The 96,436-nt window shown below is 37.2% G+C and carries 90 protein-coding genes, 1 tRNA gene, 2 rRNA genes and 6 pseudogenes; 51 read left to right on the plus strand and 48 right to left on the minus strand.

What is annotated here, in order from left to right:
- Positions 1 to 387, minus strand: a pseudogene (locus ACIPUA_RS21700) (IS1 family transposase); the annotation flags it as partial.
- A gap of 62 nt (positions 388 to 449) precedes the next feature.
- Here ACIPUA_RS21700 and ACIPUA_RS21705 point away from each other — a divergent pair.
- The 10 genes and pseudogenes from ACIPUA_RS21705 to ACIPUA_RS21750 form a co-directional block, all read left to right on the plus strand.
- Positions 450 to 580: pseudogene (locus ACIPUA_RS21705) on the plus strand (DUF2810 domain-containing protein); the annotation flags it as partial.
- A 929-nt stretch (positions 581 to 1,509) separates the two neighbouring features.
- A complete protein-coding gene (locus tag ACIPUA_RS21710; RefSeq protein WP_042848568.1) occupies positions 1,510 to 1,761 on the plus strand; it encodes a helix-turn-helix domain-containing protein in 252 nt (83 codons plus the stop codon).
- Positions 1,762 to 1,964: 203 nt separating this feature from the next.
- Positions 1,965 to 2,507, plus strand: coding sequence for a fimbrial protein (locus tag ACIPUA_RS21715; RefSeq protein ID WP_042848569.1), 543 nt, complete (start codon positions 1,965 to 1,967; stop codon positions 2,505 to 2,507).
- Positions 2,508 to 2,567: 60 nt separating this feature from the next.
- Positions 2,568 to 3,110, plus strand: a complete 543-nt coding sequence (locus tag ACIPUA_RS21720) for a fimbrial protein (protein ID WP_048605548.1) — start codon at positions 2,568 to 2,570, stop codon at positions 3,108 to 3,110.
- A 17-nt stretch (positions 3,111 to 3,127) separates the two neighbouring features.
- A complete protein-coding gene (locus ACIPUA_RS21725) occupies positions 3,128 to 5,599 on the plus strand; it encodes a fimbria/pilus outer membrane usher protein (protein ID WP_042848571.1) in 2,472 nt (823 codons plus the stop codon).
- An 8-nt stretch (positions 5,600 to 5,607) separates the two neighbouring features.
- Positions 5,608 to 6,318 carry a fimbrial biogenesis chaperone gene (locus ACIPUA_RS21730; RefSeq protein WP_042848572.1) on the plus strand — a complete coding sequence of 237 codons (711 nt, stop codon included), beginning with the start codon at positions 5,608 to 5,610 and terminating at the stop codon, positions 6,316 to 6,318.
- Positions 6,319 to 6,340: 22 nt separating this feature from the next.
- Positions 6,341 to 6,751, plus strand: coding sequence for a hypothetical protein (locus ACIPUA_RS21735; protein WP_042848574.1), 411 nt, complete (start codon positions 6,341 to 6,343; stop codon positions 6,749 to 6,751).
- On the plus strand, positions 6,744 to 7,244 hold the full coding sequence (locus ACIPUA_RS21740) for a fimbrial protein (protein WP_048605549.1): 501 nt from the start codon (positions 6,744 to 6,746) through the stop codon (positions 7,242 to 7,244). The genes ACIPUA_RS21735 and ACIPUA_RS21740 overlap by 8 nt, the downstream gene beginning before the upstream one ends.
- A 17-nt stretch (positions 7,245 to 7,261) precedes the next feature.
- Positions 7,262 to 7,792: a fimbrial protein gene (locus ACIPUA_RS21745; protein WP_208292499.1), complete on the plus strand. Its 531-nt coding sequence runs from the start codon at positions 7,262 to 7,264 to the stop codon at positions 7,790 to 7,792.
- Between the two features lie 15 nt (positions 7,793 to 7,807).
- Positions 7,808 to 8,833 (plus strand): hypothetical protein, encoded by a 1,026-nt coding sequence (locus ACIPUA_RS21750; protein ID WP_048605551.1) that lies wholly within the window; start codon positions 7,808 to 7,810, stop codon positions 8,831 to 8,833.
- A 963-nt stretch (positions 8,834 to 9,796) separates the two neighbouring features.
- On the opposite strand, the gene ACIPUA_RS21755 is transcribed toward ACIPUA_RS21750, so the two are convergent.
- The 10 genes and pseudogenes from ACIPUA_RS21755 to ACIPUA_RS21800 form a co-directional block, all read right to left on the minus strand.
- Entirely contained in the window at positions 9,797 to 10,810 is a 1,014-nt protein-coding gene (locus tag ACIPUA_RS21755; protein ID WP_449060135.1) for a hypothetical protein, read from the minus strand.
- A gap of 18 nt (positions 10,811 to 10,828) precedes the next feature.
- Entirely contained in the window at positions 10,829 to 11,371 is a 543-nt protein-coding gene (locus tag ACIPUA_RS21760) for a fimbrial protein (RefSeq protein ID WP_042848581.1), read from the minus strand.
- Positions 11,371 to 11,904 (minus strand): fimbrial protein, encoded by a 534-nt coding sequence (locus ACIPUA_RS21765; protein ID WP_042848582.1) that lies wholly within the window; start codon positions 11,902 to 11,904, stop codon positions 11,371 to 11,373. Before ACIPUA_RS21765 ends, ACIPUA_RS21760 begins: the two co-directional genes overlap by 1 nt.
- Positions 11,897 to 12,298 carry a hypothetical protein gene (locus ACIPUA_RS21770; protein WP_048605554.1) on the minus strand — a complete coding sequence of 134 codons (402 nt, stop codon included), beginning with the start codon at positions 12,296 to 12,298 and terminating at the stop codon, positions 11,897 to 11,899. The genes ACIPUA_RS21765 and ACIPUA_RS21770 overlap by 8 nt, the downstream gene beginning before the upstream one ends.
- A 39-nt stretch (positions 12,299 to 12,337) precedes the next feature.
- Complete coding sequence (locus ACIPUA_RS21775; RefSeq protein WP_048605555.1) at positions 12,338 to 13,075, minus strand: fimbrial biogenesis chaperone; 738 nt, start codon at positions 13,073 to 13,075, stop codon at positions 12,338 to 12,340.
- Positions 13,076 to 13,141: 66 nt separating this feature from the next.
- The gene (locus ACIPUA_RS21780; RefSeq protein ID WP_048605557.1) at positions 13,142 to 15,649 is read right to left on the minus strand and encodes a fimbria/pilus outer membrane usher protein; all 2,508 of its coding nucleotides are present in this window, start codon (positions 15,647 to 15,649) and stop codon (positions 13,142 to 13,144) included.
- Positions 15,650 to 15,719: 70 nt separating this feature from the next.
- Positions 15,720 to 16,298 (minus strand): fimbrial protein, encoded by a 579-nt coding sequence (locus ACIPUA_RS21785; RefSeq protein WP_220129034.1) that lies wholly within the window; start codon positions 16,296 to 16,298, stop codon positions 15,720 to 15,722.
- A gap of 58 nt (positions 16,299 to 16,356) precedes the next feature.
- On the minus strand, positions 16,357 to 16,908 hold the full coding sequence (locus tag ACIPUA_RS21790) for a fimbrial protein (RefSeq protein ID WP_042848585.1): 552 nt from the start codon (positions 16,906 to 16,908) through the stop codon (positions 16,357 to 16,359).
- Positions 16,909 to 17,394: 486 nt separating this feature from the next.
- Positions 17,395 to 17,658 (minus strand): helix-turn-helix domain-containing protein, encoded by a 264-nt coding sequence (locus tag ACIPUA_RS21795; RefSeq protein WP_042848586.1) that lies wholly within the window; start codon positions 17,656 to 17,658, stop codon positions 17,395 to 17,397.
- Between the two features lie 387 nt (positions 17,659 to 18,045).
- Positions 18,046 to 18,384 (minus strand): annotated as a pseudogene (locus ACIPUA_RS21800) (IS1 family transposase); the annotation flags it as partial.
- An 836-nt stretch (positions 18,385 to 19,220) separates the two neighbouring features.
- On the opposite strand from ACIPUA_RS21800, the pseudogene ACIPUA_RS21805 reads away from it, so the two are divergent.
- A pseudogene (locus ACIPUA_RS21805) lies at positions 19,221 to 19,313 on the plus strand (transposase); the annotation flags it as partial.
- On the opposite strand, the pseudogene ACIPUA_RS21810 reads toward ACIPUA_RS21805, so the two are convergent.
- Together ACIPUA_RS21810 and ACIPUA_RS21815 are read right to left on the minus strand one after the other, a co-directional pair.
- Positions 19,304 to 19,972 (minus strand): annotated as a pseudogene (locus ACIPUA_RS21810) (tyrosine-type recombinase/integrase); the annotation flags it as partial. The pseudogenes ACIPUA_RS21805 and ACIPUA_RS21810 overlap by 10 nt on opposite strands.
- 322 nt (positions 19,973 to 20,294) lie before the next feature.
- Positions 20,295 to 20,389 (minus strand) — tRNA-Sec (locus ACIPUA_RS21815).
- 315 nt (positions 20,390 to 20,704) lie between these two features.
- Between ACIPUA_RS21815 and prlC the strand changes: the two genes are divergently transcribed.
- Both prlC and rsmJ read left to right on the plus strand, forming a co-directional pair.
- Complete coding sequence (gene prlC, locus ACIPUA_RS21820; RefSeq protein WP_042848587.1) at positions 20,705 to 22,747, plus strand: oligopeptidase A; 2,043 nt, start codon at positions 20,705 to 20,707, stop codon at positions 22,745 to 22,747.
- A complete protein-coding gene (gene rsmJ, locus ACIPUA_RS21825; RefSeq protein WP_449060136.1) occupies positions 22,740 to 23,510 on the plus strand; it encodes a 16S rRNA (guanine(1516)-N(2))-methyltransferase RsmJ in 771 nt (256 codons plus the stop codon). Before prlC ends, rsmJ begins: the two co-directional genes overlap by 8 nt.
- 84 nt (positions 23,511 to 23,594) lie before the next feature.
- On the opposite strand, the gene gdhA is transcribed toward rsmJ, so the two are convergent.
- On the minus strand, positions 23,595 to 24,929 hold the full coding sequence (gene gdhA / locus ACIPUA_RS21830) for an NADP-specific glutamate dehydrogenase (RefSeq protein WP_048605562.1): 1,335 nt from the start codon (positions 24,927 to 24,929) through the stop codon (positions 23,595 to 23,597).
- A gap of 266 nt (positions 24,930 to 25,195) precedes the next feature.
- Entirely contained in the window at positions 25,196 to 25,630 is a 435-nt protein-coding gene (gene uspA, locus ACIPUA_RS21835; protein WP_042848590.1) for a universal stress protein UspA, read from the minus strand.
- Positions 25,631 to 26,193: 563 nt separating this feature from the next.
- On the opposite strand from uspA, the gene uspB reads away from it, so the two are divergent.
- Positions 26,194 to 26,529, plus strand: a complete 336-nt coding sequence (gene uspB, locus ACIPUA_RS21840) for a universal stress protein UspB (RefSeq protein WP_042848591.1) — start codon at positions 26,194 to 26,196, stop codon at positions 26,527 to 26,529.
- 133 nt (positions 26,530 to 26,662) lie between these two features.
- Here the strand turns inward: uspB and pitA are convergent, their stop codons facing one another.
- Complete coding sequence (gene pitA / locus ACIPUA_RS21845; protein ID WP_449060149.1) at positions 26,663 to 28,153, minus strand: inorganic phosphate transporter PitA; 1,491 nt, start codon at positions 28,151 to 28,153, stop codon at positions 26,663 to 26,665.
- Between the two features lie 373 nt (positions 28,154 to 28,526).
- Between pitA and ACIPUA_RS21850 the strand changes: the two genes are divergently transcribed.
- Positions 28,527 to 29,714: an NAD(P)/FAD-dependent oxidoreductase gene (locus ACIPUA_RS21850; protein WP_449060137.1), complete on the plus strand. Its 1,188-nt coding sequence runs from the start codon at positions 28,527 to 28,529 to the stop codon at positions 29,712 to 29,714.
- A 760-nt stretch (positions 29,715 to 30,474) separates the two neighbouring features.
- Here ACIPUA_RS21850 and ACIPUA_RS21855 read toward each other — a convergent pair.
- Together ACIPUA_RS21855 and ACIPUA_RS21860 are read right to left on the minus strand one after the other, a co-directional pair.
- Positions 30,475 to 30,672 (minus strand): hypothetical protein, encoded by a 198-nt coding sequence (locus tag ACIPUA_RS21855; protein ID WP_042848593.1) that lies wholly within the window; start codon positions 30,670 to 30,672, stop codon positions 30,475 to 30,477.
- Between the two features lie 462 nt (positions 30,673 to 31,134).
- Complete coding sequence (locus tag ACIPUA_RS21860; RefSeq protein ID WP_449060138.1) at positions 31,135 to 33,522, minus strand: OspG family effector kinase; 2,388 nt, start codon at positions 33,520 to 33,522, stop codon at positions 31,135 to 31,137.
- Positions 33,523 to 34,038: 516 nt separating this feature from the next.
- Here ACIPUA_RS21860 and ACIPUA_RS21865 point away from each other — a divergent pair.
- The 4 genes from ACIPUA_RS21865 (at position 34,039) to ACIPUA_RS21880 (ending at position 37,775) form a co-directional block, all read left to right on the plus strand.
- Positions 34,039 to 34,410, plus strand: a complete 372-nt coding sequence (locus ACIPUA_RS21865; RefSeq protein ID WP_449060139.1) for a hypothetical protein — start codon at positions 34,039 to 34,041, stop codon at positions 34,408 to 34,410.
- Positions 34,411 to 34,420: 10 nt separating this feature from the next.
- A complete protein-coding gene (locus tag ACIPUA_RS21870) occupies positions 34,421 to 35,914 on the plus strand; it encodes an EscC/YscC/HrcC family type III secretion system outer membrane ring protein (RefSeq protein ID WP_449060140.1) in 1,494 nt (497 codons plus the stop codon).
- Positions 35,911 to 37,125: a type III secretion system inner membrane ring subunit SctD gene (gene sctD, locus ACIPUA_RS21875; protein ID WP_449060141.1), complete on the plus strand. Its 1,215-nt coding sequence runs from the start codon at positions 35,911 to 35,913 to the stop codon at positions 37,123 to 37,125. The genes ACIPUA_RS21870 and sctD overlap by 4 nt, the downstream gene beginning before the upstream one ends.
- A 239-nt stretch (positions 37,126 to 37,364) precedes the next feature.
- On the plus strand, positions 37,365 to 37,775 hold the full coding sequence (locus ACIPUA_RS21880; protein WP_048605565.1) for an InvB/SpaK family type III secretion system chaperone: 411 nt from the start codon (positions 37,365 to 37,367) through the stop codon (positions 37,773 to 37,775).
- Positions 37,776 to 37,925: 150 nt separating this feature from the next.
- Here the strand turns inward: ACIPUA_RS21880 and ACIPUA_RS21885 are convergent, their stop codons facing one another.
- The gene (locus tag ACIPUA_RS21885) at positions 37,926 to 39,497 is read right to left on the minus strand and encodes an ATP-binding protein (protein ID WP_449060142.1); all 1,572 of its coding nucleotides are present in this window, start codon (positions 39,495 to 39,497) and stop codon (positions 37,926 to 37,928) included.
- A 680-nt stretch (positions 39,498 to 40,177) separates the two neighbouring features.
- Here ACIPUA_RS21885 and sctR point away from each other — a divergent pair.
- The 5 genes from sctR to ACIPUA_RS21910 are packed head-to-tail and all read left to right on the plus strand — an operon-like array spanning position 40,178 to position 43,416.
- Positions 40,178 to 40,828 (plus strand): type III secretion system export apparatus subunit SctR, encoded by a 651-nt coding sequence (gene sctR / locus ACIPUA_RS21890; RefSeq protein ID WP_042848599.1) that lies wholly within the window; start codon positions 40,178 to 40,180, stop codon positions 40,826 to 40,828.
- A 17-nt stretch (positions 40,829 to 40,845) separates the two neighbouring features.
- Positions 40,846 to 41,115 (plus strand): type III secretion system export apparatus subunit SctS, encoded by a 270-nt coding sequence (sctS, locus tag ACIPUA_RS21895; RefSeq protein WP_042848600.1) that lies wholly within the window; start codon positions 40,846 to 40,848, stop codon positions 41,113 to 41,115.
- Between the two features lie 4 nt (positions 41,116 to 41,119).
- Positions 41,120 to 41,896: a type III secretion system export apparatus subunit SctT gene (gene sctT, locus ACIPUA_RS21900; RefSeq protein ID WP_042848601.1), complete on the plus strand. Its 777-nt coding sequence runs from the start codon at positions 41,120 to 41,122 to the stop codon at positions 41,894 to 41,896.
- Positions 41,889 to 42,953: an EscU/YscU/HrcU family type III secretion system export apparatus switch protein gene (locus tag ACIPUA_RS21905; protein ID WP_042848602.1), complete on the plus strand. Its 1,065-nt coding sequence runs from the start codon at positions 41,889 to 41,891 to the stop codon at positions 42,951 to 42,953. The genes sctT and ACIPUA_RS21905 overlap by 8 nt, the downstream gene beginning before the upstream one ends.
- A complete protein-coding gene (locus tag ACIPUA_RS21910) occupies positions 42,922 to 43,416 on the plus strand; it encodes a hypothetical protein (protein ID WP_272656545.1) in 495 nt (164 codons plus the stop codon). Before ACIPUA_RS21905 ends, ACIPUA_RS21910 begins: the two co-directional genes overlap by 32 nt.
- Before the next feature lie 68 nt (positions 43,417 to 43,484).
- Here the strand turns inward: ACIPUA_RS21910 and ACIPUA_RS21915 are convergent, their stop codons facing one another.
- The 14 genes from ACIPUA_RS21915 to ACIPUA_RS21980 all read right to left on the minus strand — a co-directional run bounded on the left by ACIPUA_RS21915 (position 43,485) and on the right by ACIPUA_RS21980 (position 53,777).
- Complete coding sequence (locus tag ACIPUA_RS21915) at positions 43,485 to 44,450, minus strand: FliM/FliN family flagellar motor switch protein (RefSeq protein WP_449060143.1); 966 nt, start codon at positions 44,448 to 44,450, stop codon at positions 43,485 to 43,487.
- Positions 44,437 to 44,898 carry a hypothetical protein gene (locus tag ACIPUA_RS21920; protein ID WP_042848605.1) on the minus strand — a complete coding sequence of 154 codons (462 nt, stop codon included), beginning with the start codon at positions 44,896 to 44,898 and terminating at the stop codon, positions 44,437 to 44,439. The genes ACIPUA_RS21915 and ACIPUA_RS21920 overlap by 14 nt, the downstream gene beginning before the upstream one ends.
- Positions 44,899 to 44,901: 3 nt before the next feature.
- Positions 44,902 to 45,282: a hypothetical protein gene (locus ACIPUA_RS21925; RefSeq protein WP_048605576.1), complete on the minus strand. Its 381-nt coding sequence runs from the start codon at positions 45,280 to 45,282 to the stop codon at positions 44,902 to 44,904.
- Positions 45,258 to 46,592, minus strand: a complete 1,335-nt coding sequence (gene sctN / locus ACIPUA_RS21930) for a type III secretion system ATPase SctN (RefSeq protein WP_042848607.1) — start codon at positions 46,590 to 46,592, stop codon at positions 45,258 to 45,260. Before sctN ends, ACIPUA_RS21925 begins: the two co-directional genes overlap by 25 nt.
- A complete protein-coding gene (locus ACIPUA_RS21935; RefSeq protein WP_449060144.1) occupies positions 46,592 to 48,634 on the minus strand; it encodes an EscV/YscV/HrcV family type III secretion system export apparatus protein in 2,043 nt (680 codons plus the stop codon). Before ACIPUA_RS21935 ends, sctN begins: the two co-directional genes overlap by 1 nt.
- Positions 48,634 to 48,999: a hypothetical protein gene (locus ACIPUA_RS21940; RefSeq protein ID WP_042848609.1), complete on the minus strand. Its 366-nt coding sequence runs from the start codon at positions 48,997 to 48,999 to the stop codon at positions 48,634 to 48,636. The genes ACIPUA_RS21935 and ACIPUA_RS21940 overlap by 1 nt, the downstream gene beginning before the upstream one ends.
- A gap of 115 nt (positions 49,000 to 49,114) precedes the next feature.
- Positions 49,115 to 50,233 carry a TyeA family type III secretion system gatekeeper subunit gene (locus ACIPUA_RS21945; RefSeq protein ID WP_071547571.1) on the minus strand — a complete coding sequence of 373 codons (1,119 nt, stop codon included), beginning with the start codon at positions 50,231 to 50,233 and terminating at the stop codon, positions 49,115 to 49,117.
- A complete protein-coding gene (locus ACIPUA_RS21950; RefSeq protein WP_449060145.1) occupies positions 50,223 to 50,888 on the minus strand; it encodes an HrpE/YscL family type III secretion apparatus protein in 666 nt (221 codons plus the stop codon). Before ACIPUA_RS21950 ends, ACIPUA_RS21945 begins: the two co-directional genes overlap by 11 nt.
- On the minus strand, positions 50,885 to 51,475 hold the full coding sequence (locus ACIPUA_RS21955; RefSeq protein WP_449060146.1) for a type III secretion system domain-containing protein: 591 nt from the start codon (positions 51,473 to 51,475) through the stop codon (positions 50,885 to 50,887). The genes ACIPUA_RS21950 and ACIPUA_RS21955 overlap by 4 nt, the downstream gene beginning before the upstream one ends.
- Positions 51,472 to 52,185, minus strand: a complete 714-nt coding sequence (gene sctJ, locus ACIPUA_RS21960) for a type III secretion system inner membrane ring lipoprotein SctJ (RefSeq protein ID WP_042848612.1) — start codon at positions 52,183 to 52,185, stop codon at positions 51,472 to 51,474. The genes ACIPUA_RS21955 and sctJ overlap by 4 nt, the downstream gene beginning before the upstream one ends.
- Positions 52,185 to 52,526, minus strand: coding sequence for a type III secretion system inner rod subunit SctI (sctI, locus tag ACIPUA_RS21965; RefSeq protein ID WP_197679466.1), 342 nt, complete (start codon positions 52,524 to 52,526; stop codon positions 52,185 to 52,187). Before sctI ends, sctJ begins: the two co-directional genes overlap by 1 nt.
- 38 nt (positions 52,527 to 52,564) lie before the next feature.
- Complete coding sequence (locus tag ACIPUA_RS21970; RefSeq protein WP_042848613.1) at positions 52,565 to 52,834, minus strand: EscG/YscG/SsaH family type III secretion system needle protein co-chaperone; 270 nt, start codon at positions 52,832 to 52,834, stop codon at positions 52,565 to 52,567.
- Positions 52,831 to 53,046 carry a type III secretion system needle filament subunit SctF gene (gene sctF / locus ACIPUA_RS21975; RefSeq protein WP_042848614.1) on the minus strand — a complete coding sequence of 72 codons (216 nt, stop codon included), beginning with the start codon at positions 53,044 to 53,046 and terminating at the stop codon, positions 52,831 to 52,833. The genes ACIPUA_RS21970 and sctF overlap by 4 nt, the downstream gene beginning before the upstream one ends.
- Before the next feature lie 2 nt (positions 53,047 to 53,048).
- On the minus strand, positions 53,049 to 53,777 hold the full coding sequence (locus tag ACIPUA_RS21980; RefSeq protein WP_042848615.1) for a helix-turn-helix domain-containing protein: 729 nt from the start codon (positions 53,775 to 53,777) through the stop codon (positions 53,049 to 53,051).
- A gap of 258 nt (positions 53,778 to 54,035) precedes the next feature.
- Here ACIPUA_RS21980 and sseB point away from each other — a divergent pair, with 258 nt between their 5' ends.
- The 9 genes from sseB (at position 54,036) to ACIPUA_RS22025 (ending at position 61,044) form a co-directional block, all read left to right on the plus strand.
- Entirely contained in the window at positions 54,036 to 54,680 is a 645-nt protein-coding gene (gene sseB / locus ACIPUA_RS21985) for a type III secretion system translocon protein SseB (RefSeq protein WP_080750936.1), read from the plus strand.
- A 55-nt stretch (positions 54,681 to 54,735) separates the two neighbouring features.
- Positions 54,736 to 55,092: a hypothetical protein gene (locus ACIPUA_RS21990; protein WP_048605587.1), complete on the plus strand. Its 357-nt coding sequence runs from the start codon at positions 54,736 to 54,738 to the stop codon at positions 55,090 to 55,092.
- 36 nt (positions 55,093 to 55,128) lie between these two features.
- Complete coding sequence (locus tag ACIPUA_RS21995) at positions 55,129 to 55,614, plus strand: SycD/LcrH family type III secretion system chaperone (RefSeq protein WP_042848616.1); 486 nt, start codon at positions 55,129 to 55,131, stop codon at positions 55,612 to 55,614.
- Positions 55,611 to 57,116 carry a type III secretion system translocon subunit SctE gene (gene sctE / locus ACIPUA_RS22000; protein WP_052219444.1) on the plus strand — a complete coding sequence of 502 codons (1,506 nt, stop codon included), beginning with the start codon at positions 55,611 to 55,613 and terminating at the stop codon, positions 57,114 to 57,116. The genes ACIPUA_RS21995 and sctE overlap by 4 nt, the downstream gene beginning before the upstream one ends.
- A gap of 4 nt (positions 57,117 to 57,120) precedes the next feature.
- Positions 57,121 to 58,017 (plus strand): hypothetical protein, encoded by an 897-nt coding sequence (locus ACIPUA_RS22005; RefSeq protein WP_042848617.1) that lies wholly within the window; start codon positions 57,121 to 57,123, stop codon positions 58,015 to 58,017.
- 26 nt (positions 58,018 to 58,043) lie between these two features.
- Positions 58,044 to 58,649, plus strand: coding sequence for a hypothetical protein (locus ACIPUA_RS22010; protein WP_042848618.1), 606 nt, complete (start codon positions 58,044 to 58,046; stop codon positions 58,647 to 58,649).
- 50 nt (positions 58,650 to 58,699) lie between these two features.
- Positions 58,700 to 59,110: a hypothetical protein gene (locus ACIPUA_RS22015; RefSeq protein WP_052219445.1), complete on the plus strand. Its 411-nt coding sequence runs from the start codon at positions 58,700 to 58,702 to the stop codon at positions 59,108 to 59,110.
- Positions 59,111 to 59,220: 110 nt separating this feature from the next.
- Positions 59,221 to 59,847: a two component system response regulator gene (locus ACIPUA_RS22020; RefSeq protein ID WP_042848619.1), complete on the plus strand. Its 627-nt coding sequence runs from the start codon at positions 59,221 to 59,223 to the stop codon at positions 59,845 to 59,847.
- 498 nt (positions 59,848 to 60,345) lie between these two features.
- Positions 60,346 to 61,044, plus strand: coding sequence for a pirin family protein (locus tag ACIPUA_RS22025; protein ID WP_048605591.1), 699 nt, complete (start codon positions 60,346 to 60,348; stop codon positions 61,042 to 61,044).
- Positions 61,045 to 61,110: 66 nt separating this feature from the next.
- Here ACIPUA_RS22025 and pckA read toward each other — a convergent pair whose 3' ends face one another.
- From pckA to ACIPUA_RS22045, 4 genes are all read right to left on the minus strand, one after another.
- Positions 61,111 to 62,730 carry a phosphoenolpyruvate carboxykinase (ATP) gene (gene pckA, locus ACIPUA_RS22030; protein ID WP_042848621.1) on the minus strand — a complete coding sequence of 540 codons (1,620 nt, stop codon included), beginning with the start codon at positions 62,728 to 62,730 and terminating at the stop codon, positions 61,111 to 61,113.
- Positions 62,731 to 62,933: 203 nt separating this feature from the next.
- Positions 62,934 to 63,806 carry an Hsp33 family molecular chaperone HslO gene (hslO, locus tag ACIPUA_RS22035; RefSeq protein ID WP_042848622.1) on the minus strand — a complete coding sequence of 291 codons (873 nt, stop codon included), beginning with the start codon at positions 63,804 to 63,806 and terminating at the stop codon, positions 62,934 to 62,936.
- A 27-nt stretch (positions 63,807 to 63,833) separates the two neighbouring features.
- The gene (hslR, locus tag ACIPUA_RS22040; protein ID WP_042848623.1) at positions 63,834 to 64,244 is read right to left on the minus strand and encodes a ribosome-associated heat shock protein Hsp15; all 411 of its coding nucleotides are present in this window, start codon (positions 64,242 to 64,244) and stop codon (positions 63,834 to 63,836) included.
- A gap of 64 nt (positions 64,245 to 64,308) precedes the next feature.
- On the minus strand, positions 64,309 to 66,402 hold the full coding sequence (locus tag ACIPUA_RS22045) for an IgaA/UmoB family intracellular growth attenuator (protein ID WP_042848624.1): 2,094 nt from the start codon (positions 66,400 to 66,402) through the stop codon (positions 64,309 to 64,311).
- A gap of 303 nt (positions 66,403 to 66,705) precedes the next feature.
- On the opposite strand from ACIPUA_RS22045, the gene nudE reads away from it, so the two are divergent.
- Positions 66,706 to 67,257, plus strand: a complete 552-nt coding sequence (gene nudE, locus ACIPUA_RS22050; RefSeq protein ID WP_071547565.1) for an ADP compounds hydrolase NudE — start codon at positions 66,706 to 66,708, stop codon at positions 67,255 to 67,257.
- Between the two features lie 105 nt (positions 67,258 to 67,362).
- Here the strand turns inward: nudE and mrcA are convergent, their stop codons facing one another.
- Positions 67,363 to 69,879 (minus strand): peptidoglycan glycosyltransferase/peptidoglycan DD-transpeptidase MrcA, encoded by a 2,517-nt coding sequence (mrcA, locus tag ACIPUA_RS22055; protein WP_071547564.1) that lies wholly within the window; start codon positions 69,877 to 69,879, stop codon positions 67,363 to 67,365.
- A 116-nt stretch (positions 69,880 to 69,995) separates the two neighbouring features.
- On the opposite strand from mrcA, the gene pilM reads away from it, so the two are divergent.
- The 12 genes from pilM to ACIPUA_RS22115 all read left to right on the plus strand — a co-directional run bounded on the left by pilM (position 69,996) and on the right by ACIPUA_RS22115 (position 80,665).
- The gene (gene pilM, locus ACIPUA_RS22060) at positions 69,996 to 70,841 is read left to right on the plus strand and encodes a pilus assembly protein PilM (protein WP_048605594.1); all 846 of its coding nucleotides are present in this window, start codon (positions 69,996 to 69,998) and stop codon (positions 70,839 to 70,841) included.
- A 3-nt stretch (positions 70,842 to 70,844) separates the two neighbouring features.
- Positions 70,845 to 71,396 (plus strand): PilN domain-containing protein, encoded by a 552-nt coding sequence (locus tag ACIPUA_RS22065; RefSeq protein WP_449060147.1) that lies wholly within the window; start codon positions 70,845 to 70,847, stop codon positions 71,394 to 71,396.
- Positions 71,389 to 71,937 carry a hypothetical protein gene (locus tag ACIPUA_RS22070; protein WP_042848630.1) on the plus strand — a complete coding sequence of 183 codons (549 nt, stop codon included), beginning with the start codon at positions 71,389 to 71,391 and terminating at the stop codon, positions 71,935 to 71,937. Before ACIPUA_RS22065 ends, ACIPUA_RS22070 begins: the two co-directional genes overlap by 8 nt.
- Positions 71,930 to 72,991, plus strand: coding sequence for a secretin N-terminal domain-containing protein (locus ACIPUA_RS22075; RefSeq protein ID WP_072065726.1), 1,062 nt, complete (start codon positions 71,930 to 71,932; stop codon positions 72,989 to 72,991). Before ACIPUA_RS22070 ends, ACIPUA_RS22075 begins: the two co-directional genes overlap by 8 nt.
- 507 nt (positions 72,992 to 73,498) lie before the next feature.
- Positions 73,499 to 74,020: a shikimate kinase AroK gene (gene aroK, locus ACIPUA_RS22080; RefSeq protein ID WP_004906592.1), complete on the plus strand. Its 522-nt coding sequence runs from the start codon at positions 73,499 to 73,501 to the stop codon at positions 74,018 to 74,020.
- A 49-nt stretch (positions 74,021 to 74,069) separates the two neighbouring features.
- Positions 74,070 to 75,158: a 3-dehydroquinate synthase gene (aroB, locus tag ACIPUA_RS22085; protein WP_042848631.1), complete on the plus strand. Its 1,089-nt coding sequence runs from the start codon at positions 74,070 to 74,072 to the stop codon at positions 75,156 to 75,158.
- A 291-nt stretch (positions 75,159 to 75,449) separates the two neighbouring features.
- Positions 75,450 to 76,337 carry an SPOR domain-containing protein gene (locus ACIPUA_RS22090; RefSeq protein ID WP_042848632.1) on the plus strand — a complete coding sequence of 296 codons (888 nt, stop codon included), beginning with the start codon at positions 75,450 to 75,452 and terminating at the stop codon, positions 76,335 to 76,337.
- 82 nt (positions 76,338 to 76,419) lie between these two features.
- Positions 76,420 to 77,319, plus strand: coding sequence for an adenine-specific DNA-methyltransferase (gene dam, locus ACIPUA_RS22095; RefSeq protein WP_042848633.1), 900 nt, complete (start codon positions 76,420 to 76,422; stop codon positions 77,317 to 77,319).
- Positions 77,320 to 77,334: 15 nt separating this feature from the next.
- Complete coding sequence (rpe, locus tag ACIPUA_RS22100; RefSeq protein WP_004263207.1) at positions 77,335 to 78,009, plus strand: ribulose-phosphate 3-epimerase; 675 nt, start codon at positions 77,335 to 77,337, stop codon at positions 78,007 to 78,009.
- Positions 78,006 to 78,698, plus strand: a complete 693-nt coding sequence (locus tag ACIPUA_RS22105; RefSeq protein WP_042848634.1) for a phosphoglycolate phosphatase — start codon at positions 78,006 to 78,008, stop codon at positions 78,696 to 78,698. Before rpe ends, ACIPUA_RS22105 begins: the two co-directional genes overlap by 4 nt.
- A 17-nt stretch (positions 78,699 to 78,715) precedes the next feature.
- Positions 78,716 to 79,753 (plus strand): tryptophan--tRNA ligase, encoded by a 1,038-nt coding sequence (gene trpS, locus ACIPUA_RS22110; RefSeq protein WP_042848635.1) that lies wholly within the window; start codon positions 78,716 to 78,718, stop codon positions 79,751 to 79,753.
- Between the two features lie 174 nt (positions 79,754 to 79,927).
- Positions 79,928 to 80,665 (plus strand): 3-oxoacyl-ACP reductase family protein, encoded by a 738-nt coding sequence (locus ACIPUA_RS22115; RefSeq protein ID WP_042848636.1) that lies wholly within the window; start codon positions 79,928 to 79,930, stop codon positions 80,663 to 80,665.
- Between the two features lie 73 nt (positions 80,666 to 80,738).
- Here the strand turns inward: ACIPUA_RS22115 and ACIPUA_RS22120 are convergent, their stop codons facing one another.
- The 3 genes from ACIPUA_RS22120 to ACIPUA_RS22130 form a co-directional block, all read right to left on the minus strand.
- Positions 80,739 to 81,947, minus strand: coding sequence for a lactate oxidase (locus tag ACIPUA_RS22120; RefSeq protein WP_042848637.1), 1,209 nt, complete (start codon positions 81,945 to 81,947; stop codon positions 80,739 to 80,741).
- A gap of 24 nt (positions 81,948 to 81,971) precedes the next feature.
- On the minus strand, positions 81,972 to 82,538 hold the full coding sequence (locus ACIPUA_RS22125; RefSeq protein WP_042848638.1) for a YceI family protein: 567 nt from the start codon (positions 82,536 to 82,538) through the stop codon (positions 81,972 to 81,974).
- Positions 82,539 to 82,634: 96 nt separating this feature from the next.
- Positions 82,635 to 83,312, minus strand: coding sequence for a hydrolase (locus ACIPUA_RS22130; protein ID WP_042848639.1), 678 nt, complete (start codon positions 83,310 to 83,312; stop codon positions 82,635 to 82,637).
- A gap of 264 nt (positions 83,313 to 83,576) precedes the next feature.
- Here ACIPUA_RS22130 and ACIPUA_RS22135 point away from each other — a divergent pair, with 264 nt between their 5' ends.
- The gene (locus ACIPUA_RS22135) at positions 83,577 to 84,452 is read left to right on the plus strand and encodes a pirin family protein (protein WP_042848640.1); all 876 of its coding nucleotides are present in this window, start codon (positions 83,577 to 83,579) and stop codon (positions 84,450 to 84,452) included.
- 40 nt (positions 84,453 to 84,492) lie between these two features.
- Here ACIPUA_RS22135 and ACIPUA_RS22140 read toward each other — a convergent pair whose 3' ends face one another.
- Positions 84,493 to 85,398 (minus strand): LysR substrate-binding domain-containing protein, encoded by a 906-nt coding sequence (locus tag ACIPUA_RS22140; RefSeq protein ID WP_042848667.1) that lies wholly within the window; start codon positions 85,396 to 85,398, stop codon positions 84,493 to 84,495.
- Positions 85,399 to 85,630: 232 nt separating this feature from the next.
- On the opposite strand from ACIPUA_RS22140, the gene ACIPUA_RS22145 reads away from it, so the two are divergent.
- Positions 85,631 to 86,467: a hypothetical protein gene (locus ACIPUA_RS22145; RefSeq protein WP_449060148.1), complete on the plus strand. Its 837-nt coding sequence runs from the start codon at positions 85,631 to 85,633 to the stop codon at positions 86,465 to 86,467.
- 80 nt (positions 86,468 to 86,547) lie between these two features.
- On the opposite strand, the gene yiiM is transcribed toward ACIPUA_RS22145, so the two are convergent.
- On the minus strand, positions 86,548 to 87,228 hold the full coding sequence (gene yiiM, locus ACIPUA_RS22150; RefSeq protein ID WP_042848643.1) for a 6-hydroxyaminopurine reductase: 681 nt from the start codon (positions 87,226 to 87,228) through the stop codon (positions 86,548 to 86,550).
- A gap of 139 nt (positions 87,229 to 87,367) precedes the next feature.
- Positions 87,368 to 87,994 carry a superoxide dismutase [Mn] gene (sodA, locus tag ACIPUA_RS22155; protein ID WP_048605623.1) on the minus strand — a complete coding sequence of 209 codons (627 nt, stop codon included), beginning with the start codon at positions 87,992 to 87,994 and terminating at the stop codon, positions 87,368 to 87,370.
- A gap of 418 nt (positions 87,995 to 88,412) precedes the next feature.
- Here sodA and acs point away from each other — a divergent pair, with 418 nt between their 5' ends.
- From acs to actP, 3 genes are all read left to right on the plus strand, one after another.
- Positions 88,413 to 90,368, plus strand: a complete 1,956-nt coding sequence (gene acs, locus ACIPUA_RS22160; protein WP_042848644.1) for an acetate--CoA ligase — start codon at positions 88,413 to 88,415, stop codon at positions 90,366 to 90,368.
- 196 nt (positions 90,369 to 90,564) lie between these two features.
- The gene (locus ACIPUA_RS22165) at positions 90,565 to 90,876 is read left to right on the plus strand and encodes a DUF485 domain-containing protein (RefSeq protein ID WP_004906633.1); all 312 of its coding nucleotides are present in this window, start codon (positions 90,565 to 90,567) and stop codon (positions 90,874 to 90,876) included.
- Positions 90,873 to 92,522: a cation/acetate symporter ActP gene (actP, locus tag ACIPUA_RS22170; protein ID WP_048605606.1), complete on the plus strand. Its 1,650-nt coding sequence runs from the start codon at positions 90,873 to 90,875 to the stop codon at positions 92,520 to 92,522. The genes ACIPUA_RS22165 and actP overlap by 4 nt, the downstream gene beginning before the upstream one ends.
- A gap of 169 nt (positions 92,523 to 92,691) precedes the next feature.
- Here actP and ACIPUA_RS22175 read toward each other — a convergent pair.
- The 4 genes and pseudogenes from ACIPUA_RS22175 to ACIPUA_RS22190 all read right to left on the minus strand — a co-directional run.
- A pseudogene (locus ACIPUA_RS22175) lies at positions 92,692 to 93,230 on the minus strand (IS4 family transposase); the annotation flags it as partial.
- 215 nt (positions 93,231 to 93,445) lie between these two features.
- Positions 93,446 to 93,874 carry a hypothetical protein gene (locus ACIPUA_RS22180; protein WP_042848646.1) on the minus strand — a complete coding sequence of 143 codons (429 nt, stop codon included), beginning with the start codon at positions 93,872 to 93,874 and terminating at the stop codon, positions 93,446 to 93,448.
- A gap of 2,157 nt (positions 93,875 to 96,031) precedes the next feature.
- Positions 96,032 to 96,147 (minus strand): 5S ribosomal RNA (gene rrf / locus ACIPUA_RS22185).
- 146 nt (positions 96,148 to 96,293) lie between these two features.
- Positions 96,294 to 96,436: ribosomal RNA gene (locus ACIPUA_RS22190) — 23S ribosomal RNA — on the minus strand; the annotation flags it as partial.

Here is a 96,436-nt window from a genome sequence, read left to right on the forward strand (position 1 = left end):
GTTCCCAGGCATACCAAAGCCAGCGTTGTTGTTTCTTATTAGCCACAAAAGACCACTGTTCATCGACTTCACAAAGGAGTTCAATGTGCAAATTATCAAGCGGTAAAGACGTTACCTGCTTCGGCGAGAGTTTTTTAAAGTACGAACAACCGCATTAATGCTGATATGAAGGGCCCTAGCAGTATCACGAATACCGGCATTATTCATCGTGAGGTCGATAATTTTATCTTTAGTTCCGGGTTGGCAAGCACGATATTTATAATCGAGTTGGAAGCTTCGGCAGCAATCTTGGCAACGATAACGTTGATGACCAGTGCTACCTAATCCATGTTTTTTCACTGGGAGCGTTTGTTGACAAAATGGGCACCTTACATCGACTTTAGCCATGAATATTCTCCGATAAATTACCCTATATTACAGGTTAATCACCGGATTGAATACATGACCCGAAGAAAGAACAAGCTGATCTTGGTAAGCTGAAAAAAACCGTGCGAGGGCTGGTCATTGTCCATCCCATGACGGCATAGGTCGTGAAATGGGGCTGGATGGTATGACTGGTTTTTCTAAGACTGACTTCTAGTGAGAGAAGCCCCTCTTTAACATACTTTGCCAATTTATGATTTACTGCCTAAGCGCTCTAACTCCGAACGTAATACAGCAGTAGATAAACTCCATTTTCATGCTAAAGATATCAATTGAAGTCAATGACTCAGTCGTTAAAATCACCCTAAATAAGCTTAAGTATTATCATTGGGCGAATATACATGTCATGTAACTTCATTGATAATCGAGTAAACAATGTAAACTCTAATAGTTAACCGCTATAGCAAAATTCATCATAGCTAGTAGTAACGGCAATTATCATACTCTACGAAAAATGAAAAGAAGAGGATTTAAATAGAGAAACTATTAAACCCGAATAAAACTCATATAAAATCTAAGCTTTATGTTATAGAGGACTACATTAATTCTAAAAACATCTATAACTCTTTCATTCTATTTAACACTCTAAAATGTAAAATGTATATACTATTATGTTAGTTAAAAAGACAAACGATACTAAGAATAATCTTATCCTAATATAAAATCAAAATAACCCTAACGTTATAGTTTTTACTGTAATTAATTTAAAATGTAACAATATTATTATGAAACAAAATATAATAAATACGTACTTATATGTAACAAAATGTTTTTTATTTAATACGTAAGTTGTAATGTAAATAAATAAATTATAGTCCTGCTCGAAATTAACAACATAATATCGAATCAAAAAAAAACCATAAAATCATATTGTTATGTTCTTTAAATAGTAGTTAAAGTCACATTTTGATCCGAATAACCGATCAATAACAGCATTTTGATAGGGTTAGCCTATCAAAGTTAACTAATCGATCGATATAAACATCTTTAAATAAATAAAAATAAAAGCTAGATTAAATGAAAATTAAATCAGTAAGAATTTATAACTTCACTAGTTTAATTAAATAAATTATTGAGGAATTTATTATGATTAGCACCCAAAAAAATTTCATTGTAAAAAATATAAACCTAGAAATTGGTGATTTTATAAGAAAAACCAGACTTAAAAATGGATTAACTGGTGCACAATTAGGTAAATTAGTAGGAGTAAGCCAACAGCAAATATCACGATATGAACGAGGTTCAAATGGCCTATCATTACCAGATTTGATATTTATTTTATCAATTATGAATGCATCATTTTCAGATTTTGTTTCATACTCATCCTATTTGAAATGAGAGAAATAAAATTTTAGTAATGAGTAAACACTACATTATCAAATAATAATACATTATTCATATTCCTGTATAATAAAGAAATTTATATAGCAAAAACTCTTTCTTATACAGATATACTTATCTGTGTTAGTCAATGAAATTAATATAATTCCATTCTCAAAAACATAAATATTAACATCTTAACAATGATATTAGGAAATAGTATGAAACATAACAAATATATGTCTGTATTAGTAGCAGCAATGTTAACAACGTCATTTGCTTCAATTGCAGATACTAATACTGGTACTGTTACTTTCAAAGGTGAAGTTCGCGATACGCCTTGTAACTTAGATGCAGGACAAGGTGGTACTGCTACAATTGTTGATTTTGGCCAACTATCATTAAGCCAATTAAATGATGGAGATTCAAAGTATAAAAACTTCGATTTAAATCTGAAAGGCTGTAAATTAACATCAATTGATAACAGCGATCCACAAAATCCAACTACAGTAACTAAAACAGCAACTATTACTTTTGATGGTGTAAGTAAAATTGCAGGTCAAAATCTTTTAGCAACTACAGGCAGTGCTGCAAACGTTGCTGTAGGTATTAAAGATATTACTTTTGGTACTCCTGCTAACTTAAATTTGCGCGATGGTGACAATACATTAACTTACTCTGCTTTTGTTAAAAAAGCAGGTGCTGCTGCTGTAACAGCGGGCGATTTCACAACTATTTCTACTTTCGAAATCGCATACCAGTAAGTTATATACACTCCTTCACTATTATGTGGAGGAGTATATTACCTGAAAAAGAATATTATTATGAAAAACTTGTTAATTATTGCCACTTTTTTTGCTCATTTTTTTAGCATTCCAGCATTTGCAGCAATGAATTGGGGACAAGCAACAGTTAAAGGTGAAATATTAGCCTCGGGTTGTTCAATGCAACTAACAAGTAAAGATCAAATTATTCAATTTGGTGATTACCCTTTAAGTAGAATTAAAGATAAAAAGATAATTAAACCATTTAAAATAATATTAAAAAACTGTCAGCTATCAAATTCTTATTTTGAGGATGAGAAATCACCTATAAGAATAAAATTTTCAGGTTCAGTAACAAGCAACTTTAATGGATTTAAATTTAATGATGCCGATGGTTTGGCTATTTATATATTAAACGGAAATAACATTGTCAAGCCTAATGAATATTATCCCATTTATGATTTAAAAAGAGTTGCAGGCAAAACGAAATCAGTCAATGAACAACAATTAAACTTTTTATCTGAAATTGTTGTTGATGATGGGCTTAGGCCACAAGTAGGAGAATTTTCAAGTATCATTACATTTGATATTGATTACTATTAATTTAATGAGTATTTACGATGTTATCAATAAAAGAAAAAATGACCATTTTAATGGTGTCGATGCTTTTTTTTAACAAAGTATCCTATTCTGTAGAGTTCAATACAGATATACTTGATAGCACAGATAAAGCGAATATTGACGTATCAAGGTTTCAAAATCCAAATTTTATTCTTCCTGGAACTTATTTTTTTAATATAATTATTAATAGTACTCAATTAACTCAATCGGCCTCTCCTATTAAAATTATAGCTAATGATAATGATGATTCTGTGAGTGATATATGTATTGATAAAGACTATATTAATAGTTTAGGCCTTAAAGAAAAATATGTGAAAGAACTGACCTATTGGAATAACGGGGAATGTATTAATTTCTTGGCTTTGAAGGGTGTTAGTGTTACTCCTAATTTACCTGAGGGAACGGTAATCATAAATATACCTCAATTATATTTAGAGTATATGGATGTAAACTGGTTACCCAAAACCCTTTGGGATGAAGGGATCAGCGGGTTATTATTAGATTACAATGCCAACTATCAATATAGCGATAATGACAGTTTAAAAAATCAAATTGCATCGATCAGTGGATATCTTGGTGCTAATATGGGTGCTTGGCGTTTACGAAGTGAATATTATGGTAATTATCAAAGACAAGAGTCAAATAGCCAAACATCAACAATTCGTAATTTTTTATTTAATGCAATTTATTTATATAGAAATATTAAAGCATTAGATGCTAAATTAGTCGTGGGTGAAAGTACAACACCATCACAGATACTAGAACCTTTTAGATTTACAGGATTATCTTTATTTACAAACGATTCAATGTTACCTCCTAGACTAAGAGGATATGCTCCTGAAATTACAGGAATAGCTAAAACTAATTCTCGCGTTGTTATTACTCAATTAGGAAGGGTAATATATGATGGCAATGTACCTGCTGGTCCATTTAAAATTCAATCATTGAATAGTGGTACTCGTGGTGAATTACACGTAAAAATTATTGAGCAAGATGGATCTGAACAACAGTTTATTGTTAATAGTTCCAATGTGCCTTATTTAACTCGTCCTGGAACTACTCGATATAATGTAACTGCAGGGCAACCAATTAAACGAGACCATTCAGTATATAGAGGCGTTTTTTTCTTCAGAGGAGAAGTCTCACATGGTTTAAATAATAATTGGTCATTAAATGCAGCCTCAGATATAAGCCAAGGTTATCAACAAGTTTCATTAGGCTTTGGCCGATTTATGAATCAGTTTGGTGCTTTATCTGTAAATATAGCTCGCTCTTTTTCGCAGTTAGATCATGATAGTCCATCAGGTAACTCATATAGTATTAATTACTCTAAAACTTTTGATGATTACGATATGGATCTAACTTTTGCGGGGTATCGTTTTACTGATAGAAAATTTTATACTATGTCTCAATATTTAGATTTAAGAAATAATAAATTTATTGATAATGAAAAAGAACGCTATCAAATAAGTCTTTCAAAGCGTCTAGGTGAATTTAATATAAATTTAAATTATCAATTACAACAGTATTGGGATCGAGGTCAAACTCATCAATACGGCCTAAATATAGGTAAAAGCGTTAATATTCCTTATTTAAACTTACAAGGAGGAAGTATAACGCTATCAGCAAATAGAAGTTATTACCAAAATAAATATGATGACCAAATTAGCTTGATGCTTTCAGTTCCATTTGGCAAGCAGTTCTACACTTTTGACACAATGAAATATAATGACACCTATAATTCGCGTGTTTCTGTATCTACCTTAACTGAGGATAATGATTACTATAACTTAAGCGCATCAACAAGTTATGGTAAGGATGCTAAAAAACAAAGTACGCTAGCTGGTATGTATGATTTATCAACTCGTTATGCGTCTTTAAATAGTAATATTTCAATCTCAGATAAAGGTGATTCTAGCTTAGGTATGGGGTTAAATGGTGGTGTAACATTAACACAGCATGGTATTGCTTTACATAGCTCATCATATTCATCTGCAGCTAGGTTAATGATAGATACAAATAATATCGCTGATGTTCCTTTAAATAATGGTTCAACAGTAACAAATGGAATAGGGATCGGAGTTATTCCGAATATGACCAGCTATTACAAAAATAGCTATAATGTTGATATGAGTAAATTACCAGATAATATTGAGTCATCAAATACGATATATGATATTGCATTAACAGAAGGTGCAATTGGATACAGAAAAATAAGTGCAGATAAGGGATTCAAGTTATTTGCAACTATTAAAATGGCAGATAATTCAGGTTCTCCTCCATTTGGTGCTCAAGTACTAAATGAAAAAGGTAGAGAAGTCGGGATAATTAGCGATAACGGATTAGTATGGTTAACAGCTGTTCAATCTGAAGAAAGGCTAAATATCAATTGGTCTAATAAAAATCAGTGTAATACAACATTACCCAATTTAGATAATGCAAACCAAATTATTTTAATTTGCAAAAAGTAGAGAATTTTATGAAAAATAAATTTTTATTACTTCCGCTATTATTGGTAGCACAAAATAGCATAGCGGCAGTATCTCTTGATAGAACCAGAGCAATAGTAGAAGGTGATTCTACCCCTGTAATTATTAATATCGAAAACCAGAGTGACACCTTGCCGTATTTAGCTCAAGCTTGGATTGACGATAAAGATGGAAATAAAATTACAACAGGACCATTAATTGCGACACCGTTAGTTCAGCGCTTAGAACCGAATATAAAAAGTATGATTAGAATTTCAACTACGGATGTATCTAAATTACCTAAAGATAGAGAGTCTATTTATTATTTTAATTTAAGAGAGATACCACCGAAAAGCGATAAGCCAAACGTAATGCAGGTTGCATTACAATCAAGAATTAAATTATTTTATCGCCCAGAGCCTATTTTAGATAAAGCAAAAACTGATTGGGCCTTAGATCTAGAGCTGAATACAGTAAATGATGGGTATATTATTAAAAATACCTCTCCATTTTATTTAACGGTCATTGGGTTAGCGGGTGACAAAAACAAATCTGAAAATGGCGCATTTGATTCATTTATGATTGACCCTTTTGGAAGTCATCAAGTTAAAAGTACACATTTCCAGAAACCGTACTTAACCTACATAAATGATTACGGTGGTAGACCAACTGTTTCCTTTAACTGCAAATCATCAGTATGCAAAGCTGATAGTCAACAATAGCCAGTTATAAAATGAGGGTACAATGAAATATTTTTCTGTAGTATTTTTCTCACTTTTTATTTCATTAAGCAGTGTAGCTAGTCAATATGATGAAAATCGTTCTTTTCCATCACATGATGTAACATCGGCTATTAAAATGGATAGTTTAAGTGGAAAACTGCATTTTAAAGTAGGATTAATGTACTCTCCGTGCGTTATTTTGGATGATGAATATAATAACGATATTTTTTTTATTGAACTAGAACAATGTTTAGTAAATAATCAAAATATTAAAATACCTTTACAAGCCAAGGCTAAATTGATCGAAAAAAACAACATAACAACTACAGTATATGATATTTATCATCCACTTTATTCTGGTAAAAACATACTTTATATACAAAATAAAAATACTAAAGGCAGCTCAGCTATCATGGAGTTAAATTATGATTAAATTCATATTTTCCATATTAATTATTACTATGACTCCAATTGCTTTTTCGAGTGATTTGCTTATTAATTTCAATGGAAATCTAATTGATAAAAAATGTGAAATTAAACAGTCAGAGATAACCATTCAATTCATTCCTTATTCACTAGGTTATATTGAGGTTAATGGCAATATTTCAGATAAAAAACCATTAAAAATTGAATTTGAAAACTGTACGCCTACTATGATGGATAAAATAATAAAAATTTCATTATCTTCTACAAATATATATAAACAAAATGGAATTGATTATTTAACAACACAAGGAGGAACAGGTCTAATCGTTGGTCTTGAGAGCCTTGATGGCGAACTAATTTCGTTTAATCAACCACTTGAGGTTAGAGTGAGTTCAGAAAATAAAGCAGAGTTAGTACTGAATACATATCTAAAAAAAGGTGACGTTGCTAGACCAGGAACCGTACATGGAACTGCAAGCATTATGGTTAATTATAACTAATAATAGGAAGTTATATAATGAAAATAAGAAAGTCGCTCTTATTATTATTACTTTTTTCTAGAGTAGTAACTGCTGCTGATTTTAATAATGGCCGTGCTGATGTAAAAATTAATATTACAGCAACTATAGTTGCTCCTGTTTGTACTATTTTAGGTGAAAATAATGAATCACCATTATTTATAAATTTTGATAATGTTGACTTCTCTGAAGTTGAAAATGGAACAGCCTATAAGGATATTCAGTTAAAATATAACTGTACAGGAAGTTCAGTTCCAGCTAATAAAGTTATGAACTTGTATCTATATCCAACTAAATATGGTGTCTATACACAAGTTGGTAACAACGTATTACGAACATCAAAGAATGGACTGGGAATCTCTTTAACCAAGAGTAATGCTAATCTTGATTTAAATAAATGGATTCCTTTTGGTAGTAATGAGCTACAAGGCTCATTTATCCTTCGAGCTTCGTTAATTACCCCCAATAAATTACTATTAACGGAAGGTAGCTTCGATAGTACTGTTGCTATCCTAATGAGTTATTTATAATTTGGATTATATTTTATGATGAAAACCGTTTTTTATTTGTTACCTGCTTCACTACTGGCTATTTCTAGTATTAGCAATGCTGGTGATCCAGATGACTGGACAGTCATGGGGTATAGTGGTACTCAATTTACAGCTGATACAACTTGGACGGGCGCTAACTTTAATGGTGTCAATTTAACGTTAAGAGCTAAGCTAAGTAGTATGGGAGGAAAAATGACTGAGTATGCATGGGGATCTCGTGCATGTCCTCCATACGGGAATTCACCTAATTCAACTAATATGCAATATGTGATTGCACCAAATACAGTGGATTATGTAGATCCTATTACCAATGAAAAATTTACTTTTAGAATTTTATTACCCCAATCATTAGGTACAATCAATGGATATCCAAATACACAATATGCACAGATAGGGCAAAGCTCAGGTAATGTTGGCCGTGCAACCTGTTCGCGAACCCCTTATACGCCACAATCATTTAGTGGAGAAACTCCTATTACATTAATCAGTAATACTAATCTCCCAATTAGAAATACACCGCATATTATTAAAGTAAACACGACTTTATTTGGTGTCAGAAACCCAAATATACCAGCTAAATGGTTAAGTTCTGTTGCGCTTATCCAACCTAAAAACTCAGCTGTACTTACTTTTAATGTAACCGTTATTAATACTTGTCGTGTAGATAAGACTCAACTAGATTTTAATTTTGGTTCTTTACCACAATCAATAGCTGATGGAGTAAATCTAACTAAAAGTGTAACCGTTAGCTGTACTTATCCTGGAAATATTAAAGTAACTTACCAGCCCTCAAAACCTATTGATAGTGCAAATCCAACTCGTACAAGTTTAGATTTAGGAAATGTGTCATCTGGTTGGTACGGTGAGTTGGCAGTTGATGGTAAAAAGCAATTAATCACGACACTTCAAAGTATTACTAATAAAACACTAGATATAGGAATTACATTAGGAAAAAGTAGATCCAATGTATCTTTTGGCAACATCAGTGGTGGTGGGGTCTTAATTTTTGAGTATATTTAATATTAACTTATTTAACATACTTTAATTTTTAAATAATTAAAAATATGCAGAAGTATATAATACAAGTGTTTTTAGATAAAAATCGAACCTGTAGATAATTTTATATCAGCATAGTTCACTTTTATGGTAAATTCATGCCTGTTAAATACCCAAAAAAAATTACCCGATGATTTTTTAATCGGGTAACGAACAACACTATTTAATAATTCTATCGTTTTCGTAGTATAAATTTCTTTACGTATATCGATAAGTTAATAAAACAGGGTTCTTAAATTAGGGCGGTGTTAGTTATAAGCCCCTCTATTTTGTGTGTTTATATTTAATATTATTTATCAAATATATCTAAATCTGCATTGAATTTAAAGGATTTAATTGCCTTCAATGGAGGTATATTGAACTTGAATGGCTATTACAGGAGTCGTATTTAATAGGTAATGACGTTGATATTAAATGGGTTTACTTAGTTGGATAAATAGCATTGCCCTCATTAATGCCCTCAAGACAAAAATCATACCTAAATTCATAATCTGATTAAGAGGTTAATGAGTGAGTTGTGGGTATGGTTATTATACAAAAACAATATTTTTAACTAACTCACATCTAGTAATCATAACCCATCATAATACACAGTAGATTATACGTTTCAAAAAATCATATAATCTACCTGCATACTCACTATTTTTCTCTTAATAGTATTTCGGTTATTTCATTCGCTCTTTAAACGAAGCCTATTAAGGTTATCGCCTCGCTCAGACGAGGCGCTTGCTTATGAAAACATACATGGCCAGTTGGTTATAATAACTCTCTATACTTTTCTCAAGATTTTCATGGCGCGATAGGAATATTATCCTAAAAAAATTGCCAATACCAATCCATGATAGTACCTAACAACTACTTATAAATAGGAAAGTAAGCACTAGGAAGTTCAACAAAATAGAACTTTTTGGTATTTAACCTTATTTTTTATTGTATTGTGACTCTTAAAATCCCTGCTCCTTGAAATGAGCCTGTTTTGGTTTTATCGTCAGGGTGAAATGTTGAATTAATAAGGTAGTCTTTTTTCCCTGTGACTTTCTCCTCACTGATTATTTTTCCATCGCTAAATTGTAACTCACAATCTCCTTCACCACATTTAGTGAAGTTAGCACTTTTCCCTGTGGGTTTATTTGTCCCAATTAATTCCATTTTTACTGGCGTTGATGCACTGCAAGAGATACTGTAATTTGTTACGTTACTTTTATAGCTAGACTCATCCCCTAATGTAATATCATGAGTTAATTGCAGTTGGTTACTGTTGAAATCACACTTAGATTTTACATCAATAATTAATGTAAATGAATCACGTCGGCCAAGGCCTCCTACGATTAAATTGGGCACATCTGCTGAGGGGCCTTTCTCTTCAGGAGTTGTAAATTTATTTTCTTCAAACGCATAGTAATAGGCCACGGGAACCCTATAGATCCCTGGAGCGAGGTTACCTTGCGATAAGGTTGCTGTTATTCTTGCACTACGCCAATGAAAGTCTACAGGTATCATTGAGCCAAGAGTCCAACAGCCCCCGACATCGGTCTTAATTGTAATTTGGTTTATCTTGGAAATATATCCTGAAATTTGCGACTGTGCTGGATAAGTCCAACTGTTATAAGAGTCGATATTCAATGAAATAGGGACATTATTTACGTACACTCTATTTTGCATAATAAGCCAAGCGGTTTTTTCTTGGGTTGCACTTAATTTGTCATTAGTTCCTTTACATCTTGTATAGACACTTCTTGCATTATAAAGGCCATTCAGCCCACCAGACATTATTGATGATGCAGAGGTAGTCATATCATTATAATTAATCAACATATCGTTTGTTTTTACTGGACTTGTCATTGTCCAAATAAAATGGCGATAATCCCCAGCAATACTGGTGACAGGGAAAAATAATATGTTTAATAAAATTAAGATAAAAAAATGAGGTTTAAGTATCATGTCAATTCCAAGTCATTATTAATTGTAGGTGATGACTATTTTTGCAGTAGATTCAAATTTACCCGGTGCTAAATTACTAGTATTTAATGCATAGGGAACTGCAGTTATAGAAAAGATCCCATTTTTTTGACCTTTTCCACTTAATCCATTAATAATTTCATTTCCTAGGCTGTTTATATTGTTTCCAATAATAAGCGGGTAAGTATTATTAACTGAATTTCCTTGATATAAAGCAATCCCTAACCCTGTATTTCCTTTAGTATTTAATACATTATTAGGCGCATTCGCTAATTTATCACCGACAACATTGATATAAGGCTTTCCTTGGTAATATTGGCAATCAATAGATATTTCTTTAGTGATTGAGTTATCATGGTTATTAACTTTATCTATTTGTACGGTTTTAAAGTTAAAAATAATTTTTTCATTCTTATTAATAATACAAGGTGGTACTTTGACAGTACCTGATATTTTTATTGGAACATCAACAGCAAGGGAAGAGAAGGTGCAGAAATAAAGTATACCAACCCAGAATTTAAAATATTTTTTAATGATATCCATTATTCATACTCCACAGTAAAGGTTACTGAGGCTAAAAAATCACCTGTCTTTGCATCTCCGGATTTAGGCTTACGAACAAAAACACCAAAATTAAGTTCTTGTGTATTTCCTACTTCAGGCACGATACCAAAGTTAATTTGTTGATTCCAAACAATTAAAGAATCATCTTTATCTGTTATCCCCAATAAAACACCGCTATCACCCTGCGTATTTAAAAAAGAATCACCATCAATATTGGTTAATTTATTACTTTTCCATGTTAACTTGATTATTTTTTTTAAATCTGTTTCGCTGCATTTTTCAATAAAAATTGAAAAAGGTTCTGTTGCGCTCGGTATTCCTTCATTAATTGTCTTTAAGCGTAGGTTATAAATTTTTATTTTTTGATTTAAAGATTCGGTTGTAACTTGACAAGCTGTATTGACAAGCTCACCGCGAAACTCCATATCAAGTCCTTCCTCGCTATAAGCTAATGCAGGGAAAGTGAATAACAAGAGATAAAATACCCAATTCAATCGGCTTTTTCTATTCATAGCTCACCTCAAATCTTAAGGTATTGTGGTAATCAATTTGCTGTGGTAAGGCTATTTTATTATCACCGTTTGTTAAATAAGTGAGATAGCTTGGGTAAAATAACGATTTTTCGGTATCGTAAAATTGTAAGGTGACAGGGGTATGTACAGCTGAATTGATTAAATTAAGATCATCAAATGCACTACCAGCACCACAATTTGTCAGCGTGACCTCTTTTGCACCGCGTATACTTAGGTTACAAGCTGTATTCATCAATTGCGCGTATACTTGAATCTGGCCGTAACTGATTGAGTTAGTTGGCAAGCTAGCAGCGACATGTTTTATGCTAGAAAGAAAACACAGTACTATCATGATAATAAACAGTCCTAGAGGTGTTTTTCGCGGGCTGCTCATGTTTGTTTTCCTTATTAATATGCTAGCTTTCACTCAATGTTACTCCTCTCCAGAAACAGTACAGATTGAACCTTGGCATTGAAATACGAGCGTAGGTTTACCACCATAATCATTAATATAAGTTAGATAAGGCGTTGATAATGATGGTGATATAATGTCGTGGTCAGATTTTGGTGGCACCATGACAACATTAAACGCATTTTTTTCTGCTTGATTTTTGCTATTGCCAAAGCCAATCACAGTTAAGTTGAATGGGGTGGTATTATTGAGACGATAGCCATTAGCGATTTTTGTTAAAGTGACTTTATGTGCCCACTTAGTTTCTGATTCCGATAAAATGCTTTTTGGGCGATAAAATAATTTCACTCGGGATTGCAATGCGATTTGCAATATATTTCCGTCATTCGATTTAGGTGGCACTTCGCGTAAGTTAAAATAAAAAACAGATTCTCTATCTTGCGGTAATTTGCTCAGCTCAGGCGTGGTGCTTAAACGGACCAAACTGTTACTCGTCGGCTCAATGCGCTGTAATGGCGGTGTCGCTAAAATTGCGCCTTTAGTCAATTTATTCCCTTCAATATCTTCAATCCAGCTTTGTGCAAGATAAGCTTCTTCTGGATTATCATTTGTAATGGTGACATTAATTGATTTATCGGATGCAGGAAAAATAATTCGTGTCCTATCCAATGTCACAGCGCTGTGTGCGCTAACGGATAAAAATACTGTCGTAAGCAGAAAAAAGGGAAATACCCACGAACGTAAAAACAAACTCAACATAATAAACCTCATAAATAAATTAAATGTGTGCAGCTAATCCGAATGGTTTTAAATAGATTCGAATAGTTATTTCTTTATTGATACACAGGGCAGTAACAACATATTGGTTGATGTATCTAAACTTTCAGGAAGTGACAATTGGCACTGTGCTTGCCCTCCCCAATAAACAAGTAAATTTTCCTTAGGCGATATTCCCACTAACCAAGTCACACCATCTTCCCCGACAATGCCTAATTCAAGGTTATTGTGGTTGCGAACACTGGCACCAAATGGCGGCGTTTTATCATTGCCCAATGATAAAATAGCGAAGAGTTTTTCTCCTTTCATTACGGATAAACTCCGGTAGCCAATCGCACCTTTTGTGAGAGTGATGTCCGTTGATGCCCCCAACGTTTCTAAATTATCGGGCAATTTACTGGTATTAATTGATGCGTTAGCTTTACGGTAACTGCTAACATTAGGGATAACAGCTAAACCGAATCGATTCGTTTTTATCGTGCCATTATCGAGTGGCACATCACCAACACCGGGAGTTTCAATCATTAATCGAGTATCTCCACTTGAACCTCGGTGCAGTGCAGCACCATGTGAAGTCGCGGTTATCCCACTATTAATAGACAGACCAACACTGCGATATTGTTGAGGGACATAGCTTGCATTTGCTGAAATATTAGCTTGGGAGAGATCTCGGGAGTAATAACCACTGATGCTCGATTCGCTATCATATAATTGCCCATGGTTATAACCCACAGTGACATTGTAGCTATCACGATCGTTATAGCCGCTATAACTAGCGCTATGGTTATGTTGGTTATACTCTCCCGTCTTAGTATAAGATTCAGACAATGACACACTGTGACCGTTATAAAGTGGAATACTTAAATAAAGGTTCACTGCATCATCTTTATAGCCACTGTCTCGCTCAGTGCGAATTGCAGATAACGATATCGTCGCATCTTGCTGGGAAAGTGCAGGAAGACTGATATTGGTACTTGCATATAAGCCATATTGCATTTGTGATTTGTCATGCCAATACGTGCTATATTGATAATTCAGTGAAAAATTAAAATTATCGAAATATTTATTCAAATAGATTTGATAATTTTCTTTTGGTGCACGAGAGACATAACCTGAACTGACTTCATCCATAAATTGGCTGAGTGTTCGGTAGTTTTTATCTGCGAAGCGATAACCCGCAAAGGTAATATCTGTGCGTAATGCATCAAAAGATTTTGAGTAATTTAACCTATATGAGCGGCCTTGCAGGGTTTCTTGAGTAAAGCGTGCAACTGACTGTGTCACATCGAATGACAGTGCCCCAAACGCGAATAGGTCTCGCCCAATACCAATAGCAGCGGTTTGGTAATCAGTATTAAGTTGGGAGCCACCATAAAGTGACCATTCATTTGATAAACCATATGATAATTCCCCACCTGCAACAGGGTTTCCTGTTAGCTGATGACCGCTAAGTCGCGTTTTACCTGCAACAAATTTATAAATGAGTCGCCCTGGACGGGTTAAATAAGGTAGTGAGGCCGTATTTAAACTGAATTTCTTTTCTTCACCGTTTTCTTCACGGACGGTGATATCCAAAACCCCACGAACTCCACTATCCAGTGTTTGGATACGGAATGGCCCAGGTGGTACGGTTGTTTCTAACAGAACACGTTCTTTGCTGCGAACAATAACTGTTGCATTGGTATTTGCAACCCCAATAATTTCTGGGGCGTATCCCACCAGTTTCGGGGGTAGCATACGGTCATCACTTTCTAATGAAAGTCCGGTGTATTGCCAAGACTCAAAGACGTTAGAATAAAAATAGTTTTCACCTAACGTCAAAATAGCCGATAAAGACTTAATAGAAGTAAATGCATACAAGCGACTAAAATCAAATTGCTTTGTTTCTTGTGATGATTGGCGATTTCCTTGCTGCTTCTGGTAAGTGCCATTATAATCACCGCGAAAACGCCAAGCGCCTAAATTTATGCCAGCGGTTCCACTCGTCGAAGCATAAGTGCGTTTGCTTCCTGTATTTTCTTTTGTGACAGAAATGTTTGCACTGTAGTCGATTAAGGCACCATTAACACCCTCTTCCCATAATGCAGGTGGCACCCAGTCAGGATCACGATATTCCATCCAAAACTGAGGGATTGTCATTTTTAAGGATAATGTTGCGAGTTCAATTTTTAGTTGGACTCCTGTTAGGGCTGATAAATTCAAGCACTGGTCATTATTCGAAAGATGGACTTTTTCTTTTGCTGTCTCTTTTAGCCCAATGAGATCAAGCAAATCAGCAGGTAGACACGTTGTTTGTAGCAAGGTTTGCTCGGGGGTGCTTTGTTCAAAAACCGTAATATCCCGAGGTGCGCCTAAACGCTGCCCATTAACAAAAATAGTTAGGACATAATTATCTGGGGGGACATACCCCGCGACAGCAAATTGGCTCATATCGACATTTTGGAGATCTTCAGCATCTAATACATCCGTATTAAACTCTGAGGCATAAGCAGTCAACGTGCTAAAGTTTAATGCCACTAAGATGGCCAGCCCAACTTTACAATATGTGAACTTCATGCTTATACCACTCCGAGAACAACAAGAAATACTAGCCAATGCAATAGGATTGACTGTTTTTATCTTTGTTTTATTGATAATCGATGAAAAAACGAATTAACCCTTGATAACGGCCTGCTTGGAGAGGCTTTCCCGTTAGCTCAAGTTGTAAAAAATAGCGAAGCACAAGTGATTGTCCTGCCTTACCTTGTCTTAATACGCTGCCGAATAGTGAATAGCTTTCCCCAGGGATTAAGGCTTGCATTGTGCTGTCAAGAACAGAAACGCCTAGTCCTTCAGAGGGGCCTTGTAAGACAAAAGCATTCATCTGGTTTGCACGATGGCCATCAAAACGTATTACCCATGTTTTGCTATCAAGAGAGGAAAACAGGCTACCGCAATTACTTAATTCAATCTCAAAAAGCTGGTTGCGTTCTTCTCGGGATACCTTTGTTGATAATAAATTCAATGCTAATGATGAAAAATTTACCGTTTGAAAACGATCTTTCATCATAATCGAACAAGGTGTCGCTATAACGCTGCCAATCATCTGAGTCGTTCCTTCATGTCGTACCCCTATGTCCTTTTCTGCAAATACGGTGAAGCATCCACAAAAATAGATGAGTAGAACAGGCACAAATTTTCGAATATCAAATAGATAAGTAAGCACTTTGTTTTCCTTTATATGCATTAAGTAGCCGCCAAAAATTGGCGGCTACTCAAAGTGCTTACTGATAAGTAATACGGAAGTTTGAAACAGCGGTAAATTTACCTTCTGCAACATCTTTAGTTTTATCAATTGCTTTAGCTAATGCTTTGAAAGATAAAGTCACATCGCCATCAGTGTTACCGGTAGGTAATACATCTTTTGCAACACCAAATTTGAAGCCATCAATCACGATACCTAAGTTATTTGCGTTACCTGTTGATGTAGAAAGCATTTCACCGCCATTCACATAGTTTTGGCCAGTAAATACTAAGTCCATGGTTTTAACACCAGCAGCATTACCGCTTTCGCTATCAACTTCGCCGAAATTAGCGAAATCACAACCAGTTAATTTAATATCAAAGTTTGCTTCTGCCGCTTTACCGCTTTGTAAGGCTTTGCGAGATAATTGGCCGAAATCAACAGTTTGTTTTAATGATGATTGTTGGATGTTACATGGTGTATTCACAACTGAACCAACAAAATCAATTGTTCCTGTGTTATCAGCCATTGAGCTAAATGGAATAACAGATGCAGCAAATACAGTAGCAACAGCTAATTGAGATAATTTCATTATTATTTCCTTAATATGTAAATAGATTTAATATATTGAACGCTTACTAATATCAAATGACAAAGTCACTCATAAAATGGGAAAGGTTTCCCTTGCCTAGACTTAAAGAAAAGGCGACTAATAAATAGAAGGCTAACCTTCTAATTTAAATTTTTTAATTAAAATTGTTTCTAATGGTAACTTATTTTTAATTTTTCTTATTTAATCAGAACGATCAGCCATTACCTTGAAAAGTAATTCCGACCAATTTCTATCTAATGCAATTAAAAAATTTCAACATCTCTACACTAATTATTGTAATACCAAGTTCATAGAGAGAAACCTGCTGCTAACTTAAATGAACTAGATAACCAACTTGATTGAAGAATAATGATTTTTTACGGGTATACCTTAAAAACGAACCAATATATTTTCGTAAATAGCCTTTAATTTTCATTGTAATAGGCTCCAATTCATTAAGCTTTAACACATGGTGTTGTATGATTTTTATTCATCAAAAAAATAGCTAACATCAACATTAAAATAAATTGAAATAATCATTATTTTTGATGTTGATATATCACTTTGACCGTTCTCATACCGAGATAATTGTTGTTGCGATATGCCAATAACCTTAGCTAAATTAGAGCCACTTAAGTTATATTTCAATCTAAGTTTTTTTATTTTTTTTCCAATGTTTTTTGATACGACATTAACTATGTTATCTCTATCACTTAGAATAGAAAGTGAATTGAAAATTTCATTTCTCATTAAAGCACCATTGACGTTGACGTATTAAATGAAATAAGACACCAATCGTTTAACTCAATATAGGATACAAAAAATCTGAGTTAAACCAAAACAAAAAAATAAATTAATTATTTAAAAAAATTAGCTACAAAGTTAATAGGTATTTTTTTACTAATTAAGGTTGTTAAAAATAAAAAGGTATAAAAAAACAATTATCAAACAACAATATACAAATAACCGTGTTAAATTTTTGTTAATAAAACCCTCAAGCTTTACTTACGCTAAATATTGTAAGGAATTGTAACTCCAATAAAAATAAGTCGCTATATGGCTAGTTATTTAGTGATTATTTAAATGTAGCCACCACTTTTTCTAGTTTTGGGTCGAGTATTCAATGTATTAATTTGGTTAAATGTAATGTTCTCTTTCAATGAAAGTACCAATGATTTTGTCAATCATTTCAACAGTTCTTGAATACCTCTATGTTTTTCTGTTCAGCCTTTTTATCTTGTTTCTTAAGTTCAAATTTTGATGTTTTATTCCCTGTGTAAATCGTTTACCAATCGAGTGAGTTTCCCTTGGTAATAACTGGTATGCTAGGTAATTATCGGTACACCAAAACTGAATATCAAACTTAGAAAGCCACCTTAATAATTTTTGCTGGCTCTTACGGCTCCTTGAGCCCAAGACATGCGCCACTATATGTTTTAACTGAAGTGACCAGACATACCATAACCATCGTTGTCGCTACTACAATAGCCATAAGAGTTTTATTTAATTTCACTGGGTAAATCCTCAACTAAGTCGTAATTTAAAGAAAAAATTAAAAAGAAGCCCTGTGATTAAATATTAATCACAATAGAATTAAATTTTAGATACGGAATATAGCTAAATTTACCTAGATAAAACCACTATATATTTATGAATACGGTAATTAAATCTTTTTGTCTTTTGAACTCTGGCTCACATAAATACTATAATTACTCACATAGGCTGTAAAGCAGGAGAAATCTATCGAATATACCAAGTTTAATAGTCAGTTATTTCTTGTCATATTTATTCATACTACAATTATTTTTACCCGATAAAAATCAATAGGTTACAAATAATGTGTTATTAATTCATACTTAACAACATTTCTTTCACATACATCAACCATTACTTTTTTGCAATTACTTACACTTGTTACGCGTGTTAATAATTTCATCTAACTAAACCGCCCCCCTTAAATCTCCAGACAGTTGGTGTCATTTGACTTATTGATAATCTTAATACTCGTTTTTAGGCTAGTTCTTGAAAAATGAGATGAACGCATCCCAACTATTTGAGAGCGGTGAAGGGTTCGGCTGATGAGGTGAAGATCCTCACACACTTCTGACATCATTGTGCCCAGTACGAAATGAATAAAGCTCCCTAATGACTAGAGGGCCCACAACATGAAATCCCCCCGTTGTCGCCGATATCGCAAAACATCTTATACAGGTTCACTTCATTGAAGAACATATAGGTGAAGTTATCGATAAATAAAGCACGGTACCCTGTTGGAACACTTTAGCAATCATAAGCCTAGCCTTATCGGTACTGATGGGCTAACCAGCTTTCCTGATGCTATTAACTGTATCTATCCTCAAACGAAAGTTCAGTTGTGTGTCATTCACAAAATCCGCAACTCAATAACCTGATTTACGCTTTCCTTACTGATTGGTTTTCTATGGTCATTACGGCCTATAAACACAAGCTCATAACACTCTGATAGTAGTTTGAGTGAATTAAATAGCTCGATAACCTGCCTTGATAACGGTACAACATGCGGTCGCTTTATTTTCATTACTTCAGCTGGTATCTCCCAAACCCCTTTTTCTAAATCAATATCCTGCCAACGAGCAAAGCGGAGTTCTTGCGTTCTAACAGCCGTTAGCAAAATAATTTCAGTCGCTGTTTTGGTGATGATACTGCCAGTGTAACCAGCTAAATCTTTTAGGAAATATGGCAGTTCTTGATTTGTTAAGAATGGGAAGTGTTGCTTTTTAGGTGGAGTTAGAGCAGAAGCCAGATCAGGAGCTGGGCTATATTGCGCTCGACCCATAATAATGGCATAGCGAAAGACCTCACCGCAGCGCTGGCGGACTTTGCGCATCTTCTCTAAGGCTCCGCGTTTTTCCATCTTATGTAAGGTTTCAAGTAGCTCTAGGGGTTTAATCTCTGCTATCGGATGCTCACCAATATAAGGAAAGATATCCTTTTCAATAGTATCAATAATTTCATCACGATAACGTAGTGACCAGAGATCTGCTTTAGAAGTGTGCCATTCACGAGCTACTGCTTCAAAGGTACTTTCAGAGGCTAAATGTTTTTATTTACTTGAACTTTATTTTGAACCAGCAATTTTTTCGTGCATCAGCTAATGAAACTAGTGTGTCCCCCCTCCATCGGTCATTTTATAGGGGGTTACCATTGGCCTTGAGGCCGCTACCTGGCAGGCGTAAAGCTTCATTGTGGGGGCATCCAAAAATAGGGGAAAATTATGCCCCCAATTTTGCCCCCAAACAGGGGTAGAAACCAGTAAACAAGGGGAGAATCAGACAGACTTTGAGGTGGTTAATCTTATTGATTTTCAAAGAAGATATGGCTTTTGGAAGAAGTTCAGAAACTGCGTTTGGCGGAAGATCACAGGAGTCGAACCTGCCCGGGACTGCTGGCAGCCCCAACTGGATTTGAAATCCAGCCGCCTCACCGGAGACGACGATCTTCCTCTATAACCTATAGATTGGAGCATGATTATAGACTGAATCCATTATTTTCTAAAGCATTGAAACTGCAACTATCACCTTTATTGATAAAAGCTAATAAAAACCCCACTTATTGATAAGCGCTGATAAGAAAAAACGTTATCTTGATATTGAGGTTTACATTTCTGCCCCCATATACTTTCTTATATTCATAATGGTGCGCTAATTTTATGTCCCATACACCAATCGTATTTGGGTATAAATTCACCATTTAACTTTTATTGTCAACACAGTAAGCCTTGGCCTACGAGCACAAGCCTGCAATCACAGGATGTTTTATGACAAATGCATTATTAACCGATTCTGCCCTACCTCGCTTTTCTACTATAGAACCTGCACATGTTTTTCCTGCTGTCGAGCACGTACTCACCGAGTACCGTCAAACAGTTGAAAACCTCCTTGATGCCACAGACCAATATACTTGGGATAACCTGTGCCAACCGTTAGAAGAAGCCAGCGATAAACTCTCCAGAGTTTGGTCGCCAGTGAGCCACCTGCATTCGGTAAAAAATAGCCCTGAATTGCGTGAAGCCTATGAACAATGTTTACCGCTGCTGTCTGAATTCAGTACGTGGATGGGTCAGCACGAACCTTTATATCAAGCCTATAAATCATTAAAAGAAGGCGCTGAATTTAACTCACTCAGCCAATCACAGCGGAAATCTATCGAGAATACTTTACGTGATTTCGAGCTATCTGGAATTGGCTTACCCCCTGAAAAACAGCAACGTTATGGTGAAATTGTTGCGCGTTTGTCAGAGATTGCCTCTAAATTTAGCAATAATGTGCTTGATGCCACCATGGGGTGGACGAAACTCATTAAAGATGAAAAAGAATTAGCGGGTATGCCAGAAAGCGCCATCGCGGCAGCTAAAGCCATGGCAGAAGCCAAAGGTGAAGAAGGTTATCTATTAACCCTCGATATGCCAAGCTACCTACCTGTCATGACTTACGCCGACAACGCAGAATTGCGCCGTGAAATGAGCCATGCATATAGCACTCGTGCTTCAGACCAAGGGCCAAATGCCGGTAAATGGGATAACAGCGAACTCATTGATGAGTTAATGGCATTACGCCATGAACTTGCACAATTATTAGGTTTTAAAAACTACGCTGATAAATCTCTGGCAACAAAAATGGCAGAATCACCAGAGCAAGTATTAGGCTTCTTAAATGACTTAGCACAACGCGCCCACCAGCAAGGTAAAGATGAACTTGCTGAATTAACCGCCTTTGCAAAACAGCATTATGGTGTCGATACCCTAGAGTCTTGGGACTTAGCGTATTATAGCGAAAAGCAGAAACAGCATAAATTCTCATTAAGTGATGAGCAACTACGCCCTTATTTCCCGGAGCAACGTGTCCTTAATGGCTTATTTGAAGTCGTTCACCGTATTTATGGGTTAACGGCAAAAGAACGCAATGATGTAGAAACATGGCATAAAGATGTGCGTTTCTTTGAGTTATACGATGATACCAATACTTTACGCGGTAGCTTCTACCTAGACCTCTATGCACGTGAACACAAACGTGGTGGAGCTTGGATGGACGACTGCATGGGCCGTATGGTGCATAAAGATGGTTCATTACAAAACCCAGTTGCTTATCTAACCTGTAACTTCAACAAACCATTAGGTGATAAGCCAGCACTCTTTACCCATGATGAGGTGATCACACTATTCCACGAGTTTGGTCATGGCTTACATCATATGTTAACGAAGATTGATGTTGCTGATGTAGCAGGGATCAATGGGGTACCATGGGATGCGGTAGAACTACCAAGTCAGTTTATGGAAAACTGGTGCTGGGAACCTGAAGCACTCGAGTTTATTTCAGGGCATTATGAAACAGGCGAACCATTACCTGCAGAAATGCTAAGTAGCATGCTGGCTGCGAAAAACTACCAATCTGCAATGTTTGTGCTACGCCAATTAGAGTTTGGTTTATTTGATTTCACCTTGCATGCTGAATATGACCCAGCTAAAGGGGCTCAAGTTATGCCAACCTTATACGCCATTAAAGATAAAGTCGCGGTAGTGCCTTCACCTAAATGGGCACGCTTCCCGCATGCCTTCAGCCATATCTTCGCAGGGGGTTATGCTGCGGGTTATTACAGCTATTTATGGGCAGATGTTTTAGCCGCAGATGCATATTCGCGTTTCAGTGAAGAAGGTATTTTTAATCGCCAAACTGGTCAGTCATTCCTTGACAATATTTTAAGCCGCGGCGGCTCTGAAGAACCAATGGCGCTATTTGAGCGCTTCCGTGGCCGTAAACCAGAACTAGACGCGATGTTAAAGAGCTATGGTATTCATGGCTAATAGCACTGCGATCCAATTGATCTGTGAAGAGGGTGCCGATCGCGGCGCCCTTTCCCAACTTTCTGAAAAATGGCAGCTTTCTCATACCCCTAACGCGGTGATGGCTCTGGTACTAACCCCTGAAAACTTACAACTACGTAAACTGGATGAACCCAAACTCGGGGGGATTTTTGTGGATTTTGTGTCAGGAGCCATGGCTCATCGACGAAAGTTTGGTGGTGGTCGTGGTGAAGCTGTCGCCAAAGCTGTTGGAACTAAAAAAGATTATCTTCCTGACGTGATAGATGCGACGGCTGGCCTTGGCCGTGATGCCTTTGTTTTAGCCTCTCTAGGCTGCCGTGTCCGTATGTTAGAACGCCACCCTGTTGTAGCTGCATTATTAGATGATGGCCTACAGCGGGGCTATCAAGACGCTGAAATTGGAGAGTGGTTAAAAGAACGTATGTCTTTGATCCATGCTTCTAGTATTACTGCTTTAAAAGAAGTGACTCACGCACCCGATGTTATTTACCTTGATCCAATGTATCCACATCGGCAAAAAAGCGCTTTAGTTAAGAAAGAAATGCGAGTGTTTCAGTCATTGGTAGGGGCTGATGATGATGCGGATTCCTTACTCGCACCAGCTATCGCCTTAGCAAAACGAAGAGTGGTTGTTAAACGCCCTGATTACGCAGAGCCCCTAGCGGGACAAAAAGCGCCTTCAGCAATTACGACAAAAAGCCATCGATTTGATATATATCCGTGCATTAAAAATAGTGACTAAAACGTAACGGCGAAGGGCGTATGTACAGGTGAAATTATCAATATAATACAGCCGCCCTTTCGCGTACGTTTACAGGTCAGAGAATTACAACACACCCTGCCCAAGCATTGCATCTGCGACTTTCACGAAGCCTGCGATGTTAGCGCCTTGAACATAGTTTGTTTGTTTCTCCTCACCCCCAAATTCAACACAGTGTTGGTGAATATCCAGCATGATGTGATGTAAGCGAGCATCTACTTTTTCAGCTTTCCAACTGAGACGAGCCGCATTTTGCGCCATTTCTAAACCTGACGTTGCCACCCCACCCGCATTCGCGGCTTTACCTGGCGCAAACAAAACACCCGCTTCTAGGAACAACTCCGTTGCCGGAATGGTTGTTGGCATATTCGCCCCTTCTGCGACTGCTTTGACCCCATTTTTAATCAACACTTTTGCAGCATCAATATCTAGCTCATTTTGTGTTGCACAAGGTAACGCAATATCCACTGGCACATTCCACGGTTGCTGACCCGCTAAGTAAGTTAAACCAAACTCTTTGGCATACTCTTCAATGCGACCATAGTTATTTTTGATTTCTTCTAAACGAGCCAGTTTTTCTGTTGTGAAACCAGCTTCATCCACCACAGTACCGCCTGAATCAGAAGCTGTGACAACTTTAGCACCCAGTTCCATGCATTTATCAATCGTATACTGTGCTACGTTACCTGAACCAGAAACAGCAACTCGCATACCATCAAAACCTAAGCCATGGCGTTTTAACATCGCATTAGTAAAGTAAACTAAACCATAGCCAGTCGCTTCTGGGCGGATCAAACTCCCACCGAAAGACAGACCTTTACCCGTAAATACACAAGAGGTGTCGTTAGACAGTTTTTTCATCATACCGGTCATGAAACCGACTTCACGTCCACCCACGCCAATGTCCCCAGCAGGTACGTCAGTGTTTGAGCCAATATGGCGATATAATTCAGTCATCAAGGCTTGGCAAAAACGCATCACTTCACCATGGCTTTTCCCTTTAGGATCGAAGTCAGACCCCCCTTTGCCTCCGCCCATCGGTAATGTTGTTAACGCATTCTTCAGTGTTTGCTCAAAGCCTAAGAACTTCAGAATTGATAAGTTAACGGATGGGTGAAAGCGCATTCCACCTTTGAATGGCCCAATGGCTGAACTGAATTGAACACGCCAAGCACGGTTCACTTGCACTTTGCCGTGGTCATCAACCCAACATACGCGGAACTGAATAACGCGCTCAGGTTCAACGAAGCGTTCAAGTAATGCTTGGTCACGATACTTTGCATTTTGTTCTAAAAAAGGCCAAAGAGAAGTGAATACTTCCCGCACAGCTTGTAAAAACTCAGGCTGTGAAGGATCTCTTTTTTGGACAGACTCCAAGAACGAAGATAGTGATTGTGTCATCTATGTCTTCCTTTTTAACATGTAGTTGTTGTGATGTGCCTCACTCTTTCTTGTCATTATTTTTAGGAAATGTGAGGTTGATTTGTGTTTGCCTATTGAATATATCATTAGTTTGTATTCTAAATTCAAGGTTTTTTTTCACTGTAATGCAAAATAAATCGCTTGACCTGCCAATAACCACCTCGAAGTACATATTTTGTAACAAAAAAAACGCCTGCATAAGCAAGCGTTTTTAGTGAATAATTTCTCTAATTTAGCGATGTGACTTATTCTTCATCGTCATTTAATGGCACAATCAACATATCCACATGAACTGTATTGATTAGCTGACGAGCAGATGACATTAACTTGCTCCAGAAATCTTGGTGATGACCACAGACGACTAAATCCATATTATATTTTTTAATCGCATCAACCAGTACTTGGCCTAAATCACCACTACCGCTAAGAGTTTCTTGGATTTCATAATCTGCACCTGCAGACAAGTCCTTCAGAGCGTTACGAGTTTCATCCGTAATACGCTGTTGCATGTCACCAAGGTTGACATCAATAAGACCAGTGTAGAGGTCCGAATAGTTCACATCAACATGGATCATGGATACTTTGGCCCCGTAAGGTTTTGCCATAGAGACAGCCTTATCCAGTAATACTTTACTTTCAGGTGATAAATCTACCGCCACAAGAATATGTTTGTAAGCCATAAGTAAACTCCTTCCAAATGCTGATTATCCAGTGGTTATGCCTTCACCACATCTTTATGAATACTATACCTGCAAATTGTGATTATTAAGTGTTGCTTTGATCACATCTAAGCAGATTAACCTTTAAATCATCAGTTCATATAACATTTTATAAAACAATAACATCATTCATTCAATATTAATATATTTGCCTAAACAATTTGAGCTAAGGATACACTAAAATTGCGTAAAACATTCACCCATGCTCTTTTATATTTTAGACGAACATACATAGAAACTACTGACAATTTTCTCAATATAAACAAATAGTCATCATAATTTTGTGCCCGCTGCACTTTTTTTAAGCAAGAATATATCCTACAATAAAAAAACTTAGTTTAAGTGCAACGTTTTGCTGTATTTCCTTTGTGACAATTGCAGTGAGCTAGGCGCAGTTGAACTTTGCTGGTCACTTCTCATTAATACAAGGCATGAAAATCAATAGCATTACGGTAAAGCGATAGCTTTGCTGCTGAGAGAACCAATCAAAAGGTCAATAGCCCCTAGGTTCTAAGGAGGGGATTATGTTCAGTATGATTGCATTGTTTTGGGCATTATGTATTTTATGTATCTTGAATATGATGCGGTATTTTTCTTCAATTCGTGTTTTATTGTCCATTTTAAGGGATTCAGACCCTCTGCTCTACCAATCCGTTGATGGTAATGGGTTTTTTACCACCCATGGTCAACTGAACAAACAGCTGCGATTGGTTAGGTACATCAATAATAAACAATATATTGACCACTACGACCCAGAAGTCATTTTACGCTGTGAGCGAATTCGTAAGCAATTTATGATGATAAGTAGACTTAGCATTCTTGTTGCTGTAAGCCTAATCTACTTATTAGTGACAGGTTAATAATATTCACCCACCTAACGATAAAAAAAGAGTGATGGCCTTACGGCCATCACTCTTTCGTATATTTATATTACTATGTTCATGTAACGTTTAAAGGCCCCATACAAACGATATGAAGCCAAGTTAAGCGCTGTTAGATAAACAGCAATGATAGCCAGTACAAACCGCCAGATAACACAATTGAAACAGGCAGAGTCAGTAGCCACGCTAAAGCAATGCTCTTGATGGTTTTAGTTTGCACACCACCACCGTCGACAACCATGGTACCAGCGACTGCTGAAGATAAAACTTGCGTCGTTGAAACAGGCATCCCAGTGTAACTTGCAACACCGATGGAAACCGCCGCCGTGACTTGCGCGGAAACACCTTGCGCATAAGTCATGCCTTTCTTACCAATTTTCTCACCAATGGTAACAGCAACGCGCTGCCAGCCAAACATGGTACCTAACGATAACGCTAAGGCAACAGCAATGATGATCCAAAGTGGCGCATACTCAACGGTATACAGCAAGTCATTACTCAATTTTTTCAGTAAACTCGCATCTTTCGAACTCGTTTCTGGTAACTTAGCAACAGCATTTGCGGTATCAGAGATACATATCAATAAACGACGTGCATGATTACGTTGATCAGGCGTTAGCTCTTCATAGCTTTGAATTCCATCCAGCATGGTTTGCGCTTGATTTAAAATCGCACCAGTACGGGAACTATCACAGTGGAATTCACCACCGGGCTCATCGCTGCTTTCAGCCACCACAGGGGCATTTTCTATCGCATGGTTTAACGCTGGTTTATGTGTTTCATAGTATTGTTGCAGGTGGACAACCGCATCATGCGTTTTAGCGATATCATAGCCGTTTGAATTCATATTCATCACGAAGCCCGCTGGCGCAACACCAATTAGCACCAGCATGATAAGACCGATGCCTTTTTGGCCATCGTTCGCACCATGGGAGAAACTGACACCAACCGCAGATAAAATCAATGCAGTACGCGTCCAAAATGGTGGCTTACGCTTCCCATCTTTTTTCTCACGTTCTGCTGGGGTTAAGTGAATTCGACGACGTTTCTTTGTGCCACTCCAATAACGGCGCAAAAAGAAAATCATCAAACCAGCTATCACAAAACCAATTGCGGGAGATAAAATCAATGACATGAAAATACTGATCATTTTCGGTACGTTCAAGGCATCAACTACAGATGAATCAGTTACAATCGCGTTGGTTAAACCCACCCCGATAATCGCCCCGATCAGCGTATGTGAACTTGAAGCAGGGATACCTAAGTACCACGTTCCAAGGTTCCAAATGATTGCAGCCAGAAGCAATGAAAAAACCATTGCAAGGCCGTGAGCTGAGCTCACATTAAGCAAGAGGTCTGTTGGTAAGAGGTGGACAATTGCATACGCAACGCTCAACCCTCCCAGCAAGACACCGAAAAAGTTAAAAACCCCTGCCATGACAACTGCGAACTGAGCCCGCATTGCTCTGGTATAAATAACCGTTGCTACCGCGTTAGCGGTGTCATGGAAGCCATTTATAGCCTCATAGAACAGCACAAATAACAGTGCTAGAACTAATAATAGACCTGTATGAAATTCTAAACCTGTAAAAAGATGTAGCATAGACGTTAAGCCATTATATGTTGGACATGAACGCGGCGCATTATCAGTGACAAACGCTGGCGGTGGAAGCAAAATCTAACCTTTTTTTGATTTAACTACCCATCAAAAAAGTACCTCATAGTAATTACCCCATATATTTCAATAGATTGGCTTAAACAAATTTATTCTGAATTTTTGCAACTTTTTAACGATGTTTCCAGAAAATAATCATCATTTGCTATTTTTTGCCGAATTTCTCTAATTATAATACGTCCTACATACTTTTCATCAGTTCTACCTCAAAGCTTTACATTACAATCATGACAAGATGACGTAAAATATCTATGTTCATAATGTAATTATGCTTAAAATCAAATATATAGAGAACCTTATTGTGAAAAATATTGACGTTATTATTTTAGGTGCAGGTGCAGCAGGTTTATTTTGTGCCTCACTCGCTGGCAAACGAGGCTTAAATACGCTGGTGCTTGATAACGGAAAAAAACTCGGCAGAAAAATATTGATGTCCGGGGGTGGCAGGTGCAATTTTACAAACATGTACACAGAACATAGCAATTACCTTTCAAGTAACCCTCACTTTTGTAAGTCAGCACTTGCTCGCTACACACAATGGGATTTTATTGCCTTGGTCGCAAAATATAATATTGCTTACCATGAAAAAACATTAGGGCAGCTTTTTTGTGATAATAGCGCACAAGATATCGTCGATATGCTAAAAACTGAATGTGATTTACCAAATGTGGCTATCAAGCTACGCAGTGAAGTCACCGCCGTCGAAAAAACAGATAATGGTTTCTTAGTTACTATCAACGGGGAAAATGTGAGTGCCCACTCACTCATTGTTGCAACCGGAGGGTTATCTATGCCCGGTCTCGGTGCAACACCCTTTGGTTATCGTCTCGCAGAACAGTTTGGGCATACCATTATTCCTACACGTGCAGCATTAGTGCCTTTTACTTTACACAAGCCACTGTTAGAAGCATTACAAGTACTTTCAGGTATATCCGTTCCTGCTGAGGTTACAGCAATGGATGGGACCGTATTTAAAGAAAATATCTTGTTTACCCACCGTGGTCTCTCTGGGCCTGCAATTTTGCAAATTTCTAGTTACTGGCTTCCTGGCGAGTATGTAAGTATTAACTTACTTCCTAACCTTTCATTAACTGACTTTATTATGGTGGAAAAACAAAAACACCCTAACCAATCACTTAAAAATACACTGGCTAAATTATTACCAAAACGGTTAATCGAGGTATTACAGGCGCTAGGGCAAATCCCTGAGTGTCCACTAAAGCAACTTAATCACCCTCAGGTTGAAGCACTACATAACACCTTACATCAATGGCAGGTACAACCTAATGGAACTGAAGGCTATCGTACCGCTGAAGTTACACTTGGTGGAGTGGACACACATGAAATTTCATCTAAAACGATGGAATCGCTTAAAGTATCTGGCTTGTATTTTATTGGTGAAGTCATGGATGTGACGGGTTGGTTAGGCGGCTATAATTTCCAGTGGGCATGGAGTTCAGCAGCAGCATGCGCTGAAAATTTACCTTAATATGAACACATAAAAATACGGTCATCCGAATTGGTGAGCGTGATATTGCTCACCATCAACCAAAACAATCTGCTCATTGCTTGATTAAAGCCATCACCGAAAAGTCCCAAGCGCGGCCGAGGTCATGATCGAATTAAAATAAGCAATCATCTCGGAAGACAGAACCGCCGTACACTTAACCCCCAATTTAAATTTTTCGAAATTGAAATTTATAATTAGATAGCTCTAATAATTCTAAACGCTTTAAGGTGGTTAGGTTACGCCATAGAACTCGGGTTTTTAATTCTCACTATACTCAATCAGCACTGCCTAAGACAGCCAATAAAGCCCTTACTTAACAAAGAACCATATTCATAACTATCCTTGAGATTTTCCCATGAAACTCTTTTTTAACCTTTCATGTTAGGAAGTCATGTAAAAAACCATTATCTATATTATTCCTTTATTATATATAACCTAAAGACAGTTCTATAAGTTTAGATATTTTTTTATATTCAAACTTTCGTTCATTACTTGGGTGCTTAACCAGCTTTAAACTCACAGCGGTTGAACTATTAAAAATGTGTAATCTACACATACAGTAAAAAACCATTTACACCCTATTTAAATTATAAATAAGAGTGAGATTTCTAGACATTAACTTATTATCAATAATATTTAGTTAGTTTAAAATATGTTTTTTAGATATTAAATTTATATTTTTTATATTAAATGGCCCCTTTCGGGGCTATCGGTGTCATTATAAAATACTGAGATAGTATTATCGAGTTAGAGTAATTCGAGTGCGCGATTTTAACATTTCATTTTGATCCTCTACTTTGTTTTCATCAAGTGCTTTTCTAGTTGCCTCAATAATAAAGGAACTAAGAGATAAGGAAGTATATCCGTTTTTTTTAAAGTATTGATATTTTTCTATATATTCAATTGGAATATTGATTAACTTTGCTTTTTTTAACATAAAATCACCATTGCGTTGATTTATAACCTTGTATGTATCTGTGTAGAAATGTGACTAACATCATCTAAATTTAAGGTGAAACAATATAAAACGATTAACAGTTCTAAACAAAAAATAAAAAGTAACAAATATTAAATATCAATATTATTCATACATTTAGGAGAAGCTATCCATCTTCCCTAAAATCAACCGAATAGCTAGATTAGATACACACATTACCATAACTGGCTTTACATCTAACTCACTTTTAAAAATAGACCTCAGCCATTAGCAGCAATCATTAAATTATCTTTCATATCATAAACGAATAGTTAGTGTGCTTGATTTAATATTATAAATATATTTATAACCACTATAGAAATATTGATTTATATCCGAACCCCTTATCGGATATCAATACCGGTTCATTACCCGCACGGATAGCCCATTTATCAGGCACAGGCCCTCACAAGGTTCCTGCCTTTAGTGCTCCTTTCTGCGGTTTCCTATCTCTCTTAAGATTTCATTAAAGATACGGTCGAAACTATTTCTCATAGTATTAGTTTTTGACTCACTAACTATCTCACCTTTTGGTAAAAAATCGGCTGAGTCAAAATCTATCACAAAGAACTCGCCATTATTATATATGATGTTCCCCTTATTTATGTCGTTATGTGAGATCCCATGACTTTGCAATAAAGAAGATAGTTTCTCAGATGGTTTACTCGTTTTAATTGCCGTCTCTATTTCTTCTAATAACACAGGGTTAGATAAGTCTTTAATACTACTTAATACATACCCATCTATTTTCTTCAATTTCACTGACACCGTTGCAGAACCATCTTTGTATGGAGTAACTCTTACTGTACCTGAACCTTTTCCATAATACCGATTAAATCCTTCTGCATTTTTTTTTGCTGAAGAGAGCCTACTTTTGTGAGTCTTATTAATTCTGCTCTTATAGATTTTGCTAACAAACCCATCCCCTATATCATAAACCTCACTTAAACTTCCTGTACCAATGACTACTGGTTGTATCTTAGATTGGTTTTTTATATGAGACATTGCCACTTTTTCTGGCATGCCAACACTTTCCATCATATTTTCTAGAGGCGTATTTATATAATTAAATCCTCGTTCCCTACTAAAACAAACAGGGGTTATTTTCTTACTACCAAATATTTTTTTACCCGTAACCATAAACTGTGGCTCATCTATCCAACCCTGTGAGCTAATTAACTTGAAATAAACATTATCGTATTTTAGATAAAGTGTCCCTTTTTCCGACTCATATAATCCAGGATTAGTTTCAGATGGTTTAATCCCTCGGATTCGTCTTTCGGGGACCCCATTATTCCTGTTCTCATTAAGCTTGCTTATCAGCCCGTCAGAAAAATGTAAGCACGAAGAACCCGGTGATCGCCCCAGTCGACATGGTGAGTAGTTTACGGATAATTTCTTCTTTTCATTGACAATGAAATATCTTTTACCGAACCGAGACACCTTTATGTCAGCACTGTCAGTTTTTATAACACCACTTAAACTCGCACTCCTTCCATTTTCTGGGATGTAACGATAGAACTCATAACCAATTTTTATTGCATGAAAGGATCCTGCAGATGTTTGACTTGTTACGGTATAGATACCATGCTGATTTGGGCTTATTGAAACCAGTGTTTTTTTGTCTATGCTCCCATTTAATAGTTTACCTATCCTAAATGGGAAGTAAACTTTTTCACCTGATGTTTTAATGTACTTGGGAGTTCTTACCCATTGCTTATTTTTCAAAGAGTAAGATATTCTTCGGTGCTTACCATCAATATTAGTAAAATATCTACCATTTTTAATAATAAACTCTCTGTCAGTCCCTTTAATATTAACTGACAATTTGTTATTTTTAAAAGATAAGCCCTCAGGCACCCTTAACTGACCTTCAATTGTTTGTCCTTTTGAATCTTTTGGGGAGATAGCTACGATGCTTTTACCCAAAGTAATAAGTTGGTCATTTACTTCAAATAAATCATCCGTATTCAGTTGTTTATTATCGATGCTATCCGCTATCATTCTGAATAGAGCCCCACCCAATCTTTGTGTAACCACAAGTGGCTGACTACCAGGTAGCAATGCTGTAATTGCCGATATCGTTTTGTCTACCTTTGAGGTTATCGATAAAAGATTTACCCTTTCTTCTGGGGTTGGGCATCCGTAATTATTATTATAATAATGAATAACCTGAGATTCCTTTGCAAGTTCACTTACTGGGTTCCTTAAAGTTTCACCAATCTGTCTGAATACATCTGGGCGGGATAAGTTTTGTCTTTTTTCAAAACACGAAGAATCCAACTTTACGGTTTTAACATCATCAGGTTCAGGTGGAGGGGTCGTCGTTTTCTGTTTAAAAACCGCATATCTAGATGACCGATTTTTTATAGGCAGCTTTTTTTCTTTATCTTGATATCCTGCTGCAGGTAATACACTGGCCTCTTGGATGGTCTCCCAGAAGTGATTACTGTTAGCCGATTGCTCAACATTTTCAGACATTGAAGGTTTCATTTCGCTCTCGGATACCGTTGTTGGGCTAGTTGCAACAACAGGGGTATAGGTTAACTGAACTTCGGTTAGCAACATTAGCAGTGGGGCTGCTATACCCTGTCGCGGATTTGTAGTCTGGTACGATGATCTGCTCAACTGTTCATGAGAATTGACAACTCTGCTAATACTTCGTCCTAAAAGGTGTATTTCATCCGGAATGGCTGAATGGTCAGAGTTTATGCCCCGAGTCTGTTCTATAGGGTTCATCCTAAAACTATTGTGCAGCTTATTCTGATAAGCTCCTGCTGTAACTCTGTACTGCAACGCTGATATTGGCATAATTAGTCCTTTTAATTAAAACGGCGTGCTTATCGGTATTTACGATTTTTGATTGCAGCCCCAAGACATACGTTTTTAATATCCTTTGAGAAATTTATAGGTAGCATGACGATTACAGATTGGTGAATAATAGACATCTACTGTCTCCCTATTTTTATCAATCACACGGTAAAGATAAAAGCATTTATCCGTTAACTTTCATATAGGTTTTATTAAGTTGCCATAAAAAGACAGCACAAATAAATTGATATGTTTTGATGATATCGTTCCAATCACATATTTAATCTAAAACTTATCATGAAAAGCCAGTGGAATATCTATAGACCCTATATATTTAAGATAATAATTTATAGTGAAATATTTTTTGCTAATCAGAAAGTTAATTAATATTATATTTTTATACTAAAAAATAAAACTGGCTGAAATATAAATAAATATAATTCAGGGTATTACCTTATATCTTAAATTCTAAAACGCTTCAAAATACGCTTCTATTTTTATCATTGTAGAGGTTATATGAAACTCCCAGCTCCATTCATAGCCCAAGAAAACATAAAACAGATAACTTCACTAACCGATAGAGTGCTCCTTGATATTAATGGTACCCCAGCGTGGGTGGGGAACTATGCTTATGGTATGTGCTTAGCGATAGATACTGGCTTACAAAATATAAATACAAAATGGCTAATGCATGTTTGTTTATGGCTGGCATCTAAGTGCAGTTTTACTGATGATAGCCTTATTTTAGAATCTAACCGTTTATATTTACTACATCATTACAGCAAAGAACTAAATCATCAGCAGTATAAAAAGCTAATATATCAACAGACTAAACTAGTTAAATGGCTATTTAAACACTATACAAACACGATATTAACCGATAATTAGAACTAATATAATGATAAGAATATTATTTGTTTTTATAACAATAGCTGCCTTACATTGCTATGGGGCTTTAGCATCGACAATACCATGGAAAAATGACTCACTTTTTTTTATTTCGAGTAGAGGAAATAAGCTTTCAGAAGTCCTACGTGATTTCGGAGCAAATTATAATATTCCTGTAATTGTGAGTAATCAAATAGATGATATTTTTGTCGGGACCATCCCTAAAATGCTCCCTGAATTAGCATTAAATAAGATTTCTCGTATGCATAAGCTCGCTTGGTACTATGATGGACAAGCACTTTATTTCTACAAAGCTCAAGAAGTAAGCTCCGAACTTATAGCTCCAACTTATTTAAATATAAATACTTTTATTCAGCAATTAAAAAACAGTAATATATTAGGTCAACCTTACTGCCAAGCTAGTATTATTTCTGCATCTAATACCCTACAAATACAAGGTGTTCCCATATGTATTCAACGCATTGAGACAATGGCAACCCGTATTGATGCACAAAAATTAAATCAAGACCAAAACCAAGAAGAGATCCGTGTATTTCCTCTCAAGTACGCTAATGCAGCGGATGGAAATTATGAATATCGAGGCCAAAAAATTATTGTCCCCGGCATTATTAGTGTCCTAAAAGATATGGCTCAGGGCCGAACATTACCATTATTACAAAACCAAGGGCAACCATCTCCAACAGATAGCAATCTTCCTATGTTTTCTGTAGATCAAAGACAAAATGCAATTATTATTCGTGATAGAAAACTAACAATGCCACGCTATGCCTCACTCATAACTCAATTAGATAAAAAACCAGTTATTATCGAAATATCAGTGCTCATTGTTGATGTTAATGCCGAAGACTTAAGTACATTGGGCATTGATTGGTCAGCATCCGCCCAAATTGGCGGTGGAAATATAAGCTTAAATAATAACGGAATACCTGATACCAGCAGCTTCTCTTCTATCGTTTCTAATACTAGTAATTTTATGATTAAACTCAATGCACTTCAGCAAAATGCTAAAGCACAAATATTATCTCGCCCTTCAATTGTAACATTAGATAATAACCAAGCTGTTCTAGATAGGAGTATCACATTCCATACAAAACTCATAGCTGACAATACAGCAAAATTGGACTCGATATCAACAGGCTCATTATTACGGGTAACACCTCGGCTAATTGAAGAGCAGGGAAAAAAAGAAATCATGCTAACCCTATCAATTCAAGATGGTAGGCAAATCCATTCAACTAGTGAATTAGAACCACTACCTCAAACACTAAGTTCTGAAGTTTCTACCCAAACTCTTTTGCAAGCTGGGCAAAGCTTATTATTAGGTGGTTTTGTACAAGATGAGCATAGTGAGGGTGAACGCAGAATCCCATTGCTTAGTGATATTCCTATTATTGGAGGTTTATTTAACTCTTCTCAAAAAAATAATCGTAGCACAATACGCTTGTTTCTTATTAAAGCACAGCCAGCCAACCTATACCAATGATGAAACCTCTTTATAAATTAAAATGGCTAAGTGGAATATTAGCGGGTCGAGAATTAGCACTCCCACTCGGTGAAATTCGCTTAGGGGGAGAAACACCTGATATCGCCTTACCACTAGAGTTAAATGCGGAAACACTATTGATCGTGAATGAACAAGGCATTCGCTTGTCTCAGCCTGTTCCCCTTTGGGTAGATGGGTTGCCTTGGGAAACTAATGAGCTATTGCCTCAAAAAAGAGTGATAGACCTCGCTGGATTAGTCTTTATATTTGGAGATATAGAACAACCATTACCAACATTAGCAATTCCGCTAAGAAGAAATAAAAATAAAACTCACGTTGTTACACTAACAATAGCCATCATTTTTTTATTCTTAGTACTCCTTGCTATAGGGATCTCAACTGACATATCTCCAGAAAATGAGGAGCCATTTGATAAAGTTATTTGGTTAGAGCAACAAATGAAACAACCAGATCACCTAGGTTTGCAAGCAAGCTTTGATAATAATGGCATAATTCATCTCAGCGGCGTATCAGTTTCAAAAAATACGATTTATCAACTACAAGAGCAATTCGCCCAATTTGGTTTCTCCTTTTATAATAAAAGCATCGATGTTAGCACACTACATAACCTAGTTCGTCAAACACTAGAAATGAATGGTTATCATGATATTGATATTACTCAAGGTAATAGCTTAGATAGCGTGAAAATTTATGGTGATATTCAATTTGATAATCATTGGCAGCAAACACAAACTCAAATAAATCAAATTAGTTTATTAAAAAGTTGGGTTGTCATTAATGACCGCTCAGAAGAATTTAAAAAAACACTCCATTTTCTTGATTCAGAATCACTTTTAGAGGGACTGAATATTTCAATTGAAAATAATAAATTATTAGTTAGCGGAAAAGTTCCAGATAAAGATTTAGAAAAATTAAATATTATCATTAGTGATTTCAATAAGTCACAAAAAACAAGAATGAAAATAAACTATCAAAACATTCCTAACAAAAATATTATTGATGAATTTTTACCTGGGAAAATTATAAGTATTGGAGGTAATGATGAATATATTTACCTACAACTATCTAACAATATGAGACTATATAAAGGAAGTATTTTACCAAATGGCTATAAGGTGTATTCTCTCAGTATGAATACTCTAATGTTAATATATAAACAAAATTTTTTATCAATTCCAATTAACCTTTAAATATAAAAAAATGTCACAGTTAACGAGTTTAGAACGTAAATTAAAACAAGATAAATCAGGTGGTTATCGTGATGGCCTATTATTCAGAATCAATGCTTCTAAAGAAGACCTGACTAATAGACTGAATGAAACAAACAATTCAATATTGAGAGAGAAAATATACCATATCTTAAACTCTCATTACCAAGTAGAAGAAATCATTGTCATAATATGGAAACGTTATCATCCGGAGGTACTGAATGTATATTGATTTAGCTGAATTAGTTACTAGTGCAATTAGCCATATAGGGCGTGAAGATATACTTCAAAATAATAAAATTGATAACCACTCTGCAATCACTATTAGTTTACATGAGATGCCTGACATTAATATATTCACGGTAGATGAGATGCCCATGATATGGTCAGTATTAAGCCCCAAAGATGAGCTGAATACTGCTTTACATAGTGAAATAATATTGTCAAAATTAATGGATAATACTAACCAATATTTTTACTTTGGGCAGCCTGCCTTATTAAATATTAATGACTATATAGAATTGAGAGCTGTTTTTTCACCTTTTGCTTTAAAAAATGGAGAATCCGCAGCAGATGCAATAAATACTTTCGTCTCTTTCATGAGTAAAATTATTAATTTATGTAAACAGTAAAACAAAATAGAAATTTCATTATAACTTCGCCCGTTTTTTTATATTTAAAATATAAAAATACATTTAAAATGATAAATGATTAGTCGATAAATCATTTATCATTTATCATTTATCATTTATCATTTACATATTAATTTAAATAAATAAAAATTAGCAATAAAGAGATATTTGCTCTAATAAAATATGCTTATCTTTCTCAGACCATTCACCAATTTTAACTTTGCTCTCTAAGTACTGGCAAGCATCATAAATACCATTTATACCTGTCAACGCTGCGCACCCTTTTATTGAATGCAATACAGCTAAAATTTTATTTCCCTGTTTTTCATGCCATGCAATTTCAATTTGCGTTGAAAACTGTTCAAGTGTTGATTTAAACCTAGACCTCAAATCATCACATTCATTGATATTAATTATGGCATCATTTTTTCTTTTATTTTGAGCTAATTCAATCCCCCTTCCCAACTGAATCATAATAACTTTTTCAATAAGATCAGACAATCTATCAATATTAAATGGCTTCAATAAACAATCATTAAACTTCACATTTGTATTATCATTATACTGTATACCTCTATCCCCCGCTGTTGTGGCAATAATAGGAGTGTCATTGTCTAATATTTCATTTTCTAATGTTCTCCAACGTAAAAGCGTTTCAAACCCATTTTGCATTGGCATATTCAAATCCATTAGAACCATGTCATAAATGTTTTTTTTGCCTAAATCAATAGCTATAGAACCAGAACTTGCTAAATCTACTTGATGCCCCATATTTTCCAATATTATTTTTATTATATTTTGATTCAGGGAAACATCATCAACAACCAAAATTTTTAATGACCATAAAGTAGAAGACGCTAAGTTATGTTGCTTCCCTTTATGTTTCCTATTAAATCCAGATGAATTATTACAAAAAAAGCCAGATGGGACATTAAAATCTGAATAGTCTAATAACTTGCTCTTTCCTAAGTTCAGATTAATTTCCCATAAACGTAATTGTTGACCAAAGCCAATATATTTTATAGCTGATGAATTAAACACTTTCCTTAAACACTCATCGCTTTTCATTGGAATATATAATTTAAAATGAGTTCCTTTCCCTAACTGACTTTGTATTTTTATTTTACCATTCATTAGCTTAATAAGATTTGCTGATATGCTTAACCCTAACCCACTGCCATTTTCATTTAAATTCACCTTAAAGAATGGTTTAAATATTTTATTTTGTTGGCTGATATCAATACCTATTCCAGTATCAATAATATCGAAAACTAAATTAGATTTATCTATACCTACTTTAATCTTTATAGAACCTTCAGTTGTAAATTTAATCGCATTTCCAATTAGATTAATAAGTATTTGCATTAAACTTATTTGGCTTACCCTTACCTTTTTAGGAGTATCTGGATAAATATACGTTGATAACGCTAATCCTTTTCTTTTTGCCTCAAAACTAACAATGACCATGACCTTATCAATAAGCTCAAATAAATCAACCAATTCATAACCTAAGTTATAGTTTATCTCTTTAAAATTGAATGAATTATTAATAACATCTAGCATATAATCAGCAGATGTACGCATGATTGCTAATAAATTTTGTTGCTGATGTGTTGGTGATGTCTGTTGCAATAACTCTAAAGCACCAATAATACCATTCATCGGGGTTCTTATTTCATGAATAATACTTTCGCTTATTTCAGCCATATGATCTTTTTTCATTGGTTTACCTATAATTTTACAGACAGAGATTATAAAAATATCATCTAATAATCTATAGCCCTGAGATATTCAGTCAGAATTAATTTTTCTCCCATACATTTTTGGTATAATACAAAACAATAAATCATTCACAAATACAAATAGTAACAAAACAAAATTAAATAATATGTCACCCGCCAGATAATTTTCTTGATAAATATCATTCCTTGTAAAAAAATGAAATTATCAATAAGTATACAACATGAATTTTAATTATGATTAAATTTAAAAAAGCAACAAAAAAAGTAATGTTTGAATATACTTGAAATATCACTAATATAACTTATCAATATAGAAATGATAAAATTAATTTTGTAATTACTTTATTGAAACACACAAAACAATTACTATATTTAACTGTTAACTATAATTACATTCACCTCATAAACATTTTAATCAGGATAATATCACAAATAAAACATGGAATTATTTCTAGCATAAATAAAAATACGATATTTATATTAATATACAGTTACACTTTAGCGTAACCAACCATATAAATTAACAACTTATCCATAAAAAATAAACATTGAACAATGGTGAGGGAACTAAAAGCCTTATAAACTCAGGCTTTTACCTTATACTCAAAAACAGCATCCAACCTCATAATATCATTCACATGATATTTCTGGAATTTTTAGATGCCTTTATTAGACCAGCCATTACAATTGATTCTTATATTATTTATGCTATCTATTTTTCCTTTAGCTCTCGTATTAGGTTCGTCATTCCTAAAAATAGCGATTGTATTTTCTTTACTGCGTAATGCATTAGGTATCCAGCAAACACCACCAAATATCGCAATCTATGGCTTAGCACTCGTCTTAACCTTATTTACAATGGCCCCTATTATTCTTGCTATCCAAAGTAATTTAATTAATGAGCCTATAGAAATAGAATCACCGCTATTTATTCAGAAAGTTGAAAGAAATATATTATTACCTTATAGAGAGTTTCTTAAAAAAAATACAGACCCTGAACAACAATTTTTTTTTGCCAATATCGGTCATCAAATTTGGCCTGAAAAGTATCATGATAAAATTCCAGATGAATCTTTACTTATCCTACTCCCCGCTTTTACCGTTAGCCAACTTATTGAAGCCTTTAAAATAGGTTTATTGTTATTCCTACCGTTCATTGCAATCGACTTAATTGTTTCCAATGTATTACTCGCAATGGGAATGATGATGGTTTCGCCGATGACAATATCTATGCCCTTAAAACTATTAATTTTTGTATTGATGGGGGGCTGGGAAAAATTACTTAGGCAACTGATTCTTTCATTTTCGTAACACTAAGGCCATAAATAATGAGTGAAACTATGGTAATCCAATTAGCAAAACAAATGATGTGGCTTGTTTTACTTTTATCTTTACCTGTCGTCGTCGTCGCATCATGTGTGGGAATTTTAATTAGTTTGTTACAAGCATTAACCCAAATACAAGAACAGACAATTCAATTTCTTGTCAAGTTAATTGCTGTTTCTATTACACTTGCAATCAGCTATCGCTGGATGGGTGACGTAATTCTTACTTATGCAGATCAAGTTTTTGACATGATACTTCATATGAGGGAGTAAGCTCTTGACCATCTGGATTGAATACCTACCCATCCTTGGACTAAGCATGTTACGCTGCTTAGGTGTTTTTCTTCTTGTTCCTTTGCTGAATAGCTCTAACCTAGGCGGTACTTTAGTTAGGAACTCACTACTTTTAGTGATTATATTACCTATTGCTTATATGTACCCCAATTGGACCCAATCTAACCTTAATATTAGTGGATACTTATGGTTAATTATTAGTGAGGTGAGCATTGGGTTAATACTCGGTTTTTGTGCTGCAATTCCCTTTTGGGCAATGGATGCAGCAGGAACAATAATAGATACCATGCGCGGTTCTTCAATGGCAAGTATCATTAACCCATTATTAGGGCAACAATCCTCGCTATTTGGAGTGTTATTTAGCCAAGTATTTAATGTTATTTTTCTTATTAGTGGAGGTTTTAACCAACTAATAGCGGCTATCTATAATTCCTATATTTCTATCCCACCAGCCAGTACATTAAATTATCATATTGATGCTTTTTCTTTTATCTCCAGTTTATGGCAACTCATGTATGAACTAGGTATTCGCTTTGCAATGCCAGCCATAGTCGTCATCGTCTTAGTTGATATGGCTTTAGGGTTAATTAACCGCTCAGCGCAACAACTTAATGTTTTCTTCTTAGCGATGCCAATCAAAAGTGCATTCTCCTTATTAATGCTGATTATCTGCTTCAGTTTTGCGTTCCAACATTTATTGGCCTATAGCCTAGACTATTTGAATATCAGCCTAAATTTATGGGACTTTTTCAATGAGTGAGAAAACAGAAAAGCCCACATCGAAGAAAATCAAAGATGCGCGAAAAAAAGGCCAAGTAGCGAAAAGTAATGAAATAACCAGCGGTATGCAGCTAGTCATTTTACTGACTTATTTTAGTTTTGAAGGCCCTGAACTTTGGAATGCCTTAAAATTGATGATTAATACTAATATTAATTTTATTAACAATGATAGTCATTTAGCGATTGGCCAGTGGCTAAATACTTTCTCTTCTATCGTGATCCGTTTTACTGGTGGTTTAGCCGGCGTTATCATATTGACGTCTGTTTTTACCATAATGGCTCAAGTTGGGCCATTATTGGCAACAGAAGCGTTAACACCATCATTTAAAAAACTCAATATATTATCTAATTCAAAACAGATGTTCTCAATGCAGAATCTATTTGAATTTGTTAAATCTATATTTAAAACAGTAACACTAGCACTTATTTTTTACTTGTTACTAGCTCAAAACACTAATTCAATACAGTTTTTACCTTTGAACCCTGTTATTAATGGCGTTATTTTATGTATTCATTTACTTTACTGGATGATTTTAACTCTAATTGGATTCTATATTATATTTGGTATTGCTGACTTCGCATTTCAGAGATATAACAACACCAAGAAATTGATGATGTCTATTGATGAAATTAAAAAAGAATATAAAAATAGTGAAGGTAACCCTGAATTAAAAAGCAAACGGAAAGCAATACACCGAGAAATTCAAAGTGGGAGCTTATCTAAAAATGTCGCTAAATCAACGGTCGTGATTAAGAACCCAACACATGTTGCAGTATGTCTGTATTATAAAATTAATGAAACACCATTACCGAAAGTCATTGAAGTCGGCTTTAATAGCCGAGCCTTAAATATTATTAGGTTTGCAGAGAAATCAGGAGTACCTATTGTAGAGAGTATCGATTTAGCCCGTGCATTAGCAAAGAAAACCTCAGTAGGTCATTATATTCACCCAAGCTTATTTGAACCTGTCGCTAATATTTTGCGTATGGTTATGAATTTAAGCTATGAAAAAGAAAACCCCAAAAATGAAGATTAAACTCATTCTTTTAATAATACCGTGTATGGCGCTAATCGCTTGTACTACCGTAAAAAAAGAACCTAATAATGAGCGTCCATTAATCAATAATAACACATTGAATTTAAACAACAAAAATACGGAAAACACTTTAACCTGGAGTGAGTTTTTTGACGAAATCTCTTCCAACTCCGAATTGAAAATTATGGAGTCAAATTTAGATGAATATAATAATAGCCTTGAAAATAAAATAAACAACACATTGATTAATAAAGAAAAAAATATCGACAATATAAATCTAAATAAGGTTTCAGAGGAGAGAAATGATATATATAAATTTAATGAAGATGACGAAGCAGATGAATTACTTGATATTGAACCAATATCAGAAAATAACACTAATATAGCAAATAAATTAATTTCATTATTTTTATCATCACCGCCCACAGACAATCATCATTTATCACCTGATGATGAAATTTAATTTATTGACTGCTTGTTAGCCTATTGCCTCAACAAGCAGTCAAGCTTAACCTGCCACTATAAAATCAATTAGCATAATGTATCTATTCTAACCGCTAATCGTTCCCCTATGCGTAATAGTGTACCAAAAGCAAAAATACGATGACCAACTTTTAATGAAACAGGTGTATTATATTGTTTTTCACTTTCAAATAAGTACCCCGGCCGGATCTGGCTTAGCTCATTAATTGAAATATTCAAATTAGCAACTTCCACTGAAACAGGAATCAATGTATTTGAAATTTGATTATCTGTATTGGCTAAGCTATCTGTAGGTATATCAATCCAGTCATCAAAAGTATCCATTAATGTCTCCACGCTAAATATGCCTGACTCGCCATCTTGACAAACAATGGCAAGTGGCCGATAAGTAAAAAGAAAAAACTCCCCACGAGTAATTTCTGCTTGCTGTTGAAGCACCAGCGCATTACCTTCTTGTATAGAATATATTTGCTGACTATTTAATAAACACCAACCCGCCACTAACTTTGCCCCAATCATAATTGGCGAGCTTATTTCTTGTTCATCAGTTATCGAACCGTTCTCTATGAGTACCTCTAACCAGCTATCAGGGGCTTCAATAACGTGAAAATTAAGTGTTCTATTATGATGTTTCGCACACAACTGCCACCCCACGCCTTGCGGTAAAGAGCCCGTGCTTATCTGTTTAACTGTTGGCCACTGAAAATCATCAATATCAATGCATGCCTTGAGAGTATCTATTGTCCATATCGCGAGTACGTCCTTAAACTCATCAGAAACCATAGAAAATGATGGAATAGCAAGTACTGGACTAACCCATTGACACCATTCATTTTCATCTACCCAAAAATCAATAGAATTACCATTTATACAAGTTGTCAGTAACAAACCGATTGCCAAATTCCGATGCTCAAATGTTAAAGATAGAATTCCTTCATCGCCGATTAATTGACAACCTGTACCTACTGCACGAATAAGTTTTGCTGTTCTATTATTAATTTCAGGTATCGGCATGATTAACCTTTAAAAAAATCGAGCAATTAAATTTTATCGAAAGCCCCCTTTTTATTTGCTCAATAATTTTATTCAACTCTTGATTATATAAAGAAGTATTCAAATAAAGACAAATAGATATACCTACCTCATTATAATCAGCCTCAATAATCATCCCTGCTAATGGGCCATTTGTTAAACACCACTTTAATTGATTATTTTGATTGTTAGAACAATTCAACGATAATTTTTTCAGTAACTGCTCACATAATTCAGCGCTATTTGACACATCAATATAACTTAAACACTTTCGTTCTTGTGTTATATCATTATTATTGCCCCCTCCTTTTATTGGAATAGTCAATAATTCTTCAAACTGATGTTGAGCATCTTGGTGAGATGCCGTATCGTCCATACCATTATTTAATATAATAACATTGCGGCGTGATGACATTACTTTAGTACACATAGTTTATTCCATTAGGAGTTTTAGTTTTTCTTGCTCGATTATATTTTCTTGTAATAAACTTAATTGTTGTTCTTTTTCTATCTGTAATTCACTGTATATTCTTTTAGCCATACTACTTTTTTGTAGAATTGCCTGATCTTGCAGGTAATAATTTGTCAACGTAGTGCGATACTCTCTAATAGCACTGGGTGTCAATAATTGTTCATGTGAACCATAATGTTTCCATTGCTCACAGAGTTCCTCCCTGAGTTTCATCAAACTTTCATTAACCTGAATTTGCTCACTTATCTGTTGATTTAATTGCGTTAAAATAGAACGAAGTCGCGTTTCACGGCGCTTTTTTAAAGCAAATAAAGCCGTTAAGGTTGTTTGATAATTTTGCATAACATATCCAGTGTATCTTGGAACTTAACCCGCTCATCGGTTGGTTGGCAAAGAAACTCCCTGATTATTGGCCTTTTCATTAATGCTTCATCGGATTCAGGGTCTTGCCCTGTTTGATACTCACCAACACGGACTAACAGTTCAATGTCTTTCCAAGCAGCTTGTAATTTTCTCAATTTCCCTGCATTTTTACGGTGCTGCTCACTGGTAACCTGCCCCATAACTCGGCTAATACTCGCATTGATATCAATCGCAGGGTAATGATTTTCCTGCGCTAGTTTTCGTGAAAGAACTATATGTCCATCTAGAATTGAACGAACCTCATCTGAAACGGGCTCATTCATGTTATCGCCCTCAACAAGGACAGTATAAATAGCGGTAATACTTCCTGATTCAGCTCGCCCAGCTCGCTCTAATAGACGGGGTAATTGAGCATAAAAACTGGGGGGATATCCACCCGATGTAGCACACTCCCCCGCAGCAAGCCCTATTTCCCTTGATGCGCGGGCAAAACGTGTTAAGGAATCCATCATTAACAACACATTTTTCCCTTGGTCGCGAAAATATTCAGCGATTGTTGTTGCCGTATATGCAGCTTTCAAACGCTCTAGCGCAGATCTATCAGAGGTCGCAATAACTATCACACAACGCTTCAATGCTTGCGGGGTTAAAGTGTGCTCTAAAAACTCACGAACTTCTCGTCCCCTTTCACCAATCAAAGCCAATACAATAATGTCAGACTCACACCCTTCACTAATCATGCCTAACAAGGTACTTTTGCCACACCCTGCCGCCGCAAAAATACCTATTCGCTGCCCTATCCCACAAGTCAATAACCCGTCAATCGCACGCACACCTAATGGCAAGTGCGTGTCAATAATTTGCCGAAGGAGAGGATTGGGTACATCAGCGTTCAGAGTTCGATACTCTCCATATTGAGGTAGATTGGAGTGATCAAGCGGTCGACCTAAACCATCAAGTACACGGCCAAGCAAAAAGTCACCAACACAAATTTGGTAACAATGCCCTGTAGGAATAACATCCGACCCAACGGTAACTCCCAGAGGCTCAGAAAAAGGGGATAACAATGCATAATCACCATCAATAGAAACGACCTCAGCATCAATACCGCTAGGTTTTAAGTGGCAAAACTCAGCAAGGCTGACACCTGGTAATGATGCACGTAACAATGTTGGGCCAATTTTAACGATTTTCCCCGTTAGTCGAACACTTAAGCTTTCGCTATTTACAGGGAACTTTAAACGTTCAAACAATGTATTATAAATAATATTATAATCGGGCTGACGCATTACTCATGTTCCCCAATAAGATCAATATTACCAATAATACGTAGTTCAGCATCTTCACCAATCTCTTGGAATGAGAGTACCTTTAACCCATAAAACTCCCGTTCAATAACTTTACGGAGGAAACGCCTCACATCAATTGTCGTTATTAGCACATTTTGAGTTTGATAATTATTCTGAGTCACCTCTTTAATCTTTTCTATTAGCCTTTCACTAAAGTTAGGCTCTAATGAAGAATAAGAACCTGAAGCAGTTTGCCGAATAGCTTCACGAATATGATTCTCAATATTATCACCAATAACCCAACCACTGATCCACGGCTGCCCTATACTATGTCTAGCGATAATATGCCTACGTAAGCCAATTCGCACATACTCAGTTATCATGACAGGGTCTTTTTCTCGAGGGCTCCACTCAATCAATGACTCAAAGATTGTGCGTAGATCACGAATAGATATATTTTCTAAAACTAAACGCTGAAGTATATCTGCAATACGCCCAATAGGTAATTGCCTCTGTATTTCCTTAACTAAATCAGCATATTTCCCTTCCATTGCATCCATTAGAAAACGTGTTTCCTGCACACCTATAAATTCTTTTGCATTGCGGTCGACTACAATTGATAAACAATGAATAATTGTCGCTTCATCTTGATAAAGCGTAATATTCATGGCTGATAATACGTCTTTATTATCAGGTGAAACCCACTGTAATGATTGATTACCACCGAACGATAGTTTATCTCTCTGTTTAGCTTGGGTAATATCTGGTGAACTAATATCGGCTAACATCAGGCCTTTAGGTAAAATGATATCGAGGACAACCTCCTGATATAATAAAATCTTTAAAGAACCAGAGGGTAAATTATTATCTACTTGTAAATTAATCTCCGGCAAAGGGATACCAATTTGCTCAAACTTTTGGAAACGGAAGATATCAATTTGAGAAGCCAATATATTCTTATTGCAACAATCTTTAGCCATCCGGATAATTAATGGGGTTGAACCGGGGCTGATAGTTTGGTTAGCTGAACTACCACTTAAATCTGAATTGATATATTCATCCTGTTCTGTCGCCGTTATTTTTTTAGTAAAAAATGAAATTGCAAAGACAATAGCTGATAGAATAAAGAAATAAACCGTTGGGAAACCAGGTAAAAAACCAAATACCAGTAAAATAGCACAGGTTAATACGACTGCTTGCGATTGCTTACTTATTTGCATAACCAAATCACCCGCAAGGTTATTTTTTTCTTCTCCAGATATACGGGTCACAATAATCCCAGCAGTAATCGATATTAATAAAGCAGGTATTTGGCTGATCAAACCGTCACCAATAGAAAGAATCGCATAAGTAGAAAATGCAGTACTAGCACTCATATCATGCACCATCACACCAACAGCTGTTCCTCCTAATATATTCACCAATATAATGATAATACCCGCGATAGCATCGCCCTTAACAAATTTCATAGCACCATCCATAGCACCAAAAAGCTGACTTTCTTTTTGGACTAAACCGCGTAACCTCCGTGCCTCATCGGCATCAATAGTGCCTGCACGTAAATCACCATCAATACTCATTTGTTTACCTGGCATTGCATCCAATGAAAAACGAGCACTAACTTCGGCAACACGCTCAGAGCCTTTAGTTATCACGATAAACTGCACGATAGTAATGATCATAAAAACAATAAGCCCTACGCCTAAATTACCACCAACAGCAAATTTACCAAATGTATCAATAATATCGCCGGCGTCTGCTTGTAAGAGGATCAGCCTAGTCGTGCTAATTGTTAAAGATAAGCGATACAAAGTGGTAATTAATAACACCGCAGGAAAAGTCGAGAATTCTAATGGGCTTTTAATATAAATGGCCATCATCATTAAGAGAATGGATATCATTAGATTCAGTGCAATAAGGAAATCAATTAGCCCTGTTGGTAACGGGATAATCATCATAAATATAGCGACTAACAACAAAATAACGAGAAAAATATCTTGTCGGCGAGAAATAACGATTAAAAATTGCCTAATAAATTCCATTATTTTAATCCGATAGCCTCATCAAGTAAGCGTTGCATTGTTTTAAAACAATAAACCCAATGAGAAATAGAGCTCGTTGTATTTAATTTACAACTTAGCATTTGATAACCTCCCCCTACCCAAGGACGTAATAATGTCCCCTTAGTCCTCGCAGGGATGCATTGTGTTAATAATTTCTCTAATATATTTTCTTGATAAACAAGCTCTACCTTTTTACCTACGGTAAGAATGATATTATTGTTGATATATTCAATATAAAAACGATAACATGGATGTAAAAACTCCATTTTTGCAGAAATACCATCACTAGGTAATTCAACCAGCTGCAAAAACCTTTCTAACCACCGTTTTGTTTGTAATTCCATCTACATTCTTAAAAAGAAATTTAAAATAAAGGTATTTTTCATTATGATTAACATATTCTAATAAAACTTAGATAGATATAATCAGGTATTTACCTGATAAAAACGAAAAAAGTTACTATTCTAATTCATTTAATTGTTGTAAGTATTCAATAAATACACTAATAACCATTTCTCGTTGGTCGTAATCCGAAAAGCAGTCATCCGGTAATAATTTGATTAACTCCATTAATCCTCTAGCATATTTATACTGTTTTTCTGATGTCTGTAAACTAATTTTACTTTCTAGCCAATCAGAATATAACCAAGATTGTTGTACTATTTCCAATAATAAGCAGGTCACATGCTTATCTGTTATATTTGGTAAATCTAGGGAGTTTGCTAAATGTTTGCTTTGTACTTCGATAGTTAAAAACTGCAATAACCATTTTAAATCAGTAATCACTGCCGCTAGGCGAATATCCGTTGCCTTATAACCTGCTGAGAGCTCAAAAGATAAAGTACGAATAAGTGTTCTTAGCTGTTGTTGACTACCTTCAAATTGACTAAATTGTTTAAACCAATAAAGCAATTCAGGTTGGTTACTTGTTGCTTGCTGATATAAAAAACGTAATTCACCTAATGCTTGTGGGGTAACAGCACCGCACTCTAAATGCGTAAATAGTTTTAAAACCCACTCATTATCTCCTGCCATCACTTTTTCTAGTGTTTGTTTCAGTACATGGCTAGAGGATTGATCATTTTCTTTTTCATTTAACATACTAGCAAGTAGCAAAATACATTCGGCAGTATCTAAATGATGCCGTTGAAAACTATTCAGAAGGTCGTCAATCTCTTCAACCTTAGTTACTCCGCCAATTCGATGGCGCAACTCTCCCACACTTGTAGGGTCTGAATCCTCTAAGTTTTTGGCTAGACGCTGCAACATGCTGCGGGTTGGACGTTCAGATACTCTAGGGTTATGACCACCTCTCATTCGCACAAAGTTGCCAATGGCTAACCCAATATTTCCTTGGGTTTCTTGTATCAAATAACCATCAGAGAGATAACTATCAAGTTCAGGAACTTCTGTATTCAATTGATTTTGCGCTATTTCAAGAGCTGATTGTGCAGGGATGACTTGCGTCACTAATTTTCTTTGTTCATTTTGGCGCGTCAACTCAATATTTTGTTGGGCCAATTGCTGGTTTTTCACTAAAGAGAGTCGCGGGTCTATAGATTCTACTTTAACAGACATTACATGTTTCCTCTTCAGCTAATAACAAATGTGCACAAATTGATTCTAATTGTTCTTTCAGATTAATATGGAGATTAAATAAAGATGATGAAAGCAATGCCTCATCTTTGTCTTTCGTCTCATCAACTTGAATATGTAGCCACGGGTAAGCAGAAAAAAGCTTTATTAATTTATTGTACTGACTAGGATGAATATAAAGCGTTGCTGACTTTTCATTCTTTATTTCCTCTAGTTTAGTGCGAAGCTGATTGAACAATAACCCAGTACTATCATTTTCAATAAAAAACATATCAAGCACGCTAACTAGCACTTCCCTTAAACGTGGTTCCAAGCACATTAAAATGTTTTGTTCTAGTTGATGTTCTGACACTAACCACTCAATAGACTCAGTAGCAATCTTCTGCCTAATCAATGGAGCTTCCTCTTCCAATAAAGCCATGCCTCCTTGATAAGCTAGTTCTCGTAAGCTCTGACATTCCTGTTTTGTTTCATCTAGATATTTTTGAGACTCTTGATAGATAATTTGAGCTTTTTGTTGGGCTATTTCTATAATATTGTTTGCAGAAAAACAGTTTATTAACTCCTCTGTCGGAATAATAGGCCCAAATACAGGTAAGTCAGGCAATGAAATTACAGGAACTGAAATCACCTTCATAAAAAACGCCCAATACGTAATAGCCAAGGAAAAATACTACCAAGACGGGGGGCTTCTTGGGGCGGGTAATTTGGAAAGGTTGTTTTCAACGCGTGATAGACCACACAATCGGTTTTCTCTGCATACCACCAACTTAGTCCTATCCCTTGGGCTTTCTCGATGAAATCCTCTTCAGAATAAATAACCTGAGAAGGAAAATGATAGAAGGTCCCTATTGCCAATAGCTGCTCACAACCCTGCTCACCGAAAATATCCGTCAAACGGCAACGATATCGACGAAGTACCAGATAATCAGGGCAAGCTAATACCAGAATCCCCATCGCAAGAAACAACTTCATTAAACGTGTTTCTAATGCCAAAATTTGATACTGACGTAGTTCAAGCTGCTTTAATATAGGAGAAAAAGATAAGTCTTTGCGGCGAAGAATCATGTTATCTATTGCCCCTTGGCAAGATGGAGATTGCTGATACACCTGTTGCCATTGAGATAACTCGAATGCTCTCCACCAAGATGCATGCATCCATTTACCTGGACGCCATACCAACTCATGTAATCGTTGTTGTTCAACCTCAATAATATTATTCATATATTAGGTCTATTTCTTAATACAATTAATAATACAATAGCACTGGTCATTATGGCTGCCACAACTATCCAGGGAAGGTACTTTCGCCATTCCCAGCCATTTTTGGTCTTATCCAGAAACTTCGCCTGTTTATGTCGATAATCAGCCATTTGCATAACGATACTGATATTTTCTACTGTTAAATTTGAGATAGATTTTTGGACCATTCTACGAATTTCTGGCTCTCTACTTTGCATATTGATACCCGGCGCATGCTTAATAAATATTGAAGCGGTAGGCGGCGGTATTTCACGACGATTTACATTGGTACTTTCCGATATAGCAACTTGAGCAATAATAACCCCATCCATACTCAGTAGCATTTTTTCTATATTTTGTTCTTTTAAATAAGTTATTTTTGCCTGTTCTTGTGCTGGAGAAGTGACTAACTGCCCCGGAGGAAATAAATCAGCAATATTTTCTGTTCGTTTATTAGGTAGACCTTGCTGGCGTAATACTTCAACTGCATTGGCAAAATCATCTTTTTCTACATTAATAGTAACGCCGCTTCCCTTAATAATGCTTTTTTCTGCATCAATATTTCTCAGCATCAATAAAGCAATCATCTGATTTGCTTCTTCTTCAGATAAGTCACTATAAAGCTCAACTTTACAACCCGTTAAAAAAAATAAAATTAACACGATAGAACTAAAACGAATAAAAAACTTCATTATTGCATACTTACCAGTTTATTAATTCCTTGAGATAGCTGCCCTGTCACTTTTGCAATTAAATCCACTTCCACCATAGCATTTTTAAGAAAAGATTGTGCCGTTAACATAGTTGCCGGGTTATTCAGAACATCGACAGTTGCTCGTGCATTATTAATTGTATTTGAAATTGACAATGATTTATCTTGTAATGAAGCGATTATCATCTCTTCTGGGTTAAGTGTGGGTTGTTCAAAAAGCATATTTGTAAATAAATCGACATCCTCAGCTCGTTCAATGGAGGGGAGTTTTTCTGTTAATGTTTGTACACCGACAGTAGATACAGATGTAATATCCATCATATTAATATCCTATTTTTAATATATTATGAGTATAACAATCAATTATTGCTTATTGTTATATATTCAATAAATTGCTTTAGTAGCTCTGCTTCTGGAGACTTATCACTCTGTAATTTTTCTTCGGCAAGATATAAATTATTCATTCCAATAAGTATGGTTGCATCAATAATATTACAGGCACTTTCATTTTCCGTCAGATATGGCAATACATGACGAATAGCTTCAGCTTGAATATAAAGCCCATTATTTACAGCCGCTAATCCACTTTCAATAATAAGTTGCCTCATACTGAAATCTAATAAATTCATATCTTCTGAATTATCCCTGACAACATATCTTTCACTGCCCGCATAATCGCACTTTCATAACTCACAAAAACAGAATATTGTTGTATCGCAAATTGTGCCTGTAACATCCTTGCTGGGTCATTAAGGTCAGCTGCAGTCACCTTTGATTGCACTTCATTACCCGCTTTATCAACGAGTTGCGAAAGTTGGTTAGTAATCGCTTCTATGTCCATAGTTACTCCCTCGTGTTATAGCTGTTTATTTGAAGCGAACGATTGCGAAATTGCTTTGGACTACAATTTATGTAACGACGGAATCTATCCGTAAAATGAGCATGACTTGAAAACCCGCATTCTATGGCAATATCAATGACTCTCATGGATGTTGTACTTAACAGTTTCTTTGCATGTTTTATCCGTCGCTCCAACAACCAGCGTTTAGCTGTTTGACCATATGTACATAAAAATAACTCATTAAACTTACGCACAGGTAAATCAAATTCCTGAGCTAAGCGAACAACGGACCACTGACGCATAAAATGGTTTTCAATAAAACTACAAAAGTCTTTATTACCTGAAATATATTTATAAAGTAGAGAGGAAAAATATACGTTATCTAACCCTAAACAATAAGTATAAGCAAAGTGTAAAAAATTATCCTCTGAAAGCTGCAATAGATAGGTAAAAACATCCAATACATTCCTTTCTGCTCGAATAATTCTAATGGGTTCAATTGAATAAGTTATTTTTTCTTGAGGAAGCAATAGGTTAATTATTTCAGGGTAAACCTTATGTAAACTGCTCGAATCAAAGTCTACAGATAATAGCTGATTCTTTAATATCGACTCTACTATAATTGCCTCATCATTGGTAATGACTAAACAATTTTCTGGGAATGTATAGGTTTTTCCATTCAAAGATAACTGACCTGAGTTTTTGCTGATAATAAACTTTATCGCAGACATACATTACCCTTATTAATAAAAAGACATTCGTTTATTTTCTAGTAAAAACGCATGAGAAAATATAAGGTATTAACCTGACATCATTGTTCCTCATTAAAACAATAATTAAGCATATAAATTACATATAACATCATAATTGTAAAATCAAAAATGATAGTTTCCATGTAAATTTGAAAAAATTCAAAATTAAAATATTTATTATCTAACCTCTAAATTAAGAAATTTTTATATTTTAACTTTAACAAAAAGGGTAATAACATGGTTTATATAGATTTCGATCAAAACGGGTATTATGAAGGTCAAAATAGCTATTATACACCAACCACTCCCTCAACAGGTGATGTGATAGTAAATAATGGTGATAATGGCATTCAAAATAATAACAATAACAGTATTCAAAATAATAATTATCGAAGTGCCATGACAAATCATTCTCTTATGGGAACAGCCATGGTCACAATGGAAAACATTATGTTGTTATTTACTGAATTAGCAAATTCTAAATTTGAAGCCATGTCAAAGAAAACAGAAGTTTCTCGTGATGCACAAGATATGGCGAATCGAGTTGACCGTATTATTGCTGATTTAGATAAACCAGACTCTACTGGAGAGCTTCCACCTGATGTCATTCATTATATGCGCGTTAACAATATCATGATTGATGGCAACCAAAATATTGATGACTTTATGCAAGGAAAAAATGGCAAATTAGATAAAGGTGACCTCACTGCCGTTAAATCAGCTTTAGAATCAGCTTCCGGTCGTGCTTCTGATTTTGTTCAACAAAGCCAACTTAAACTACAGCAACTCATGCAAAACTTTAATACCGCAGTCACAATGGCAAACAGTATCCAAAGCATGAATGCTGAATCAACTAAATCAATCGCTCAATCTATTCGTTAACAGCCTAAAAATAAATTGATAGCTATCTATAAAACCAAATATCGTAGGATTAAAGATGCAACAATTAGATCAATTTCAAAGCATGCTTAACGAACTGCAACGTTGCAGAATAAATGTTAAAAAGCAAATTAATGAATTCAAAGTACTACAGAATGAAATTAGCGAGTTACATAAAAAAGCAGATAAGGACCCAATTGCTTTACGTAAGTTAGCGAAATTTAATGATGTAATGCAAAGTGATATTGGAGCAGAAAAAATCATTAAAAAATCAGAAGAAGTAAAACTGATTTTTAATCAATTAAGCAAACAATTTAAACAACTTTCTGTTGAAAATACGGGTCAAAACAGAGACCTTTTTTCACCAGAAAAAAACAAAAGTGTAGTTAAAAAACAATATCGTACTTTCGTCTAATTAACGTTTTGATACTTTTATCATCATGAGATTTATATGCCAAAAACAGTTAGCACTCTGTCACAAAATGAAAATAGCGACAATTTGCAGCATTTTTTAGCGCGTGGTGGTTCTTTAAAACTAATTGCTGGCTTAGATAGCCAGCAATTAGAACGACTCTATGCATATGCCAACCAATTGTTTAATGCCAATGATTTTTCCGCTGCACGCAATATTTATTATCTATTAACTTGTTTAGAACAATGGAACCCCGAAAATTTACTTGCTCTAGGGTTATGCCATCAACGTTTAGGTGAACATGAAAATGCCATAAATAACTTCGTACGTGCAGGGACGATTAAAATAGATGACCCTCGCCCCGCCTTTTTTACAGGCCTCAGTTATCACTTGCTGGGTAATACTGAATACGCAAATAAAGCATTTCATGCTGCCATTCGCTGGTGTAATGACTTAAAAGAGTATCAAGAAATCAAACAAAGTGCTCAAAAAATGCTAAATCCAATATCGGAGATATCACAATGACAATGCTTCTTGAGCGTTCTCTTTATCGAACAGATATATCTACAGAAAATAGGTTACATGATATATCGACCACTTTACCTAAAAGTACTCATCAGACAACCCCTTTGAAATTTGGTGAGTTAAATAATGTTGCTACAGCGCAAAATACACCAATGATAAAACTGGCAACTCCACGAGCCAGTAAAGAAGAGGTTTCTCAAACACAAGCTGCTTCTGATCTAGAAGAGGTATTCCAAACATTACAGCAGCTCTCTCCTGATAATGAAAGAAATAATACATCTAACCCTATGCTAAATATGTCTTTAGCCAAAATTGAAGGGTTACCAATGAACTCAATGTTTGCCGCATCATTATTACTCGTTGGTCAGGTTTTAGGGGACATTGCCTCAACTAAAGGGGAAATGCTTGAAATTCTGACTAAAAAACAAGACATGCTACGAATGGAAGAAGTCAAAAATATTCGCGAGCAAATGGAAAAAGCCGTTGAACAACAAGATAAAGCCAGAAAAGCCGGTGTTTTTGGTGTTATTTTTGACTGGGTTATTGCCGCAGTAGAAGTTGTCGTCGGTGTGACCAAAATGGTTGGTGGCTTCTTATCAGGTAATGCCATGATGGCTGCAAGTGGAAGCATGGACTTCATGGCTGGGCTTGCAGGTATTGGCAAAGCGGTAGCCAATACCATGGCGCTGATAGACCCCAATAACGCTGAAAAATATCATGCTGCGGCCAACAAGTTTGCTATTACACAGATGTCATTTGAACTTATGGGGGCGGCTATTGATATTACCAGTGCAGTGCGTAATGCAATCGCGACTAAAATTGTTCCAAAAGTGGCAACTCAAGTCTTAAAAGAAGGAGCAGGAGAAGCACTAAATGTGGCAATAAAAGAAGGCAGTCAAACAGCCATTAAAGGGATAGCTAAATCAGTTGGCCAAGAAGTCAGTACGCAAATTGGTAATCAAATTATCAATCAACTAGGGAAGCAAGCTGCTGAAAAAGCAGGAAAAACAATATTTAATAAAATGATTGATTCATTTTCACAAAAAGCAATAGAAGAACTTGTCACTAAATCCGTTGAAAAAGCGGCAAAGAAAGCAGCTAAAAAAGTGGCTAAAGATGGAATAGAACTAACCACAGAGCAATTGATTAGCAATACTACCAGACAAATACAAAAAGATGTTTTAAAAGCCGTCAGTAAAGCATCAGTATCTCGCGTTGATATGTTTTTGCAAACATCCCGAGGTGTGATATCAGGCGCACAGCAAGTAACGATAGGGTCTTTAGAAATCCAAAAGGCAAAATTACAAAAACAAATTGACCAATTAATGCTAGATCAAACTTGGCTGCAAAATATGTTTGAATTCTTTGAAAGAGAAAAAGAAGAAACCGTAAAAAAAGTACGCTCATTGCAAGAAGACAAAGCCGCTGTAGTTCAAGATGGTACTAAATTACTAAGTACGATAGCATCAACCCAAGCACATATCGCTTCTTCAATGGTTTAATGCTATGCATACCACTTCAATAACTCATGAGCACCCGAATAGTGAATTTATTGATTATTTTTCAACGAAAAGAGAGGAAAATCAATCAAACGCAATATTCGTTTCTAACGGGAGCTTATTAGCACCTTTACTTAGAAACTTAAGCGAAAAACCATTAAGTTCAGAACTTATCGAGGTGGCACTGAGTGAAGTCGCTATTGCATTAAATACTGTCAGAAACAACCTTCCCCAACAGCAAATATTATTATCTCAATTAGAAGAGGCAGCTCCCGGTAGTTTTTCCAACTGTATACCCGAAAATGCAGATTGGAACGATGCCATTAAACCAATAAATTCACATTGTAATAAAACAAGGTTTACAGATATCACTTCATTATTAATTGAATTAATAGGAAAAGTTGGTGAAAGTATGCGCAAAAGAGGAGAGCAAGTGCTACCTCTTTTATGTACTGTATATATGGTAAATTATGCATTAGGCCATATGAGTGCCGAGTTAATTAACCAGAGTACAATAAATTCCAGTAAACAAGTATTTACTGATGCACTAAAACAAATATCAACCTCAGGAGTGAATTATCATTACTCCCCAGAAAATAAAAACCATCCAACAGTGACTATTCCAGAAATAAATAAAACGACTTCATGCAAAAGTGAAGTTTTAAATGAGGGGGTGAGTTCCATACAACAAGTATTCGCCCAACAATTAAATGACTATACTGAATTAGGTAATCAAATTACCAACATCAGTCATTCCATACTAGACTCGTTAGAGTCTATTGACTCTAATACAATTAAGTCATTAATTAATGACACAAGCTGTTTTATTAACATAGATGACGGGTTAATTGCATCGGCAATTAGCAATAATGATAACGCTTATTTAAATTTCTCTAGAAAATAACTAATTACCTTAAATAAGGATTAAAAATGAATAACATCAACTCAAATACAATAGATATAGAACAAATATGTCCAAATCAATCTGATATAAAAAACGCTTCGATATCCTCATCAACGAATGTTTATGCCATGATGGATGCCATCATTTCAATGCTACAAAAAATGAATAGTGACATTCGCGATATGCAACGTGACTTCTTTGCATCTCAACAAAGCACCGCATTCAAAAAAGAGCTCACGGCAATATCGACCAAACAGGATTCAATACAACTTAATTATAAAGCAGCTTTATCCAACGCTATTGCAAAAACAACTTCAGGCGTCGTCAGTATCGGTGGTGCAGGCTTCGGCATGGCTAAGGGGGCAAGTCTAGGTGGTGAGTTTATTTCCGCAGGGACTAACGGGATTGGAAAAATGGTAGAAGGGTCGGTATCAGTAAGTATGGCGAGTACAACTCGTGATGCACAAAAAAAACAATTATTAGGCGATTTTCAGTCTAACTCAGCGATTGAGTACCATAAATTGCTCTCAAATACAGCCGATAAAGCCTCTGAAGCGTCAAAACGTATGTTAGATATAACACGCGAAATTATATCATTACAAGAAAGAATTACATCCTCTGTAAGAATGTAAATATTGCAAATAGAATAATGACTATACTAAATTAAGAAAGAATACAAAATATGGCTCAATTAGATGCAGTCACCGAGTATTTATATAGAAAAGGGAAGCAGCCTCAAAAAGCTTTCTTTAATAATAGCAGTATTTTTATTGGTTGGAAGGTTGAGTTCACTCATTTTGAATTAACTTATAGGTTAAATGATAAAGAACTAATAATTTGTAACTTTTCCTCCACAGCACATTCAAAAAATAAAAGAATGGCAACCATTTCATTTATTAAATTTATTCACGAATTAGAATCTTGCTGTTTTGATTTTAATTCCATTCGTGGGTTACTGTTAGCTAGCCCGAACCCTGAAGTTACGGAACTCAGAGAGCGGTTAGCTCAATCACTTTTATCACAAGGTGCAACGTGGGAGATGATTAATGGTGATAATTGGCTAGTATATTTATTAAATAAAAATAGAATATAAATTAAATGTTTTATTTATATATATTAATTTAAATAAAAAATATTATTTGACATCCATAGCTATTTATCGATAAAAATGTAATCAATAATAATTGAATCTATACTTTTAATATGAAGAAAAAAGTTTTATTAGTCGAAGACCATGAACTATTAAGTGCTGGTATTAAGCATTTTCTTTCATATCTTCCTGAGTATGAAGTTATCGGTGTTGTCTGTAATGGCTTACAGGTCTATGAAACCTGTCAGAAATTAAATCCCGATCTTGTTATATTAGACTTAGGCTTACCTGGCATGGATGGTATTGACGTCATTTGTCGGCTAAAACAACGTTGGCATGACCTCAATATTATTGTACTGACAGCAGATCGGGTGGAGCATCGGGCCTGTTCTGCACTGAATGCGGGCGCTATGGGGTATGTTTTAAAGAATAGCTCTCAGCAAACCTTATTATCAGCCTTGCAATCTGTTGTCTTTATGAATCGAGTTTTTATTGACCCTTCTTTAAGTGAAGCTCAAATATTTGAGTTAACCCAAACTAAAGAACCAGTACGACTAACAACTCGGGAAAGGCAAATATTAAAGCTAATCTCAGAAGAACGCCGTAACCGCGATATTGCAGAAGATTTAAAAATCACCATAAAAACAGTTGAAACACACCGTCTTAACTTAATGAGAAAACTAGGTACACACAGCTCCGTGGGGCTCGTCAAATGGGCATATCGATTAGGTATTTGCTAATTCAAGATATTTTAAATAGAAAATTATTTTTTACGACTAATACTAATATACTTAATCCATTGAAAAATAATGGTTAAATTTTTAATCTCATATAAATCATATAATTGCGTTATTAATTATAAGATATATCATTTTGGTCAAAAATAATGCTTTACAAACGATAGTGATAACTATTATCATTATCATCACCTCCTCAATACGGTTACTTAGTCACCTTTTGTTGGGGGTACGACATTGCTCACATTGCTTCCAGTGTTTACTTTAGCCAGCCTTGCGCTGGCTATTTTTTTACCTGATACAGCAGTTCTGTAATATGTTCACTATCGAATCTTCCTCATCTAACGATTTATCTCATCCAACAATGGCATACTTATTCAAATTATTTGAACTCTATGGTTAATGGTAGCTACTTTTCTCTAAGTGAAAACAGGTTAAACTATCATCAATACATTAAGAGTGAGTTCAACCAAAGTTGAAGTCCGTAAAGGAGATAACACTATGATCTATCTACGTAAAGCAAATGAACGAGGTCATGCTAATCATGGTTGGCTCGATAGTTGGCACACTTTCTCATTCTCTAGTTACTATGATGAAAATTTTATGGGGTTCTCAGCACTAAGGGTGATTAACGAAGACTTTATTGCTGCAGGCCAAGGTTTTGGGACACACCCGCACAAAGATATGGAAATTTTAACCTATGTGCTTAATGGCACGGTGGAACATAAAGACAGCATGGGCAATATGGAGCAAATTCCCGCAGGTGAATTTCAAATTATGAGTGCAGGCACCGGTATTCGTCACTCAGAATATAACCCGGACAATGAAAAAGAACTGCATTTGTACCAAATTTGGATTATCCCTGAAAAAACAGGTATTGAACCACGTTATGAACAAAAGCGTTTTGATTCAAAAGATGGCAAACAACTTGTGCTTTCACCAAATGCGCAAGATGGTTCATTAAAAGTCTATCAAGATATGCAATTATGGCGTTGGGCATTGCCCGCGGATCAAATACAAACTCACAACATTGCAGATAAACGAGTTGTATGGATTCAAGTGGTAAAAGGGACTGTAGAAGTCAATGGGCAACAAGCCACAACTAGCGACGGCTTAGCAATTTGGCAAGAAAACAGCCTAACGATTAAAGCAGATGAAGACAGCGAAATCTTATTATTTGATTTACCTGCCGCTGAATAACACGCCTAAAACAACAAAGGCTCTACCTAAGGTAGAGCCTTTTTCATGAAAATATACATTCAACGATTACAGTTTCGGACCTGCTTTAACTAATGCTTCACCCGCTGGGGTATCCGTATATTTATCGAAATTCTTCACGAAACGCTCAGCTAAATCTTTGGCTTTTTCATCCCACTGTGCTTTGTCTGCATAAGTATTACGAGGGTCAAGGATATTAGTATCCACACCAGGTAATGCTGTTGGGACTTCTAAATCGAAGACGGGCAATTTAATCATGTCAGATTTTTCAATATCACCGCTTAAAATAGCATCAATGATTGCACGGGTATCTTTAATTGAAATACGTTTACCCGTACCGTTCCAACCTGTATTCACTAAATATGCTTTCGCACCTGCTGCTTCCATACGTTTAACTAATACTTCTGCATATTGTGTTGGATGCAACGATAAGAATGCAGCGCCAAAACATGCTGAGAAAGTAGGCGTTGGCTCAGTCACACCACGCTCTGTACCCGCGAGTTTGGCGGTAAAACCAGAAAGGAAATGGTATTGAGTTTGTTCTGGCGTCAAACGAGAAACTGGTGGTAAAACCCCAAATGCATCCGCCGTCAGGAAGATAACTTTTGTCGCATGGCCTGCTTTAGAAACAGGTTTTACAATGTTATCAATGTGGTAAATCGGGTAAGAAACACGGGTGTTTTCTGTTTTTGAACCATCATTGAAATCAACCGTACCATCTGCTAACACCATGACGTTTTCAAGCAATGCATCTCGTTTGATAGCACCATAGATATCTGGCTCTGCTTCTTTAGACAGATTGATAGTTTTCGCGTAGCAACCGCCTTCGAAGTTGAATACGCCGTCATCATCCCAGCCGTGCTCATCATCACCGATTAACTTACGTTTTGGATCAGTCGACAGTGTGGTTTTACCTGTTCCTGATAAACCGAAGAAAATAGCAACATCGCCTTTTTCGCCGACGTTAGCAGAGCAGTGCATAGAAGCAATACCTTTCAACGGCAGAAGGTAGTTCATCATTGAGAACATCCCTTTTTTCATTTCGCCGCCGTACCAAGAGCCGCCGATCAACTGCATACGCTCAGTCAGGTTGAACGCTACAAAGTTTTCAGAGTTTAGCCCCTGCTCTTTCCAGTTAGGGTTAGTACATTTAGCACCGTTCATCACAATGAAGTCAGGCTCAAAACCTACTAACTCTTCATCTGATGGGCGAATGAACATGTTTTTAACGAAGTGTGCCTGCCAAGCAACTTCAGTGATGAAACGGACTTTTAGACGAGTGTCGGCATTAGCGCCACAGAATGCATCAATGATAAACAAACGTTTACCTGACAGCTGTTCTGTCACGATATGCTTGAGATCCGCCCAAACTTCTTGTGACATTGGCTTATTGTCGTTTTTACCTTTACCTTGGTCTGCCCACCACACAGTATCGCGAGTCACATCATCACGAACAATGTACTTATCTTTTGGTGAACGACCGGTAAAAATACCTGTATCAACCGCAACTGCACCTAAGGTGGTCACAGTACCGCGCTCATAACCTTCTAGCCCGGGCTTAGTTTCTTCCGTGAATAATAGCTCGTAACTTGGGTTATAAACCACTTCAGCCACATCATGAATACCGTACTTTTCAAGTTCCTTCAGGGTAATGCTTTTAGCGCTCATTATATTGCTCCTGGTAAACATAATTAATCTGCGGATGATCATAATTCTTTACGACTAATTAACAGCGATTGCTATCAAAGAATTGAAAATGTATAATTTTTTTTAATTCATAATGAGACTTAGAGCACGTAATAATGCTTTAAAATTATAAAAAAAAGGTGCAGAATTGCACCCTTGTCACATAATTAGGTTGCTAAATCGTATCAGTGAAGTTGCTGATTTAGCTCATTATTTAACCCTTGAATATCGGATTCAATAAATACATAGTGTGAGCCACAAAATTCACACTCCATATCAATTTTCCCATCTTTTTGCAAAATATCCTTAACATCTTCCTTTGGTAAAGTTGCTAATGTACTTTCGCAACGCTCCCTTGAACATGTACAACGAAACTCCACAGTTTGAGGGTCATACAAGGTGACATCTTCTTCATGATAAAGACGATGTAAAACCTCTTTCACATCTAATGTGCTGAGCTCTTGACCTTTAATTGTCGCAGTGAGTTGCACAAGATGGTCAAAAATATCATGGCTGGTTTCGTCAGCCGCGGGTAAAACTTGCAACAACATCCCACCAGCAGTCGCTTTACCGTCTACCTCACCTACACGAATAAATAAACGAGTCGGTAGCTGTTCAGATTGGCGGAAATAAGCATCAATACTTTCCTCAATAGAGTCGCCTTCAATCGCAACAATACCTTGATAACGCTCACCTTGGGTCGGTGTAATGGTGATCACAATAAACCCGTTGCCAACCATTTGCTTCAGTGTACTACCAGCAACAACAGGGCCATCAATACGGGCAACGCCACGCATTTGCTGTAAGTTATTACCGTTGATAACCGCTAGCTTAACTGGCCCATCACCTTGGATTTGAACAGTAATATCACCATCAAACTTTAATGTTGCTGTTAATAAGCTAGTTGCAACGAGTAATTCACCTAATAAGCCTTTTACTGCGGCAGGATAGTCATGATTTTCTAAAATACGTTCAAAAGTGTCATCGACACTGATCATTTCCCCACGAACAGAATGTTGTTCAAATAGAAAACGATGGAGTAAATCTTGCTTTGCCATAATATCTCTCTATTACTCTGGCCATCATTAAGACGGCTCATGAGAATTTGTATGTTTAAACTTTAACAGAGTGCGCCGTTCTTTTTTATCCGGGCGCCGATCTGGGTGTGGCATCGTCAGCGCATTCATTTTCCGCGCTTGCGTTAATTTTTCCCGTTGAGCAATACTTTCTGTTGTTTCACAGTAAAGTCGCTGTGCGTCCGGAGCTCCTCGGCGCTGACTGCTAATTTCAATAATTTCAACTATTCGCTCATCATTACCTTGCCTAAGCTTAATTAACGCTCGCAGTTCAACAATTTTGCCAGGTTTTGTTCTCTGCCCATTGTAATGTACTTTGCCGCCTTCAATCATCTCTCGAGCAATTGCACGGGTTTTATAAAATCGCGCAGCCCACAGCCATTTATCGAGGCGTACAGGTTCTACAGAAGGTTGATTCATAGTGCCTCCTCAAAATCAGTCTGAATCAAACTAAGTTGAGGCTCCCACTATTTTCGGGATAACACTATCGACGATAGGAAGGATTATTAGCCTCAAAGCACTTATCATAATATTGTGTAATATTACGCAAACGCTTCTTATTATTCAAAATACGCAGCACAATCAGTGAGCCATTGAGCAATGCACAAGCCATCAAAAACAGTACAAAAAGCGAGCTACATACATACTGGGATACCACAGCTGCATTTGGCTCCTCATGTAAAGTAATGTGCAATGTGCCATTAGCATCCGTAGACAGATTGGTAATTATACCTTCAATATTAAAAGGTGTATTACTCAGAAGGCTCGATAACCTTTGTAGTTCATACCAACGCTGCAACGGTGACAGTTCATTAAAGGAAGCCCCTGATATCAAATCAACTAAAGGCTTATTCTCATCGCTAATCAATAACACGCCTCCAGGTGGCGGACTATTAATTTTCCGTACTTCTCTGTCTATTTCTGCCTTAATAAATTCATATGTGGTGTCTTCTACGATGTTTTCCAAGGCCTCTGCACTTCCTGCGCGTAATAAAACATGCGCTCCGTTCAATTTTCCAGCAGAAGCTTTACTCACCAGAGTTGGCCAATCCTCAGTGCTTCCAAGATTCATTAAGGCACTTTTTAGCTTTAGGCAGCGATTAGAAGTATGACACAGCTGTTCGGTATTCAGAATAATGGCAGAGAAATCAAAGATAATATTCATACCTGATTTCATGATATCACGCTGTAATCTAGGGTTAACACCAACGGCGTTTTTATCCGGGTGTAATTGGCTTTTAACCGTATTGAGTAATAAAATTGACTGTTCAACCACCTCAGACTGGGGCTCTGTTAGTAAACGGACATCGCTCCAATAAAGACCTGAACAATCAAACGGCACAAACTGTGCTTGGTTTTCTTTATTCAAATTAGGAGGTCGGTAACACATCCCTTTCCCTTGAGCCACTAACGTATCCCCAATTTTAAGTTGGCGGGAAGCGAGGTCACTTGGGTTTTCAACGGTAATTTCTTCTGTGCCGCCAAACCAAGCAAAACCTAGTTTTATAGGTAAACTCATTGATTGATATGAGAAAACTAATACTATGGCAAACAAGGCACCTATTAGCATCAACACATTTTTTTTGAATCGTTTGTAAGGGTAATAACGTTCTTCTTCATGCAAAGAAAGGTATTTTCCATGTCTGACAACCTCACCCGATGCATAAAAATCAATATTAACAGGTTGATTTGATTCATATTTTAAATAGTTTTCCCAATGAGCTGGATAATGTAAATCAATACCGCCAATTGAGGTGTTCGTAGAATATTTTTTATCTAACTCACCATAGAGTTCCCAACGCTTTGGTTCCCCGTGAATACACTGAATATCTTGGTATTTACGAGGAAACATTCTTGAGCGAAATAAGACCAGCAGCCCGCTAACAAAACAAATAATCGTAATCACCAAGCCCCACTCCTGTAACAAAGGAATAGAAATCAGCGTTAAATAGCCAAACAAAAAGCTTAAACAAACAATCGCGGCACCAAGCCAGCCTGTAGAATTATGAAGTCGATGCTCTTCAACTGTTTCCTTACGAACCCGTAGCCGCTCGATATTTTGTTGACCACGTTCTTGAATAGCTGCCTCAGGCCAGTCTGAACCCAAACTTTGTTCTTCCTGCCACTCGTGACTAAAATCCCTTAAGGAATGACTATTGATGGAGATAATTAACGGTAAGTGATCGGTCTCCACAATTTCCATAACATTTTGACGTTGTAAGAAAGGTTCGAGCTGTGAAGGTAACTGAACCTCAATCGTATCAATAAAATAGCGCCAACTATTCCCTTGCTCTTGGCGTAAATTAAAACGCGTCAGTGAATGGCAAACGGTCGCAATAATCGAGTTTTTTTTGATTTGCCACGGAAGTTGAGAGGGAGTCATTGATACAGATAAACAATAATTTAAGTACTGGGATATTATCTGGTAGTCTGAATCAATCATTTTTCTGAAGGAAGGAGCTGCTACTGAGGGTATTTGATAGACAGCAGAACGCCGCCCCCGCCTGAAATAAAGGAAGGAAGCCATTATAGTTAGGCTAATAACAATTATAGCCGTTATAATGACATGGTTTAGCATTGTTTCCCCAATGAAAAATGAATAAGAAAAGCATAGCAACCCTGCTGCTTTCTCAAAATAAGCCAATTCCTATTCTATTTATGGTTTTTGTTTTAAATTACAATATGTTGTAAAAAAATATTTTATTTATTTATCTGTGCTATGTTTATGCGATGGTTATACTAGCAGCATTTTATCTACTCGATAATATCTATCATTTTTTTTTGATATAGGTCATAGTTAGAGTACTAGGTAAATGTGCCACATAAATAAATGAAATACGCTTTTAGCAATAGATTTCACTCATCCTGTTCGGAAATCGTTATGACAGAGTTAAAAAAACCTAAAATCTTGAATATTCAAGATGTTGCTCAATCAAAATTATTCAGCATCCAGTCAGTTGATCTCGAATTTAGCAACGGTGAAAAACGAGTCTATGAAAGAATGCGCCCAGCAAAACGCGAAGCTGTTCTTATTATTCCTATTATGGGTGATAACCTAATCCTAATCCGCGAATACGCAGTCGGGATTGAAAACTATGAATTAGGGTTCCCTAAAGGCGCTATAGACCCCGGCGAAGTCGCTCTAGAAGCTGCACAGCGTGAGCTTAAAGAAGAAATTGGTTATGGTGCTAATAATATTATTCAGCTAGCCAAGCTCACCATGTCCCCCTCTTACTTTTCAAGTAAAATGAATATCCTCGTAGCTGAAAACTTATACCACGAAAAACTCGAAGGTGACGAGCCGGAACCACTACAACAAATAATCTGGCCTATATCACGCATGATGGAGTTGCTAGAGCACCCTGACTTCAACGAGGCAAGGAATATTAGCGCACTTTTCTACCTTGAGCGTTACTTAAAAAGTAGTAAGTAATAATACATATATTCTGTATTTTTTTCATGCCTACCTTAACTTTCATGATAAAAAACACCCCATGTTCTTAGTCAACAATGGGGTGCGTTAAACAAGGCAATAACCCTAAAATAACTCTTGAGTAGAGCCACTTTCTGTTGAAATTGTTGTTCCAACTTCTTGTATTGCATGTTCTTTCGGTTCGGTTCCTTCAATAAAGTATTCTCTACGGGAAGAGCCTAATTTACCTGTACGACTATCAATCGATACCGAAATCACACCTTTAGGTGGCTTCATTGTTTTCACTGGCACCCCCTCTAAGATGGATTTCATAAAATCATCCCACATCGGCTGGGCACTTTTCGCCCCTGCCTCACCGCGACCGAGTGTTCGTTTATTATCATCAAAACCAATCCACGTCGATGCGACTACATCCGGGCCATAACCAGAGAACCAAGCATCTTTTGAGCTATTGGTTGTTCCTGTTTTCCCACCAATATCACGGCGACCACCTAAATCTCTTGCCGCACGCCAGCCAGTTCCAGACCAACCAGGTTCCCCATAGATATTCGTCATCATCGCATCCCTAATTAAGAAAGCGAGAGGCGTATTTATCACATGCGGTGCATACCGGTCATCAGAATTTGCGTCAGTATTCCCAGCAGTCGCCAGCTCCATTGTAGGCTCTTGTACCACTGCGTTATTACCGGATTGTGTCACTTCCTCTGTTGATTCATCATCAATGCCTTTAATCGCAATCGTACGTTCTGTATCACCATAAATAACTGGAATATGAGTGCAATCTGGGCAAGCTAATTTTGGTTTCGCTTCAAAGATGACTTCATCATTATGATTTTCGATCTTCAAAATATAATATGGGTCAATAAGGTAACCCCCATTCACCATAACAGCATAACCACGTACCATTTGCATTGGCGTAAATGAAGGTGCACCTAATGCCAACGCTTCTGTACGGTTAATATTCTCAGGTGGGAAACCAAAGCGAGTCAAATAATCGGCTGCATAATCAACGCCCATAGCCCTCATTGCTCGCACCATAACTACGTTTTTAGATTGCCCTAACCCTTGACGCAAACGGATAGGACCATCATAACGAGCTGGGGAATTTTTTGGACGCCAATCTGAGCCCGCACCCGCATCCCAACGGCTAATCGGCACATCATTTAATAATGAAGATAACGTCAAGCCTTTATCCATTGCTGCGGTATAAAGAAACGGCTTAATATTTGAACCAACTTGGCGTAAAGATTGAGTAACGCGGTTAAATTCACTCATATTAAAATCAAACCCACCAACAAGGGCAATAATAGCCCCATCGTTAGGATTCAATGCAACAAATGCGGCATTAACATCTGGTACTTGCCCTAGCCACCAGTTGTCTTTAACTTTACGCACCCAAATTTGTTCGCCAGCTTGTACCACTGCATTAACGGCTCTTGGTGAGGCGCCTTGTTGCGTATCCGATATAAACTTACGAGCCCAACGTACACCAGCCATCGTAATTGAAATTTGCGAACCATCAGCCAACATGACCTGAGCTTCAGACCCTGTTGCCGATACAACAACCCCTGGCATCAAAGGGCCATAGACTGGCATCTTTTTCAATTTTTCAATAATTTTATCTGATGCCCAAGCTGTTTCTGTTGGTTTCCATAACACATCAGCAGGGCCACGATAACCATGGCGAGTATCATAATCGATCAAGTTATTACGTACCGCGGTTGTTGCCGCTTCCTGATCTTTACGGATCACCGTGGTATATACTTTATACCCGTCAGTGTAGGCGTCTTCACCGTATTTATCATACAGTGTTTGGCGAGCCATCTCGGCTAAATAAGGTGCGGAAAAATCTATTTTTGGTGCATGATAAGAAGCAACTATTTTCTCATTTTTCGCTTGTTCATACTGATCTCGCGTAATATATTTTTCTTCAAACATACGAGAAAGTACGACATTACGGCGGTTTACCGCGCGATCATACGAATAAAGAGGGTTAAACGTTGATGGTGCTTTAGGCAAACCTGCAATCATTGCAATCTCACTGAGCGTCAACTCATCAACAGTTTTACCAAAATACACATAAGCAGCAGCCCCAACACCATAAGCGCGGTTACCCAAATAAATTTTATTTAGGTATAGCTCCATAATTTCATCTTTAGTAAAAAGCTGCTCAATACGAATCGCCAAGAAAGCCTCTTTAGCTTTACGCATAAGGGTTTTTTCAGGGCTTAAATAAAAATTCCTCGCCAGTTGCTGAGTAATCGTACTCGCCCCTTGAGATGCATGACCCGATGAAGCCATCACCGAAACAGCCCGAAAAATACCAATTGGGTCGATGCCGTGGTGGTCATAAAAACGGCTATCTTCGGTTGCGATGAATGCTTTTACCATCAATGGTGGAATTTCTGTCAGCGGTAATGGAATACGACGTTTTTCACCGTATTGAGCAATCAGTTCATTATCAGCGCTGTATACCTGCATTGGAATTTGCAGACGGATGTCTTTCATTGTTGCTACATCAGGCAACTCACCTTCAACATATTTATACATGCCATATATCGAAGCGGTTCCCAAAAAAATGCAACAGAAAACAAGAATAAAAAAATATTTTACGAACTTCACCTGAAAATTCCCATGCCTGGCAAACAAGAGGGTTTAGATATCACTAACGCATAGTATAAAGCTTATACAGCACAATAGAAAATGTAATTTATTGGTTAATGATAAGGAAATTAACTATGTACACATCAAAATGGAACATTGGAATCGACCTATATCAAAGCAAAATTCAGCTAGTTGCCGCTAAACGTCGCAAGAAACACTGGTCTTTGTGTGAATGCTGGCAACAACAACTTCCCTTCGAAATTGCTGACAAATCAGACCATGAACAATACAAGATTCTACTGAATATTTTAATACAATGGCGTCAGAAATTACCTAAAAACTGTTCTGTATCTATCGCATTACCTGCAGTTAGGACACTAAAACAACAATTTGCATTACCTAGCCAAATTAATCTACAGCAACCAGAATTAGGTTGGTACCTACAACTGCAAGCTGAAAAACGTTTTCCTATGCATGCTCAAGAACTGGCAATGGATTATAGAGTAATCAATCAACACGTTTATTTTAATGGGGCTCGAAAATCAGAAATTAACTTTTGGCAAAAATTATTAGCAGAAAGCGGATTCAATCTACTGGCAATTGATGTCGCCCCCGTTGCGCTGCGTTATGTTGCTCGCCATGCGGGCTTACCCGATGAAAGCTGGCTAGTTCACTATAGGCAAGGTGAGTGGCTGTGGTCTGGCCCTATTAGTCAACCCGCCAACTATAACCATCTACCCGACACCGAAACCCCGACGCTATCTGCATTATTGTCTTTACTCAACCAAGAAGAGTCATCACCGATATTACCCATTTACCTCATTACCGACCATCAAAACATTCATGATAAACATAGCATTGAAGCAATACATAGCTGGGAGTTACGCCAAGCTTTTCAGCATAACAATCTTAAAATCCCCCATCAGTTAGGGGATTTTGTGATAGCAGCAGGGCTAGCATTACGGCATGGAGATATTTAACTCATGGGGTTATCAAAACTATATCAAGTTAACTTTCTGCCTTGGCGGCAGCAGCAAATTGTGAAGAAACAACGGTTATTTATTATTTTTTCTCTGGTTGCTGGTTGCTCAGTGCTTATCACTTGTTGCTTTTTAGTCTTTTTTCACCAATTGGAAATTGAAAAGCAACAAAAAATAAAATATCACCATCAACAACAATATGAGCAAACGCAACAGTTAGCACAACGAGTATCTCTCCAGAAAAAACAACTCCTCGAATTGATTAACCAAAAAAACAGATTGGATGAGGTTATGAACAATAACCAGTTTTTACTCAAATTATTACAAGACTTGCCATTAATCACACCATTAAAAAGTTGGCTTACTACCGTCCAATTAGTTGATAATAAAATAGAAATAAAAGCCCACAGTTATGACTTCCAAAATGTTAGCTTACTAAGCCCTAAGCTTAAAGAGCGAGGGCTAAACCACATCCAATTAAAAAAGCTCAGCCGTACAAACCAAGTACACCGGTTACATTTAACCGCTATACGCCAAGGAGAAGCTAATGAGTGAATCACTTCATGCTTTTTGGTATCGCCCTTTTTGGCAGCAAACCATACCCATTTGGCTATTTATCAGTTTATTTTTATTTGCAGGCTATTTTTTATACTGGAAAGAAAATGAAATACTACGTCTTGAATTAGAATCGGAAAACAATAGTTTAATTGAAAAAATAACAAAAGAAACCAGACAATTACAGCACTTTCCGCCCTTACATCTATTAGAACAGCAAGCAGATGTTCTAAAGCAAATTGTCGATGCTAAAGGTGAACCACTAGAACTACTTTCACAACTTAATACATTACTGAACCATTCAACTGTCATATTAAACCAACTACAACCAACGAGTAGCCATGGCTATTTCCTCGAAGTTCAAGGGGATTTCATCAGTGTCTATCGCTTTATAGAGCAACTTCTCACTTTGCCTAATACTCAACGATACCGTTACTCAGATATAAAATTAACTTCAAAGCAAGGTGCCATACTCGCATCAGTCACTTTTTCATCAATTAACCACACTTTCGCTATCAAGGATGATAATAGTAATGAATAGAAAGTTAATTAACACACCGATACTCGTAGCTATCATAGGGTGTTTCTTTTTGCCTGCTTTTTGGCTATCAGCTCAAGAAATACGAGACCCATTTGCGCCTTTACATCCCGTAGAGGAACAAACACAGTCTAGTCCAGTGATGGCTACGAGCCTATCTTCTCAACATACAGACCCTTTAATTGAAAAAATTTTTCAATTAATTTCAATCGATGCTCTAGAAATACGCACTCAACTAGAGCACCCCAAAACTTTATTGTTATCAAAAAATGCATCTATTCATCATGACCACACCACAAATAGTGTGATAGTCAAAGATAATCAACAGCGAATAGCCTTACTAGAAGAGTGGATAAAACAAAAAGATAAACCCAATAAACAAGTTCAAATAACAGCGCATATTATTAGTAGTAGCCGAACCGCATTACAAGAATTAGGGCTTGAGTGGGGAATATTAGCGGGGAATACAGCCAACAGTCATCTTAACCGTTATAACCGTTATCATTCCGCACCGGGGCAATTTTCGTTTAATGTGTTAAAACTAAGCGATGGGTTACTTGAATTAAAATTAAACGCTTTAGAAAAAGAAAATTTACTCTCCATTATTGCTAGCCCTCGGTTAATCGCCTCACACCAACAACCTGCGAGTATTCAACAAGGTACAGAAATACCCTATGTCACAAGCAATGAAAAGAAAACTCACGTACAATTTAAAGATGCTGTACTAGGTATGGATGTCACCCCGACCATTATCCGCAATGAAAAAGTAGAGTTGAACCTAAAAATTAGCCATAACTCGCCAGATACCGCACTAACCAGTAGCCAAAGTCACCATTTAGCAATAAATAAGCAAGAAATATCAACATCCGTCACAATTAAAAATAATGAAACCCTAATATTAGGTGGCATTTTTCAGCAAAAACAAGAAAAAACAGAGACAGGTTTACCATTTATCTCTCAAATTCCTCTCTTAGGGTCATTATTTACAAATACTGCGGAACATATAGATAGAAGGGTTCTTATTGTTTTTATAACGCCAAAACTTATCAATATTTAACGCGAATAAAATAACGCATATACTTCAATGAGTTGAATAAACAATAAGCCAAAGATTAGTCAAAAAAAATATTTTTATGCTATAAACCTACCGGATAAATTTGACGCTGGCGTCGTTTTAGCATACAAGGTTATCCATTGAGTGTTCTAACTATCCGTAGATTAAAGAACAAGCTGTCAGTCGCTTATAAAACAGCCACAACAATTTTGCTCTAAAAATAACAGAAATCATGCGCTACTACCTATAGGCAAAACCTGTTAAAACTATGCTAAACAATGCATTAGGCAATATAGACGGCTCAAACATTGAGACCTGTAATTTTAAATGTGGCACTTTGTTCGCTTAGTGCCGCATTTATATAGTTGCAATTCGGGTTGATGTATTGAGATAATTTTCTTATCTGATCTCACATCATCACTAATGAGGTTTCAGTTTATAGGTCCCGCCGCTAATTCGATTGGCGGGGCGGGTGATCATTAACGAATAATCGTAGTAATACCAAAAAACATGGCAGAGAAACGCAATATCTTTCTGGTTGGACCGATGGGTGCTGGCAAAAGCACTATTGGCCGTCAGTTGGCTCAACAGCTTAATATGGAGTTTTTCGACTCTGATCACGAGATAGAAAAACGTACTGGCGCAGATGTAGGCTGGGTATTCGACCTTGAGGGTGAAGAAGGCTTTCGCGATCGCGAAGAAAAAATCATCAATGAGCTCACTGAGAAACAAGGCATCGTATTAGCAACGGGTGGCGGTTCTGTTAAGTCCAAAGAAACCCGTAATCGCTTGTCCGCTCGTGGAGTCGTTGTCTATCTTGAAACGACCATTGAGAAACAATTATCCCGTACACAACGTGACAAAAAGCGTCCTCTATTACAAGTTGACGAACCGGCACGTGAAGTACTGGAAAAACTGGCTGACGAGCGCAATCCTATGTATGAAGAAATTGCTGATATTACCATTCATACTGATGAACAAAGCGCTAAAGTTGTCGCAAGCCAAATCATTGAGCTATTAGAGAAAAACTAATTAATCATGGTGTTATTTTCATAAAATAATGAACTCAAGGTAAAGCAAGATGGAAAAAGTCACTGTTACTCTGGGCGAACGTAGTTATCCAATCAATATCGCGCCAAGTTTATATAACGAACCTGGGGCATTTTGGCCATTAGCTACTGGGCAACGCGCAATGATAGTGACAAATGAAACGCTTGCACCAATTTATCTTGAAAAGGTAAAACACGCTCTTGAATCTTCTGGCGTAAAGGTTGACAGCATCATTCTTCCTGATGGCGAACAATACAAATCGCTATTCATCATGAACGATGTTTTTACCGCACTACTTGAAAAGCACCATAACCGAGATACTACCCTCATCGCTCTTGGTGGGGGGGTTATCGGTGACCTTACGGGTTTCGCTGCTGCTAGCTATCAGCGCGGAGTACGTTTTATCCAAATTCCTACCACCTTATTATCTCAAGTGGACTCTTCTGTTGGCGGTAAAACCGCAGTAAACCATCCTCTAGGGAAAAATATGATTGGGGCATTTTACCAACCTGCCTCGGTGGTTATTGACCTTGATTGTTTAAAAACCTTACCCAAAAGGGAATTAGCCTCCGGCTTAGCAGAAGTGATTAAGTATGGAATAATTCTTGATGGTGACTTTTTTACATGGTTAGAAAACAATATTGATGCTCTGGTCGCGCTAGATAACCAAGCGATGGCCTACTGCATACGTCGTTGTTGCGAATTGAAAGCACAAGTCGTTGCTGCTGATGAAAAAGAAACCAGTGGGTTACGTGCGCTTCTCAATTTAGGTCACACCTTTGGGCATGCCATTGAAGCTCATATGGGCTATGGTGTCTGGTTACATGGTGAAGCCGTTGCAGCAGGTATCGTTATGGCAGCAAGAACTGCTGAATTGATAGGCCAATTTACACCGGAGCAAACCCAACGGGTGATAGCACTTTTAGAACGTGCATCACTTCCTGTCAAAGGCCCTTCACAAATGAAGCCAGATGATTATCTACCGCATATGATGCGCGATAAAAAAGTAATGGGTGGAAAACTGCATTTAATTTTACCTACCACTATCGGGCATTCAGAAATGCGCGCGGACATCGATGCGCAAACTGTCATTGCAGCGATATCTTCCTGCATGCCATAAAAATATGACAAAATGGTCAGATACGTTACCAAAAACAGAGAAAACCCTGAATTTTTACAAGCGTTTTAAAATGTTACTGGTAGATGTACGCTAAAGTCGTTAAATTATAAGGTATGCCTACGCCTAGATACAATAATCTGGAAATGCACAATACCAATATGGCTAGCACGGTATTACGAAAGCATATATGCTTTAAAAATAAGCATCGATATTCTGCTTGGTCGCTAACAGGTTGTACTGATAAGAGACATTTTATCTCTACTATAGGCAAATTTTATTCGGGAGAGGAAGATGGACGAATTTAAACCAGATAATCAAGGCCAAAATGATCTTAGGCCAGATACATCAGATAGACCGACAGGGCGTTCACGCCAATCCGCTGCTACAAAGCCTAAATTAGCACTCTCACGCCAACATATTATGATTGGTGTCGGTGTTTTAGTTTTATTACTACTCATTATTGCGATCAGTTCTGCGTTAAAAGCGCCTACTGAGCATGAAAAGTTGCAAACAACCGGCACTAACAACCAACAAAATATTGATTTGTCTAACTCATCCTCTTTGACAAACTCACAAGAGCAAGCTCAGACGGGTCAGGCACAAGAAATCTCAGGATCTCAAATCACACCGACACCAACTCAAGGTGAGCCAAAAACTCAACCTAATGGCTTGGGTGAGCGGATCGAAATCCCAGGTGATGTGGTAGATGCTTTAAATCAAGGCCAAACACCAACCGCTGGAACAACACAACCACAAAATGTAACACCGCCAGCAATCAAACCTGCAGAACAGCAACCTGTGGCACCGCCAACAGCACCTGAAAAAACCCCTGCGAAAGTGGTTGAGCCAAAACATCCGGTACAACCTAAGCAACCGACTAAGGCTGCGGCCAATAACCATGGCAGCAATGTCATGTCAGCTCCTGCGGGTACCTACACTCTGCAACTTAGTAGTGCAAGCCGTTCAGATACGCTGGAAGCATTTGCTAAAGAAAACAAACTTGCCAATTACAAGGTCTACAAAACTATTCGTAATGGGCAAACTTGGTATGTTCTCATTCACGGTAATTATAATTCAGTCACTGACGCAAAAAATGCAATAGCAACTCTACCTTCTGCTGTTCAAGCGAAAAAGCCGTGGGTTAGAAATATGAAACAAGTCAAACAGGATCAAAAATAACAACGTTTTTCCCCGGGCGCATTGTGTTGTCCTGACAGAGTATGAATGTTTTTACTCTAAACGATTGTAATAATAAGACGGCATGAAAAAAAAACGCGCTTTTTTAAAATGGGCTGGGGGTAAATACCCCCTTGTGGAAGAAATAAAAAAACATCTTCCACAAGGTGATTGCTTAATTGAGCCTTTTGTTGGTGCAGGGTCAGTGTTTTTAAATACTAGCTATGATTCTTACATGCTGGCAGATATCAACAGTGACCTCATCAACCTCTATAATACTGTTAAAGACCATGCTGATTCTTTTATCGAAGAGGCCCAGCAAATCTTCACACCTGAATATAATACTTCAGAACAATACTATTTAATGCGTGAAGCCTTTAACCAATCCAATGACACTGAAAGACGTAGTATCCTTTTTTTATACTTAAATCGTCACTGTTATAATGGGTTATGCCGTTATAATTCACGCGGTGAGTTCAACGTGCCTTTTGGTCGCTACAAAAAGCCCTATTTCCCTAAAGAAGAATTACTGTGGTTCGCTGAAAAATCGCAAAAAGCAACATTTATTACCCAGCACTATGGCGAGACCTTGCTCAATGCTAAAGAAGGGGCCGTCATTTACTGTGACCCGCCTTATGCTCCTTTATCTGATACTGCCAATTTTACGGCTTATCATACCAATTCCTTTAATGCGAGCGAGCAACAAAATTTAGCGATTTTGGCACAGAAGTTATCAACGGAAAACAGGATCCCAGTGCTGATATCGAATCATGATACCCCGTTAACCAGAGAGTGGTATCATCAAGCTCAATTACATATTGTAAAAGTACGTCGTACCATTAGTAGAAATATATTAAACCGTAGCAAAGTCAATGAATTACTGGCTTTATATACGGGGGAACCTAATAGCCCTTCTCCTAGAAAAACTGACAAAAAAATGCAAAGCCTTGTGACTAGTGCTGAATGGCTCTCAGATAACGATTAATAATCGGAGACGATAATGAAAAACTTTCTCATTGCCCCATCTATTTTATCTGCTGACTTTGCTCGTTTAGGCGAAGATACCGCCAATGTTCTTGCAGCTGGCGCTGATATCGTGCATTTTGACGTAATGGATAATCATTATGTTCCTAACCTAACTTTTGGTGCTCCAATTTGTAAAGCCCTGCGTGACTACGGTATTACTGCGCCGATTGATGTCCACCTCATGGTAAAACCTGTTGATAGGATTATCCCTGACTTCGCCAAAGCAGGTGCAACTCATATAAGCTTCCATCCTGAAGCCAGTGAACATGTTGATCGTTCATTACAACTCATCAGAGAACATGGCTGTACCGCGGGGTTGGTATTTAACCCAGCAACACCACTGAGTTACCTTGATTATGTAATGGATAAAGTGGATATGATTTTACTGATGTCAGTTAATCCAGGCTTTGGTGGTCAATCCTTTATCCCACAAACCCTCAATAAATTGCGCCAAGTCCGCAAACTTATTGATGAAAGTGGCTATGATATTCGTTTGGAAGTCGATGGCGGTGTGAAAGTGAACAATATTGCAGAAATCGCGGCGGCTGGAGCGGATACCTTTGTTGCAGGCTCAGCCATCTTCGATCAACCAGACTATAAAACAGTCATCGATGCGATGCGTAACGAACTACAAAAGGTATCTCAATGACTCAAGTTGTATTAGAAGATATTAAAGCGATTGCCTTTGATTTAGATGGTACTCTCGTTGACAGTGCCGGTGGCTTAGCTGAAGCCATCGATAATATGCTCAAAGAGTTTGGTTTTCCTCCAGCAGGTAAAGAGCGCGTCTCTATTTGGGTAGGTAACGGGGTTGATGTTCTCGTTGAACGCGCGCTTTCTTGGGCAGGAGCCGACATCACAGCTGAATTACAAAAAAAAGCTCGAGCCAGTTTTGATAAATTCTATGCAGTTTCTGTCACAACAGGTAGTCAGCTATTCCCTGAAGTAAAAGAAACCTTAGAACAATTAGCAAAACACAACATACCGATGGGGATCGTCACAAATAAAGCTACGCCGTTTATTGCTCCACTACTAAAAAAATTAGGCATTGATAGCTATTTTTCTCTTGTATTGGGTAGTGACGATGTAAAAGCCCTAAAACCGCACCCTGCTCCCCTTTACTTAACAATGGGCACATTCGGTTTACGTAAAGAAGAATTGCTTTTTGTCGGCGATTCCCGTAATGATATTATTGCAGCACAAAGCGCAGGATGCCCGAGTGTCGGGCTGACATACGGCTATAACTACGGTGAATCTATTGCTTTGAGCGAACCTGACTGTGTCTTGACACACTTTGCAGGCTTGTTACCCACAATTGGTTTATCTGAAATAAAATAAGCAAGGACATAACAAACATGAGCACTCCCACTGAAAATTTACAGCAACCCCAAAAACCTATCGTATTCAGCGGCGCACAGCCTTCCGGTGAATTAACCATCGGTAACTATATGGGTGCATTACGTCAGTGGGTACAAATGCAAGACGACTATGACTGCATTTACTGTATCGTTGACCAACATGCTATCACTGTTCGCCAAGACCCTGTCGAACTGCGTAAAAGAACCCTCGATACACTTGCGCTCTATTTAGCCTGTGGGATTGACCCGAAAAAAAGCACCATTTTTGTACAGTCTCATGTCCCACAGCATGCACAATTAAGTTGGGCATTAAACTGCTATACCTATTTCGGCGAATTAAGCCGTATGACCCAATTTAAAGATAAATCAGCGCGTCACGCAGAAAATATCAACGCAGGCCTGTTTGACTACCCCGTTTTGATGGTTGCTGATATCTTGCTTTATCAAACTAATCAGGTTCCTGTTGGGATTGACCAAAAACAGCATCTTGAACTAAGCCGTGACATAGCCCAACGCTTCAATGCAATTTATGGTGATATATTTACTGTTCCTGATCCTTTCATCCCTACAGGTGGCGGTGCACGAATTATGGCACTGCAAGACCCAACCAAGAAAATGTCTAAGTCTGATGACAACCGCAATAACGTCATTGCTCTACTCGAAGACCCAAAATCGGTTGTGAAGAAAATCAAACGGGCCATGACGGACTCAGAAGAGCCACCACGCATTCGTTATGATTTAGAAAACAAACCTGGCGTTTCTAACCTGTTAGATATTATGTCAGGTGTCACTGGTAAAAAAATTGCAGAGCTAGAAGCTGAGTTTGAAGGCCAAATGTACGGTCACCTTAAAGGTGCTGTTGCAGAATCCGTCTCTGGCATGTTAACTGACTTACAGACTCGTTATCATGAATTCCGCGATAATGAAGCGCTTCTGAATCAAATCATGGATGAAGGAGCGACTAAAGCGTCTGCTCGTGCACAACAAACTTTAGATAAAGTGTATGAAGCTATTGGTTTTGTAAAACGCCCATAACGCTAATCAAATAAAAAGCGCTTACTCATCAATGGGTGAGCGCTTTCTTTCATTAACACATAGCCAACTATTTTCACAAACTCCTTCTACTTTTCTATCTGGAGTCTATCCTCTTTTATCTATTAAATACCTTATTTAGTGATTTTTAAATTATTTAACTAATAAGGTCATTCTATGTTATTCAAAAATAAACATGCTATTGTCCAAGGCGGATCACGTGGTATTGGCGCTGCTATAGTAAAAAAACTAGCCAAAGAAGGTGCAAATGTTGCTTTCACCTACGCCTCATCAGATAAAAATGCAAAATTGTTGATCACTGAAACAGCCCAGTATTCCGGTACAGTCATGGCAATAAAAGCCAATAGTGCAAATGAATATGAAATTACAGCTGCAATCAAACAATCATTTGATAAATTTGGTTCTATTGATATCTTAATTAACAGTCTTGGTATTCTTGAATTTGGCTCAGTAGAAACTCTCCCTCTAGAATCATTTGATCGCTCCTATTCCCTAAATGTACGCAGCTTATTTATTGCTAGCCAATCAGCCCTAACTGTTATGAATAATAATGGACGAATAATTCACATTGGTAGTGTTAACTCGGAACGGGTTCCATTCGAAGGTGGAGCTGCCTACGCAATGAGTAAATCAGCTATTATTGGCTTAACAAAAGGTATGGCTCGAGATGTAGCTGCTAGAGGGATCACTGTCAACAATGTTCAGCCAGGTCCTGTAAACACTGATATGAATCCAGAACAAAGCGAGTTCGCAGATAGTCTAAAACAAATAATGGCTTTAAAACGCTATGCTAGCGCTGATGAGATTGCTGATTTTGTATTGTACCTAGCTAGCCCAGCTGCTGCTTATATAACGGGAGCAAATTTAAATATCGATGGTGGGTTTACAGCTTAGATATTGGTTTATTAATGAATAAAAAAACGGGAAAATTTTCCCGTTTTTTATTAACCAATGAGTTTGACTTTAATTATTGAAAATCTTTGTCGGTATACAACTTCGTCGCTTTAACTCCTTCAATATTTTTGGCCCCGCCTAGCATCATATTGATAGAAAGTTCTTTATTCAGTTGCTGGATCACCGAGTTTACGCCTTCAGCACCACCTAAATTTAAGCCATATAAAATAGGACGGCCTACAGCCACAACATCTGCCCCACTTGCTAAGGCTTTAAATACGTGTGAACCGCGACGCACACCACTGTCAAATACAATTGGAACACGTTTATTAACGACCTTAGCAATTGACGGCAATACATCAAAAGACGCGGGACCACTGTCTAACTGGCGACCACCATGATTAGAGACCCAAATCGCATCAGCACCTGCTTTGATCACAACATCAGCATCTTCGGGCGATTGAATACCTTTAACTATTACTGGCAATCCTGATAACTTTTTCACGTATTGAATATCTGCTGGTGTAAAGGCTTGTTTTGCTTGCGCATAAATTTCACTGATCCCTGCACCTTTACCTGTTTTTGAACCATCACTATTTTGCTTAGCAAATAGCTCTAAGTTGGCAAAGCCTAGCGGGAACTGGAAGTTATTACGAATATCATCTTCACGATACCCACCAACTGGAGAGTCAACGGTTAAAATAATCGCTTTAGCACCACTTTCTTTGGCTCTCTTCAACGTAAATTCGTTAAAAGCATTATTTTTACTCATATAAAGCTGGAAAAAGAACGGGTTTTCCCCTGAAACTTCAGCAACTTCTTCAATTGTTTTATTACCATAGGTACTTAACGAGAAAATAGAACCCGCTTTAGCCATACCTTTTGCTGTCGCAATTTCCCCGTCTTTATGTGCTAATCCTTGGGCCGCCATCGGCGCTTGAATAATAGGGGTTTTTAGTTTAATTCCTAAAAAATCAGTTGAAAGGTCGATATCTGAAATTTCAATTCCCTGCATCACTCTTGGTATAATATATTTATTATCAAAATGTTGCGTATTTTTCTTCAGATTCAATTCATCTTCAGCACCACCACGAATATAACCAAAAGCACCTTTATCCATACTTTTGGCAACTTGGCTTTCTAATTCATCCAAGTTCACAATTTTAATTGGGCCTTCTTTATCGCTAGCTTTATATTCTGCCGCCTGTGCGGTACCAAGAGTCAGTGCAACAGCAAATAATGTCGATGTCACAAACGTATTTTTTCGTGTAAAACTCAACATAATAAATCTTTAACTCCCCATCAATTACTGTTTAATAGCCTCGGCTTGAATTTGGATAGTGACATTTTTGGCCATGCCATCCTTCACTAGGAAATCAACCCCCCATTGCGTACGGTCAATAGTGGTTTCGAAATCACCACCACACACATCAGCATTAAAAATTGGACTGAAATAGCAACCGAATTTGGTAGTTTTTAACTGAACTGGATGTGATTGGCCTTTCATAGTCAACACACCATCAATAGAAACAGGTTTGTTGTCTGCAAAATTCCATTTAGTCGATTTGAACTCAATGGTCGGATATTTTGCAACATCTAACATATCTTCACTTTTAATATGATTATCAAATGCTGATAACCCAGTATTTAAGGTCTCCGCTGGAATTTTTACACTGACGCTACCAGTTTGTTTTTCCGGAGAATAACTCATATCTCCAGTGATATTGTGAAAACCGCCACTATTGGTAGAAGTATTAAAGTGGTCAATATAAAACACGGCTTTAGTATGAGTTGCATCTAATTTATAGTCTGCGGCCTGTGCTGTACCAAGCGCAAACAAAGAAACCAGCAAAGGTAATGTAAGCTTTTTCATCATATTTCCTTAAAATTCAATTACAAATAGGCAGCTTTATCAGTCATTAAGCTGCCTGAATTAATTTCGTAAGTTAAATGTGGGGGTTATCGCGAATTAACGTTCAGAATCTAATTGCTCATTATTTTTCAGAACATCTTGCGCTTTGCTGTAGCTTTCAATTAATAATTGATAAGCAGGGAAAATTTGCGTGTAGGCCATTGCCCATTCAGCAGCGTCTTCACGGTTCCAAGTGCCTTGTAACTCAGAAGCAACCGCGGCTGTATCCATAGGGACAACCCCTGCTTGAACCACACGAGCCAAGGTAATTTCTTGTGCCATCTTGCTATAAGTACCTGATGCATCGATAACAACAAATACTTGGTAACCATCCATCACCGCACTAATCGCAGGGAAAGCCATACAAACACTAGTAATGGTACCTGCAATAATCAGTTGTTTTTTGCCTGTCGCTTTTACCGCTGCCACAAACTCAGGGTTATCCCATGCATTAATTTCGCCACGACGTGCAATATATTGTGCATGTGGTGCATTTTGGTGAATTTCTGGGATCAACGGACCATTGGGGCCTTGAGGTACAGAAGCCGTAGTGATCACTGGGATTTTTGCCAGTGAAGCCATTTTAGCCAGTACAGATGCGCGAGCACGCAATTCAGTCATTGGCATATCACCTACAGTTTGGAAAAGCCCACTTTGGTGATCAATTAATAACATCACAGCATCGTTTGGGTTAATAACAGGGCGCTGGCCATTAAAGTTTGCTGGAATACTCATGATAAAACCTCTCAATCGATGAAGTCAGAAATTTATTTAGAATCAAAAATAGAACGATAACCGCTCCGTTTTCGTGTTATTTAGATTAATTCATCAGTTTTAAGCTGAGTAGTCTGGATTTTGATAAACTCTGTTCTATAAATAGGATAATAACCTCAACCTTGATTGTTCTTTTATTGGAACAATGAAACCTATTTTTGCCCCTACTGCCGAATGATTTGCTCCTTTATTATTCAGTCATCAAAACAGTTTAGGAGCAAAACCATGAAAAAAATTATTGGTATCTATCAATCTCCTCGTAGCCATTGGGTAGGAGACGGCTTTCCTGTCCGTTCAATGTTTACTTACGATAACCATGGGAAATACCTCAACCCATTCTTATTACTCGATAGAGCAGGTCCTTTCAATTTCCCCAGCTCAGAAGCAAAGAATCGAGGAGTTGGTGAGCACCCTCATCGTGGGTTTGAAACCGTTACGATAGTGTATGATGGGGAAGTAGCTCATCATGATTCTACTGGTGAAGGCGGTGTGATAGGTCCAGGCGATGTTCAGTGGATGACTGCGGCATCGGGTATTTTGCATCAAGAATATCAGTCTGATGCCTTTATGAAAAAAGGTGGCACTCTTGATATGGTGCAACTGTGGGTCAATTTGCCTGCAAAAGACAAATCAGCGGCACCCGGCTACCAGTTATTGGAAAGCCAAACTATGCCAAAAGTCACACTGCCGAACGAAGCAGGCACACTGCGTGTGATTGCAGGGGATTATTTAGGCCACAAAGGGGCAGCCAAAACCTATACCCCGTTAGATGTTTGGGATTTACAACTCAATCAGGGAAAAACTGTTGGCATACAGACAAAATCAGGTCGTAACGTAGGGTTAGTCATGCTACGCGGTTCAATATTTGTTGATGGGCGTTCTGCCTTAAATGAAGGTGAACTGATGATCCTTGATAATACAGAAAGCAACATTGTGCTAGAAGCAACAGAAGATGCCTTAGTATTACTGCTAAGCGGTGACCCGATTGACGAACCGGTTGTTGGTTACGGCCCATTTGTTATGAATAGCATGGACGAAATTAATAAAGCTGTAAATGACTTCAACAGCGGCAAATTTGGCCGTATTCCTGAAACACAATAAATAATGTATGACCCCTCGATAACCTTAGGCTATTGGGGGGTTATTTTACTGACGGTGAAATGTTATCTGCTAAATAATTCAATAATAATTGTACTGATGGTAACAACCCTTTGCGAGATGGATAAACCGCATGAATAATATCTTCAGGGAAACGCCATTCAGGTAATACCTCCACCAAGTCCCCTGAGGCAATTTCCTTTTCCACCACGCCATAAGGCAACCTTGCAATGCCAATCCCTTTAAGTGCCGCGCGGTATAACGTTAACACATCAGTTGTGGCTAATTTAGGGGTGAAATGCTGTGTAAAACTCAGGTCATCGCTATTTTTCAGTGTTAACGTATAGTTTTGCGAGTGCTCTGTATTCGCTAACATCGGGTAATCCACCAGCTTTTCAGGCTCAATGAGTGCCCCTCGTTCTACAAATAACTGCGGACTTGCAACCAATATCCTGCGAGAATACCCCAGCACTTTCATCATTAGACCGGAGTCATCAAGAGGTAAAGAACGCACCCTAATTGCCAAATCCAGCCCTTCACTGATCACATCAACAGGGCGATTAACTGCCAATATCTGAATATCGATATCTGGGTATTGCGCCATAAAATCAACAAGTAATTCATTAAGATACACTTGCAACAATGCAACAGGACAAGACAGTTTTATCGTACCTTTCGGGTGAGACTGAACAGAACAAATCAATTCGTGAGCAATTTCGGCTTCATCCACCACATTTTTACATTGCTGATAAAAAACCTGCCCTACATCTGTGACATGAAATTGGCGAGTTGAACGATAAATTAAAGAAACATTTAGCTTTTTCTCTAAATCTGCAATACGTCGGCTTAACTTAGATTTAGGAACCCCAAGAGCTAAACCCGCTTGGGAAAAACCACCATGCTCAACGACTTTCACATAGTAATAGAGATCATTTAAATCATATTGCAGCATACGTTTTTACCAACCTTTGTGTTTGGAGGTTTGAAATCGTTATCTTACTCAAAATTCAAAAAATGTCCTCTTCGATATTTATTCTTTCACACCTATATTCAGCTTTATCGTACGAGCCAACAAAGACCCTATTATAAAAAACAGATAATTTTGGGGTATTAATGAAAGCCTTTTTTAATAATTTTATGTAAACATGAAAATTATCCTCTACCGTTAAAATGAGAATATCATGCGTACAGAATTACCACAGACTCCATCAACTTCATCACTTGAGTGTTTTTTTGAAACTGCTGTTAACCAAGCGGATAAAAAAGGAAAAATCAGCCATTCTGATATAAAAAAACTCCTAAAGAACATCTACAATTCATCTGAAAAACTTACCGTTAACAATTACTATAATATCCAAGAGTCTGTTAGTAGACTAAATAAAACCTTAACACTTCAGCACTCTAACGTTATTGAAAACAAGTCTCTCTGTATCCATAAGGCATACACAATGGCATTTAATAAATTATCTGATGCCTCTATTCATGAGCTCAGACGCAATGCGCCACAAAGAGCCAATACGCTCAATATCATTGAACTAATGACCAAAAATAAAACGATAAAGCAAAAAAGAGTTATTGAACTTAAGGAAAACACCCAGAATATAAAAGCTAAAGTTGATATATTTATTAATGACTTATATAAAGAACCGTATTGGAGACCAAATGATAAAGAATATTCAGGGCTAATGGCTAACCTATCGAAATTAAAAAGTGATATAGAAAAGTCGAGAAATAATATACTCAGTTCAAGTTATCAACATAACCCAAATAAATTTAAAGCATTAACTCAGTTAAAATCACAATTAACACAGCTTACAGAGAAATTACAAAACGATTATGACAAGCTAATCCGTGGTAGTACCTCAAATAATCAGCGTATCTTGAGCGATAATGAAATGCCTTCAATCTATAAATTAGAGCTAGCTCATTTAAAAAGGGCAATACCTATAATTGAATCAGAATTAGCGCAATTACAAAACGAACTACAAAGTAAACGTAGTGAATTGAGTAAACAATAAAGTAAAAAGTTAACGGAACGCCAAAAAAAGAAAAACGCCTAATTAAAAATTAGGCATGTCTAACTTTGAGATACGGCAACCTAGCCCCGTTTTCCAAACAAGCGGTGGCTAAATTCTTCAATCTGGTGGTGTTCTAAGCGATTTTGCATGGTTAAACTCCAGCTTGCGGATAACCCTGCTGCACTTAGCAACCGCTGATAGAGTTGTTCATCATAGGGGGCATGAAAAGCAATCATAATCGCTTCTTGTACTGAAACGTCACTATTACGGCTTAATAGCGTTAATGGTTCGTTTTCGCTGACATTTCCTGTTTTTATCACCCGATAAAGCCACCCACAGCAACCACGCTCTTGCATCAACTGTGCAAAGTTTTCGATCCCCGTAAGCCCATTAAGCTTATAACATGGAGAGCGAGGCTGCGTGACCTGTATCCGCGCATTACCCCATGCAAAAATATCCCCGATAAATACGTTTTCTTCGGTCATACCCTGTGTTGATATATTTTCCCCAAATGCAGAGGCAACAAATAAATCCTCAAGCTCAGGGTAAGCGTTCAACCAATAATGATAATGCTCACGTGGATAATGACATAGGGCTCTATCTGGCCCACCATGGAAACGTTTTTCTGCCTGTTCATCCCCTTCTAGCCCTAATTGCCCTAAAGCCAGCAAACCATCCGCAGCCTGTTTATGGATCGCACTTTGACCACAAGATTGAGTCTCTTGGACTTTACCGATAAAAACTTGGGGTAAACATGACATTGACGATATTCTCCATTTGAATAGCGATAGAGACTCATCATAAAGAATGCCAAGACAGATAACAATCCAATACACCGGAAAATAAAAAGGCGTAGCACCTATGATGCTACGCCCACTCGCTATTTAATAAAAAAATTAATTATTTAGCTTTTGCTGCAAAACGTGCGGCAGCTTCGTCCCAGTTAACAACGGACCAGAACGCTTTAATATAATCAGGACGGCGGTTTTGGAATTTCAAGTAATAAGCGTGTTCCCATACATCTAAACCAATGATAGGGTAGCCTGAAGTACCTGAGATAGCTTCACCCATCAATGGGCTATCTTGGTTAGCTGTAGAAACAACAGCTAATTTACCGTCATCTTTCAGAACCAACCATGCCCAACCTGAACCAAAACGAGTTGCAGCAGCTTTTTCAAATACTTCTTTAAATGCATCAACGCTACCGAAATCGCGTTCAATAGCCGCTTTCAGTTCGCCTTTTAATTCAGTACCTAATTTCAAACCTTTCCAGAACAGACTATGGTTTGAGTGACCACCAGCGTTGTTGCGTACAAAAGTGCGCTGATCAGCTGGAATTTGATCTAATTTTTGAATCAGAACATCGATGTCCAAACCTGCTAATTCTGGCAGTTTTTCTAACGCTGTATTTGTGTTAGTCACATAGGTTTGATGGTGCTTAGTGTGGTGGATTTCCATGGTCTGTTTGTCAAAATGTGGTTCCAACGCATCATAAGCATAAGGTAAAGCAGGTAATGTATAACTCATATTATTGTCTCCAGTGACGTAAATACCGCTATGTTTCTCATTTTTCACCACAAGGCTCATAGGGTATGCACTTGCTTAACTTCGCACCTTGTGAATTACTATCTATTATAGTTATTTTACTGTTAATGAAAATCATTATCAAATCCATAAAAAAAATGTGGGTTTTCTCATTCGCTACAAGAACTCCCTTATACAGTAACTAATACCAATATCACCGCCTTTTATTTTTCTTTAATTCTAACATTTGCTATATTTTAAGGTTAATACACTGATTTAATATTTAGCATCAAATGATAATTCTGCAAATCCCATTACAATTAATACGTGATCTTCCGCGCAAAAGAAAAACAAATTTATATTTCGTGCTTTAGTTAACCATTTTTTGACATAGTATTAACATCTGCAAGGAGATAATAATATGACTCAAATAACTAAACATCCCGTTCCTGCTGAAATTGCAAAAAATGCCCTGATAAACGAACAACAGTATAACGATGAGTACCAACGCTCGATTCAAGACCCTGAAGGATTTTGGGGCGAAAAAGGAAAAATCGTTGATTGGATTAAACCGTACACCCGTGTCAAGAACACGTCTTTTGACCCCGGACATATCGATATCCGTTGGTTTGAAGATGGCACTTTAAATTTAAGTGCAAACTGTTTGGATCGTCATCTGGCTGAAAAAGGCGACCAAGTAGCTATTATTTGGGAAGGCGATGACCCATCATCGTCAAAAAATGTCACTTACCGTGAATTGCATCAAGATGTTTGTCAGTTTGCAAATGTGTTAAAGCAACAAGGTATCCGCAAAGGCGATGTCGTTGCTATCTATATGCCAATGGTTGTAGAAGCCGCTGTAGCCATGCTAGCTTGTGCTCGTATTGGTGCCATCCATACAGTCATTTTTGCGGGTTTCTCTCCTGAGGCAGTCTCTGGTCGTGTCATTGACTGTAAAGCCAAGCTTATCATCACTGCTGATGAAGGCCTACGCGCAGGCCGTGCAATCCCCCTGAAAAAAAATGTGGATGATGCACTAGCCAACCCACATGTAACCACCGTATCCAATGTGATCGTCTATCAGCGTACCGGTAATCCACCGAGTTGGGTTGAAGGACGTGACTTATGGTGGCATGACGTGGTTAAAGGTGTCAGTACAGACTGTCCTCCTGAAGAAATCAGTGCTGAAGACCCCCTATTCATTCTGTATACCTCTGGTTCTACAGGTAAACCTAAAGGTGTCCTCCATACCACTGGGGGCTATTTAGTTTATGCAACGCTCACGTTTAAATACACTTTCGACTATCACCCAGGTGAAGTCTATTGGTGTACTGCTGATGTGGGTTGGGTTACCGGCCATAGTTACTTGTTATATGGGCCATTATCCAATGGGGCAAAAACCTTAATGTTTGAAGGTGTGCCTAACTATCCATCAGTAAACAGAATGAGTCAGGTTGTTGATAAACACCAAGTCAATATCCTCTACACTGCACCAACTGCAATCCGTGCGTTAATGGCTGAAGGTGATAAAGCCATTGAAGGCACTGATCGTAGTTCTCTGCGCATCTTAGGCTCTGTGGGGGAACCCATTAATCCTGAAGCATGGGAATGGTTCTACAAAAAAATTGGTAATAGCCGATGCCCTGTGGTTGATACATGGTGGCAGACAGAAACTGGTGGCTTCATGATCACACCACTTCCCGGTGCAACAACATTGAAACCCGGTTCCGCAACTTTACCTTTCTTTGGTGTTCGACCTGCATTAGTTGATAACCTTGGTGAGCCTATCGAAGGGGCTACAGAAGGTAATTTAGTGATTGTCGATTCATGGCCGGGGCAAGCCCGTACTTTATTTGGCGATCACGAGCGTTTCGAGCAAACTTATTTCTCAACCTTTAAAGGTATGTACTTTAGTGGAGATGGTGCTCGCCGTGATGAAGATGGCTATTATTGGATCACAGGTCGTGTTGACGATGTATTGAATATCTCAGGTCACCGTTTAGGTACCGCAGAGATAGAATCAGCCCTCGTTGCACATCCAAAAGTGGCTGAAGCCGCAGTAGTTGGTATTCCTCACAATATTAAAGGCCAAGCAATTTATGCTTATGTCACATTAATATCAGGGGTTGAGCCATCTCCAGAGCTATACACAGAAGTTCGCAATTGGGTTCGTAAAGAAATTGGTCCAATTGCAACACCGGATGTTCTTCACTGGACGGATTCATTACCAAAAACCCGTTCCGGTAAAATCATGCGTCGTATCCTACGAAAAATTGCATCAGGAGATACCAGTAACTTTGGAGATACCTCCACTCTGGCAGATCCAGGTGTTGTCGAAAAACTACTCGAAGAAAAACAGTCTATGAGTATGTCATAACGCCAAAAGGGCCGCCTTTACCGGGTGGCCTTACATACATCCCAATAAGACGATTTACTCTAAATAATTTGAGGTGCAACTAGAAGGCAAGTGAATGAGTCACTAAGAGCATATATAGATATGTGACTAGTACGAGTGAACACCGCCAACGACACTGCAACTTGAAGTATGACGAGTATAACAGAGGAGAACTCTGATGAATGCTACTGCTTACGAAAAGGTAGAGGATAACCCTCGCTTCAAGGAATTGGTCAGGAAACGTAGTCGCTTTTCATGGTTGTTATCGATAATAACGCTCGTGTTGTATGTAGGTTTTATTTTTCTTATCGCTTTTGATCCAAGCTGGTTAGGTACACCTATCTCTGAAGGCTCTTACATCACAAGGGGGATCCCTGTCGGTGTAGGGCTAATCGTCATTTCATTTGTATTAACTGGGCTATATGTTATTCGTGCCAACGGTGAATATGACCGTTTAACGGCAGAAATCTTAAAAGAGGTAGAAAAATGAAAATATTGCTCTCACTCATTCTCTTTTTTACCTCATCAATCGTGTTTGCAGACGCATTGACAGGGGATGTGGAACGTCAGCCTATCAATATTCAAGCAATTATCATGTTCTTACTTTTTGTTGGCTTCACGTTATATATCACCTACTGGGCATCAAAAAGAACACGTTCTCGCTCCGATTACTATACTGCCGGTGGGAAAATTACAGGGTTCCAAAATGGGATGGCAATTGCAGGGGACTTTATGTCTGCAGCTTCTTTCTTGGGGATCTCCGCTCTTGTTTATACTTCTGGCTATGATGGCTTAATTTACTCGATTGGCTTTTTAATTGGCTGGCCGATCATTCTATTCTTAATTGCCGAGCGCTTACGAAATTTAGGTCGCTACACTTTTGCTGACGTAGCATCTTACCGATTAAAACAAAGACCAATTCGTATTTTGTCTGCTGTTGGCTCACTTGTCGTTGTAGCACTCTATCTCATTGCCCAGATGGTTGGGGCAGGTAAACTGATCGAATTATTATTTGGCTTAAATTATCATGTAGCCGTGGTTATCGTTGGTATTCTCATGGTGTTGTACGTATTATTTGGTGGGATGCTAGCAACTACATGGGTACAAATCATCAAAGCCATTCTCTTACTTGCTGGTGCAACATTCATGGCGGTTATGGTCATGAAACATGTAGGCTTTAATTTCAATACATTATTTAAAGAGGCTGTAGAAATCCATAAGAATGGCATTTCTATTATGAGCCCTGGAGGCCTAGTATCTGACCCGATATCCGCCTTATCGCTTGGCTTGGCATTAATGTTTGGTACCGCCGGTCTTCCTCATATTATTATGCGTTTCTTTACCGTAAGTGATGCCAAAGAAGCGCGTAAGAGTGTGTTCTATGCAACAGGATTTATCGGTTATTTCTATATACTGACTTTCATTATTGGTTTCGGCGCTATTGTGCTTGTCAGTTCAAATCCTGCATTTAAAGATGCTGCTGGGGCGCTCATTGGCGGAACTAATATGGCTGCAGTTCACCTTGCTGATGCTGTTGGGGGCAATTTCTTCCTTGGCTTTATTTCTGCGGTTGCCTTCGCCACCATCCTTGCGGTTGTTGCTGGATTGACACTCGCAGGCGCTTCTGCGGTATCTCATGACCTTTATGCGATGGCAATGAAAAATGGTAAGGCTGACGAAAAAGATGAATTACGCGTTTCAAAAATTACGGTTGTCATCTTAGGTTTTGTTGCAATTGGCCTTGGTATTTTGTTTGAAAAACAAAATATTGCTTTCATGGTCGGCTTAGCATTCTCCATCGCTGCAAGCTGTAACTTCCCTATTATTTTACTATCAATGTACTGGCGCAAACTCACGACTCGCGGTGCATTAGCAGGAGGCTGGTTAGGGCTGATTACCGCCGTTGTCTTAATGATCCTAGGTCCAACTATATGGGTCAGCATTCTTCATCATGAAAAACCAATCTATCCATATGAATACCCTGCTTTCTTCTCCATGATTGTTGCATTCGTTGCCTCATGGTTATTCTCTGTTACTGACAATTCAGAACAAGGGAAAATGGAAAGAGAACGCTTTAAAGAGCAATTTATTCGTTCACAAATTGGTTTGGGTATTGAACAAGGTAAGTCTCACTAAATCTGACTTTATTACCACAACAAACGGTTCAGTGTATCGAGCCGTTTGTTATTGTCAGACTAAAACCACGCAGTGATTGCTCCAATAAGGATGCAGGCTAATAGTGTAACCCTATCAGCAATCTTTCGAGTAAAACTTATCTACCTCTTTTTCTAGACGTCAGCTTCACGATAACATTAGCTACCGTGGTGCCTAGATAAACAGCGATATTACATAATGCTCTTTCCCATTTATCACCTTCTTTTTCTTTGTAAGGTCATTTTAAACCCTTACAACGGATATCTCAGGTCTTTCGACCATCTTTATTGTTCAATTAACCTGATAACATTAAGTGTTTTAGGAGCAAACAACAAAAGGCTATGAGTAAGCAAACCTCGATGATGATTACCTTGGTTCACATACCCTAAATCTGCTTGAGTAGGACGATGATTGTAGCTTGGTAGCATCTTCTATCGCGAGAAGAAAGGAATAGCAGTGACCAGTTTTACTGTCGCACTAAAAATGGCTTCACTAATATTCTCTGCGGGTATGTTAACGTTCCTATCTCCCTCCATACTGGCCAGTGAGCTAAACGATTTTACTACCGATTTACTTGGATACCGAGCCAAGTTTGAGGCCATTTATTACAAACCTGACCGGTCTTTTTGGTTCTCCAAGTTTAGTATGTGCACGTTGTTCTTTAGCCCGCTCATTATTACTTTCCATCATCTCAGGAGCCCCAATTAAATCCGTTGAAGAGTTGATCGTAAGCTAAGCATTTAGTTCAAAAAAGTTTCTCAGATAATGTGAAGGACTTATCTATAAAAGACAGCCTCATAAGGAGGTGGGTGGTTTAGGTCAGACAAAAAAAATCCTTCTTTCTGCGTAGAGAAAAGAAGGATATTAATAATATTTAAGAATATTTTTATTATCGTTATTCGGTTCTATCTTGCATAGTATTGTTTTTCTACATTAACCCAATCTTCTACAAGAGAATAAAAATCGGCAGATTTTGTTTTTCTTTCCTCTTGTAATTGTTGGAATTCTTGTTTATTTTTCGGTGTGTAACGAGAAAGCAATCGGTCTAAAACAATATGTTTATCTGCAAATTGAGAGCTAATTTTTAATGTCTTAAACAGTGCGATAGTAATAATCCCACTAATTGCCAGCATCCCAATAACAGAAGCAAAACTATAATCAATCCCAATAGCATTTCTTACGACATTTAGCAGTAAAAATGGAACAAAGAACATCACAAGTAAGGAAAGGATCGTGGCGCCATCTTGGCCATTGTTAAATTCATTCTCTTTCTGCTTATTCACAGAAAGGATCTGATCAAAAATTTTTTGATTCGCACTTTTTGTTTTATTCATCTGATCCACCTTTGGTACACAGACATTGTTAACCAGAAATACAGCACGCTTAGTCGATTATCTTTCGTATCCGAACGCTAACTATTTCCTTTGATAATTTCATTTATAAGCAAACTTCATCTATAACGTGATAACTTGAAATGATATTAACTGCTTTAAAATAGTATAAATGTAAGTAAATGAAACATCAATTTAACAATTTTTATATAAAAAAATAAACAATTGAGTTTTTTTTCATCATAAACTGGCTAAAGAAATATTAATTTTCTATATGAGTAAAATTGATTAGTTTATTTTTATCTATTGATATTTATGAGTTTATTGATGAAAAAACAGACGTTATTAATGAACTAATTAACACCATAAAAACCATTAAACCGATAGATATTTTATGGCAAAAGAAGGAAAAACAAGTAAAGTAGTTTCATTTAGTCATTATTATTTTTAATCAATTATAAATAATCTATCTCTCAATAAAGCAAGCTAGCGGCATATCAGCAGTAAAGACAAATAATTTTCCTCATTCCTGTTACTACATTAGAAATGTGAATTGTTACTCACTACTTTAGATCCGACACACCTATTCACCACACCAATATCATTATACTTTCCGCATAAACTAGTACCAAACTTCTCTACCCCAGCCTAGACCTACGCTAACTAATTGATTTAATTTTGTTTTTCAACATATTAAACTAACCCCGACAAATGAGTTGTTACTCACTACTTTAAATACCACACACCTATTCACCATACCAATATCATTACACTTTCCGCATAAACTAGTACCAAACTTCTCTACTCCCAGCTTAGCTCCTCCCGTAGGTAATTGATTTAATTTTATTTTTCAGCATATTAAACTCACCCCGATAAGTGAGTTGTTACTTACTACTTTAAATCCGACATGCCCATTCAACACATCCATATCACTGTGCATTCAGAGTGAACAGATGCCCAACTTCCTCATGCCTTGCTCAGTCCTTACTCTACAGCCAAACTCACGCTAGCTTCACACTACATTTGATCCCCCCCAACTCAGTGAGTTGTTACTCACTACTTTAAATACGACGCACCTATTCACCACACCAATATCATTAAACTTTCCGCATGAACTAGTGCCAAACATCTCTACTCCCAGCTTAGCCTCTACCTTAGGCAATTGATTTAATTTGTTTTTTAACATATTAAACTCCCCCCAATAAGTGAGTTGTTACTTACTACTTTAAATCCGACATGCCCATTCAACACATCAATATCACTGTGCATTCAGAGTGAACTGATGCCCAACTTCCTCATGCCTTGCTCAGTCCTTACTCTACAGCCAAACTCACGCTAGCTTCACACTGCATTTGATCCCCCCAACTCAGTGAGTTGTTACTCACTACTTTAGATCCGACACACCTATTCACCACACCAATATCATTACACTTTTCGGATGAGCTGATGCTAAACCTCTCTACTCCTAGCTTTAGTCTCTCCCCTAGCTGATTGATTTATTTTTATTTCTCAATGTATTAAACCAACCTCGATAGGTGAGCTGTTACTTACTACTTTAAATTCCACACACTTATTCAACATAACAATGTTATTGCACCGTTGAGGGAGGATTAACACCGCCTCAAATCACGGCCAGACGAAAACTTGAGGAATAAAAAATCAGGATGATGGGTTACAAAAACAGAGTCCGCTCAGTTCATAAGGAATAAAGGAATAAACAAGTTAAAACGAGATGGGCAGGAAAAAAATATCTCTGTACTAATGAGGAGTGAGCCTACTCCCCTGCTAATCAGACTGTTAATTTAGAAGCTAGACATTAGCAGTTAGCAGTTAGCAGTTAGCAGTTAGCAGTTAGCAGTTAGCAGTTAGCAGTTAGCAGTTAGCAGTTAGAAGTTAGAAGTTAGAAGTTAGAAGTTAGAAGTTAGAAGTTAGAAGTTAGAAGTTAGAAGTTAGAAGTTAGAAGTTAGAAGTTAGAAGTTAGCCTACAGGATAATAAAATATGCAGTGGTCTCAATGCCTCATTACCCTAGGCAGAGCCCTCACAATCAGAGTCGCCCTGAGACTGAACACCTCACTCTTTGCTCCACACTGCCACGCCTCATCACCTACCCCCCAAACGCAAAAAAGCCACCCAATGGGTGGCTTTCTCACTAATTTAATGTCTGGCAGTTCCCTACTCTCACATGGGGAGACCCCACACTACCATCGGCGCTACGGCGTTTCACTGCTGAGTTCGGCATGGGGTCAGGTGGGACCACCGCGCTATTGCCGCCAGACAAATTCGGTTTGTTCCCGTTTAGCACATTTCGTCACTAAACCAGAACTACAATCTTGAACAAGCTGCCATGTCCCTCGCCTCTCGGCTTCTCACGCTCATTGAATCTACGTCATCTCTCAATCTCTAAAACACCTTCGGTGTTGTCAGGTTAAGCCTCACGGTTCATTAGTATTGGTTAGCTCAACATATCGCTATGCTTACACACCCAACCTATCAACGTCTTAGTCTTAAACGTTCCTTTAGGACCCTTAAAGGGTCAGGGAAGACTCATCTCAAGGCAAGTTTCC

The organism is Providencia sp. AGC89, assembly GCF_053543535.1.

Excerpts from the sequence above, each read along its gene's own strand:
- pitA (WP_449060149.1), bottom strand. The coding sequence starts at position 28,153 with ATGCTACATCTTTTTACAGGTTTAGAATTTCATACAGGTCTATTATTA.
- ACIPUA_RS21880 (WP_048605565.1), top strand. The coding sequence starts at position 37,365 with ATGTATATTGATTTAGCTGAATTAGTTACTAGTGCAATTAGCCATATA.
- sseB (WP_080750936.1), top strand. The coding sequence starts at position 54,036 with ATGGTTTATATAGATTTCGATCAAAACGGGTATTATGAAGGTCAAAAT.
- ACIPUA_RS22145 (WP_449060148.1), top strand. The coding sequence starts at position 85,631 with ATGCGTACAGAATTACCACAGACTCCATCAACTTCATCACTTGAGTGT.
- ACIPUA_RS22015 (WP_052219445.1), top strand. The coding sequence starts at position 58,700 with ATGGCTCAATTAGATGCAGTCACCGAGTATTTATATAGAAAAGGGAAG.
- aroK (WP_004906592.1), top strand. The coding sequence starts at position 73,499 with ATGGCAGAGAAACGCAATATCTTTCTGGTTGGACCGATGGGTGCTGGC.
- ACIPUA_RS22090 (WP_042848632.1), top strand. The coding sequence starts at position 75,450 with ATGGACGAATTTAAACCAGATAATCAAGGCCAAAATGATCTTAGGCCA.
- acs (WP_042848644.1), top strand. The coding sequence starts at position 88,413 with ATGACTCAAATAACTAAACATCCCGTTCCTGCTGAAATTGCAAAAAAT.
- ACIPUA_RS21955 (WP_449060146.1), bottom strand. The coding sequence starts at position 51,475 with ATGAATAATATTATTGAGGTTGAACAACAACGATTACATGAGTTGGTA.
- ACIPUA_RS21725 (WP_042848571.1), top strand. The coding sequence starts at position 3,128 with ATGTTATCAATAAAAGAAAAAATGACCATTTTAATGGTGTCGATGCTT.
- ACIPUA_RS21855 (WP_042848593.1), bottom strand. The coding sequence starts at position 30,672 with ATGTTAAAAAAAGCAAAGTTAATCAATATTCCAATTGAATATATAGAA.
- hslR (WP_042848623.1), bottom strand. The coding sequence starts at position 64,244 with ATGAATCAACCTTCTGTAGAACCTGTACGCCTCGATAAATGGCTGTGG.
- ACIPUA_RS22125 (WP_042848638.1), bottom strand. The coding sequence starts at position 82,538 with ATGAAAAAGCTTACATTACCTTTGCTGGTTTCTTTGTTTGCGCTTGGT.
- sctI (WP_197679466.1), bottom strand. The coding sequence starts at position 52,526 with ATGATGGATATTACATCTGTATCTACTGTCGGTGTACAAACATTAACA.
- ACIPUA_RS21865 (WP_449060139.1), top strand. The coding sequence starts at position 34,039 with ATGAAACTCCCAGCTCCATTCATAGCCCAAGAAAACATAAAACAGATA.
- ACIPUA_RS21765 (WP_042848582.1), bottom strand. The coding sequence starts at position 11,904 with ATGAATAGAAAAAGCCGATTGAATTGGGTATTTTATCTCTTGTTATTC.
- sctR (WP_042848599.1), top strand. The coding sequence starts at position 40,178 with ATGCCTTTATTAGACCAGCCATTACAATTGATTCTTATATTATTTATG.
- gdhA (WP_048605562.1), bottom strand. The coding sequence starts at position 24,929 with ATGACACAATCACTATCTTCGTTCTTGGAGTCTGTCCAAAAAAGAGAT.
- uspB (WP_042848591.1), top strand. The coding sequence starts at position 26,194 with ATGTTCAGTATGATTGCATTGTTTTGGGCATTATGTATTTTATGTATC.
- ACIPUA_RS21745 (WP_208292499.1), top strand. The coding sequence starts at position 7,262 with ATGAAAATAAGAAAGTCGCTCTTATTATTATTACTTTTTTCTAGAGTA.
- ACIPUA_RS21970 (WP_042848613.1), bottom strand. The coding sequence starts at position 52,834 with ATGAATTTATTAGATTTCAGTATGAGGCAACTTATTATTGAAAGTGGA.
- ACIPUA_RS21915 (WP_449060143.1), bottom strand. The coding sequence starts at position 44,450 with ATGCCGATACCTGAAATTAATAATAGAACAGCAAAACTTATTCGTGCA.
- ACIPUA_RS21905 (WP_042848602.1), top strand. The coding sequence starts at position 41,889 with ATGAGTGAGAAAACAGAAAAGCCCACATCGAAGAAAATCAAAGATGCG.
- uspA (WP_042848590.1), bottom strand. The coding sequence starts at position 25,630 with ATGGCTTACAAACATATTCTTGTGGCGGTAGATTTATCACCTGAAAGT.
- sctD (WP_449060141.1), top strand. The coding sequence starts at position 35,911 with ATGATGAAACCTCTTTATAAATTAAAATGGCTAAGTGGAATATTAGCG.
- ACIPUA_RS21730 (WP_042848572.1), top strand. The coding sequence starts at position 5,608 with ATGAAAAATAAATTTTTATTACTTCCGCTATTATTGGTAGCACAAAAT.
- ACIPUA_RS22180 (WP_042848646.1), bottom strand. The coding sequence starts at position 93,874 with ATGAATAAAACAAAAAGTGCGAATCAAAAAATTTTTGATCAGATCCTT.
- aroB (WP_042848631.1), top strand. The coding sequence starts at position 74,070 with ATGGAAAAAGTCACTGTTACTCTGGGCGAACGTAGTTATCCAATCAAT.
- ACIPUA_RS21910 (WP_272656545.1), top strand. The coding sequence starts at position 42,922 with ATGAAAAAGAAAACCCCAAAAATGAAGATTAAACTCATTCTTTTAATA.
- pilM (WP_048605594.1), top strand. The coding sequence starts at position 69,996 with ATGTACACATCAAAATGGAACATTGGAATCGACCTATATCAAAGCAAA.
- sctE (WP_052219444.1), top strand. The coding sequence starts at position 55,611 with ATGACAATGCTTCTTGAGCGTTCTCTTTATCGAACAGATATATCTACA.
- ACIPUA_RS21935 (WP_449060144.1), bottom strand. The coding sequence starts at position 48,634 with ATGGAATTTATTAGGCAATTTTTAATCGTTATTTCTCGCCGACAAGAT.
- ACIPUA_RS21860 (WP_449060138.1), bottom strand. The coding sequence starts at position 33,522 with ATGCCAATATCAGCGTTGCAGTACAGAGTTACAGCAGGAGCTTATCAG.
- ACIPUA_RS22115 (WP_042848636.1), top strand. The coding sequence starts at position 79,928 with ATGTTATTCAAAAATAAACATGCTATTGTCCAAGGCGGATCACGTGGT.
- ACIPUA_RS21735 (WP_042848574.1), top strand. The coding sequence starts at position 6,341 with ATGAAATATTTTTCTGTAGTATTTTTCTCACTTTTTATTTCATTAAGC.
- ACIPUA_RS21795 (WP_042848586.1), bottom strand. The coding sequence starts at position 17,658 with ATGAGAAATGAAATTTTCAATTCACTTTCTATTCTAAGTGATAGAGAT.
- ACIPUA_RS21940 (WP_042848609.1), bottom strand. The coding sequence starts at position 48,999 with ATGGAATTACAAACAAAACGGTGGTTAGAAAGGTTTTTGCAGCTGGTT.
- sctS (WP_042848600.1), top strand. The coding sequence starts at position 40,846 with ATGAGTGAAACTATGGTAATCCAATTAGCAAAACAAATGATGTGGCTT.
- sodA (WP_048605623.1), bottom strand. The coding sequence starts at position 87,994 with ATGAGTTATACATTACCTGCTTTACCTTATGCTTATGATGCGTTGGAA.
- ACIPUA_RS22045 (WP_042848624.1), bottom strand. The coding sequence starts at position 66,402 with ATGCTAAACCATGTCATTATAACGGCTATAATTGTTATTAGCCTAACT.
- ACIPUA_RS22070 (WP_042848630.1), top strand. The coding sequence starts at position 71,389 with ATGAGTGAATCACTTCATGCTTTTTGGTATCGCCCTTTTTGGCAGCAA.
- ACIPUA_RS21750 (WP_048605551.1), top strand. The coding sequence starts at position 7,808 with ATGATGAAAACCGTTTTTTATTTGTTACCTGCTTCACTACTGGCTATT.
- sctN (WP_042848607.1), bottom strand. The coding sequence starts at position 46,592 with ATGCGTCAGCCCGATTATAATATTATTTATAATACATTGTTTGAACGT.
- sctF (WP_042848614.1), bottom strand. The coding sequence starts at position 53,046 with ATGGACATAGAAGCGATTACTAACCAACTTTCGCAACTCGTTGATAAA.
- ACIPUA_RS21945 (WP_071547571.1), bottom strand. The coding sequence starts at position 50,233 with ATGTCTGTTAAAGTAGAATCTATAGACCCGCGACTCTCTTTAGTGAAA.
- ACIPUA_RS21775 (WP_048605555.1), bottom strand. The coding sequence starts at position 13,075 with ATGTTGAGTTTGTTTTTACGTTCGTGGGTATTTCCCTTTTTTCTGCTT.
- ACIPUA_RS22105 (WP_042848634.1), top strand. The coding sequence starts at position 78,006 with ATGACTCAAGTTGTATTAGAAGATATTAAAGCGATTGCCTTTGATTTA.
- ACIPUA_RS21790 (WP_042848585.1), bottom strand. The coding sequence starts at position 16,908 with ATGAAATTATCTCAATTAGCTGTTGCTACTGTATTTGCTGCATCTGTT.
- prlC (WP_042848587.1), top strand. The coding sequence starts at position 20,705 with ATGACAAATGCATTATTAACCGATTCTGCCCTACCTCGCTTTTCTACT.
- ACIPUA_RS21990 (WP_048605587.1), top strand. The coding sequence starts at position 54,736 with ATGCAACAATTAGATCAATTTCAAAGCATGCTTAACGAACTGCAACGT.
- rsmJ (WP_449060136.1), top strand. The coding sequence starts at position 22,740 with ATGGCTAATAGCACTGCGATCCAATTGATCTGTGAAGAGGGTGCCGAT.
- ACIPUA_RS21710 (WP_042848568.1), top strand. The coding sequence starts at position 1,510 with ATGATTAGCACCCAAAAAAATTTCATTGTAAAAAATATAAACCTAGAA.
- ACIPUA_RS22075 (WP_072065726.1), top strand. The coding sequence starts at position 71,930 with ATGAATAGAAAGTTAATTAACACACCGATACTCGTAGCTATCATAGGG.
- ACIPUA_RS21755 (WP_449060135.1), bottom strand. The coding sequence starts at position 10,810 with ATGATACTTAAACCTCATTTTTTTATCTTAATTTTATTAAACATATTA.
- ACIPUA_RS21950 (WP_449060145.1), bottom strand. The coding sequence starts at position 50,888 with ATGAAGGTGATTTCAGTTCCTGTAATTTCATTGCCTGACTTACCTGTA.
- ACIPUA_RS21715 (WP_042848569.1), top strand. The coding sequence starts at position 1,965 with ATGAAACATAACAAATATATGTCTGTATTAGTAGCAGCAATGTTAACA.
- ACIPUA_RS21980 (WP_042848615.1), bottom strand. The coding sequence starts at position 53,777 with ATGTCTGCGATAAAGTTTATTATCAGCAAAAACTCAGGTCAGTTATCT.
- ACIPUA_RS22065 (WP_449060147.1), top strand. The coding sequence starts at position 70,845 with ATGGGGTTATCAAAACTATATCAAGTTAACTTTCTGCCTTGGCGGCAG.
- ACIPUA_RS21995 (WP_042848616.1), top strand. The coding sequence starts at position 55,129 with ATGCCAAAAACAGTTAGCACTCTGTCACAAAATGAAAATAGCGACAAT.
- trpS (WP_042848635.1), top strand. The coding sequence starts at position 78,716 with ATGAGCACTCCCACTGAAAATTTACAGCAACCCCAAAAACCTATCGTA.
- ACIPUA_RS21740 (WP_048605549.1), top strand. The coding sequence starts at position 6,744 with ATGATTAAATTCATATTTTCCATATTAATTATTACTATGACTCCAATT.
- ACIPUA_RS21780 (WP_048605557.1), bottom strand. The coding sequence starts at position 15,649 with ATGAAGTTCACATATTGTAAAGTTGGGCTGGCCATCTTAGTGGCATTA.
- actP (WP_048605606.1), top strand. The coding sequence starts at position 90,873 with ATGAAAATATTGCTCTCACTCATTCTCTTTTTTACCTCATCAATCGTG.
- yiiM (WP_042848643.1), bottom strand. The coding sequence starts at position 87,228 with ATGTCATGTTTACCCCAAGTTTTTATCGGTAAAGTCCAAGAGACTCAA.
- ACIPUA_RS21885 (WP_449060142.1), bottom strand. The coding sequence starts at position 39,497 with ATGAAAAAAGATCATATGGCTGAAATAAGCGAAAGTATTATTCATGAA.
- ACIPUA_RS22130 (WP_042848639.1), bottom strand. The coding sequence starts at position 83,312 with ATGAGTATTCCAGCAAACTTTAATGGCCAGCGCCCTGTTATTAACCCA.
- ACIPUA_RS22025 (WP_048605591.1), top strand. The coding sequence starts at position 60,346 with ATGATCTATCTACGTAAAGCAAATGAACGAGGTCATGCTAATCATGGT.
- ACIPUA_RS21920 (WP_042848605.1), bottom strand. The coding sequence starts at position 44,898 with ATGTGTACTAAAGTAATGTCATCACGCCGCAATGTTATTATATTAAAT.
- ACIPUA_RS22005 (WP_042848617.1), top strand. The coding sequence starts at position 57,121 with ATGCATACCACTTCAATAACTCATGAGCACCCGAATAGTGAATTTATT.
- ACIPUA_RS21760 (WP_042848581.1), bottom strand. The coding sequence starts at position 11,371 with ATGGATATCATTAAAAAATATTTTAAATTCTGGGTTGGTATACTTTAT.
- dam (WP_042848633.1), top strand. The coding sequence starts at position 76,420 with ATGAAAAAAAAACGCGCTTTTTTAAAATGGGCTGGGGGTAAATACCCC.
- rpe (WP_004263207.1), top strand. The coding sequence starts at position 77,335 with ATGAAAAACTTTCTCATTGCCCCATCTATTTTATCTGCTGACTTTGCT.
- nudE (WP_071547565.1), top strand. The coding sequence starts at position 66,706 with ATGACAGAGTTAAAAAAACCTAAAATCTTGAATATTCAAGATGTTGCT.
- hslO (WP_042848622.1), bottom strand. The coding sequence starts at position 63,806 with ATGGCAAAGCAAGATTTACTCCATCGTTTTCTATTTGAACAACATTCT.
- ACIPUA_RS21870 (WP_449060140.1), top strand. The coding sequence starts at position 34,421 with ATGATAAGAATATTATTTGTTTTTATAACAATAGCTGCCTTACATTGC.
- pckA (WP_042848621.1), bottom strand. The coding sequence starts at position 62,730 with ATGAGCGCTAAAAGCATTACCCTGAAGGAACTTGAAAAGTACGGTATT.
- sctJ (WP_042848612.1), bottom strand. The coding sequence starts at position 52,185 with ATGAAGTTTTTTATTCGTTTTAGTTCTATCGTGTTAATTTTATTTTTT.
- ACIPUA_RS22010 (WP_042848618.1), top strand. The coding sequence starts at position 58,044 with ATGAATAACATCAACTCAAATACAATAGATATAGAACAAATATGTCCA.
- ACIPUA_RS22120 (WP_042848637.1), bottom strand. The coding sequence starts at position 81,947 with ATGTTGAGTTTTACACGAAAAAATACGTTTGTGACATCGACATTATTT.
- ACIPUA_RS22165 (WP_004906633.1), top strand. The coding sequence starts at position 90,565 with ATGAATGCTACTGCTTACGAAAAGGTAGAGGATAACCCTCGCTTCAAG.
- ACIPUA_RS21770 (WP_048605554.1), bottom strand. The coding sequence starts at position 12,298 with ATGAGCAGCCCGCGAAAAACACCTCTAGGACTGTTTATTATCATGATA.
- ACIPUA_RS21720 (WP_048605548.1), top strand. The coding sequence starts at position 2,568 with ATGAAAAACTTGTTAATTATTGCCACTTTTTTTGCTCATTTTTTTAGC.
- ACIPUA_RS22135 (WP_042848640.1), top strand. The coding sequence starts at position 83,577 with ATGAAAAAAATTATTGGTATCTATCAATCTCCTCGTAGCCATTGGGTA.
- ACIPUA_RS21925 (WP_048605576.1), bottom strand. The coding sequence starts at position 45,282 with ATGCAAAATTATCAAACAACCTTAACGGCTTTATTTGCTTTAAAAAAG.
- ACIPUA_RS22020 (WP_042848619.1), top strand. The coding sequence starts at position 59,221 with ATGAAGAAAAAAGTTTTATTAGTCGAAGACCATGAACTATTAAGTGCT.